The 115,343-nt window shown below is 52.3% G+C and carries 104 protein-coding genes and 1 pseudogene (2 of these 105 running past the window's edge); 52 read left to right on the forward strand and 53 right to left on the reverse strand.

Translation table 11 applies throughout. The features are described 5' to 3' along the window. The 4 genes from PMPD1_RS11405 to PMPD1_RS11420 form a co-directional block, all read right to left on the reverse strand. A protein-coding gene (locus PMPD1_RS11405) for a hypothetical protein (RefSeq protein WP_354292599.1) crosses the window boundary here: on the reverse strand, positions 1-557 show its 5' portion. 241 nt of this gene lie to the left of the window's left edge; 557 of the gene's 798 nt are visible here — the first part of the coding sequence; its start codon is at positions 555-557; its stop codon lies off the left edge, out of view. Further along, the gene (locus PMPD1_RS11410; RefSeq protein ID WP_173634149.1) at positions 532-2,601 is read right to left on the reverse strand and encodes a lipase family protein; all 2,070 of its coding nucleotides are present in this window, start codon (positions 2,599-2,601) and stop codon (positions 532-534) included. Before PMPD1_RS11410 ends, PMPD1_RS11405 begins: the two co-directional genes overlap by 26 nt. A 169-nt stretch (positions 2,602-2,770) precedes the next feature. Next, positions 2,771-3,952: an MFS transporter gene (locus tag PMPD1_RS11415; protein WP_173634150.1), complete on the reverse strand. Its 1,182-nt coding sequence runs from the start codon at positions 3,950-3,952 to the stop codon at positions 2,771-2,773. Between the two features lie 16 nt (positions 3,953-3,968). Beyond that, positions 3,969-4,829, reverse strand: a complete 861-nt coding sequence (locus tag PMPD1_RS11420; RefSeq protein ID WP_173634151.1) for a helix-turn-helix transcriptional regulator — start codon at positions 4,827-4,829, stop codon at positions 3,969-3,971. 123 nt (positions 4,830-4,952) lie between these two features. On the opposite strand from PMPD1_RS11420, the gene PMPD1_RS11425 reads away from it, so the two are divergent. After that, positions 4,953-6,383 carry an MFS transporter gene (locus PMPD1_RS11425; protein WP_173636200.1) on the forward strand — a complete coding sequence of 477 codons (1,431 nt, stop codon included), beginning with the start codon at positions 4,953-4,955 and terminating at the stop codon, positions 6,381-6,383. Between the two features lie 37 nt (positions 6,384-6,420). On the opposite strand, the gene PMPD1_RS11430 is transcribed toward PMPD1_RS11425, so the two are convergent. Next, complete coding sequence (locus tag PMPD1_RS11430) at positions 6,421-6,975, reverse strand: flavodoxin family protein (RefSeq protein WP_173634152.1); 555 nt, start codon at positions 6,973-6,975, stop codon at positions 6,421-6,423. Between the two features lie 132 nt (positions 6,976-7,107). On the opposite strand from PMPD1_RS11430, the gene PMPD1_RS11435 reads away from it, so the two are divergent. The 4 genes from PMPD1_RS11435 (at position 7,108) to PMPD1_RS11450 (ending at position 9,758) form a co-directional block, all read left to right on the forward strand. After that, positions 7,108-7,482: a winged helix-turn-helix transcriptional regulator gene (locus tag PMPD1_RS11435; protein ID WP_173634153.1), complete on the forward strand. Its 375-nt coding sequence runs from the start codon at positions 7,108-7,110 to the stop codon at positions 7,480-7,482. 148 nt (positions 7,483-7,630) lie between these two features. Then, a complete protein-coding gene (locus PMPD1_RS11440) occupies positions 7,631-7,888 on the forward strand; it encodes a hypothetical protein (protein WP_173634154.1) in 258 nt (85 codons plus the stop codon). Positions 7,889-8,033: 145 nt separating this feature from the next. After that, a complete protein-coding gene (gene cybB, locus PMPD1_RS11445; RefSeq protein WP_173634155.1) occupies positions 8,034-8,570 on the forward strand; it encodes a cytochrome b561 in 537 nt (178 codons plus the stop codon). A gap of 6 nt (positions 8,571-8,576) precedes the next feature. After that, positions 8,577-9,758 carry a sugar transporter gene (locus PMPD1_RS11450; protein ID WP_173634156.1) on the forward strand — a complete coding sequence of 394 codons (1,182 nt, stop codon included), beginning with the start codon at positions 8,577-8,579 and terminating at the stop codon, positions 9,756-9,758. A 33-nt stretch (positions 9,759-9,791) separates the two neighbouring features. On the opposite strand, the gene zigA is transcribed toward PMPD1_RS11450, so the two are convergent. From zigA to bhsA (PMPD1_RS11465), 3 genes are all read right to left on the reverse strand, one after another. Continuing rightward, positions 9,792-11,006: a zinc metallochaperone GTPase ZigA gene (gene zigA, locus PMPD1_RS11455; protein ID WP_173634157.1), complete on the reverse strand. Its 1,215-nt coding sequence runs from the start codon at positions 11,004-11,006 to the stop codon at positions 9,792-9,794. 106 nt (positions 11,007-11,112) lie between these two features. After that, positions 11,113-11,370, reverse strand: coding sequence for a multiple stress resistance protein BhsA (bhsA, locus tag PMPD1_RS11460; protein ID WP_173634158.1), 258 nt, complete (start codon positions 11,368-11,370; stop codon positions 11,113-11,115). A 45-nt stretch (positions 11,371-11,415) separates the two neighbouring features. Then, positions 11,416-11,673 carry a multiple stress resistance protein BhsA gene (gene bhsA, locus PMPD1_RS11465; protein ID WP_173634159.1) on the reverse strand — a complete coding sequence of 86 codons (258 nt, stop codon included), beginning with the start codon at positions 11,671-11,673 and terminating at the stop codon, positions 11,416-11,418. Positions 11,674-12,002: 329 nt separating this feature from the next. Between bhsA (PMPD1_RS11465) and PMPD1_RS11470 the strand changes: the two genes are divergently transcribed. Then, on the forward strand, positions 12,003-12,680 hold the full coding sequence (locus tag PMPD1_RS11470; protein WP_173634160.1) for a TetR/AcrR family transcriptional regulator: 678 nt from the start codon (positions 12,003-12,005) through the stop codon (positions 12,678-12,680). A gap of 47 nt (positions 12,681-12,727) precedes the next feature. On the opposite strand, the gene PMPD1_RS11475 is transcribed toward PMPD1_RS11470, so the two are convergent. Next, complete coding sequence (locus PMPD1_RS11475; RefSeq protein ID WP_173634161.1) at positions 12,728-13,063, reverse strand: YegP family protein; 336 nt, start codon at positions 13,061-13,063, stop codon at positions 12,728-12,730. A gap of 162 nt (positions 13,064-13,225) precedes the next feature. Further along, on the reverse strand, positions 13,226-14,821 hold the full coding sequence (locus PMPD1_RS11480) for an ABC transporter substrate-binding protein (RefSeq protein ID WP_173634162.1): 1,596 nt from the start codon (positions 14,819-14,821) through the stop codon (positions 13,226-13,228). Positions 14,822-14,948: 127 nt separating this feature from the next. Between PMPD1_RS11480 and pepT the strand changes: the two genes are divergently transcribed. Further along, positions 14,949-16,175 (forward strand): peptidase T, encoded by a 1,227-nt coding sequence (gene pepT, locus PMPD1_RS11485; RefSeq protein ID WP_173634163.1) that lies wholly within the window; start codon positions 14,949-14,951, stop codon positions 16,173-16,175. A 105-nt stretch (positions 16,176-16,280) separates the two neighbouring features. Here the strand turns inward: pepT and PMPD1_RS11490 are convergent, their stop codons facing one another. Beyond that, positions 16,281-17,057, reverse strand: a complete 777-nt coding sequence (locus PMPD1_RS11490; RefSeq protein WP_173634164.1) for a transporter substrate-binding domain-containing protein — start codon at positions 17,055-17,057, stop codon at positions 16,281-16,283. A gap of 22 nt (positions 17,058-17,079) precedes the next feature. Further along, positions 17,080-18,249, reverse strand: a complete 1,170-nt coding sequence (locus tag PMPD1_RS11495) for a methionine aminotransferase (protein WP_173634165.1) — start codon at positions 18,247-18,249, stop codon at positions 17,080-17,082. Between the two features lie 132 nt (positions 18,250-18,381). On the opposite strand from PMPD1_RS11495, the gene PMPD1_RS11500 reads away from it, so the two are divergent. Beyond that, positions 18,382-19,230 (forward strand): LysR substrate-binding domain-containing protein, encoded by an 849-nt coding sequence (locus tag PMPD1_RS11500; protein ID WP_173634166.1) that lies wholly within the window; start codon positions 18,382-18,384, stop codon positions 19,228-19,230. On the opposite strand, the gene PMPD1_RS11505 is transcribed toward PMPD1_RS11500, so the two are convergent. After that, positions 19,227-20,894: a methyl-accepting chemotaxis protein gene (locus PMPD1_RS11505; protein ID WP_173634167.1), complete on the reverse strand. Its 1,668-nt coding sequence runs from the start codon at positions 20,892-20,894 to the stop codon at positions 19,227-19,229. The two genes, PMPD1_RS11500 and PMPD1_RS11505, sit on opposite strands and share 4 nt — an antisense overlap. Before the next feature lie 234 nt (positions 20,895-21,128). Here PMPD1_RS11505 and PMPD1_RS11510 point away from each other — a divergent pair, with 234 nt between their 5' ends. Next, a complete protein-coding gene (locus tag PMPD1_RS11510) occupies positions 21,129-21,563 on the forward strand; it encodes a DoxX family protein (protein WP_173634168.1) in 435 nt (144 codons plus the stop codon). Positions 21,564-21,607: 44 nt separating this feature from the next. Here the strand turns inward: PMPD1_RS11510 and hglS are convergent, their stop codons facing one another. Beyond that, complete coding sequence (hglS, locus tag PMPD1_RS11515; RefSeq protein ID WP_173634169.1) at positions 21,608-22,945, reverse strand: 2-oxoadipate dioxygenase/decarboxylase HglS; 1,338 nt, start codon at positions 22,943-22,945, stop codon at positions 21,608-21,610. 325 nt (positions 22,946-23,270) lie between these two features. Here hglS and PMPD1_RS11520 point away from each other — a divergent pair, with 325 nt between their 5' ends. After that, positions 23,271-24,194 carry a LysR substrate-binding domain-containing protein gene (locus tag PMPD1_RS11520; RefSeq protein ID WP_173634170.1) on the forward strand — a complete coding sequence of 308 codons (924 nt, stop codon included), beginning with the start codon at positions 23,271-23,273 and terminating at the stop codon, positions 24,192-24,194. 41 nt (positions 24,195-24,235) lie between these two features. Here the strand turns inward: PMPD1_RS11520 and smrA are convergent, their stop codons facing one another. Both smrA and PMPD1_RS11530 read right to left on the reverse strand, forming a co-directional pair. Further along, on the reverse strand, positions 24,236-24,802 hold the full coding sequence (smrA, locus tag PMPD1_RS11525; protein WP_173636201.1) for a DNA endonuclease SmrA: 567 nt from the start codon (positions 24,800-24,802) through the stop codon (positions 24,236-24,238). 112 nt (positions 24,803-24,914) lie between these two features. Further along, positions 24,915-25,868: a sugar-binding transcriptional regulator gene (locus tag PMPD1_RS11530; protein ID WP_173634171.1), complete on the reverse strand. Its 954-nt coding sequence runs from the start codon at positions 25,866-25,868 to the stop codon at positions 24,915-24,917. A 180-nt stretch (positions 25,869-26,048) separates the two neighbouring features. Here PMPD1_RS11530 and dalD point away from each other — a divergent pair, with 180 nt between their 5' ends. The 5 genes from dalD to uspE all read left to right on the forward strand — a co-directional run bounded on the left by dalD (position 26,049) and on the right by uspE (position 32,245). Beyond that, positions 26,049-27,443 carry a D-arabinitol 4-dehydrogenase gene (gene dalD, locus PMPD1_RS11535; RefSeq protein WP_173634172.1) on the forward strand — a complete coding sequence of 465 codons (1,395 nt, stop codon included), beginning with the start codon at positions 26,049-26,051 and terminating at the stop codon, positions 27,441-27,443. 9 nt (positions 27,444-27,452) lie between these two features. Then, positions 27,453-28,916, forward strand: a complete 1,464-nt coding sequence (xylB, locus tag PMPD1_RS11540) for a xylulokinase (protein WP_173634173.1) — start codon at positions 27,453-27,455, stop codon at positions 28,914-28,916. A 52-nt stretch (positions 28,917-28,968) separates the two neighbouring features. Further along, positions 28,969-30,261: an MFS transporter gene (locus tag PMPD1_RS11545; RefSeq protein WP_173634174.1), complete on the forward strand. Its 1,293-nt coding sequence runs from the start codon at positions 28,969-28,971 to the stop codon at positions 30,259-30,261. A gap of 149 nt (positions 30,262-30,410) precedes the next feature. Further along, the gene (gene fnr / locus PMPD1_RS11550) at positions 30,411-31,163 is read left to right on the forward strand and encodes a fumarate/nitrate reduction transcriptional regulator Fnr (RefSeq protein WP_173634175.1); all 753 of its coding nucleotides are present in this window, start codon (positions 30,411-30,413) and stop codon (positions 31,161-31,163) included. Positions 31,164-31,282: 119 nt separating this feature from the next. Then, complete coding sequence (gene uspE / locus PMPD1_RS11555) at positions 31,283-32,245, forward strand: universal stress protein UspE (protein WP_173634176.1); 963 nt, start codon at positions 31,283-31,285, stop codon at positions 32,243-32,245. A 60-nt stretch (positions 32,246-32,305) separates the two neighbouring features. Here uspE and pntB read toward each other — a convergent pair whose 3' ends face one another. Further along, on the reverse strand, positions 32,306-33,694 hold the full coding sequence (gene pntB / locus PMPD1_RS11560) for a Re/Si-specific NAD(P)(+) transhydrogenase subunit beta (RefSeq protein ID WP_173634177.1): 1,389 nt from the start codon (positions 33,692-33,694) through the stop codon (positions 32,306-32,308). A gap of 11 nt (positions 33,695-33,705) precedes the next feature. Then, positions 33,706-35,238, reverse strand: a complete 1,533-nt coding sequence (gene pntA, locus PMPD1_RS11565) for a Re/Si-specific NAD(P)(+) transhydrogenase subunit alpha (RefSeq protein WP_173634178.1) — start codon at positions 35,236-35,238, stop codon at positions 33,706-33,708. A 520-nt stretch (positions 35,239-35,758) separates the two neighbouring features. Between pntA and ydgH the strand changes: the two genes are divergently transcribed. Both ydgH and PMPD1_RS11575 read left to right on the forward strand, forming a co-directional pair. Next, positions 35,759-36,712 carry a DUF1471 family protein YdgH gene (gene ydgH, locus PMPD1_RS11570; RefSeq protein WP_173634179.1) on the forward strand — a complete coding sequence of 318 codons (954 nt, stop codon included), beginning with the start codon at positions 35,759-35,761 and terminating at the stop codon, positions 36,710-36,712. Positions 36,713-36,922: 210 nt separating this feature from the next. After that, complete coding sequence (locus tag PMPD1_RS11575; protein WP_173634180.1) at positions 36,923-38,314, forward strand: amino acid permease; 1,392 nt, start codon at positions 36,923-36,925, stop codon at positions 38,312-38,314. Position 38,315: 1 nt separating this feature from the next. On the opposite strand, the gene PMPD1_RS11580 is transcribed toward PMPD1_RS11575, so the two are convergent. Further along, a complete protein-coding gene (locus PMPD1_RS11580; RefSeq protein WP_435529736.1) occupies positions 38,316-38,714 on the reverse strand; it encodes a hypothetical protein in 399 nt (132 codons plus the stop codon). 191 nt (positions 38,715-38,905) lie between these two features. On the opposite strand from PMPD1_RS11580, the gene rstA reads away from it, so the two are divergent. The 6 genes from rstA to PMPD1_RS11605 all read left to right on the forward strand — a co-directional run bounded on the left by rstA (position 38,906) and on the right by PMPD1_RS11605 (position 44,108). Continuing rightward, positions 38,906-39,637, forward strand: coding sequence for a two-component system response regulator RstA (gene rstA / locus PMPD1_RS11585; protein WP_173634182.1), 732 nt, complete (start codon positions 38,906-38,908; stop codon positions 39,635-39,637). After that, entirely contained in the window at positions 39,634-40,935 is a 1,302-nt protein-coding gene (rstB, locus tag PMPD1_RS11590; RefSeq protein ID WP_173634183.1) for a two-component system sensor histidine kinase RstB, read from the forward strand. The genes rstA and rstB overlap by 4 nt, the downstream gene beginning before the upstream one ends. A gap of 48 nt (positions 40,936-40,983) precedes the next feature. Beyond that, positions 40,984-42,465, forward strand: a complete 1,482-nt coding sequence (locus PMPD1_RS11595; RefSeq protein WP_173634184.1) for a carboxypeptidase M32 — start codon at positions 40,984-40,986, stop codon at positions 42,463-42,465. A gap of 175 nt (positions 42,466-42,640) precedes the next feature. Then, positions 42,641-43,018: an acid resistance repetitive basic protein Asr gene (gene asr / locus PMPD1_RS11600; protein ID WP_173634185.1), complete on the forward strand. Its 378-nt coding sequence runs from the start codon at positions 42,641-42,643 to the stop codon at positions 43,016-43,018. Between the two features lie 81 nt (positions 43,019-43,099). Continuing rightward, positions 43,100-43,180, forward strand: coding sequence for a small membrane protein YdgU (gene ydgU, locus PMPD1_RS22920; protein ID WP_494338260.1), 81 nt, complete (start codon positions 43,100-43,102; stop codon positions 43,178-43,180). 121 nt (positions 43,181-43,301) lie between these two features. After that, positions 43,302-44,108 carry a trypsin-like serine peptidase gene (locus PMPD1_RS11605; RefSeq protein WP_173634186.1) on the forward strand — a complete coding sequence of 269 codons (807 nt, stop codon included), beginning with the start codon at positions 43,302-43,304 and terminating at the stop codon, positions 44,106-44,108. A gap of 45 nt (positions 44,109-44,153) precedes the next feature. Here the strand turns inward: PMPD1_RS11605 and hrpA are convergent, their stop codons facing one another. Then, entirely contained in the window at positions 44,154-48,056 is a 3,903-nt protein-coding gene (gene hrpA, locus PMPD1_RS11610) for an ATP-dependent RNA helicase HrpA (RefSeq protein ID WP_173634187.1), read from the reverse strand. A gap of 256 nt (positions 48,057-48,312) precedes the next feature. Between hrpA and azoR the strand changes: the two genes are divergently transcribed. Further along, positions 48,313-48,912, forward strand: coding sequence for an FMN-dependent NADH-azoreductase (azoR, locus tag PMPD1_RS11615; RefSeq protein ID WP_173634188.1), 600 nt, complete (start codon positions 48,313-48,315; stop codon positions 48,910-48,912). A gap of 67 nt (positions 48,913-48,979) precedes the next feature. Here azoR and PMPD1_RS11620 read toward each other — a convergent pair whose 3' ends face one another. The 3 genes from PMPD1_RS11620 to PMPD1_RS11630 are packed head-to-tail and all read right to left on the reverse strand — an operon-like array spanning position 48,980 to position 52,125. Then, complete coding sequence (locus tag PMPD1_RS11620) at positions 48,980-49,300, reverse strand: YdbL family probable chaperone protein (protein ID WP_173634189.1); 321 nt, start codon at positions 49,298-49,300, stop codon at positions 48,980-48,982. A gap of 12 nt (positions 49,301-49,312) precedes the next feature. Continuing rightward, complete coding sequence (locus tag PMPD1_RS11625; RefSeq protein WP_173634190.1) at positions 49,313-49,507, reverse strand: YnbE family lipoprotein; 195 nt, start codon at positions 49,505-49,507, stop codon at positions 49,313-49,315. Continuing rightward, the gene (locus PMPD1_RS11630; RefSeq protein WP_173634191.1) at positions 49,504-52,125 is read right to left on the reverse strand and encodes a YdbH family protein; all 2,622 of its coding nucleotides are present in this window, start codon (positions 52,123-52,125) and stop codon (positions 49,504-49,506) included. The genes PMPD1_RS11625 and PMPD1_RS11630 overlap by 4 nt, the downstream gene beginning before the upstream one ends. Positions 52,126-52,336: 211 nt before the next feature. On the opposite strand from PMPD1_RS11630, the gene PMPD1_RS11635 reads away from it, so the two are divergent. Continuing rightward, positions 52,337-53,329: a 2-hydroxyacid dehydrogenase gene (locus PMPD1_RS11635; protein ID WP_173634192.1), complete on the forward strand. Its 993-nt coding sequence runs from the start codon at positions 52,337-52,339 to the stop codon at positions 53,327-53,329. 45 nt (positions 53,330-53,374) lie between these two features. On the opposite strand, the gene PMPD1_RS11640 is transcribed toward PMPD1_RS11635, so the two are convergent. Then, the gene (locus PMPD1_RS11640) at positions 53,375-53,650 is read right to left on the reverse strand and encodes a putative hemolysin (protein ID WP_173634193.1); all 276 of its coding nucleotides are present in this window, start codon (positions 53,648-53,650) and stop codon (positions 53,375-53,377) included. Between the two features lie 180 nt (positions 53,651-53,830). Between PMPD1_RS11640 and PMPD1_RS11645 the strand changes: the two genes are divergently transcribed. The 3 genes from PMPD1_RS11645 to PMPD1_RS11655 all read left to right on the forward strand — a co-directional run bounded on the left by PMPD1_RS11645 (position 53,831) and on the right by PMPD1_RS11655 (position 58,518). After that, the gene (locus PMPD1_RS11645; protein WP_173634194.1) at positions 53,831-54,487 is read left to right on the forward strand and encodes an MgtC/SapB family protein; all 657 of its coding nucleotides are present in this window, start codon (positions 53,831-53,833) and stop codon (positions 54,485-54,487) included. Between the two features lie 136 nt (positions 54,488-54,623). Then, positions 54,624-58,154, forward strand: a complete 3,531-nt coding sequence (nifJ, locus tag PMPD1_RS11650; RefSeq protein WP_173634195.1) for a pyruvate:ferredoxin (flavodoxin) oxidoreductase — start codon at positions 54,624-54,626, stop codon at positions 58,152-58,154. Between the two features lie 70 nt (positions 58,155-58,224). Continuing rightward, positions 58,225-58,518, forward strand: a complete 294-nt coding sequence (locus PMPD1_RS11655) for a putative quinol monooxygenase (RefSeq protein ID WP_173634196.1) — start codon at positions 58,225-58,227, stop codon at positions 58,516-58,518. Positions 58,519-58,522: 4 nt separating this feature from the next. On the opposite strand, the gene dbpA is transcribed toward PMPD1_RS11655, so the two are convergent. After that, the gene (dbpA, locus tag PMPD1_RS11660) at positions 58,523-59,902 is read right to left on the reverse strand and encodes an ATP-dependent RNA helicase DbpA (RefSeq protein ID WP_173634197.1); all 1,380 of its coding nucleotides are present in this window, start codon (positions 59,900-59,902) and stop codon (positions 58,523-58,525) included. Positions 59,903-60,101: 199 nt separating this feature from the next. Between dbpA and ttcA the strand changes: the two genes are divergently transcribed. Continuing rightward, the gene (ttcA, locus tag PMPD1_RS11665) at positions 60,102-61,031 is read left to right on the forward strand and encodes a tRNA 2-thiocytidine(32) synthetase TtcA (RefSeq protein WP_173634198.1); all 930 of its coding nucleotides are present in this window, start codon (positions 60,102-60,104) and stop codon (positions 61,029-61,031) included. Between the two features lie 3 nt (positions 61,032-61,034). Here the strand turns inward: ttcA and ynaL are convergent, their stop codons facing one another. From ynaL to PMPD1_RS11680, 3 genes are all read right to left on the reverse strand, one after another. Beyond that, entirely contained in the window at positions 61,035-61,223 is a 189-nt protein-coding gene (gene ynaL / locus PMPD1_RS11670; protein ID WP_173634199.1) for a proline-rich small protein YnaL, read from the reverse strand. A 271-nt stretch (positions 61,224-61,494) separates the two neighbouring features. Continuing rightward, entirely contained in the window at positions 61,495-62,478 is a 984-nt protein-coding gene (gene zntB / locus PMPD1_RS11675) for a zinc transporter ZntB (protein ID WP_173634200.1), read from the reverse strand. Positions 62,479-62,576: 98 nt separating this feature from the next. Next, positions 62,577-64,196, reverse strand: coding sequence for a peptide ABC transporter substrate-binding protein (locus PMPD1_RS11680; protein WP_173636202.1), 1,620 nt, complete (start codon positions 64,194-64,196; stop codon positions 62,577-62,579). 158 nt (positions 64,197-64,354) lie between these two features. On the opposite strand from PMPD1_RS11680, the gene mpaA reads away from it, so the two are divergent. Continuing rightward, positions 64,355-65,062: a murein tripeptide amidase MpaA gene (gene mpaA, locus PMPD1_RS11685; RefSeq protein ID WP_173634201.1), complete on the forward strand. Its 708-nt coding sequence runs from the start codon at positions 64,355-64,357 to the stop codon at positions 65,060-65,062. On the opposite strand, the gene ycjG is transcribed toward mpaA, so the two are convergent. Beyond that, entirely contained in the window at positions 65,046-66,023 is a 978-nt protein-coding gene (gene ycjG, locus PMPD1_RS11690; RefSeq protein WP_173634202.1) for an L-Ala-D/L-Glu epimerase, read from the reverse strand. The two genes, mpaA and ycjG, sit on opposite strands and share 17 nt — an antisense overlap. 199 nt (positions 66,024-66,222) lie before the next feature. Here ycjG and tpx point away from each other — a divergent pair, with 199 nt between their 5' ends. Then, positions 66,223-66,726, forward strand: coding sequence for a thiol peroxidase (gene tpx / locus PMPD1_RS11695; RefSeq protein WP_173634203.1), 504 nt, complete (start codon positions 66,223-66,225; stop codon positions 66,724-66,726). 34 nt (positions 66,727-66,760) lie between these two features. Here the strand turns inward: tpx and tyrR are convergent, their stop codons facing one another. The 7 genes from tyrR to pspA form a co-directional block, all read right to left on the reverse strand. Next, positions 66,761-68,329, reverse strand: a complete 1,569-nt coding sequence (gene tyrR / locus PMPD1_RS11700; RefSeq protein ID WP_173634204.1) for a transcriptional regulator TyrR — start codon at positions 68,327-68,329, stop codon at positions 66,761-66,763. 125 nt (positions 68,330-68,454) lie between these two features. Next, on the reverse strand, positions 68,455-69,519 hold the full coding sequence (locus PMPD1_RS11705) for a YcjF family protein (RefSeq protein WP_173634205.1): 1,065 nt from the start codon (positions 69,517-69,519) through the stop codon (positions 68,455-68,457). Then, a complete protein-coding gene (locus PMPD1_RS11710; RefSeq protein ID WP_173634206.1) occupies positions 69,516-70,913 on the reverse strand; it encodes a YcjX family GTP-binding protein in 1,398 nt (465 codons plus the stop codon). The genes PMPD1_RS11705 and PMPD1_RS11710 overlap by 4 nt, the downstream gene beginning before the upstream one ends. Then, positions 70,894-71,142, reverse strand: coding sequence for a phage shock protein PspD (pspD, locus tag PMPD1_RS11715; protein WP_173634207.1), 249 nt, complete (start codon positions 71,140-71,142; stop codon positions 70,894-70,896). The genes PMPD1_RS11710 and pspD overlap by 20 nt, the downstream gene beginning before the upstream one ends. Before the next feature lie 53 nt (positions 71,143-71,195). Further along, positions 71,196-71,555: an envelope stress response membrane protein PspC gene (gene pspC, locus PMPD1_RS11720; RefSeq protein WP_173634208.1), complete on the reverse strand. Its 360-nt coding sequence runs from the start codon at positions 71,553-71,555 to the stop codon at positions 71,196-71,198. After that, entirely contained in the window at positions 71,552-71,779 is a 228-nt protein-coding gene (pspB, locus tag PMPD1_RS11725) for an envelope stress response membrane protein PspB (protein WP_173634209.1), read from the reverse strand. The genes pspC and pspB overlap by 4 nt, the downstream gene beginning before the upstream one ends. A gap of 72 nt (positions 71,780-71,851) precedes the next feature. After that, positions 71,852-72,523, reverse strand: a complete 672-nt coding sequence (gene pspA / locus PMPD1_RS11730; protein WP_173634210.1) for a phage shock protein PspA — start codon at positions 72,521-72,523, stop codon at positions 71,852-71,854. Positions 72,524-72,687: 164 nt separating this feature from the next. Here pspA and pspF point away from each other — a divergent pair, with 164 nt between their 5' ends. The 10 genes and pseudogenes from pspF to PMPD1_RS11780 all read left to right on the forward strand — a co-directional run. Next, complete coding sequence (gene pspF / locus PMPD1_RS11735) at positions 72,688-73,692, forward strand: phage shock protein operon transcriptional activator (protein WP_173634211.1); 1,005 nt, start codon at positions 72,688-72,690, stop codon at positions 73,690-73,692. Between the two features lie 317 nt (positions 73,693-74,009). Beyond that, positions 74,010-75,638: an ABC transporter substrate-binding protein SapA gene (sapA, locus tag PMPD1_RS11740; RefSeq protein WP_173636203.1), complete on the forward strand. Its 1,629-nt coding sequence runs from the start codon at positions 74,010-74,012 to the stop codon at positions 75,636-75,638. Continuing rightward, positions 75,635-76,600, forward strand: coding sequence for a putrescine export ABC transporter permease SapB (sapB, locus tag PMPD1_RS11745; RefSeq protein WP_173634212.1), 966 nt, complete (start codon positions 75,635-75,637; stop codon positions 76,598-76,600). Before sapA ends, sapB begins: the two co-directional genes overlap by 4 nt. Further along, positions 76,587-77,477 carry a putrescine export ABC transporter permease SapC gene (sapC, locus tag PMPD1_RS11750; RefSeq protein ID WP_173634213.1) on the forward strand — a complete coding sequence of 297 codons (891 nt, stop codon included), beginning with the start codon at positions 76,587-76,589 and terminating at the stop codon, positions 77,475-77,477. Before sapB ends, sapC begins: the two co-directional genes overlap by 14 nt. Beyond that, positions 77,477-78,469, forward strand: coding sequence for a putrescine export ABC transporter ATP-binding protein SapD (gene sapD / locus PMPD1_RS11755; protein WP_173634214.1), 993 nt, complete (start codon positions 77,477-77,479; stop codon positions 78,467-78,469). Before sapC ends, sapD begins: the two co-directional genes overlap by 1 nt. Beyond that, the gene (sapF, locus tag PMPD1_RS11760; RefSeq protein WP_173634215.1) at positions 78,469-79,275 is read left to right on the forward strand and encodes a putrescine export ABC transporter ATP-binding protein SapF; all 807 of its coding nucleotides are present in this window, start codon (positions 78,469-78,471) and stop codon (positions 79,273-79,275) included. Before sapD ends, sapF begins: the two co-directional genes overlap by 1 nt. 171 nt (positions 79,276-79,446) lie before the next feature. Continuing rightward, on the forward strand, positions 79,447-80,235 hold the full coding sequence (gene fabI / locus PMPD1_RS11765) for an enoyl-ACP reductase FabI (RefSeq protein WP_173634216.1): 789 nt from the start codon (positions 79,447-79,449) through the stop codon (positions 80,233-80,235). A 208-nt stretch (positions 80,236-80,443) separates the two neighbouring features. Continuing rightward, on the forward strand, positions 80,444-81,592 hold the full coding sequence (locus PMPD1_RS11770) for a CMD domain-containing protein (RefSeq protein ID WP_173634217.1): 1,149 nt from the start codon (positions 80,444-80,446) through the stop codon (positions 81,590-81,592). Positions 81,593-81,772: 180 nt separating this feature from the next. Next, positions 81,773-82,231 carry a putative T6SS immunity periplasmic lipoprotein gene (locus tag PMPD1_RS11775; protein ID WP_173634218.1) on the forward strand — a complete coding sequence of 153 codons (459 nt, stop codon included), beginning with the start codon at positions 81,773-81,775 and terminating at the stop codon, positions 82,229-82,231. 86 nt (positions 82,232-82,317) lie between these two features. Further along, positions 82,318-82,563 (forward strand): annotated as a pseudogene (locus tag PMPD1_RS11780) (IS630 family transposase); the annotation flags it as partial. Between the two features lie 960 nt (positions 82,564-83,523). Here the strand turns inward: PMPD1_RS11780 and PMPD1_RS11785 are convergent. Beyond that, complete coding sequence (locus tag PMPD1_RS11785; protein WP_173634219.1) at positions 83,524-84,426, reverse strand: LysR family transcriptional regulator; 903 nt, start codon at positions 84,424-84,426, stop codon at positions 83,524-83,526. 186 nt (positions 84,427-84,612) lie between these two features. Between PMPD1_RS11785 and PMPD1_RS11790 the strand changes: the two genes are divergently transcribed. From PMPD1_RS11790 to pdeR, 5 genes are all read left to right on the forward strand, one after another. Continuing rightward, positions 84,613-86,919 carry an FdhF/YdeP family oxidoreductase gene (locus tag PMPD1_RS11790; RefSeq protein ID WP_173634220.1) on the forward strand — a complete coding sequence of 769 codons (2,307 nt, stop codon included), beginning with the start codon at positions 84,613-84,615 and terminating at the stop codon, positions 86,917-86,919. 123 nt (positions 86,920-87,042) lie between these two features. Further along, positions 87,043-88,977: an exoribonuclease II gene (locus PMPD1_RS11795; RefSeq protein WP_173634221.1), complete on the forward strand. Its 1,935-nt coding sequence runs from the start codon at positions 87,043-87,045 to the stop codon at positions 88,975-88,977. Between the two features lie 187 nt (positions 88,978-89,164). Then, a complete protein-coding gene (locus PMPD1_RS11800; RefSeq protein WP_173634222.1) occupies positions 89,165-91,234 on the forward strand; it encodes a carbon starvation CstA family protein in 2,070 nt (689 codons plus the stop codon). Continuing rightward, positions 91,224-91,520: a YbdD/YjiX family protein gene (locus PMPD1_RS11805; protein WP_173634223.1), complete on the forward strand. Its 297-nt coding sequence runs from the start codon at positions 91,224-91,226 to the stop codon at positions 91,518-91,520. The genes PMPD1_RS11800 and PMPD1_RS11805 overlap by 11 nt, the downstream gene beginning before the upstream one ends. Positions 91,521-91,674: 154 nt before the next feature. Continuing rightward, positions 91,675-93,660, forward strand: a complete 1,986-nt coding sequence (gene pdeR / locus PMPD1_RS11810) for a cyclic di-GMP phosphodiesterase (protein WP_173634224.1) — start codon at positions 91,675-91,677, stop codon at positions 93,658-93,660. On the opposite strand, the gene PMPD1_RS11815 is transcribed toward pdeR, so the two are convergent. Next, entirely contained in the window at positions 93,661-94,527 is an 867-nt protein-coding gene (locus PMPD1_RS11815) for a crotonase/enoyl-CoA hydratase family protein (RefSeq protein ID WP_173634225.1), read from the reverse strand. Between the two features lie 139 nt (positions 94,528-94,666). Then, the gene (gene kdgT / locus PMPD1_RS11820) at positions 94,667-95,650 is read right to left on the reverse strand and encodes a 2-keto-3-deoxygluconate transporter (RefSeq protein WP_173634226.1); all 984 of its coding nucleotides are present in this window, start codon (positions 95,648-95,650) and stop codon (positions 94,667-94,669) included. Between the two features lie 607 nt (positions 95,651-96,257). Here kdgT and osmB point away from each other — a divergent pair. Continuing rightward, positions 96,258-96,473 carry an osmotically-inducible lipoprotein OsmB gene (gene osmB, locus PMPD1_RS11825; protein ID WP_173634227.1) on the forward strand — a complete coding sequence of 72 codons (216 nt, stop codon included), beginning with the start codon at positions 96,258-96,260 and terminating at the stop codon, positions 96,471-96,473. Positions 96,474-96,558: 85 nt separating this feature from the next. Here osmB and yciH read toward each other — a convergent pair whose 3' ends face one another. From yciH to pgpB, 5 genes are all read right to left on the reverse strand, one after another. Then, positions 96,559-96,882, reverse strand: a complete 324-nt coding sequence (yciH, locus tag PMPD1_RS11830) for a stress response translation initiation inhibitor YciH (protein ID WP_173634228.1) — start codon at positions 96,880-96,882, stop codon at positions 96,559-96,561. Beyond that, the gene (gene pyrF / locus PMPD1_RS11835; protein ID WP_173634229.1) at positions 96,879-97,601 is read right to left on the reverse strand and encodes an orotidine-5'-phosphate decarboxylase; all 723 of its coding nucleotides are present in this window, start codon (positions 97,599-97,601) and stop codon (positions 96,879-96,881) included. The genes yciH and pyrF overlap by 4 nt, the downstream gene beginning before the upstream one ends. 224 nt (positions 97,602-97,825) lie before the next feature. Then, entirely contained in the window at positions 97,826-98,995 is a 1,170-nt protein-coding gene (gene lapB / locus PMPD1_RS11840; RefSeq protein WP_173634230.1) for a lipopolysaccharide assembly protein LapB, read from the reverse strand. A 6-nt stretch (positions 98,996-99,001) separates the two neighbouring features. Next, positions 99,002-99,310 (reverse strand): LapA family protein, encoded by a 309-nt coding sequence (locus PMPD1_RS11845; protein ID WP_173634231.1) that lies wholly within the window; start codon positions 99,308-99,310, stop codon positions 99,002-99,004. Positions 99,311-99,471: 161 nt separating this feature from the next. Next, positions 99,472-100,239 (reverse strand): phosphatidylglycerophosphatase B, encoded by a 768-nt coding sequence (pgpB, locus tag PMPD1_RS11850; protein WP_173634232.1) that lies wholly within the window; start codon positions 100,237-100,239, stop codon positions 99,472-99,474. 220 nt (positions 100,240-100,459) lie between these two features. Between pgpB and ribA the strand changes: the two genes are divergently transcribed. Further along, complete coding sequence (ribA, locus tag PMPD1_RS11855; RefSeq protein WP_173634233.1) at positions 100,460-101,050, forward strand: GTP cyclohydrolase II; 591 nt, start codon at positions 100,460-100,462, stop codon at positions 101,048-101,050. A gap of 36 nt (positions 101,051-101,086) precedes the next feature. Here the strand turns inward: ribA and acnA are convergent, their stop codons facing one another. The 5 genes from acnA to topA all read right to left on the reverse strand — a co-directional run bounded on the left by acnA (position 101,087) and on the right by topA (position 108,836). Further along, positions 101,087-103,765 carry an aconitate hydratase AcnA gene (acnA, locus tag PMPD1_RS11860; RefSeq protein ID WP_173634234.1) on the reverse strand — a complete coding sequence of 893 codons (2,679 nt, stop codon included), beginning with the start codon at positions 103,763-103,765 and terminating at the stop codon, positions 101,087-101,089. Between the two features lie 454 nt (positions 103,766-104,219). Beyond that, the gene (locus PMPD1_RS22925; RefSeq protein WP_494338251.1) at positions 104,220-104,384 is read right to left on the reverse strand and encodes a YciX family protein; all 165 of its coding nucleotides are present in this window, start codon (positions 104,382-104,384) and stop codon (positions 104,220-104,222) included. A gap of 3 nt (positions 104,385-104,387) precedes the next feature. Next, positions 104,388-104,546, reverse strand: coding sequence for a YmiA family putative membrane protein (locus PMPD1_RS11865; RefSeq protein WP_173634235.1), 159 nt, complete (start codon positions 104,544-104,546; stop codon positions 104,388-104,390). Between the two features lie 502 nt (positions 104,547-105,048). After that, positions 105,049-106,023 (reverse strand): HTH-type transcriptional regulator CysB, encoded by a 975-nt coding sequence (gene cysB / locus PMPD1_RS11870; protein ID WP_173634236.1) that lies wholly within the window; start codon positions 106,021-106,023, stop codon positions 105,049-105,051. A 212-nt stretch (positions 106,024-106,235) separates the two neighbouring features. Beyond that, the gene (topA, locus tag PMPD1_RS11875) at positions 106,236-108,836 is read right to left on the reverse strand and encodes a type I DNA topoisomerase (RefSeq protein WP_173634237.1); all 2,601 of its coding nucleotides are present in this window, start codon (positions 108,834-108,836) and stop codon (positions 106,236-106,238) included. 406 nt (positions 108,837-109,242) lie between these two features. Here topA and PMPD1_RS11880 point away from each other — a divergent pair, with 406 nt between their 5' ends. Continuing rightward, positions 109,243-109,494 (forward strand): DUF2498 family protein, encoded by a 252-nt coding sequence (locus PMPD1_RS11880; RefSeq protein WP_173634238.1) that lies wholly within the window; start codon positions 109,243-109,245, stop codon positions 109,492-109,494. A 27-nt stretch (positions 109,495-109,521) separates the two neighbouring features. Here PMPD1_RS11880 and sohB read toward each other — a convergent pair whose 3' ends face one another. Then, positions 109,522-110,571, reverse strand: a complete 1,050-nt coding sequence (gene sohB / locus PMPD1_RS11885; protein ID WP_173634239.1) for a protease SohB — start codon at positions 110,569-110,571, stop codon at positions 109,522-109,524. 219 nt (positions 110,572-110,790) lie between these two features. On the opposite strand from sohB, the gene PMPD1_RS11890 reads away from it, so the two are divergent. Together PMPD1_RS11890 and cobO are read left to right on the forward strand one after the other, a co-directional pair. After that, positions 110,791-111,552: a YciK family oxidoreductase gene (locus PMPD1_RS11890; RefSeq protein WP_173634240.1), complete on the forward strand. Its 762-nt coding sequence runs from the start codon at positions 110,791-110,793 to the stop codon at positions 111,550-111,552. After that, positions 111,552-112,139, forward strand: coding sequence for a cob(I)yrinic acid a,c-diamide adenosyltransferase (gene cobO, locus PMPD1_RS11895; RefSeq protein WP_435529691.1), 588 nt, complete (start codon positions 111,552-111,554; stop codon positions 112,137-112,139). The genes PMPD1_RS11890 and cobO overlap by 1 nt, the downstream gene beginning before the upstream one ends. Positions 112,140-112,178: 39 nt before the next feature. Here cobO and rluB read toward each other — a convergent pair whose 3' ends face one another. Beyond that, on the reverse strand, positions 112,179-113,078 hold the full coding sequence (gene rluB, locus PMPD1_RS11900) for a 23S rRNA pseudouridine(2605) synthase RluB (RefSeq protein WP_173634241.1): 900 nt from the start codon (positions 113,076-113,078) through the stop codon (positions 112,179-112,181). 667 nt (positions 113,079-113,745) lie between these two features. Between rluB and PMPD1_RS11905 the strand changes: the two genes are divergently transcribed. Then, positions 113,746-114,381: a serine protease gene (locus tag PMPD1_RS11905; RefSeq protein WP_173634242.1), complete on the forward strand. Its 636-nt coding sequence runs from the start codon at positions 113,746-113,748 to the stop codon at positions 114,379-114,381. Positions 114,382-114,410: 29 nt separating this feature from the next. Here the strand turns inward: PMPD1_RS11905 and PMPD1_RS11910 are convergent, their stop codons facing one another. Together PMPD1_RS11910 and rnm are read right to left on the reverse strand one after the other, a co-directional pair. Continuing rightward, on the reverse strand, positions 114,411-115,031 hold the full coding sequence (locus PMPD1_RS11910; protein WP_173634243.1) for an L-threonylcarbamoyladenylate synthase: 621 nt from the start codon (positions 115,029-115,031) through the stop codon (positions 114,411-114,413). A 35-nt stretch (positions 115,032-115,066) separates the two neighbouring features. Continuing rightward, a protein-coding gene (gene rnm, locus PMPD1_RS11915) for an RNase RNM (protein WP_173634244.1) crosses the window boundary here: on the reverse strand, positions 115,067-115,343 show its final stretch. The gene runs 629 nt beyond the window's last position; 277 of the gene's 906 nt are visible here — the last part of the coding sequence; its start codon lies off the right edge, out of view; the stop codon is at positions 115,067-115,069.

Below are 115,343 nucleotides of genomic sequence, written 5' to 3' on the forward strand. Positions count from 1 at the left end.
AGCGTTGTCTTGTTAAACATATGACTAATGTATGACATAGGGAAAAAGTCTGTTTTCAGATCCAGCCGCTCCCCGCTGAACGCTTTAGCCCGCCCGGTTCCGTAACCGTCGCTGAGTCCGTAGTCCCCGAAATCAAAGATATAGCTGGTATCGATAACCTCCTTTCCCTTCACCAGCGGATTATCTCCCGCAATCCTGAAGCTCACCCTCAGCGAGTTCAGTTGCCAGTGACACTGGCCGCCGCCATCCACGGCAACGCGCAGATGGCGGATATTACTGTTCTCCTGCGCACTGAATAGCCGCTTAATGTCGTTATAGCCCGGAATATCATGAGGCTCATTACTCGAGTTATAGCGTACAGATTTGCACTGCGCCGAACGGTACAGTAGCTCTGCAGGCTGTAGCGCTATCCCTTCCGGCACGCGAAAAGTCACCGTCACCCATCTGGCATCTTCAGGAGGTGAAAGCGTCCGGTCAGGCCGGTTATCACACCCGCAAAGCAGCCCGAAAGCGGACCCAATAACAGCGGCTCTACTGAGAAAATTCAACGTCTTCATCCGTTACCTCCGCAAAGCGGATCAGGGCATTTTTTCCGGTTTCCTCAGCCTGTGTCCGGCTCAGCGTCACCGCCAGCATCTCCTGAAGCGCCAGGAACCCGCGGTTGCGCTCAACCTCATCCGGATTGCTGCCGGATGCCTCCTTCTCAACCTCGCCCCGGAATCGCTCCCGCATCGCTTTTCTGCTCATATCCCGCGCCGGATCGGCCAGCTCCAGCACCTGATTATGGAGATACGGCAGATAGCGGTGCGCCATTGAGTGACTGCGGGGATCGGTTCCGATGCCATTCAGCACCGGATTGGTGTTCTGCGGAAAGGTCTTTTTCAGGCTGGCCGGATCCAGACACTGGATAAACGCTGCCTGATGCTCGCCGGTGGATTTCAGGCACTCCTCATTCAGGGACGGCACCAGGAACAGCTTCACAGCCACAAAATGCCGGGTGTATGCCTGGCCGTCGATCAGGCTTTTCTGGTATCGACTGGCGGCCCGTATCGCGCACTGCTGCGCCCGGAAAAATATTACCGTACTGCCGTGGTGCCAGTACGGATCTTTTTTCTCCATCAGTCCCGCCGACTGATACGTCAGATCCCGTACCGTCACACTGAGCCCGGCGGCCGTGGTCAGCGACCAGTCGAACCCCAGCTTGTCCCCCAGTGGGCCCCACACCTCGTAGAACGCATTATCAAGATCGGCATCCGGGGGGATCTGCGTAATCGTGTCGTTATCGTTGACGTGCCGGTAATGCGTGATGGCGCTCAGTGAGGCTATCGCCTTACGCGTGAAGGTGCGCGGCATCCCGTAGGTGTACAGTACCGGCTCAGCTCTTTTCATCTCAGCGGCATACAGCAGCGCCAGCGCCCCGCCCAGACTGTGGCCGCAGATAAATAGTTTTTTCGCTCCTCCACTCTCATCAAGAGATTTATTAACTGCATCCAGCTTATCCCCAAACTTCCGCTTCGCCAGTTGCCAGGCGTCGAGAAAGCCGCGGTGAACACTGCCCGCCGCCGCCAGCGCCGGCAGGCAGCGCTTCGGCGCAAAGGACAAATCGGTCAGAATATTCAGCAAACTGTCGGTGCCACACCAGGCAACCAGAACATGCGTACCACATTCCACCGTGAACAAACGGGTATCGCCTTCCCCGTCCAGACCCTCTCCGGTGTTCAGGTAGACCGGAGCCTGATAGTGGTCACGGAACGGTACATCTACCGCCAACGCGTGAAAATAAGAAGGGAACTCCGCAAATTGCGGGATACAGGACAGATCCTGGCACTTCTGACGGAAAAAATAACCGATGGCCGGGTTTGCCGCTTCTGCGGTATAGGCGAGATCGGCCATAATGCCGAGGTTATATCCGTTGGCAAGGTCGTACTCTTTCGTGTCGTGCAATGCCAGCACCCACGCCCGGAACGGGCAGATCTCAATCACATGCCGTTTTTCCAGCGCCTCCCGCGCAATCTCCGTCCCTTTCAGCGATTTTCCCGGCGGGAAATGGAATTTCGGCGGCTCAGGCGCATCCCAGCCCTCAATATGCGGCAGCCGGTCACAGAGTTCGCCAATAGTGACATAATGATGCATATGCCCGCTGGCCTCTGCTTTCTCCTGCACATCAGTGCACCATGACGGGACGCGGGTTTCCGGTCTGAATAGATTATTAGTCACCGGCTGGCTGTTCGGGTTGCGGCGAACGCCCAGCGGCCGCTGTTCCATTTCATCGGCCAGTTGCTGACCGTCAACCCTCACATTAACCGTGATCCAGTAGAGGTCATCGAAACGGACCAGCCCCTGGCTGTCGGTCACTCCGACGGGCGGATTAGGCGGAGGCGTGGGGTTGTAGTCGTAGCCGCGACTGTGAGCGATGGTCACCTCCCTCGCAGAGGCCAGCGGATGGTATTCCAGTTGCACGTTCAGCCCGGCTACCGGATTATTGTTCTCATCCACGAACTGAAGTTCAAGCCAGTATTTATGCGGCTCACCGCGACAGTAAACGACCTTCCCTTTGGGCCTGAGGCTGGTGACACAGGTATTGTCGCCAATAATTTCCATGCCGATTCCCTTCACATTCCTATGTGTAAATAACGTTCCATCGTAACCAGCGCGTGATTTTAACGTCATTGTTCCAGGACAAAGAAACGATTTATTCTGCCAGACGTGGCGATTTACTCTGCTACATCCATACAAAAATGCCCACCATGAGCACACATTATTGTAACAGTTACACACTCTCCGCCGGGCGTGGCAGCATACCTTTCAGAATCACAACCAATGCCACGTTGATGAGCGCTAACGCGCACAGTAACCACAACGTCGCCTGCGAACCCATGGTCTGATACACATAACCGCCAATCAATGGCGTAGCTGCCTGACCAATCAGCGCCGGACGCGCCATGCGCCCGACCACAATCGCGTACTCTTCACTTTTCACCATCGCCAGAGGTAACGTGCCACGTACAATCGCCCGCAGCCCGTTGCCCGCGCCATATAACAGCATGCTGAAAACCGCCAGATGCGGAAAGAGCGTGAGCGTTAACAGACCAACCGCCACTAATCCTACCGAGAAAAAAGTGGTCCAGATCGGATGACCGCGTTTAAACGCCATGTCAACAATGCGCGAGGCCACCTGGCAAGGGCCGAGGATAGCGCTAACCGCCAACGCGGCCGCCAGTGAATAACCGCTGGCTTGCAGCAGCGTAATCAGTTGCACTGAAATCGCCGTCATAATCACCGACGCGAGGGTAAAAATACTGCACAACAGCCAGAATAGCAGCGGCGCAATTGCGCTGTTGCCCTGCGTGCGTGACACCGGCTGATAGCCCGGCGGCAACCGATGTGGAATCGCAAAGTAGTACATCGGCCATACGGTGACCACCAACATCCCGGCGTAGGCAAAGCATGCATGTCGCCAACCCAGCCATTCAATCAGAAACGCAATACCAGGCCATACCAGCGAGGTACAAAAACCGGAAATCAGCGTGATACCGGTAATCGCGCCGCGCGCAAATCCGCCATATAGCGTGCCAAGCGTGGCGAACAGCGCATCGTACAATCCCATCGCCATGCCAACGCCGATAATCAGCCAGGCGCAGAGGAACAGCCACAATTGATGCGCATTGCCCACCATCACCAGCCCCAGTGCCATCACGACTCCACTGGCGGCTAGCATACCGCGCCCACCGGTACTGGCGATGATACGCCCACTCAATGGCGCTAACAGGCCGGAAATAAGAATGCCGAGCGACAGCGCGCCATAGACCCATTGCTGTGACCAGCCGGTTTCGCGGATCACCGGCGCGGCCAGCACCGCCATAATGTAGAAAGATCCGCCCCATGATAAAATTTGTACCAAGCCCAACAGGATAATGCCGGATGTAGCAGGTTTTGGATTAGGTGGCTGCACTGCCTGTTCCTTGCGGTTAATGAGTGGCGGTTAACAATGCCAGCGCGGCGGCGCTATGCTCATCATCGGGAATATAAACCAGCATCCGATCGCCATTACGCGGCGCAGACCACCAATTATTTTGTCGCAGCGCCATTTGCCCCACTTGCGGATGCGTAAAATATTTCACCCGGTTTTCAATACTGCGCAGCTCATAGCGCTCCCACAACCGGCAAAACTCTTCAGAACTGTTCATTAAACGCGCCAGCAAATCCTCCCACTCCGGCTCGCCTAAATGCTCACCCATTTGGGCGCGAAACATCCCCACCATATGCGGCAACACTTCGTCGCGATCGGCCATCGCACTCCGCCAGGCCGGATGATTAAACCCCAGCCAGATACAGTTACGCTCCTCCTGCGGCAGCGTATCGAGGTCAATACGCATCAGGCGACACCAGGCCTCGTTATAACCATAAATATCAAAGCGCGGGCTTTGTACCATCGCCGGATAAGGGCGGATAGCATCCAATAGCGCCTGGGTTTGCGCCGATATTTTCGCGCAAACCTTGGCCGCACGGGTGGCAGGATGCGGTTGCCCGGCCAGCCGAAACAGGTGCTGGGTTTCGGCTTCGTTACACTGTAACGCATTCGCAATCGCAATTAAGGTTTTTGTGGAGGCATTAATATCGCGCCCTTGCTCCAGCCAGGTGTACCAAGTTACGCCGACATCCGCCAGTTGCGCCACTTCTTCACGCCGCAAGCCGGGCGTGCGACGATTACGCATGCGCGGTAACCCTAAGCGGTTCGGATCAAGACTCTCACGGCGGCTACGCAGGAAAGCGCCCAATAAGCGACGATTAGGGTTTTCTGCTGCCGGGAAATCATTGTGCGTTGACATGGTTTTGACTCCGCTACGCCATCAGACAGGTAGTATTGATACCATGATAAGCAAGAACTGGTACCCGTTTTAACGATCACCGATGCTATGCCCGGTGATGATTAAACACAAGGGTTTAGCATGATGAATACCTCCACGCTTGGGCGCGCGGGTCTGCTGGTTTTGTTATCCGGGCAGTTGCTGCCGCTAATTGACTTTTCTATCGTTAATGTGGCGCTCGACGCCATGGCACAAACCTTTAACGCTTCGCCGATTCAGTTGGAATTAATCGTGGCGATTTATGGTATCGCTTTTGCGGTATGTCTGGCCATGGGTGGGCGCTTCGGCGATAACTTTGGTCGCCGTCGGGTATTTCTTGCCGGAGTATGGTTATTTGCCCTCGCCTCGCTGTTGTGCGGTATTGCCGGGTCGGTATGGGTATTATTGGTTGCCCGTATGCTACAAGGCGCGGGAGCGGCGCTGATCGTACCGCAGATTCTTGCCACCTTACACGTCACCTTAAGCGGGCAGCGACATGCGCGGGCGATTGGTTTATATGGCGGTATCGGTGGACTCGCTTTTATCATTGGCCAGGTGTTAGGCGGTTTTTTAGTCGGTGCCGATATAGGCGGCTACGGCTGGCGTAGCGTGTTTTTGATTAATCTCCCGGTGTGCCTGATTATTTTACTTACCGCCCATCGGTTTGTACCAAACACACGCAATGAAAGACCGGTGGCGATTGACCTGCAGGGCACGTTATTACTGGGCGGCGCGGTCGGTTGCATGATGCTGGCGTTGGCGCTGGGCCCGATTCTCCATTGGTCATGGCCATGCATTCTGTTACTGGCGTTGTTTCCGTTGCTGCTGCATCGGCTGCGCCAGGTCGAATTAAAGCTGGAAATGCAGCATGGCGCCCCGCTACTGCCGCCGAGTTTATTACGGCTGCCAAGCGTGCGTTTTGCCATTAGTCTGGCAGTATTGTTTTTTTCCTGCTGGAGCGGTTTTATGTTTGCCGTGGCGCTCACCTTGCAATCCGGCCTGGGATTAAATTCGTTTCAGTCGGGAAATGCTTTTATCGCGCTGGGTGCTTCGTATTTTATTGGCGCGCAGCTTTCGACCCGAATGGTTGAACGTTTTGGTAAGCGCGCGACCTTGCTGTGGGGCTGTGGGATTCAGATGGTGGGTTTGGCCGTGCTAATGGCGACGTTTTACCGTAGCTGGCCGGCAATCGGGATTCTAACCCTGGCGCCCGCAACTATCCTGATCGGTTTCGGCCAATCGTTTATTGTCAGCACCTTCTATCGGATTGGCCTTGCTGATGTACCGGCTCATCATGCCGGATCGGGAAGTGCGATGTTATCAACGGTACAGCAGGCTTCCCTGGGACTGGGGCCAATGTTGCTCGGTTCGGTATTTAGTCAGGTGTTATTACGCCATGATTATCGTGCTGCAATCCTCGCGACGCTGGCGGTGGAAGGCGTCATTATGCTGTTGTTAATAGCCCGCACCGCGTTTTCTCGCCGCTCCTTTCAGTCACACCGTGCCACTATCATCCCGCCGGTGTGCGGCGAGTAATCAAGCCGGGGCTGTTATCAGCCCCGGCGTCTTATTATTAGCCACGCAAACGCCGGGCGATGTCCGCCACTCGCGCGCCGTATAATTTGGCGGTTTCCAAATCGCCCGCCGCAATATTGTCCGCCGCGGCGTCGGAAGGCGATTGAATTAACGCGCCGACCGAGCCGCCGAGGTTGTTAACATCATTCCGGGTTGAAGCTAGGGTATTGGCGGGCAGCAACCCCAGACTTACCCAGATTCCCCCGTGCTGTGAGGCCAGCGTTTGCAACGTAATTAGCGTGACTTGTTTATCACCGTTTAAACTGGCGCTATTGGTAAAACCGCCAAAGACCTTGTCTTGCCAGCCGCGCGTAAACCAAACCTTTGAAGTGGCATCCTGAAACTTCTTAAACTGCCACGCTACGCTCCCCATATAGGTTGGCGAACCGAATATAATCGCATCAGCGGCGTTAAGCGCTTCCCACTCTTGCTCGCTAATTTCACCGTTATTATCAATAGCGATAAGCTGTGCGTGCGCTCCCTCTGCAACATATTGCGCAACATGCTGGGTGTGGCCGTAGCCGGAGTAATAGATAACAACTGCTTTAGTCATGGCATTTTCCTTGTGTGACGGAGGCAAACAAAAAATGGAACTTCTCGGTTTCTTTCCGCGCCATAGTATCTTTAGTATACTCACACGGACAAGAAGGCACCTTTTCGATACTTGGTTACCTCGGAGAAACCTATGCAGCAACCTGACCAACCCTACAGCGTGTTTGATAGCCACTGTCCGGCACGCCAATTTTTCGAGCGTCTGGCCGATAAGTGGACGCTATTAATCATTGGTCAACTGCGCCATGGCCCGGTGCGCTTTAATCAACTGCGCCGCAGCGTTGATGGGATTACGCAAAAAGTCCTGTCGCAAACCTTAAAAAAGCTTGAGCGCGATGGACTCATTGCACGACAGGTGTTTGCGACCGTGCCGGTGACGGTGGAGTATTCCCTTACCGGTTTAGGTTGCACGCTGGTTGAAACCTTTGAACGCCTGGCGTTTTGGGCCGAGAGCAATATTGAAGAGATAATCGCCGCGCAAAAACGTTACGATGTGCAGCAAGCCTAATAACGGTCAGGATCGCAATAACCTGCTTTTAGGGATTTTCTTACCCTGATTTGACCGTTGCCCCCTGTCGTTTAGCCGCTATCCGCTATAGTTAATGGCGTTTTTCATTGTTACGCCTTAATTGGTCACACAGCGCTAAGGATTCAGGATGGGTACATACTATTACGTTAATAATACGCACAGCCTCAAACAGCCTTACACGGTCCATGCTGCCGGATGTCAGCATTTACCTACTCTTGACCAACGGTTGTTTCTCGGCACGTTTTATACACCCGCCGCAGCGGTACAGCAGGCGCAGAAATATTACCCTTCGGCGAGCGGTTGCGCGTTATGTTGCCCGCTGCCGCCGGGAAGAGTTCGACACCGACGCGCGACGGTGGAGCAACACAAGGTTGCCGAGATTTAATCGCGGTTTCTGATGTTAAGGGTTGCCTGGCGGCAACCTTTTTGTTTTAACCGCCAGGTGGTTTCTTCTTCTTTATCTCATGCGCCCGGTTTAGATTATGGTTAACTATTTAGGTTGACCCTTTTCGCGACAGGCTGAGGAATAAATGAAGAAATTTGCACCGTCACAAATTACCCTGCACTGGCTGGTATTTATTCTGGTGGTGATTGCTTATGCAATGATTGAGTTACGCGGCTTCGCCGGGCGCGGCACCCCATTACGCGCGATAATGATCGCCACTCACTTTAGCTGTGGCTTTACCATTCTGCTCCTGATGCTGGCGCGCCTGTTCTTGCGACATCGGCACCCTTCCCCGGCGATTGAGCCACCGCCGCCGTTATGGCAGGTCGCGCTGGCGAAAATAATGCATGCCCTTATCTATCTTCTGTTTATCGGCTTACCAATTCTTGGCCTGATATCACGCTATTATGATGGGCAACATTGGGTGTTGTTCGGTTTGTCGATGCCGGTCGCCGACCCGTCGGATGAAGATTTCGCTTATGAGGTGATCGACTGGCATAAGACACTGGCACCGCTTGGCTATTGGCTGATTGGCCTGCACGCGGCGGCGGCGTTATTTCACCACTATGTGATCAAAGACAGCACACTGCTGCGCATGATGCCCGGAAAACGAGAAAAGTAATCTGTAATGTCTACCACAACTGTTTCGCGTAAAACCGCATGGCTGCGCGTAGTGTTACTCGCTATAGCCGCCTTTGTCTTTAATACCACCGAATTTGTACCGGTTGGGTTGCTCTCGGATATTGCCGCGTCGTTTTCAATGAAAACTGCGGAAGTCGGCGTGATGTTAACTATCTATGCTTGGGTAGTGGCGCTGATGTCTCTGCCGTTAATGCTGGCGACGCGTCAGGTAGAGCGTCGCCTGCTGCTATCGGCTATTTTTTTGCTGTTCATCGCCAGCCATCTTTTGTCGGTATTTGCCTGGAGTTTTTCATCGCTAGTGATTTCCCGGATTGGGATTGCGCTGGCGCATGCGATTTTTTGGTCAATTACCGCCTCACTGGCAATTCGCGTCGCCCCGGCGGGTAAGAAGACGCAAGCGTTAAGCATGTTGGCGACCGGTACCGCGCTGGCGATGGTATTGGGCGTACCCATTGGTCGTATTATTGGTCAATACCTTGGCTGGCGCATTACCTTCGGCGCGATTGCCCTTTCCGCCTTGGTGCTGATGCTGATGTTAATACGTTTGCTACCTAAGCTCCCAAGCGAGCACAGTGGTTCACTGAGCAGTGTCCCTATGCTGTTCAGACGGCCGCCGCTGGTCGGCCTCTATTTATTGACTATTTTAGTGGTAACCGCGCACTACACGGCTTACAGCTATATCGAACCCTTTATGCAGGTTATCGCCGCACAGGGCAAGAACTTCACCACCTTTCTGTTGCTGATCTTTGGTTCTGCCGGGATTCTGGGGAGCCTCATTTTCAGCCTGCTGGGGAATCGGTTTCCATCCACGCTATTATTAAGCGCGATTGGGTTAATTACCGTCTGCATGGGGCTGTTACTGTTTTCCGCGACCCGACCGGTAACGGTTTCAATATTATGTATTGTCTGGGGAATGGCGATGATGATCATTGGCCTCGCCATGCAAGTACGCGTGTTAACTCTGGCACCCGACGCGACCGATGTTGCTATGTCGCTGCTTTCCGGGATTTACAATATTGGGATTGGTGCCGGCGCGCTGTTGGGTAACCAAGTCAGCTTACATCTGGAAATGGCCGATATTGGCTATATCGGCGCATTAATTGGCGTACTGGGATTAGCCTGGTGCGGGTTTATCTTCCAACGCTATCCGCAATTGCGCAGACACTGATGAAAACCGGTCGGGCCTGCCCGACTTTTGCATTCAGTCAAACCAGCGTGGTACCGGGTCGGGAAAGTTTTGCCATCCTTCCGGCCCGATGAGCAATTCATCATCCGTGAGTAGAGCGGCATCTAACCGTGCTCGCAGCGCATCGGCATCCATTCCAATGCCGATGAAGACCAGTTCCTGCCGCGCATCACCAAATCCATCCACCCACTTTTCCATAATCATTGAGAGTGTTTCGCTGTCTTGCGGCCAGCGATCATGCGGTACACTAGCCCACCACGATCCCGCTAATCCCTGACGCGCTACACCACCGGCTTGCGACCAGTTGCCGGCATATTGGGCACGGCTGGCCAGCCAAAAATACCCTTTTGAACGGATCACGCCGGGCAAATCCGCACTGACAACCTGCCAAAAACGCTGCGGATGAAAGGGACGCCGCGCCTGGAAAACGAAATGTGTGATGCCATATTCTTCCGTTTCAGGCGTATGCTCGCCCCGCAACTCTTGCAACCAACCCGGCGCCTGCGATGCGGCGGTAAAATCAAATAACCCGGTATCCAATACACGATTTAAAGGAACCTGGCCAAACTGCGCTAACTCAATTTTTGCGCGTGGATTGAGGCTATGTAACATTGCGATCAACCTTTCGCGTTCGCTGTCGCTTACCAAATCAATTTTGTTGACCACCAGTACATCGCAAAACTCAATTTGCTCGATCAACAAATCAACCACGGTACGTTCATCCTCTTCACCCAGTGATTCACCGCGCGTCTGTAAACTTTCATTTGAGGCATAATCGCGCAAGAAATTCCACGCATCAACCACCGTGACCATCGTGTCAAGGCGAGCGACATCGCCCAGACTGAGACCATCATCGCCGATAAAGGTGAATGTTTCAGCGACCGGTAAAGGCTCAGAGATGCCGGTTGACTCAATCACCAAATGATCAAATCGCCCCTCTTTTGCCAGCCGATTGACTTCCAGTAAAAGGTCTTCACGTAATGTGCAGCAGATACAACCGTTACTCATCTCAACCAATCTTTCATCGGTACGGGAGAGTTCCGCGCCGCCATCACGTACTAGCGCAGCATCAATATTGACTTCCGACATATCATTGACGATTACCGCGACCCGGCGGTTTTCGCGATTATTAAGAATATGATTAAGCAAGGTTGTTTTGCCCGCGCCAAGAAAGCCGGAAAGGACGGTAACCGGTAGGCGTTGAAAGGTGGGAAGTGAGTTTACGAACATAAAAAAAGCCTCAAATGATGGATTTATTGATATGTTATAACATAACAATAAACCCGATTTGAAGCTTGATCGTGTGCTGGCGGAGAGAGTCCTCCGCCATTGCCGATTAGTTATAGATCACTGCGGTGCCATGCAGGTTGTTGTTGCCAGAGGTCGAAGTGATGCGGTAGGACTTTGCGCCTGCCGCTTCGGCCTTTTCCGCTAACTGGTTTTCCAGTGAGGTTAAGTTGGTGCTCCCGGTCGCGCTAATCACACCGATTTTCTGTTGATCGGCGGGCGCAAAGTTCACTTCCTGAGCAGCGAAACCGGCAAAAGAAACGGTGCTTAACACCAGCGCGGCAACCGCGTATTTAATACTTTTCATGACGATACCCTTAATCTGTAATCAATGCGTGAGTGAGTGTTGAACTTACTGATAAATAACGGCGGTACCGTGCATAACATCCTGACCGGTGGTCGAAGTGATGCGGAATGATTTAGCACCTGCGGCATTCGCTTTAGCGTTCAATTGTGTTTCCAGCGAAGTCAGGTCATGGCCCCCAGTCGCAGAAATCACACCCACTTTTTGTTGCCCTTCTGGTGCGCTATTAACCAAATCAGCGGCAGTTGCGCCAAATGACAGAGTGGAAAATACGATAGCGGCGATAGCAATTTTTGCGTTTTTCATAATGTCTTCTCTCTTAAATTGGGTTATCTGGTTTTCTGCGTCGTTATTTAATTAACGATCGATAGGTAAATGCTAAACCTGTTGCCCTATGGGCGTCAACCCTATTTTATAATGATCGTTAATTTAAAATATAACCTAATGAATAAAAACGATTTAAAGTTAAAAAGGCGGGCTGTTTTTGGCGGCTAAAATGCCCTGCTCTTCACCCGATCGCACAAAAGGTTAAATTGTGACGCACTTCACAAAAGCTGACTCGACATGCAGGCTTGATTATTTTTATAATGATCGGTAATTTATTTTGTTGTGCAGTTGAGGTTAAGCGAGGGCATATGACTATCAATCAGGACGTCTGTGTGAAGAAAGGTCGCGGAAGGCCGAAACTTTTCGATCGTGAAACCGCTCTTGATAAAGCGCTGGAATTATTCTGGGCGCACGGTTATGAAGCGACCTCTATGTCAGATTTAGTGACGGCTACGGGTGCGAAAGCGCCAACGCTGTATGCGGAGTTTGAAAATAAAGAGGGGCTGTTTCGCGCTGTCATGCATCGCTATATTGAGAAGTTTACTGCACAGCGCAACGCGACCTTACGCTGTGAAGAGAGTTGCGTTTCGAAAGGCATTGAAAATTATTTTCGTGCCACCGCCGAGTGTTTTACCGATCGCGATAAACCGGCCGGGTGCTTCTTTATCTGCACCTCTACCGCACTCTCCGCCTCCTCTTCCGAGGTTGCCGATATGCTACGGGCAAAACACCACTCACAGGAAAATTCGCTAGAGACGTTTTTGCAGGAGCGGCAGGTTAAGGGCGAATTGAGCGCCTCGACAGATACACGGGCGCTAGCTAAATATCTTACCTGTGTTTTACAGGGCATGTCAGTTCGCGCACGAGAAGGTTCCACACGCGAAGAGCTGGATGGGATTATTGATACCATGATGCAGTTATGGCCCATGCTGTCGGGCGTTTGCCAAACAACTGCCGCCAGAACGCCACAGTTGGCCGAGTCTTAAGTCACCGATAATAAAGGGCTGGCGCCGGATGCCGGCCCTTTTTGCCCTTACTCCGTCAGGTCGACAACGTCTGCGGTTGGCCCATTCTTAACCACCGACGCAATGCCTTTATCTCGCGCTTGTACCGAGCTATACATCTCGCTTTGGCCAATCACCTGATGGTTTGCCGCTTTAAGCGTAAAATACGGCGCACCATTTTTGGCGGTAAGATGTTCGTAATTCTTCTCATCTCCGGCGTTTTTCTTCACGGACTCAATACCGTTCTGGCAACCCGATTTACTGACGTAACCTTCCCCGGACAATATGACTTCACCGTTACCGGCCTTCAACCGAAAATAATATTGCCCGTTTTTACCACTGAATATTTCGTATTTCGCACTCATTTACTTGCTCCTGCCAAGAGGCTTTGCAAAAAAGATTGAGAAATAAAGCCAATTAAGTGTTGAAGCTAACCCGCGGAACGTCAATAAACCTGACGGCAGAAAAGGAAAAAATGCGAAGCGTGCGGCGAAATGGCCCTTTCCGGAAAGAAAGGGCCGGAGCGATTACTGTTTAATATCAACCTGATAAAAAATGTGTTTTCCAAACGGGTCGACTTCATAACCCGTGACCGATTTTCGTACCGGCTCAAAAATAGTGGAATGCGCAATCATCACCGCCGGTGCCTGATCATGCATGATTTGTTGCGCCTGCTGGTACAGGGCCACCCGTTTGGCATGGTCCTGCTCAGCGCGAGCCGCAACAATTAATTTCTCAAATGGCTGATAGCACCATTTTGATGAATTGGAGCCGCCATTCGCCGAGGTACAACTGTATAGCGGGCCGAAAAAGTTATCCGGATCGCCGGTCGCCGTGGTCCACCCCATCAAGGCGGCCTGATGCTCTCCCTCTTTGAGCCGCTTAAGATATTCACCCCATTCATAGCTGACAATATTGGCTTTTATCCCCACCTTGGCCCAATCCGCCTGGATCATCTCTGCCATACGGCGGGCATTTGGATTATAAGGCCGCTGAACCGGCATCGCCCACAGGTCAATCGTGGTACCCGGTTTGATACCGGCCTCCTGCAACAGCGCCCGCGCTTTTTCCGGATCATAATCATAATCTTTTAATTTTTCATCCGCGCTCCAAACGCCCGGCGGTAATATATTTTTCGCTACCGTGCCGGTGCCCTGAAACACCGCCGCGACAATCGCCGGTTTATTGATCGCCATCGTCAGCGCCTGGCGAACTTTCACATTATCCAACGGCGCTTTTTGCGTATTAAAAGAGAGAAATCCCGTGTTTAGCCCGGCTTTTTGCATCAACGTAATATCTTTATTTTCTCGCATCCGTTTCAGGTCGGCCGGATTAGGAAACGGCATCACCTGACACTCATTTTTCTCAAGCTTAGCGTAACGAACCGAGGCATCTGGCGTTATGGAGAACACGATACGATCAAGCTTTGCTTTACCCTGCCAGTAATCCGGAAAGGCCCGGTACAGAATGCGCGAATCTTTCTGGTACTGCACCAGCTCAAACGGGCCAGTGCCGATTGGGTTCATATCGACCTTTTCCGGCGTCCCGGCTTTCAACATCGCATCGGCGTATTCGGCGGAATGAATCGATGCAAAATACCAACCGAGGTCGGCGAGGAAAGGCGCTTCCGCATGCGATAACGTAAAGCGGACGGTATGCTCATCCACCTTCTCAATGCGTTTAATTAGCGTGCCGAATTCCAGGCTATCAAAATTGGTGTAGGTGCCATTTGAAACATTGTGATAGGGATTTTTTTCGTCTTTCTGCCGCATAAAGGAAAAAATCACATCATCGGCATTAAACTCACGCGTGGGTTTAAAAAGCTTATTGCTTTGGAATTTCACCCCTTTGCGCAGATGGAAAGTATATACGGTGCCATCCGGGCTAATCTCCCAACTCTCCGCCAGGCTTGGTACTAATTCGGTAGTACCTGGTTTAAAATCAACCAGACGGTTGAAAACCGGCACTGCGCTGGCATCAACGCTGGTGCCAGCCGTGTAGAGTTGTGGGTTAAAATTTTCTGGCGATCCTTCCGAACAAAACACCAGCGTTTTTGCCGATACTGTGGTGGTCAGCGCTAGTGTGATTGCCGCCAGGGCAAATCGTGTAACCGATTTTTTCATTTCCGTCCTCGCTTTTTATTGACTTCCACCCATGGTGATAAGTAAAACAAATTAACATCTGTTTAATAAATAACATGATTTAGCACCACACAGAACATCTCATTGCATCAAGTAAAAAGGAAGCGTTATGACACAAGCACTGGCAAATCAGCTCACCTCTCGTTTTTATCGCTATCTTGCGGTAAGCAGCCAGAGCGATGCCGCGGCAAGCGTGTTGCCCAGTACGCCGGAACAACATCAAATGGCCCAGCTACTGGCAGATGAACTGCGCACGCTTGGGTTGCAGTCAATCGTCATTGACGAATTCGCCACGGTGACGGCGGTTAAACCCGGCAACTGTCCAGATGCGCCGCGTATCGGCTTCATTACCCATATTGATACCGTCGACGTTGGCCTTTCGCCGCATATTCATCCGCAAACGCTGCGCTTTGAAGGAAAGGATTTGTGTCTTAATCCACAACAGGATATTTGGCTACGTGTGAATGAACACCCGGAAATTCTCGCCTATCATGGGCAAGAGATTATTTTTAGTGACGGTACTAGCGTACTTGGCGCGGACAATAAAGCGGCGGTAACGGTGGTGATGACGTTAATGGAAAATCTTTCCGGCGCGCATGGCGATATTGTGGTGGCATTCGTACCCGATGAAGAAATTGGCCTGCGCGGTGCTAAAGCGCTGGATTTGGCGACGCGGTTTAACGTCGATTTCGCCTATACCATTGACTGCTGTGAACTGGGGGAAGTGGTCTATGAGAACTTTAACGCCGCCGGGGCGGAAATTCGGTTTACCGGCGTAACGGCGCATCCAATGTCAGCGAAAAACGTTTTAGTAAATCCGTTATTGATGGCCCATGACTTTATTAGTGAATTTGACCGTCTGCAAACGCCAGAACATACCGAAGGACGTGAGGGATATATTTGGTTTAACGATCTCAACGCTAATGCTAATGAGGCGCGTCTGAAGGTATCCATTCGCGATTTTGATAGGGATGGTTTTGAGCAACGCAAGCAGTTAATTAACCAGGCCGCAGAAAAGATTGCCGCGTATTATCCTGGTGGCAGCGTGACCTGCACAATTAACGATATTTATAGCAACATCAGTAACGCAATTGGAGAAGATCGACGTGCTATCGATCTGATTTTTACCGCGTTGCGCGAGTTAGATATTGAAGCGAAAGTGATCCCAATGCGTGGCGGTACTGATGGTGCGGCACTTTCCGCTAAGGGATTATTAACGCCTAATTTTTTCACCGGCGCGCATAATTTCCATTCAAGGTTTGAGTTCTTGCCTATCCCTTCGTTTGTGAAGTCATATCAGGTAGCGGAGAAATTGTGTCTGTTAGCGGCGAAATAGCCGCTTCCGATAACAGGACAGAGCGGCATGAATGCCGTATTGTCATTCCCATCAGATCGCTCAGTCGACCTGATGGGAACAACCTGTATCGCCAACCTACTCTGCTTATTTCACACTCACATCAATACCTGGAAAGAACGTCTTCGCCAGCCGCGTGACCGTCCCATCCTGCTGTACCTTGGTCACTGCCGCATCCAGCTCGCTTTTCAGCTTGCTATCGCCTTTACGCAGCCCGAAACCAATCCCCGACCCCAGAATTTTGTCATCTTCTACCGGCTTGCCAATAAAGGCGAAGCCCTTCCCTTGCGGCTTATCTAAAAAGCCCGATTGCCCGGCAGCAGACATCACCAACGTGCCATCAAGCCGACCGGCAACCATATCGTTATACACTTGGTTTTGATCTTGATAGGAGGTCACCGTTACGCCATTTGGCTCCCAATGTTGCTTAGCGTAAGTCTCCTGAATCGATCCTTGCAGCACCCCAATATTTTTGCCCTTCAGCCCGGCTACCGTTGGCTGTAAACCGGCCCCGGCTCTCCCTACCAACATACTGGGGATCCGGTAAATCGGCTTGGTGAAATCAATGCTTTTCTCTCTTGCGTCGGTAATATTCATCGCCGAGTTAATTGCATCAAATTTCTTTGCCGCCAGCGCCGGGATTAAGGCATCAAAACTGCTTTCTACCCAGCGACACTGAAAATTACCCGCCTTACAAATGGCTTTACCCAGCTCAATATCAAACCCCTCTAAATCGCCATGCGCATTGCGGCTTTCAAATGGAGGATATTGAGATTCCAGACCATAACGCAGCGTCTCCTGCGCGGCAGCGGAAAGTGAAGAGAACAATCCAGCGGCAATTAATAAAGCATGTAGTTTTTTCATCAATTTCCCCTTAGGTAGAAAATTAGCGTGCCTTCACCCGGCACAACGCCTGAGCGCCGGCTTGCAGAGTGGCATCATCTTTGGCAAAAGAGAGACGGATTAATTTATTGTCGGTACCGTCGGTATAAAACGCGGAAAGTGGAATCGTCGCCACGCCATAATCTACGATCAATCTTTTGACCATTTCACTATCCGGTTCATCACTGAAATGACCGTAACTGGCTAACATAAAAAACGAACCGGCCGCCGGCAACAACCGAAACGGTGACTCGCGTAACGCTTCAACCAATCGGTCACGTTTTTGTTGGTAAAAGGCGCCCAGCGACAGATAGTGTTCCGCATGGCGCAAGTAGTCTGCCAAGGCCACTTGCATCGGCGTATCGGCGGAAAACATCATAAACTGATGCACTTTCACCACTTCGGTCATCAGTTCGGCTGGCGCCAGACAATAGCCTACGCGCCAACCGGTAACGTGGAACGTTTTGCCAAACGAAGAAACAATCACACTGCGCTGCGCCAACTCAGGATGCGTCGCCATACCGTGATGCTTACGCTCATCGAATAAAATATGCTCATACACTTCATCCGAGAGCACCACAATATCAGTATTGCGTAGTATGGCCGCCAGTTGGTCGAGATCTTCCGCGCTTAACACCTGTGAACTGGGGTTATGCGGCGTATTAATGATCAGCATCCGCGTGCGCGGTGTAATGGCCGCCCGCACCTGCTGCCAATCAATAGTGAATTGCGGCGCCTGCAACTTTAGCCCGACGGGTGTAGCCCCCTGTAAACGCACTACCGGCGCATAACTGTCGAATGCCGGTTCGAAAAAGATCACTTCATCGCCGGGATGCACCAGCCCGGCAATTGCCGAGTAGATGGCTTCGCTGGCACTGGCGGCAATTAAAATCTCGCTCGCCACATCGTAAGTTTGCCGATATAAAGTCGCTACTTTCTCAGCCACCGCTTCTTTCAGCGCGGGTAGACCGGTCATTGGCGCATATTGATTATGCCCTTGTTGCATGGCGCGCGTAACGCCGTTCACCAGCGCCGGGTCGCAGGGAAAGTTCGGCGCGCCTTGCGATAAGTTAATCGCGTTATGCTGCGCGGAAAGCTGGCCGATTACGCTAAAAATCGTGGTGCCGACGTCGGGGAGTTTCGAGCGGTGCGCAACCGCGGAAGTGAGTGCCATAAAAACGCCATCCTTCAATCTGCATAACCAAGTAAAATGAGTAGATTTCTATTCAACGCACTGTGACTTGAGCCGACAAGCGATATGTTGTCATAATAGCCATGCATAAAACTCATAGCTCGAAGGGTGATCATGACGCAACGCGCACTGCCTCTTAATGCGATCCACGCTTTTCTGGTAACCGCCAAACACCTAAACCTCACGCATGCGGCGCAGGAGCTCTGCATCACTCAAGGCGCGGTGAGCCGGAAAATTTCCGCGTTGGAAAACTGGCTGGGGTTCGCTTTATTTGACCGTCATGCTCGCGGTCTATGGCTCACGCCGCAGGGAGCGGACCTGTTGCCGGAGCTAAATCATGCATTCGAACGGATGAATACCACGCTGGAAAATGCCAGCCGTCGCCCACGGGCAATCCGCTTACGCGCCCCCACCTGCGCGATGCGCTGGCTGGTACCCAAACTGGTGGCCTTCGAGCAGCGGTATCCTGATATTCAGGTAGCCCTCACTACCACGCTCGATCACGGTACACAGTTGGAAAATTATGATGCGGCGATTGTTTACGGCGCACCGCAAGAGCGTGGCACCACGCTATTTGCTGAAGCATTAACGCCGGTATTAGCAAGCGACCTGCTCACACCGCAACCCCAGACAGTAGATGATCTTACGGGCCTGACTTTTTTGCACCCGACCGCAGATAATAGCGATTGGAGGCTGTGGCTTGATGCACAACAGATTAGGTTGCCGCTGGCGCGTAACCAACATTTCGCCACCATGGATTTAGCCATTAGCGCAGCAATTCAGGGGTTTGGCGTGACAATTGCCGATGTCACGCTAATACAGTCCGACCTGGCGAGCAGGCGTCTGATTGCGCCGTTTGCCGCCAGTGTGAATACCGGCGCGGTATACAGTTGGCTACAGCGTGAAGAGAAAACCATGCCGACAGGCCTCGCAGCGCTGGCGGCATGGCTGTGCCAGGTTTAGAACGCCACCCACTCATCGCCAGAGGCGGCGGCTTTTCGCACCGGCTCCCGGCCTGATGGGGATAACACCGGTCGTAGCGGCGGATTTTTCACGGCTTTCACCGTTGATTCCTGCGATAAACGGAATTTCGCAACTGAGCGTTGCAACTCTTCCGTTTGTCGCTCCAGTGCGCTGGCCGCCGCCGAGACTTGTTCTACCAATGAGGCGTTCTGCTGCGTGACGCTGTCCATTTCAGACACTGCGGTACCGACTTGCGCAATGCCTTTACTCTGTTCTTCCGACGCTGCCGCGATATGCTTCATGATCTCAGTCACATCGGTAACCGCTTTCAAAATCTCGCTCATGGTACTACCGGCTTCGTTAACCAGTCGCGAACCCTCGTTCACACGTTGTACCGAATCATTGATCAGCGTCTCAATCTCTTTTGCCGCTCCGGCGCTACGTTGAGCAAGGTTACGAACTTCGCTTGCCACCACCGCAAAACCACGCCCCTGTTCACCGGCCCGCGCGGCTTCTACCGCGGCGTTTAACGCCAGAATATTAGTTTGGAAAGCGATGCTATTAATCACGCTGGTAATTTCGGCAATTTTCTTCGAACTACCGGCAATTCCGCTCATGGTATGAACCACGTCATCCACTAATTTTCCGCCTTTATCGGCAGTAATAGAGGCATTGTCGGCCAGTAAACTGGCTTCACGCGCGTTATCAGCATTGAGTTTCACCGTCGCGGTAAGCTGCTCCATACTGGCGGCGGTCTGTTCTAAGGCGGCAGCTTGCTCTTCAGTACGCGAGGAGAGATCGTTATTACCGCTGGAGATCTCCGCCGCGCCGCGCCAAATATTCTCGGTACCGCTACGGATAGCGCTGACGGCTTCACGCAGGCTATCTTGCATCGCACTGAGTAATGGCCCCAGGCGTCCGACTTCATTTTTCCCGCTAAGCAATATCGGCTGACTTAAATCGCCGTCGGCGATCAAACTAAACTGCTGGCGCACCTGCTGTAGCGGACGAACTAAGATCACCTGTAAATAGCGGGTAATTAACAGCAGTAATAGCACGCCGATGGCAATCGACAGGCAAATGACCACCCGGGTAATTTGCGCTTTCATGCTGACAGTATTACTGGTTTGCTCAAGCCGGGAACTGGCTGTCGCATTAAATTCATCTATCGATTTTCCAAAAGCCCGGCTCAATGGCGGCGTAACGGTATTGGCTATCTGGCGGAATTGATCATAGTGACCTGCTTTTGCCGCAGCCATCATCGGTAAAATGCCGTTATCAAACAGCACCTGCCAGTTGGCGATAACCTGCTGCGGTAAGGCACTCCCCAGTGGTCCCGGCGCTTGCTGTTTAAAGTTCTGCAATTGTGTCAGTGACTTATCCAATGCTTCTTGCGCCAGCGTCAAATCGCCTGCCGCAGAAGTGTCGCCCGCCTGTAATTTACCCACCAAACGGGTAAGCCGCGTTGAGGTACGAAAATACTGATCATTACCGCTATTGACTGCATTAATTTGTGCCATCAAATGGCGGCTCATCTGATTCGCCGCGCTAACCTGGTTTAGAGAGTAAATCGCAAACGCGCCAACCGCAGCCCACAGTAGGCAAAATAGCCCTAACATGGCCAGCAGCGTTGTGCGTATTGAAAAATGTTTAAAAAGATTCATAACGGCTCCATCATCCATTGTGTGCCCGACGTTCTGATAGCGTACGGTTGCAAAGGATTTATCGGCCAGATGAGGGAAAGACATTAATCCTTCACCGCACTTTATTTTTTAGCTTTAATGGTAACTTGATTGCAGCGCGTAATTTACTGAATAACTTCATCAATGAAATTGAGTGTTATCCGCTACGCGTTTTTCTTACAGTGACAATTACTCTCCTTTTTTCAGGAAGCGATTATGCTCAGTGCGATTAATAATGGATTTGCGCGGCTTACCGATCATCCCGATTTCGGCAAGCTGGTGTTACGTCTGACATTTGGTATTTTATTGCTGTTCCATGGCGCGGCGAAAATTGAACATGGCGTGGGCTGGATAGCCAGGTTACTGACCGCGCACGGGTTTCCCACGTTTATTGCCTGGGGTGCCTACATTGGCGAAGTGGTGGCGCCAGCGATGATTATCATTGGCCTGCTGACGCGGCCTGCGGCGTTTATTATTGCGGTTAATCTTGCGGTCGCCACGCTGTTGGTGAAAACCGGTGCCATCTGGTCGCGTACCGATGTCGGAGCCTGGGCGCTGGAAACCGAAGCGCTCTACTTCTTCGGCGGCCTGGTGATTATGTTTTTGGGCGCCGGCAAATATACTCTGATTCGTAACCCACGTTTGCAATAACGCCGGATTAAAAAAGGGCCGCATCATCAACGGCCCTTGCTTATCTACGCTAAACCACAGCGCGCCAAACTGGCTTTTTCACGCGCGGCATATAACGCGATTTCATCCTCAACCGCAGTGCCTAAAGCGGCTTCAAATGCCGCGCGGCTTGCCTGCCCTTGCGTCCGCGCCGTTTGCTCACCGCCAAGGTTGGACTGAAAAATTCCGGCGGCGCTTACCGGCAGAAAATCTTCATAAATAATCGGCGTCGCACGCAATAACCCCTGCTCAATTAACCGCTCTGGATCGCTGTCTGCCGCGATGAACGCCGCCTTCCCTTTCTCGGTGAGATGGTAATCAAACCAGGCCAGCTTTTCACGCCGCAGGCTGGTTTCGTCATCCGGGAACGCAGCAAAAACCGCCGAGAGATGTTGCTGATGTTGTTGGTTATCTGTCCCGCTGCCTGCCTGAGCCAGTAACCGGTCATACAGCGCTCTGCCTTTATGCGTTAGCGCAATTCCGCGCTGCTCAATTTCACCAAAGCGCGCGGTGTGCGTTCCGGACAAGCTATCACGAAAATGTACCGGCTCATCCAGTGCTTTAAAACTGGTTTGGCGCAGCAAAATAGGCACGTTACGCCGCGGCGGCCCTTCAATGATCGCCTTCGGGGTAATGCCATGCTGCGGCATCAGTGACTGAACCCGGTCAATATCCAGCGTGCGCGGCGTTAAATGGTTAATGTGGCAGCCGGGGAAGCAAACTACATCGGCAATTAAGCGATGTTGCTGATGCAATGCTTGATAAGTCGCGCTGTCGACGGTGGTCTGTTGATGCCAGCGGAAAGTTTCCAACGCTTCCTGAACAAACTCGGTGGCTTGCGCGGCGTTAAACCCCTGCTGTTGCTGATGGAGCGCCACCAATGCCCGACAACGCGGCGTGAAAATATCCCGTTCGGCCAATATTGCGGCGGCTTTTTCTCGCAATGCTGCATCATCAATCAACTCCAGGCGCAATAACGAGGTAAACAGGCGAAACGGATTTCGGCGCAGCGCAGACGCCTCAATCGGGCGAAACGCCGTGGAGTGAACCGGCACGCCTGCCTGCGACAAATCGTAATAACCAACCGGATACATGCCCATAATCGCGAAAACCTGCCGTAACATGGCCAGTTCCGCAGCGGTTCCTACGCGGATCGCACCATGACGCTCAACCCCCAACCGCGCCAGCTCATCCGCATCGCGCAGACGTTGTTCAAACGACGGGTCGTCATGCAACACTTGTTGATTGACCGTGGTAACCAGCGACATCAGCGTGCCATATTGCGGCACTTCCTGTTGATACATCGCCGACATCGCCTGAGAGAAGGCTTCCCGGATGCTGTCCGCACTCACCTGCGTTTCCATTGTGTCGCCCTTTGTGATGAATTTGTTGCAAATGTAGAGGATTGCGCAGGCGGCAGGAAAAATTATGCCGATTTTGTGATCGGACACGAGAAAGCACCGTAACGTTGTTCGTACCAAATAGTTTACATCGCCGTGCCGCATACATAGGCGTGCGATATTCCAGAAACAAAAGTTATGGTCACGCTGTTTACCATTACCTCTGACGGCTGAAAAGGCGATGAATTTTTATGCTACGGCGATAAATGTTAAATAAATTTTGCAATAAAGTTAACAGAATCAAATCGCACTACTTGCACAGATTGACCGGAGATCCCTACCTTGTGGCATGGACAAAAATTACGTTTTTAATCAGCGCATTCGTCTGCGCCATCTACATACATTTGTCGCGGTTGCACAGCAAGGTACGCTGGGACGCGCGGCGGAAACGCTCAGCCTGAGCCAACCTGCGTTATCCAAAACGCTGAATGAGCTGGAAGAGTTAGCCGGAACGCGACTGTTTGAACGCGGGCGGCTTGGCGCGCAGTTAACCACCATGGGTGAACAGTTTCTGACCCACGCGGTAAAGGTTTTGGATGCGCTGAACCATGCCGGGCAGTCATTTAGCGCGCCGGGCACCGATAGCCCGGTTGTGATTCGGCTGGGTGCATTGACCACCGCGGCAATGGGGATGCTGCCGCAGATACTTGATCGTTTTCATCAACAGCAGCCGCAAACCACGGTACAAGTGGCCACGCTGCATAATAATGTGCTGATTGCCGGCCTGAAAGCCGGTGAATTTGATATTGGCATTGGTCGCATGGCTGACGCTGAGATGATGACCGGCCTGACTTATGAACTGTTGTTTCTTGAATCTCTGCGTCTGGTGGTTCGCCCGCAACATCCGTTACTAAACGACAATGTGACCTTATCGAAGGCGCTGCAATGGCCGGTGGTGATTTCGCCCGAAGGCACCGCGCCGCGCCGCATTGCCCAGGCCATGATGGCAGAACAAGGTTGTTCATTACCTACCCGTTGCGTAGAAACCTCATCCACCTCGCTCGCACGCCAACTCACGCAGCGTTATGACTATGTGTGGTTTGTTCCTTCCGGCGCGATTAAAGAAGATTTACTGCATCATTCGCTGGCGGCGCTACCGGTTGCCTCCCACGGCCCAGGCGAACCGGTGGGGATCATTACCCGTTCCGATAGCCAGCTTTGCCTCAGCGCGGAAGTTTTACTGGCGACGATTCGTAAGTGCCATTCGGGGTAAATGCCACGCTAAAAACGCCGTCGCTATGGCTGGCGGCGGATTTAGCGGCTACGTTTCGCATGGCGTTCACGGTTATCCAGACGCGCCTGCTCGGTTTTACGCATTCCGACATACAACGCCCCGCTGCCGCCATGCTGTGGTTGTGCGACACAAAAGGTTTGTACATCGTCAAACTGCCGCAGCCAACGATCCAGATAGCTGCGTACAATATTGGCATGCGCTTCGTCGCTACGCCCTTTACCGTGAATAATCAGCAAATTACGAAAGTTTTCTTTTCGTGCCTGTAGCATGAAAGCAAACAGCGCCTGGCGGCAACTTTCAACCGGTTGACGCAGCAAATTAAGGCTGGCATCAAGGCTATATTTCCCCTGCCGTAATTTATCCAACACCCCTTGCTGGATCCCCTCGGCCTTATATTCTAACGGCGTCGCCAGCGGAATGACCTCAAGGAAGCCGCGAATCAGGAAGTTTTCTGCCGCCTCTTCCGCAGGCCGGGAGCGCGGCATTTTAGTCGGGGTTGGTTTCAGCCAGTGGGTGTTTGCGCAATTTTTAAGCGGCGTGACATCTTCCATGGCATCGCGAAAGAGTGATTTATCGTCAAAGCTCATTGTCATTACTCTCGCCTGGTTACCGGTGCCCGATGGCACCCAAAAATCATCATACTGATGAGTGTGCCTAACCTGGTTTAGCAAAACTCCGCTACGACATCCAGCCGATTTACTATGCTGAGGCCAGCGCCGCTATCGCACTCTCTTCATCGGTGACCAACCCTTTGATCCAGCCCCCTTTCAAGGCAGCGGTAATCGCGCGGTGTTTCTCTTTGCCGCCGCTAAAGGCGATGATATTGCGCCGCTCATTTTGCGGCGTAATGTTTACGCTGGTCAAACGGCTATCCAGTTCACTGGGTACACGTTCCCCCTGTGCGCCGATAAAATGCCCCAACATTTCCCCCACCACCTGCTGCGCTTTCAGCTCTTCCACCTGCTGGTTGGTGATAAACCCATCTACGTTAAGCGGGCAACCTTTATCGACATGCCCGACGCCAAGAAACATGACATCGGCTTGCGCGGCCTTCTCAGTCACGGTGCGGTAAATACGATGATTGCACCATAAAGCGCGGTCATCCGCGCTATCCGCATAGAGCGGCGCGGGCAGGATAAAGTAACGCCCTTGCGTTTTTTCCGCCATCCACAGCGGCACATCATAACGGGTACAGGAACCATCGCTGGCTATCGCCCCGATTAGCGAAACACAACTGTGTTGCGGGCGATCAAATTCCGGCAGTTCGTCAATTGTAGCGCGTAGCGTGCGCCCCGAGCCCACCGCAATAATTTGCGGGTCGGTTTGCTTCAGCGTTTGCGCCATCACTTCTGCGCCAGCAACCGCGATCATGGCATGAATAGCGGCGCTATCCAGACCGACCGACGGCACCACCTGGCAAATCGACAAGCCGAAGCGTGTTTTGAGTTGCTCAGCCAGCGTCATACACTCCGCGACCGGATGACTGATATTGACGCTCACCAGTCCTTGCTCGGTCGCCAACGCAACCAACCTTTGCGCCACCTGGCGCGAAACGCCAAGTTTGTCGGCAATATCATGCTGCGTCTCACCCGCGACGTAGTACATCCAGGCGGCGCGTGCGGCCTGGTCCAGCTTTTTATTGTGCTTACTCATGGTGCTATCCGTTCTATTCAGCCTGATACAGTTTAATCCGAATATTTGCCCTCCAGATGGGCAAATATCATATTTTGTGATCTGACGCGCAGACGAAGGCGATGATTTTGCTCAGGCTTATCGCAACTTAAAGCATAAGCCCAACTAAAGGGCAATTGCTCAAATTATCAGGAGACAGCCATGAACCACTCAACCGCTAATGTCTGGATGCATATTGGCGCCGGATCATTCCATCGCGCTCACCAAGCCTGGTATCTGCATCGTCTACTTCAACAAGGTGATGATCGCTGGCATATCGCGCTGGGTAATATCCGCGATGATGCGCGCACATTGTTGGATAACCTTACTGCGCAAAAGGGTGAATATACGCTGGAAACCGTCACGCCGGAAGGTACACGGCGTTACGAGAAAATCACCTCGATAAAAACTATCTTACCGTGGGATCCGCAGCTCAGCGCTCTGATTGACCAAGGCTGTGACCCGGCCACCAAAGTTATTGCTTTTACCGTGACCGAAGGCGGCTATTACCTTGATACTAATCATCAACTCGACCCACACCACGCGGATATTCAGGCCGATCTCAGCGGCGATGCGCGCACGTTATATGGCGCGTTGACCCGTATCCTGAAAGCGCGCATGGCGCAGCATGGCGAACCGCTAACCTTATTAAACTGCGATAATTTGCGCCATAACGGCGAACGTTTCCGCGCCGGTTTTCTCACTTTCCTCGCGCTGCGCGGCGAACCGGCGCTCTTGGAGTGGGTAAAAAATCACACTACCTCGCCCAATACCATGGTCGATCGTATCACGCCGCGTCCCAGTGCCGATATTGCCCCGCGCGTGTTGGCGGAAACCGGTTTTAACGACCGTGCGCCGGTGATGGGCGAAGCCTTTATACAGTGGGTAATAGAAGATGATTTTGCCGCTGGTCGTCCGGCACTGGAAAATGTCGGCGTCGAACTGGTCGCGTCGGTACTACCATGGGAAGAGGCCAAAATACGGATTCTGAATGCCAGCCACAGTTGTATTGCCTGGGCCGGTACGCTAATTGGGCAAACATGGATCGATGAAAGTACCCGCACGCCCGCCATTAAAGAGATGGCGTGGGAATATATCACCCAGGATGTGATCCCTTCGCTGACGCCGAGCCCGTTAGATCTGGAAGCTTATCGCGACGTGGTTTTGGCGCGCTTCTCCAATCCGTATATTCAAGACACTAACCAACGTGTTGCCGCCGATGGTTTGTCAAAGATCCCCGGTTTTATTACCCCGACCCTGATTGAGTGCTATCAACGTGGCGCCACGCCACGCGCCACCGCGGTAATCCCGGCGCTGTTTTATTTATTCTTGCAACGCTGGCACCACGGCAGCCTGCCTTATAGCTGGCAGGACGGCATGCTGGATGCCGACGCGCTGCATAGGCTACTCGGCGCTGAAGATGCGCTGGCACGCTTCGCTGCTGATACGTCGCTATTCGGGCCACTCGCGCAAGACGCCGAGTTCGCTGCTTTGTTGCAAGAAACGGTCGCGCGCCTGGCGCAGTGGGCACAACAGCCGCTGCCGGTGAGTGAGTAAGGAGCGATCATGTTTCTGGGTATTGATGCCGGGACATCGGAAATTAAAGCGCTGGTCATTGATGGTGAGGGAGAAATTATTGCCAGCGCGGGCGCGATGTTAAGCGTACAGCGCCCTCACCCGTTATGGTCTGAACAGGATCCCGCCCAGTGGTGGCAAGCAACGCAACAGGTTATCCATGCGTTGCGGCACCAGGTCGGCGCGCTGTGGCCGGAAATTCGCGCCATTGGTCTTTCCGGGCAAATGCATGGCGCAGTATTGCTGGATAGGGATAACGCCGTGTTGCGCCCCTGCATTTTATGGAACGACACGCGCAGCGCCGCCGAATGTGAACAGCTCACCGCCAACGTCCCCGAATTACATGCCGTGACCGGTAACCTGGCGATGCCAGGTTTTACCGCGCCTAAACTCCTGTGGGTTGCGCACCACGAGCCGGAAATTTTTGAGCGTATCGCCACCGTCCTTCTACCGAAGGATTATCTCCGGTGGCTGATGAGCGGTGAAATGATCGGCGATATGTCGGACGCCGCCGGAACGCTCTGGCTGGATGTTGCACGACGCGATTGGTCAGACAGCCTGCTCAACGCCTGCGGTTTAAGCCGAGAGCAAATGCCGCGCCTGGTGGAAGGATCGCAGCCGGCTGGCAAGCTGCGGGCGGAAATTGCCCGGCAGTGGGGATTAAGCGAACAGGTGGTTATCGCCGGTGGCGGTGGCGATAACGCTGCCAGCGCGGTGGGTATCGGCGCGGTTAATCCCGGCGATGCGTTTATTTCCCTCGGTACCTCAGGCGTGTTATTCGCCGTCAACGATCGATTCCGCCCTAATCCACACTCGGCGGTACACGCCTTTTGCCATGCCTTACCAGACTGTTGGCATCAAATGAGTGTGATGTTGTCTGCCGCCAGCAGCCTGCGCTGGCTGTGTGAGTTGCTGGGTACCACCGAAACCGCGCTAATGGCTGAGGTTGCGAGCTTAAGCCATGTGGAACAGCGCCGTGCGCCGCTGTTCTTGCCCTATCTTTCCGGCGAACGCACGCCGCACAACGATCCCCATGCTTGCGGCGCATTCCACGGCCTCACGCATGCCTCCAACCGGGCAGCGCTAGCGTATGCGGTACTAGAAGGCGTGAGTTTCGGCCTTGCCGATGGATTGAACGTGTTAAGTGAGGCTGGCACGCAGCTTGATTGCTGCTCGCTGATTGGCGGCGGCGCCCGTAGCCCCTGGTGGGCGCAGCTACTGGCGGATGTATTGAATTTGCCGGTGGTCACCCATCGCGGTGGCGAAGCAGGCGGAGCATTAGGCGCTGCTCGTCTCGGGTGGCTGGCGGTGGGCGGCGATGTGCAAACCGTGTGCCGAAAACCGGCGGTGCTGCATCGTTATCTACCCGATGCCGCGCGCCACCAACAATTACAGCCGCGCCTGCGACAATTCCGTCAACTTTATCAACAGCAGCGCGAATTACGTCACCGTTAACTTTTCGTGGGCGCCTGGTCGCCCATTCCGATTAAGGATAGAGGATAGTGTTATGCAATCAGATAAAAACTGGTTCGGCCTGCCCAAATCGTTATTTTGGGGTTATGTAGCAGTCGCCATTTTTATGAGTGGCGATGGCTTTGAAATGGCATTTTTATCAAAACATATTACCGACCTGGGTTTCTCTCCGGCTGAATCCGCGCTGGTGTTCACCTTGTATGGCGGCGCGGCGGCACTGGCAGCCTGGAGTTCTGGCGTGGTGGCAGAAATTATCACGCCGCAACGCGCAATGCGCATCGGTTTTTTGCTATGGGTTAGCATGCACATCCTGTTTCTGACCATGGGACTGGGTATGAAAAACTATCCGCTGATGTTGCTGTTTTACGGCATTCGCGGTTTGGCTTACCCACTGTTTATTTACTCGTTTGTGATGTTGGTGGTGCAAACCGTTCCGAAACATCAACTCTCTTCGGCGATGGGCTGGTTCTGGGCAATGTACTCGATCGGCATTGGCTGTATTGGCAGCTATTTACCCAGCTTTACCATTCCGTTCATGGGCGAAACCGGCACGCTGTGGTTTGCTATCGCCTGGGTCGTCGCCGGGGGATTAATGGCGATGTTGCTACTACGCAAGGTCGGCCAACCGAGTGAGAAAGCCCATCTCTCAACGCGCGAAAAAATGACTGAACTGTCACGCGCGGTCACCATTCTGTTCACCAACCGCAACATTTTTCTTGCCTGCCTGATCCGTATCATTAATACACTCTCGCTGTTTGGTTTTGCGGTGATTATGCCAATGCTATTTGTGGGTCGCCTGGGTTTCACCATGTCGGAATGGCTGCAAATCTGGGCAGTATTCTTCTTTGTCACCATTTTCACCAACGTCATGTGGGGCATTCTCGGCGAATACATTGGCTGGATCCGTCAGGTACGGTGGTTTGGTTGCCTGGGCTGCGCCCTCTCAAGCCTGGCATTTTATTATTTACCGGTTACCTTCGGTCATAACTATTGGGTCGCGATGATCCCGGCAGTGATGTTGGGTATTACGGTGGCAGCGTTTGTTCCCATGACCGCCGTCTTTCCGGTACTGGAGCCGAAGCATAAAGGGGCTGCCATCTCTATCTATAATCTCTCCGCAGGTCTGAGTAACTTTCTCGCGCCCGCCATTGCCTCAATGGTGCTGCCGTTCTTTGATATTAAGGGCGTGGTCTGGACCTATACTGCGCTTTACCTGTTCGCTGGCGTACTCACGCTGATTATCCGGGTAGAACAACCTGCTCGGGTAACGCAAAAAAGCCAGACGAAGCGCTGGACATCTGTTGCAACAGCAAACAATAAATCTTAGCAATAAGAAAAATAAGATTTTTCATAGGGATGTGGCTATAATCGCCACATCCCTAATCTTTATGTGCCTAAACCTGCCTGGATGAGTTTCATTCTTAAACAAAAAAATGTTAAAATTGACCTCAGTCAATTATGGTCTGAGCGTGCATTATGATCCCGGAAAAGCGAACTATTCGACGCATTCAATCTGGCGGTTGTGCAATTCACTGTCAGGATTGCAGTATCAGTCAGCTTTGTATTCCTTTCACCCTGAACGAACATGAGTTGGATCAGTTAGACAACATCATCGAGCGTAAGAAGCCGATTCAGAAGGGGCAAACGCTATTCAAAGCCGGTGATGAACTGAAATCGCTGTATGCGATTCGTTCCGGGACAATTAAGAGCTATACCATTACTGAACAGGGCGATGAGCAGATTACTGGCTTCCACCTTGCCGGTGATTTGGTTGGTTTTGACGCCATCGGTAGCGCACATCATCCTAGCTTCGCCCAAGCGTTGGAAACCGCCATGGTGTGTGAAATCCCGTTTGAGACGCTTGACGATTTGTCAGGTAAGATGCCGGCGCTGCGCCAGCAAATGATGCGCTTGATGAGCGGCGAGATTAAAGGCGACCAGGATATGATTCTGTTGTTGTCGAAAAAGAACGCCGAAGAACGTCTGGCGGCCTTTATCTGGAACCTGTCGCGCCGTTTTGGTCAGCGTGGTTTTTCACAGCGTGAGTTCCGCCTGACAATGACCCGTGGTGATATTGGTAATTATCTTGGTCTGACGGTGGAAACCATCAGCCGGTTACTGGGGCGCTTCCAGAAAAGCGGGATGCTGGCAGTAAAAGGTAAATATATCACTATTGAAGATCACCAGGTCCTTTCCGACCTTGCCGGGCAGAGTCGCGGCGCAGCCTGACAAATTGCCGGGTCAATTTTTGTTATTTTATTGATCCGGCAACAACTTTTTCGCTTCTTCCTGAACCGCTAATGGGCTATCTTTAAACCTGACACGCTCTGGTGTAAGGAGAACCCGTTATGGTTAAGTATCAAAACGTTCTTGTTGCGATCGATCCCCAACAGGATGACCAACCGGCTTTACGTCGTGCCGTTTATCTCAATCAACGGATTGGCGGTAAGATCAAAGCCTTCCTGCCTATTTATGATTTCTCCTATGAAATGACCACCCTGCTCTCGCCGGATGAGCGCACGACTATGCGTAAAGGCGTGATCAGCCAGCGCACCGAGTGGATTCGCGAACAGGCGCACGCCTATCTGGAAGCAGGCGTTGAGATTGAGATTAAGGTTATCTGGCACAATCGCCCTTATGAAGCCATCATTCAGGAAGTGTTGGCGGAAAAGCACGATTTAGTCCTCAAAATGACCCATCAACACGATCGGCTGGAAGCGGTTATTTTTACACCCACTGACTGGCATCTGCTGCGCAAATGTCCTTGTCCGGTGTGGATGGTGAAAGATCAACCGTGGCCGGAAGGCGGTAAAGCGGTGGTCGCGGTTAACCTTGCCAGTGAAGAGCCGCACCATGATGAGCTCAATCAAAAACTGATTCGAGAAACCACCGAACTGGCGGAGATGGTCAACCATACCGAAGTTCACCTTGTCGGCGCCTATCCGATTACGCCAATTAATATCGCCATCGAATTGCCTGATTTTGATCCCAGCGTCTATAACGATGCCATTCGCGGCCAGCACCTGGTGGCGATGAAAGCGCTGCGTCAAAAATTTGGCATAGATGAGAAATTCACTCATGTCGACAAGGGGTTGCCTGAAGAGGTCATTCCCGATCTGGCGGAACATCTGGATGCCGGGATTGTGGTGTTGGGCACCATTGGCCGCACCGGGCTTTCCGCCGCGTTTCTCGGTAACACTGCTGAACAAGTTATCGACCATTTACGTTGTGACTTGCTGGTCATCAAACCTGACGGTTTTATCTCGCCGATTGAACTGGATGAAGATGAAGAAGAGGATGATGATGAATAACACAGGCGGCATTACTGCCGCCTTTCCTACGTCCAGGGGCGACCAATGTCGCCCCTGATTTTATAGCGCTTTTAATATCGCTTCCACGCTGGCTTTCGCGTCGCCGAACAGCATTTGCGTATTCTCTTTAAAGAATAAAGGGTTTTGTACCCCCGCATAGCCCGTGTTCATCGAACGTTTAAACACCACCACATTTTGCGCTTTCCACACTTCCAGTACCGGCATACCGGCAATCGGACTGCGTGGATCCTCTTGTGCGGCCGGGTTGACGGTATCATTCGCGCCAATCACCAGCACCGTATCGGTGTCGGCAAAATCCTCGTTGATCTCATCCATCTCCAGCACCACGTCATACGGGACTTTCGCCTCCGCCAACAGCACGTTCATATGGCCCGGTAAACGCCCGGCAACCGGATGAATACCAAAACGCACTTTGATACCGCGCGCGCGTAATTTTTCGGTAATTTCCGCAACCGGATACTGCGCCTGCGCCACCGCCATACCATAGCCAGGCGTGATAATCACCGAGTTGGAGGCTTTCAGCATTTCTGCCGTGTCCTCAGCGGTAATTTCACGATGTTCCCCCACTTCCTCGTCTTCTGAGGAAGAAACGCCATCGGTCCCGAAGCCACCGGCAATCACGCTGATAAAGGAACGATTCATCGCTTTACACATAATGTACGACAGGATCGCCCCTGACGAACCGACCAACGCGCCAGTCACAATTAACAGATCGTTGCTGAGCATAAAACCGGCGGCAGCAGCGGCCCAACCGGAGTAGGAGTTCAGCATAGAAACCACTACCGGCATATCCGCGCCGCCAATCGATGCCACCAAGTGCCAGCCAAACGCCAACGCAATCAGGGTCATAATCAGCAGTGCGAAAACCTGTGCGCCAACGCTGTCAGTGCGTACAAAAATCAGCAGCAAGATAAAAGAAACCACCAACGCCAGCAGGTTCAGTTTGTGGCGATGCGGCAACATCAGCGGACGAGAGGAAATTTTGCCGCGTAATTTGCCAAACGCCACGATCGAACCGGTAAAGGTTACCGCACCGATAAAGATGCCGAGGAATACCTCCGTCAGATGGATGTTCTCCATCACCGGCAGCATACCGGGCGCGTGGTCAATATAACTATTGAACCCAACCAGCACCGCCGCCAAGCCTACAAAGCTATGCAGTACCGCCACCAATTCCGGCATTTCGGTCATTTCGACTTTTTTTGCCAGATAAATCCCGATGGCGCCGCCGATAACCATTGCCAGCAGCAGCCAGCCAATCAACCCGCTTTGCGGCCCGAAAATGGTGGCGATGAGCGCAATCGCCATCCCGGTCATGCCAAAAATATTACCCTGCTTTGAGGTCTCATGCTTTGAGAGGCCGGCAAGGCTGAAGATAAAAAGAATTGCCGCAACAATATATGCCGCAGTCACTAATCCGCCAGACATCCTGTTACCCCTCAGTTCTTACGAAACATTTTCAGCATGCGCTGAGTCACGGTGAAGCCACCGAAGATATTGATGCTGGCGATCAGCACCGCAACGAAGGCGAAAAAGGTGACCCATCCGCCATGGGCGATTTGCAGTACCGCGCCGACCACAATGATGCCTGAAATGGCGTTAGTGACCGACATTAATGGGGTATGCAGTGCATGGCTTACGTTCCACACCACGTAGTATCCCACCACGCAGGAGAGCGCAAACACCGTAAAGTGAGAGAGAAAATCCGGCGGCGCGACATTTGCCAGGCAGGCAAACAACACTATCGCCAGCGCAAACAACGCATATTTACGCCACGGTGAGACGGTTTTTTCCGCGACCGCAGGCGCAGTTTTCACTTCAGCTTGCGCGGCTTTCGGCGCGGCGGAAACCTGAATCGGCGGCGCGGGCCAGGTAATTTCGCCGTCGCGCACCACAGTCACACCACGGATCACCACATCGTCAAAATCAACGACGATCTCACCGTTTTTCTCTTTACACAGCAGTTTCAGCAGGTTAACCAGATTAGTGCCGTACAGTTGTGAGGATTGTGTCGGTAAACGACTCGGCAAATCGGTATACCCGATGATCTTGACGCCATTTTCGGTTGTGGTAACGGTATCTGCCACCGTCAGTTCGCAGTTACCACCGGTTTGCGCCGCCAGGTCAACAATCACGCTGCCCGGCTTCATCGCCGCCACCATTTCACGAGTGATCAGCTTCGGTGCCGGTTTACCCGGAATTAACGCCGTGGTGACGATAATGTCGACTTCTTGCGCCTGCGCGGCGAACAATGCCATCTCGGCTTTAATAAAGGCTTCCGACATGACTTTCGCGTAGCCGTCGCCGCTACCGGCTTCTTCCTCGAAATCCAGCTCAAGGAACTCGGCGCCCATACTTTGCACCTGCTCCTTCACTTCCGGACGCGTATCAAATGCCCGCACAATCGCACCAAGGCTACCGGCAGCGCCAATCGCCGCCAACCCAGCCACACCTGCGCCGATCACCATCACTTTCGCCGGCGGAACCTTCCCTGCCGCCGTAATCTGGCCGGTGAAGAAACGGCCAAACTCATGCGCCGCTTCAACAATAGCCCGGTAACCGGCAATGTTTGCCATCGAACTCAGCGCATCCAGCGACTGCGCGCGCGAAATACGCGGTACCGCATCCATCGACATTACGCTAACCTTACGCGCCGCCAGTTTTTCCATCAGTTGCGGGTTTTGCGCTGGCCAGATAAAGCTAATTAGAGTGCTTCCTTCACGCATTAAAGCGATTTCGTCGTTACCCGGCGCGTTAACCTTCAGCACAATATCGGCTTGCCAGATAGCGGCTGCATCTGTAATTGTCGCGCCCGCCTCAACAAACGCGGCATCCTCAAAACTGGCCCGTTTCCCCGCCCCGCTCTCAACAGCGACGCGAAACCCGAGTTTTAGTAGCTGTTCGACGGTTTTTGGCGTCGCTGCCACGCGAGACTCATTGGGAAACCGCTCTTTCGGTACTCCAATCAACATAATATTCCCTTTCATCGGTGAGTGATGATGGTTTGAACCAAACAAACCCGTTCCAGTCTTATGACCGAAACAAACATGTATCAAACTATTTATAACCTACTGAAAATGTATCTTGCGATCCACACAGGTGACGAATTAGTCGCGAGTTTCACATAAAAATTCAGTAACACCGCTAAATGACGCTATTTTGGCGCTGAAATTTGCCCGTTTTTGCAAATAATCTGCTGTGCAAAATCGTGTCATGGCAAATATATCAATGGTAAAAAGTAAATATTAACAATGCGTTAACTAAAAAATTCATATTATTAACCACTATAAGCGGTAAAAGCGGTTCATTGGCGCGTTTTATGACTTTATACCCATGGTGCCGGCAATAACCGGAGGTGAGAGGCAGAAATGCCATAAATTGCCTGAGACAGCAGCCATTATTACATGCAATAATCGGCAGCTAATCTGTTACACATCAAGAGTCCAGCACGTTTTCGTACTCATTTTTTGCGTAAGGCGAAGGATTATTTTTATGAAGCTGAAGAATACCATTCTGGCGTCTACCCTACTGTCCCTGCTGACATTAACCGCTCATGCGGCGCAGGAACTGACGCCAGAAAAAGCAGCCGCGTTAAAACCATTCGAACGAATTAATATTAACGGCCGCTTCAACGCGATCGGCGATGCAGCCGACGCGGTTTCTAAACGCGCTGACGAAAAAGGGGCTGCCGCTTACTATATTCAGAGCATCAATGATTATAATGGTAACGGCGGCAACTGGCGTGTTACTGCCGATCTTTACCATGCGGATGCGCCAGCCGCTTCGCAAGGGCATCACTACCGCACCTTCAACGGCGTGAAAGAGTTACCTAAAGCGGAAGCCTACACGCTGCAACCCTATGATACCGTCTCGGTTAACGGCTTTTTCCGTTCACAGCCCGATGTTAACGATGCGATTTCAAAAGCCGCGAAAGAGAAAGGCGCCGCCTCCTTCTTTATTATTCGTCAGATCGATGCCAACAGCGGCGGCAACCAGTTTGTAACGGCCTATATCTATAAAGCTGACGCGAAAAAACGCCAGGTACAGAGTCCGGATGCCATTCCGCGTGATTCCGAAGCCGGGAAAGCGGCTCTCGCCGCTGGCGGCGCGGCAGCTAAAAATGTTGAAATCCCAGGCGTCGCCTCTTCCGAAACGCCAACCACGAGCGTCGGTCGTTTCTTCGAAACGCAATCGTCTACCGGGCAGCGTTACACGGTGAAATTGCCGAACGGTAAATCGGTACAGGAAGTGAGTGCCATTACCGCCGCGCAAATGCAGCCGTTCGACAGCGTGACTTTCACCGGCCACTTTGGCACGCCGACTGAGGTTTCCGAAGCAGTTGCCAAGCGTGCGGCAGATAAAGGCGCCAAGTACTACCACGTCACACGTCAATGGCAAAACCAAAGCGGCGGCAACCTGACCGTCACCGCCGACCTGTTTAAATAATCCTCTAACGGGGCGATAGTCAGTATCGCCCCGCTCTCATTTGAATAACCTCTAACCGTTTTTGCATAGTCAGTCATTGCGCTCTGTATAACCTCTCCGTAAAATCAGCCGCTATTTGGGGTTTCGTTCGACCGTCAGGCATTTTTCGTTGTGCCAAATTCGAGCGCCGGCCTTTTTGTTGGTCATTTATGCTATTGCCAGGATGTTTCTTTGGATAAAAAATTGGGTCTTACTGCGCTCACTGCGTTGGTGCTGAGTTCGATGTTGGGCGCTGGCGTCTTTAGCCTGCCGCAAAATATGGCAGCCGTTGCCAGTCCTGCCGCTTTGCTGATTGGCTGGGCCATTACCGGCGTAGGAATTATTTTCCTGGCGTTAGCATTACTGTTGTTGACCCGCTTAAAGCCAGAGTTGGATGGCGGCATTTTTACCTATGCGCGCGCAGGGTTTGGCGAACTGGTCGGTTTTTGCTCCGCATGGGGTTACTGGTTGTGCGCGGTTATTGCGAATGTTTCCTACCTGGTAATTGTGTTTTCCGCCCTCGGTTTTTTTACCGACACGCCCGGGCATGTGGTGTTTGGCGAAGGCAACACCTGGCAAGCGGTGTTGGGCGCTTCACTACTGCTCTGGCTGGTTCACGGGTTGGTACTGCGTGGTGTGCAAACTGCCGCCAGTATTAACCTGGTTGCCACACTCGGCAAACTGCTGCCGCTTGGCGTCTTTATCCTGCTGGCTATCGCCGCGTTTAATTTTGACCGCTTCACCGTTGATTTCAGCGGAGTACAACTCGGCCAACCGGTGTGGGAACAGGTCAAAAGCACCATGTTAATTACGTTGTGGGTGTTTATTGGCGTAGAAGGCGCGGTGGTGGTTTCAGCGCGGGCGCGCCATAAACGCGATGTCGGCAAGGCCACATTAATGGCGGTGATCGCGGCACTCGGTGTGTACCTGCTGGTCACCCTGCTTTCACTGGGCATTGTGCCGCGCGCTGAGTTAGCGGAAATGCGTAATCCATCCATGGCCGGATTGATGACGCACTTAATTGGCCAGTGGGGGAATGCCCTTATCGCCACCGGTTTGGTGGTTTCGGTCTGTGGCGCTTATCTGAGTTGGACAATTATGGCCGCCGAAGTGCCGTTTCTGGCCGCGCAACAAAGCGCCTTCCCGCGCACGCTCAACAAACAGAACCGCCATGGCGCGCCTTCGGCGTCACTGTGGTTAACCAATGGCAGCGTACAGGTGTGTTTATTATTGATTTGGTTAACCAATTCAGATTATGGCACCTTACTGACCATCGCTTCTGAAATGGTGCTGGTGCCGTATCTACTGGTCGGTGCCTATCTGTTTAAAGTTGCGCGTTGGCAGCAAAAACCATGGGCAACGTTTATTGCGGTGGGTGCCAGCCTCTATGGGATATGGTTACTCTACGCCTCTGGTCCATTACATTTACTGCTATCAATCGTGCTGTATGCACCGGGCGTATTGCTGTTCCTCTTCGCGCGCCGTGGCGGGCGTGGTGAACAGCGTCTGAGTCGCTATGAGCGCGTCGCGGTACTGGCTTTGATCCTTGGCGCCTTCCCGGCGCTGTGGGCGCTGGCAAAATAAATTAGTGCGCGGTAGCCGGGATCAAAATACTTAATAAATCGTCATGCTGAGAAAGGTCTAGCGGCTTACGATACTCCTGCTGGATAGCGCTAAGCTGCTGACCGGAAAGCGCATACGGCAGTAAAATATCAAACTGATTGATATGCTGTTGCTCCGCCAGCGTGATCAGGCGGGCAATGTTAATTTCATCACTAACTTGAGTGGAAATGATTTGCAACGCTAATTCTTTCAGGCGTTCCGAGGAGGCGCGCTCACTAACCGCGCTTTTACGCGTCACCATTCCGAAGAAGGGAATCACGCCATAAATGGCATCCACAAAACGCCAGCGCTTTTTACAGGACGCGGCGAGAAAATCAATATAATTGAAACAGATGCGATCATTATATCCGGCAAAGCTCATCTCTTTTTCAGGCACCCTCGCCCTCCTCCTGACAGCCAAAACAGATTGCGACCCGGCGCGTAAGACGGTGAATATAATGGCACGATTTACGATAATTATACTATACATCTCGCGTTATTTAACCGAGGTTGATAGTCGTTCTGCTAAAGAAAGGCTATGCTGCTCATTCTTGTAAACTCACACGCGGCACCATGAATAAAATCGTATTTGTTGAAGATGATCAGGATGTCGGCGAACTTATCGCCGCCTATTTAGGCCGTCACGGCATTGATGTGGTTGTTGAAAATCGGGGCGATCGGGCAGAAGCGGTGATTGCCGACATTAATCCCGATTTGGTGTTGCTGGATATTATGCTACCTGGCAAAGATGGCATGACGTTGTGCCGCGACTTGCGCGCTATCTGGGCGGGCCCGATTGTGTTGCTGACCTCGCTGGACAGCGATATGAACCATATTCTGTCGCTCGAAATGGGCGCTAATGATTACATTTTAAAAACCACGCCGCCGGCGGTATTGCTGGCTCGGCTTCGGCTGCATTTGCGGCAGGCCAGCGCGACCGGTACCACCACCGAAGAGATAGCGCCAACCCTCGCCGGGCATAAAGCCTTGCGTTTCGGTAGCCTGTTTATCGATCCGGTGAATCGCCAGGTCACCTTATCGAATGAAGTCATTGCCCTCTCTACCGCCGATTTTGATCTCTTGTGGGAGTTGGCTACCCATGCCGGACAAACGCTGAACCGTGACGCCCTGCTCAAAACACTGCGTGGCGTCAGCTATGACGGTCTTGACCGGAGTATTGATGTCGCTATCTCCCGGCTGCGCAAAAAACTTCATGACAGCGCGACCGAGCCTTATCGCATTAAAACTATCCGCAATAAAGGCTATCTGTTCGCGCCACATGCCTGGGAAACGCGCCCGGAATGAGAAAGCTCTTTGTTCAGTTTTACCTCTTGCTGTTTGTCTGCTTCCTGGTGATGACGATGCTGGTTGGGCTGGTGTATAAATTCACCGCCGAGCGCGCGGGTCGGCAATCAATGGATGATTTGATGAAAAGTTCGCTCTATCTGATGCGTAGCGAACTGCGCGAAATCCCACCGCGCGACTGGAATAAAACCATCGATAATCTCGATCTTAACCTGTCATTTAAATTACATATTGAACCGATCGGCAAATATAAGCTGGAGCCGGGAAGTATGCGCCGCCTGCGCGCTGGGGAGATTGTGGCGCTCGACGACGAATATACCTTCCTCCAACATATTCCACGCAGCCACTATGTGTTAGCCGTCGGCCCCATCCCCTATCTGTTTTACCTGCACGAAATGCGGATTCTGGATATTGCCCTGCTGGCGTTTATCGGTATGTCGTTGGCATTGCCAGTGTTTATCTGGATGCGCCCACATTGGAAAGACATGCTGAAACTGGAAACGGCGGCGCAACGTTTAGGCCAGGGACATTTGGATGAGCGCATTCATTTTGATAACACCTCCAGTCTGATTCGTCTTGGCGTTGCCTTTAACCAGATGGCGGACAACATCAATACGCTGGTCGCCAGTAAAAAACAGCTTATCGACGGCATTGCGCACGAATTACGCACCCCATTGGTACGTCTGCGTTACCGTCTGGAAATGAGCGATAACTTGAGCGAGGCGGAGTCTGGCGCGCTCAATCGCGATATTGGTCAACTTGAAGCGTTAATCGAAGAGCTATTAACCTATGCCCGCCTTGATCGTCCCCGCGTCGATCTGAATTTGCAACGTGTCGATCTGGCGGTCTGGTTACAAGAGCGCGTTGAAGATATGCGTGACATTAACCCGCAGCACGAAATCGCGCTGGACATGCCACAACGCGAAAATATCGGCATGTCGGATAACCGTCTAATGGAGCGCGTGCTGGATAATCTGGTTAATAACGCGCTGCGTTATGCCAACCAGCGGCTACGCGTTGGGCTATGGTTCGATGGCAATATCGCCTGTTTACAGGTGGAAGATGATGGGCCGGGGATTCCTTTAAATGAGCGCGAGCGGGTTTTTGAGCCGTTTGTTCGGCTCGATCCTAGCCGTGACCGCGCGACTGGCGGCTGTGGCCTCGGTCTGGCCATTGTCCACTCTATCGCCCAGGCGCTGGGAGGTTATGTGATGATTGATAGTAGCCCGCTCGGCGGCGCCAGTGTTCGCTTTTGCTGGCCGGTTGATTTACCCTTGCGGGTAACCAAAACCGCCTGATACCGGCGGTGATTGCCCTACCATCATTTGTGCCGCAGAGAGATGAAGATGACTTCAGCTTATCAACAACTGACCCATACTTTTCAGCGCCTGGCGCGCTTTAGCCACCTTTCCGCCATTGCCGGTTGGGATATGCAAACCATGATGCCGCCAGCGGGCAGCCAGGCTCGCGGCGAGGCGTTGGCGGAATTGAGCGTTTTGCAGCACAGCATTCTGACCGATGCCGCAATTAAACCGTGGCTGGACGCGGCGGAGCAAGAGTCGCTGGATGATGTGCAGCGCGCTAACCTGCATGAAATGCGCCGCGCCTGGCAACAGGCGGCTATCCTGCCCGCATCATTAGTAGAAGCAAAATCTATCGCGGGCTCGCGTTGCGAGCATGCCTGGCGGCAGCAGCGTCCGGCCAACGATTGGCAGGGGTTCGCTACCAACTTAAAAGAAGTGGTTAAACTTAGCCGTCAGGAAGCCGAAATCCGCGCTCAGGCCAACGGATGTTCACGTTATGATGCGCTGTTGGATGTGTTTGAGCCGGGGATGACCAGCGCCCGGCTAGATGAACTGTTTGGCGCACTGAAACAGTGGCTTCCGCCATTACTACAACGTATTGTGGAAAAACAGCGTCAGGAGTCGGTCGAGCAGCCCGTTGGTCCCTTTGCCATTGAGTCACAGCGCCAGCTTGGCCTGAGCATTATGCAGGTGCTTGGCTTTGACTTTAACGCCGGTCGCCTTGACGTGAGCGCGCATCCTTTCTGCGGCGGCGTACCGGAAGATGTGCGGATTACCACGCGTTATAATGAAAAAGAGTTTCTCAGCGCGATGATGGGCGTGATCCATGAAACCGGTCACGCGCGTTATGAGCAAAATCTGCCAAAAAGCTGGCCGGGCCAACCGGTCGCGCTGGCGCGTTCGACCGCCATCCATGAGTCACAAAGTCTGTTTATGGAGATGCAGTTGGCCCGCAGCGCCGAGTGTCTTCAGTTGATCCTGCCGCAAGTCATCCGCCATATCGGCGAAGGCACAGCGCTGAATGCGAATAACTTTGTTCGCCTTAACCAGCGGGTTAAACCGGGTTTTATTCGCGTCGATGCCGATGAAGTCAGCTATCCTACCCACGTCATTTTGCGCTATGAAATTGAACGCGCCTTGATTGCCGGTGATATTGAGGTTGAGGATATTCCGGCATTATGGGATGAGAAAATGCAGCGTTATCTCGGCATTGATACGCGTGGTAACTATCGTGACGGTTGTATGCAAGATATTCACTGGACCGATGGGGCGTTTGGCTACTTTCCGACCTATACGCTCGGCGCAATGTACGCCGCACAGTTATTCCAGGCGGTAAAACGCGCATTGCCGGATTTGACGCAACTGATTGCAACCGGCGATTTGCAGCCAATATTTAGCTGGCTGGAGCAGAATATCTGGCAGCACGGTAGCCGCTTTAGCACCCGTCAGTTGATTGAAAACGCCACCGGCGAAGATCTAAACCCGGAGTATTTTCGTCGCCATTTAGAGCAACGTTATTTATAATCACACCCTGGCGGCGCCCCCCAACGCCGCCTTTATTTTTCATCCAGTTAACCGTTGTACATTCGGTTACACGCCGATACCAAACACTCACGGAAACCCAACCCCGCTTTACTTATAGTGGCTTCACCGGCCCCGCAGTGGGCTAATACATGAAGAAACATTCGAGGGTTTTACAATGAAAAAGTTATTTGCTCTGGTTGTAGCCGCTGCTATGGGTCTGTCTTCAGTTGCTTTCGCTGCTGATACTACCGCTGCGCCAGCCACCACGACTACTCAGGCTTCAACAACTGCGGCTCCGGCTAAAGCAGCAACGCACAAAACCACGCATCATAAAAAACACAAAAAAGCCGCTAAAAAATCTGCTGCACAGAAAGCACAGGCAGCGAAAAAAGCGCACCACAAAAAAGTGGCCAAAAAGCCAGTAGCGCAGAAAGCACAAGCAGCGAAAAAAGTTCACCACAAAAAAGTGGCTAAAAAACCGGTAGCGCAGAAAGCACAGGCAGCGAAAAAAGTTCACCACAAGAAAGTTGTGAAAAAAGCGGCAGCGAAATAATCGCAGGAGCGCGCTCCTCAGTGAATTTATCGATAACAAACACCCGGATATTCCGGGTGTTTCTTTCCCGGAGTCGCGGAAATGGTGCGTCGCTACCGATTCGAAATTATCTTGATTGTGATGATCATTTGCGGAGTAGTCGCCGCTTGCTTCTACATCTGAGTGACGTAGTGCGCTGATATTCCGAATTAAACTCCCTTTTTTGCTTCTCACCGACTATAGTTAACCCCATCACGCGTGATAACGACTAATACCTATAATTCTCGCCCCTCATGAGAGTGATATGCGCATAACGGCTGTGTTTTTAGTGGGTTTTTTATCCTTATCGTTTTATACCCATGCGGATGACGATGCGACCAGCGAAGACGATACCCGGACGCTGTTTTTTGGCAAAGATGATCGTAAACCGGTTGCAGACACCACCAGCATTCCCTGGGAAGCCATTGGTCAGTTAGAGACGGAAAGTGGCAACCTCTGTAGCGCGACGTTAATTTCCGCCCATTTAGCGCTCACTGCCGGACACTGTCTGGTCAACCCGCCGGATGGTTCGCTGGATAAGCCGGTCGCGTTGCGCTTTATCGCCGGTGAAAAAGGCTGGCGCTATGAAATTCACGATATTATCGCGCGGGTCAATCCGGCTCTGGGCAAAAAGCTCAAACCAGACGGCGATGGCTGGATTGTTCCGGCATCGGCCGCCCCGGATGATTATGGTTTGATTATCTTGCGTAACCCGCCGTCGGGCATTACGCCGGTTCCGTTGTTCGAGGGATCGCGGAGCGAACTAACCGCTGCGCTAAAAGCTACCGGGCGCAAAGTGACGCAGGCCGGTTACCCGGAGGATCATCTGGATACGCTCTACTCCCATCAGGATTGTTTAATTACCGGTTGGGCTCAACGTACCGTTCTCTCGCACCAGTGCGATACCTTGCCGGGCGATAGCGGTTCACCTTTGTTATTGAAAAACCAGGCGGGCTGGCAACTGATTGCGGTACAAAGTTCGGCGCCTGCTGCGAAAGATCGTTACCGGGCCGATAACCGGGCGATTGCGGTAACCGCTTTTCGTGAGCAACTGGAAACGCTGGCGAAATAGCTGATATCCTCGCCAGCCAGGCGGCACTAACGCCGCCTGGTTCGGTTAAGCGACAATTTGCTCCATTGCCTGAATAATACGCTTATCGGAAATCGGGAATGGCGTCCCCAACTGTTGGGCAAAATAACTGACCCGCAGCTCCTCAATCATCCAACGGATCTCTTGCACATCCTCATCATCACGGCGCAAAGGCGGAAGCTTATTGAGCCAGCTTTGCCAGGCTTGTTGTACCTGCTCAACTTTTAACATCCGCGCGCGATCGCTATGGGGATCAACCGGCAGCTTTTCCAGGCGCCGTTCAATGGCCTGTAGATAACGCAGCGTATCCGGCAAACGTTTCCAGCCGTTTTGCGTGACAAAACCGCGATACACCAACCCAGCCATTTGCGCTTTAATATCCGATAACGCCAGCGCCATACTCATATCGACACGCCCCTTTAGGCGTTTATTGATAGTGAAGACTGCGGTTAAAATTTGCTCCACGCTTTGCGCAATTTCAACCACCGTATCATTGAGTTCCGCGCGAACCTTGTCATGTAAACGCGTAAATTCATCCCGTTTCCACGTTGGCCCGCCAAACCCGGCGATTAACTTATCTACGCCACACGCAATGCAATCATCGATCAGATCGAGCACCTTACCGTAAGGGTTAAAATAGAGCCCCAACTTGGCTTTATTCGGTAATTTTTCGTGCAGATATTTAATCGGCGAAGGAATATTGAGTAGCAGCAAGCGCCGTTGCCCCTGCCACATGCGCTTTTGTTGCTCATGCTGGCTATCGAACAGGCGGATCGCCACGCTCTCTTTCTCATCCACCAACGCAGGCCATGCCTTGACGCTGTAATTGCCGCGTTTTTGTTCAAAATGGTCGGGCAAATCACCGAAGCTCCAGATATGCAACCCACTCTGTTCTAGCCCCTCGTCCGCCACATTCGAAAGCGTTTCCTGCACTTTCTCTTTAAGTTGCGCTTTCAGTTCAGTAAGGTCTTTGCCCTCTTTCAGTTTGCGGTTTTTATCATCCACCACCCGAAAGGTGATTTTAAGATGATCGGGCACCTGTTCCCACTGCCACGCCTCGCGCTCAATGGTAACACCGCTCATACGCCGAAATTCACGCTCCAGCGCATCCAGTAACGGCGTTTCCAGCGGCGTGGCCCGCCCTAAAAAGGCTTCTGCGTAATTTGGCGCCGGAACAAAGTTGCGACGTATTGGCTTTGGTAGCGATTTAATTAACGCGATGACCAGTTCGCGCCGGACGCCAGGGATTTGCCACTCAAACCCGGCGGCATCAACCTGGTTGAGTAACGGCAGCGGAATATGAACCGTCACGCCATCCGCATCAGCGCCCGGTTCAAACTGGTAGCTCAGGCGCAGTTTTAAATTACCCTGATACCAAAAATTCGGGTAATCCAGTTTACTTACCGCTTCGGCGCCCTCTTTAATCAACATTTGCTTATCAAAGTTAAGCAATTCGGGCGTTTCGCGTCCGGCGGTTTTCCACCAGCTATCAAAATGACGCGCCGAGACCACATCATGCCCAATGCGGCTGTCGTAGAAGGTAAACAGCGTTTCATCATCAACTAAAATATCGCGTCGACGCGTCTTGTGTTCCAGATCTTCAACTTCGTTACGCAATCTCTGGTTTGCCTGGAAGAACGCGTGTCGCGTCTGCCAGTCACCCTCAACCAACGCATGGCGAATAAATAACTCACGTGACAACTGCGGGTCGATTTTACCGTAATTCACCTTTCGCGCCGCCACGATCGGCAGGCCATACAGCGTCACTTTCTCCGCCGCCATCACTGCGCCCTGCGCTTTTTCCCAATGCGGCTCGCTGTAACTACGTTTTAATAAATGCTGAGCGACCGGCTCGATCCACTCCGGATCGATACGCGCGGCAATGCGCCCCCACAACCGACTGGTTTCCACCAGTTCTGCAACCATCGTCCATTTGGGCGGCTTTTTAAACAGACCGGAACCGGGAAAAATGGCGAACCGCGCATTGCGCGCGCCGGTAAACTCCTGCTTCTCGGCATCTTTCTGGCCGATATGCGACAACAAACCGGTTAATAAGGCGGTATGTATTTCCCGGTATGGCGCGGGTTCACTGTTCACCGGCATCCCTAACTCACGCACCACCTGACGCAATTGGGTATAAATATCCTGCCATTCGCGTACTCGCAGGTAGTTAAGGTAATCGCTTTTGCACTGACGGCGAAACTGGTTGCCGGACAGCGCTTTTTGCTGCTCCTGTACATAGTTCCACAGATTCACGAAGGTCAGGAAATCTGACTCTTTATCGGCAAAACGGCGATGTTTTTCGTCTGATGCCTGTTGCTTCTCAACCGGGCGCTCACGCGGATCCTGAATCGATAACGCGGCGGTAATAATCATCGCTTCACGCACACAGCCATATTTTTGCGCTTCCAGCACCATGCGTGCCAGGCGCGGGTCAACCGGTAATTGCGCCAGTTGGCGGCCTGAAGCGGTGAGTTGATAGCGTTGCTGCTCTTGCTGAACAATGGCACCCAGCTCTTCCAACAACCGGACGCCGTCCTGAATGTGACGTTTATCCGGTGCTTCCACAAACGGGAAAGCGCTAATATCGCCCAACCCTAGCGCAGTCATTTGCAAAATAACCGAGGCGAGATTGGTGCGCAGAATTTCCGGGTCGGTAAACGCCGGGCGACTGAGAAAATCATCTTCGGAATAAAGACGAATACAGATCCCTTCCGAGACGCGCCCGCAGCGCCCTTTACGCTGATTAGCCGACGCCTGCGAAATGGGCTCAATCGGTAAACGTTGTACCTTGGTACGATAGCTATAACGGCTGATACGCGCAGTACCAGGATCGATAACGTATTTGATCCCCGGCACGGTGAGCGAGGTTTCCGCCACATTGGTCGCCAGCACAATACGCCGACCGCCGTGAGACTGGAAAACCCGGTTCTGCTCGGCATTGGACAAACGTGCATACAGCGGCAGGATTTCCGTATGCGGTAAATCGCGCTTTTGCAATGCATCGGCGGTATCGCGGATTTCCCGCTCGCCGCTCATAAAAATCAAAATATCGCCGCGACTCTCCTGACCTAATTCATCAACTGCGTCGAAAATAGCCTGTAACTGATCGCGATCGCTTTCATCGGCCTCTTCCGCCACCGGACGATAACGCATCTCAACCGGATAAGTCCGCCCGGACACTTCGATAATGGGCGCCTGATTAAAGTGGCGTGAGAACCGCTCCGGGTCGATGGTGGCGGAAGTAATAATGACTTTCAGATCCGGGCGACGCGGCAATAACTCACGTAGGTAGCCGAGCAAAAAGTCGATATTCAGGCTACGTTCATGCGCTTCATCAATAATCAGAGTGTCATACTGCATCAGCATCCGATCGTGCTGGATCTCCGCCAGCAAAATGCCGTCGGTCATCAGTTTCACTTGGGTTGTGTCACCGACCTGATCGTTAAAACGCACTTTATAACCTACGCAGCCGCCCAGCGTGCTCTCTAACTCCTCGGCAATACGGTTAGCCACGGTACGCGCCGCCAGGCGACGCGGCTGTGTATGACCGATTAACCCTTTCACGCCGCGCCCCAGCGCCAGGCAAATTTTGGGCAATTGAGTGGTTTTACCGGAACCCGTTTCACCGGCGACAATCACCACCTGATGATCGCGAATCGCCGCCGCAATATCCTGCTGCTTCTGACTAACCGGCAGGTTTTCCGGAAACGTAATCACCGGCGTCGCGGCGCGTCGTTGCTGTATTCGTTGTTGTGCCGCATCAATTTCATGACGCAATGACTCAGCAACTTCACGCAGGGCTGCCGGATTTTTTATTTTCTTTGCGCCTTGTAAGCGACGCTGGAAACGCTGACGGTCACGTAGTGAGACCTCATCAAGACGGGACCAGAGCGCCGCTAACGGCGAAGTATTGGGTTCTACAGACATTATCTTTTACCTTCTACGCACAGCGGCCGTTCAGAGCGATGAAACCACTGCGGGTCGCCGGCTGAACCGGCATCTATTTTGCTGCCGCGCATAGTAGCACAGCCCGATAATTACGTGCGTTGCCTACCCACGTATACTTCTTCAATATTTTCGAATATAAGTCTCGAAATATTGCGCTATCACTTGGTTAAGAATGACCATAGAGTGTATTTCAACGAGCGGATGGCCTTTCCGCGCTAACAGACAGGAAAAAATCATGAGCAAAGTTTTAGTTCTGAAATCCAGTATTCTCGCCGGTTATTCCCAGTCAAGCCAACTGGCTGATTTTTACGCTGAGCAGGTCTCTGCCAAAGGCGATCAGGTTACGGTACGCGATTTAGCAGCGAACCCGATTCCGGTACTTGACGGCGAACTGGTTGGCGCGCTGCGTCCTTCCGATAGCCCGCTGACGCCGCGTCAGCAAGAAGCGTTAGCGCTGTCTGATGAACTGATTGCCGAGCTGCAAGCTCATGATGTGATTGTTATTGCGGCACCCATGTACAATTTCAATATCCCGACGCAATTGAAAAACTATTTTGACCTGATCGCCCGTGCAGGCGTGACTTTCCGTTACACCGAAGCTGGCCCGGAAGGCCTGGTGAAAGGCAAGCGTGCGGTCATCCTCTCCAGCCGCGGTGGGATCCATAAAGACACCCCTACCGACCTGTTAACGCCGTATGTAAAACTGTTCCTCGGTTTCCTCGGTATCACTGACGTAAACTTCGTGTTTGCTGAAGGCATCGCCTATGGGCCGGAAGTGGCAACCAAGTCCACCACCGACGCGAAAGATGCTATCAAACAAATCGTTGCCGCGTAATTAGTGACGCTGTAACGCAAGGCGCCACACGGACGGGTGGCGCTCCTGCTTATTTTTGCCAGACTGGCTATTTTTTCAGCCATTGTCCGTTAATACCACGCACATATTCGCCCGCCGCCGCACGCTGAACCAACTTCTCACCGGCAATACGCGCCACCGCAGACGTGGTGAGATTGTTACGCTGCGCCAATTGCTGATATTGCACCTCGCGTCCCTTATTTACCCGCTCAACCAAAGCGCGCGTTTGTGCATCCTGCTTTAGCGGTGCGACATAACCACTCAACGTTTCCCCTACTCGCCTCTGTTGGCGTGCTTCATCCAGCGTTAAGGCACTGGCTAACGGGGAAAATAACAGCGCGCAGACGCACGCCCAGGCCACTCTTTTCATCGGCATTTCCTGTCAGAACAAATCGCTCTGATTCTTCAGTAAGGCTTCCACATCTTTATCGACTTTGATATGGATTTCATGTTCGATTTTTACATTCATATTAATGGTTATCGGCTCTTTCGGCGCCGCAACCTCAATACGCGGCACGCAACCAGCCAACAGCCCGCTCAATGCGAACAACGCGAGGTGCCTCAGCCTTAATATCATGGTTTTTGTTCCTTCTGCGACGGCAAGGTGGCGTTATCCTCCACCCAGGATTGCAAGTTATCGCCAAAGCGCAAGCTGCGCCAGAGCTGGAAGAGGTTTTCCCGATGGGTATAGTTCAACAAGACGCGTTGGGTACGGTTAATAAAGCGGCTTTTCCCATCCACCTGCGCGCTCATAGTAAGGTCACCAATGGTGTTCAGATTGAGCGTGGCCCAGGCCCGTGAAATCTCCATATAACGCAGCCAATCCAGCGCAGCGCCAGCGGCAACATTATTGCGGGTAATCGCATCCGCCATGTCTTTATCAAGACGTAAAGTCAGGCTGCCCTCGTTGGCTATCCAGCCATCTTTAACCAGCCACTGTGAATGATTAACCCATAGCGGCAGTTCACCGTTGATATGCCCGGACATGGCAATCTGCTTAGGATTGATGGCGGTAACCAGTTCGCTAAGATTGATCCCTCTTAACCGCAGGGTCGCCGCCGCGTGTTGCGGTAACCCAAGGTGCGCCATGCTCAGCGTCCCGCCAAGCATATCAACGCTGACATTAGTCAGGTCGAGCGGTTGGCGTTCACTCCACGGGTAGCTCCCCTGAAGATCGGCGCTAATGTTTGCCATCGCAAACTGATTATTGATTGCCTTGATGCGTAGCGACACTGGCCCACGCGCGCCAAAGACCCACTGATGTGCCTTCAGGCGGAAAGGGAGCGAAAAATCGATGCCGTTTATTTCGTTGTCCGGCATTTTTACGCTGCCATCCTTAACCACCCAATGCCCGCCGGCTTCCAGCCCTTGATCGCTGGCGGCGGAAAATGCCACTTGCGCTTTCAGGCTGCCCGACTGAATGCGCATTTTCAGATCCGGGCTTAGCAACGACTGAAAGGCAGTCAGCGATTGTTGCGGCCACCAGGCCTGACCACGCAGACGGATGCCATCCCAACGACCATTCACGCGCAGCGGGCCAATGGCGTCGGCCGAGAGCGAGCCGTTGAACAGGAAGCGTGCCGGGTCGCGCCCTTTTACCGCCAGCGACAAGGTAGAAGGCGGTAAATATCCTCCGCTGCTTAACGCAGTGCGTTGTGCGACCAGTTGTAGCTCACCATTAAAAGCAGGATGTTGCGTATCGCGTTGCCACACCACCGGTTTTGTGATGGTCAGCCGCGGCGCATTGACATCCACCATTCCGTATTGCAAGCGATCAAAGCCGGTTGAGAGTGTCGCCAGCGTAAGCGTACTGTCATGCCATTCGCCAGTACCGCGCACATCCCACTGTGCGGCTAATGGCGCCATATAGCCGTTGCCCCAATAACGCCAGGCCCAGCGGCCGTTATCCGGCCAAAAATTTTGCGACTTCCCGTCCAAATGCAGGGTAAAGCGCCCCATATTCGGATCATGCGCGCGGAGTATCGCCTGCAAGCGCCCGTCAACCCCCGCCTGAGAAACCTTGAGGCCGGCTAGCGGCCAGCGGGCTTCATCAACCTCTAAGGTTGACAGGAGCCGTCCGCGCATGCGCAATAACGCGCCGGGCTGAAGTTCTACCAGCGGATTGAGCACTGAGCCTCTCATGATGCCGGGGATCGCGGCATAAAATTGTAAATCCTGGAGTTTGCTTTCTCCGGTTAATTGCAGCGGCAACGCGCTATCAACAAAATCCAACCGGCCGGGCCCAAAACTCAAGACCACGTTACCTTTACCACCGCGCCCTTGAGTTAACAGATTAAAACGCCCCTGAAAAACGGTCGCGGATAACCCTTGCCGCCAGTGCGTCAAACTCAGGTTAAGGCCGCCCGCGAGCGGCTGCGCGGCGTAGGGCCAGCGCCACTGCCCCTGTTCAATCATCAACCGGTCGGCGGAAAGCGTCCACGGTAAGCGCAGTAGCGGCGTCTGATCATGCTGCGCCAGCACGCTGAAGGTTCCTTTCTGTTGCTGCCAGTCAAGCGCTAATATCAATGGCTGCGGTATCTGCTGTAAGGCCAATGTCCCGGCAACATGGCCGCTCGTCGGCAAAGTATCCGGCACTTCAGGCAGGGTTAGTTTACCGCTCAGCGTCAGCGGTTGTTGCAACAACGGATGTGAAAGACTGAACCGGTTTAGTGTTAATTGACGGCCACTCAGGCGCGCGTCTAACCGCAAATTTTTGCCCTGGTAATGGAGAGTTTGGCGCGCCGGACTCACCGCCAAATCCAACGCCCCGGCCCATTCAGGATAAGGAGAGAGTGTTAATTGATGTACCACCAGATGCGCATGTGGCAACAGCGCTTGCCACTGCGCCAGCGTGCGCGGCGCGGTAGTATCGGGCGCGCTTTGCGTCAGTTGATTGAGACACGCGCTATCCAGCGTGATTTTATCTGCCTCCGCTTCCCAGCGCGAGTGATGCCAACCCAGCGAAACCTGCGTCAATGCAACCAGTTCACAATCACCCACCCGATAATGCACGCCGGGTAAAACCAGACTGCCGTTTCGCCATCCCAGCCGGCCATCAAAGGCAATGGCAGTATTCTGCGGCAGCCAAATGCCCGCCAGGCGCGGCAACCATTCGGTGATGGTTAATACGCTCCCGACCAATAAAAGGATCAGCGCCAGCATCGCGGCACAGAAAACGTTGAAGCCACGGCTCATGGCGGCGAATTCCTGTTCTCTCGGTGAAATTCCTGTCTTGAATGATGGCACGTTACGGCGTAAGGGTGAAGTTTTTCGCCGGGAAATCATCGCGATGAGAGTACGGCCCAGGCAGATAAAGCGATAGAGGGCTCCGACCGTGAGAATAATTGTTATTATGTCCGATGCCGGAGGTAAAATGGGCCGGTGGCATGACGACAGGAGATCGGCAATGAAACTCGCGGTATACAGCACCAAACAGTATGACCGAAAATATCTGGAACAGGTTAACCAGGCGTTTGGCTTTGAACTGGAGTTTTTTGATTTTTTGCTCACTGCCCGCACGGCTAAAAACGCCGTGGGTTGTGACGCGGTCTGTATTTTTGTGAATGACGATGGCAGCCGTCCGGTATTGGAAGAGTTGGCGGAGCTTGGGGTGAAATTTATCGCACTGCGTTGCGCGGGTTTCAACAATGTTGACCTGCAAGCGGCAAAAGAGCTAGGGCTCGCGGTAGTGCGTGTCCCGGCCTATTCGCCTGAAGCGGTTGCTGAACATGCGGTGGGCATGATGATGACGTTAAACCGCCGCATCCATCGCGCTTATCAGCGTACGCGCGACGCCAATTTCTCCCTGGAAGGGTTGATTGGCTTTAATATGCACGGGCGTACTGCCGGGGTGATCGGAACCGGTAAAATTGGTATCGCCACCTTGCGCATCCTGAACGGTTTTGGGATGAGATTATTAGCGCACGATCCTTACCCTAATCCACAGGCGCTGGCGTTAGGCGCGGAATATGTGGATATTCATACGCTGTTCCAGCAATCCGATGTTATTTCGCTGCACTGTCCATTGACGCCCGAAAACCATCATCTACTGGATAATCACGCTTTTGCACAGATGAAAGATGGGGTCATGATTATTAACACTAGCCGCGGTGGGTTGATTGATTCGCAAGCGGCGATTGAGGCATTAAAACAGCAGAAAATCGGCGCGTTGGGGATGGATGTTTACGAAAACGAACGCGATTTATTCTTCGAAGATAAATCGAACGATGTGATCCAGGATGATGTTTTTCGCCGTCTGTCTGCCTGCCACAACGTGCTGTTCACCGGCCATCAGGCTTTTTTAACCGCAGAAGCGCTAACCGCGATTTCACACACCACGCTGGAAAATTTGCAACAACTGGTAAATGGCACGCCCTGCGCGAATAGCATCAGCATTTAATCGCTCCACGGGCGAAACGGACTTCGCCCATTGAGCAATACGCGGCTAGAGGCGTGCGCAACTCCCGTTAAGCAGCGCATTTTCACTACAGCGGCGCCCGTTAGCCAACTGACACATACCGATATTAGAGCCGTCAAGCTGGCGAGAAAAGGCTAGTGTGCCGCCGGCATTGGCGCAATTAGTTTCCGCCATCGCATTCATCACCACTCTGGGCTGAACGTGGGCGGCAGTAGCTTGTTGCGGCGGTTCGTTGTCGGCATTGTTGCTGCATGCGGAGAGCAGCAGCGCAACGCCAGCAAGCAGAAAGGTCGCTGCTTTCATGTGTCGGGCTCCGGGAAGATGTGAGTAGCAAGGCTCTGCCAGCATAATCCAGCTTTTGCGCCGGGTCGAGAGATGACACCTTTTTTTACTTATTTTAATTTTATGAAAAGCACCAGGCGCAATCTGAATTTTTATTTTTGCTAAAATAGATTGAAAATCAATAACAACAGAGGAAAGCCAATGTTAATGGATTTACTTCTCCGTATCGCCCTCGCCGGGGTTTTGGGCGGCCTTATCGGGCTTGAACGCCAAATGCGCGCCAAAGAAGCCGGTCTTCGCACGCATATACTGGTTGGGATCGGCAGTGCGATGTTTATGATCGTCTCAAAATATGGTTTTGACGATATTCTCAACCAAACGCATATTGGGCTCGATCCCAGCCGTATCGCAGCACAAGTCGTCAGCGGAATGGGCTTCCTCGGTGCCGGTACCATCATCATTCAAAAGCAGATGGTAAAAGGGCTAACCACCGCCGCAGGTCTATGGGTGACAGCCGCAATTGGTTTGGTCATTGGTAGCGGTCTGTATGAAATTGGGATTTATGGCACCGTGCTGGCCTTGGTCGTGCTGGAAGTTTTCCGCCGTATTAGCCACTGGTTAATTGGCCAACACCATACGTTGATCGTTCAGCTCAAACCGAAAAGCGTGCCTTCAGTATTGCTGGCGCTGCAAAAAGATCGCATCCGCTATGGGCAAATTTCGGTGGTTAACCGTGATAAAGAGAGCGGGTTATGCGAACTGACCATTGAAGTGACGCTGGCGCGCTCCGTTTCGGGTAGCAACCTCTATGAGCATCTGTTAGAGGTGAAAGGCGTCGAATCGGTCGAAGTACATTAATAGCGCGACTTTGTTCGCCGGTGCTATTCACCGTTGTGACCACACAAATCAAAAAATGGCCTTGTCCCCCTTTGCTAAACTTAGCTGATCCGGGTTCGCGTGCGAGCCTGACGGCTGTTTAGGTGAAGGACTTTTTATGATAACAATTGATGGCAACGGCGCCGTTGCATCGGTCGCATTTCGTACCAGCGAAGTCATCGCTATCTATCCGATTACGCCCAGTTCAACCATGGCAGAACAGGCAGATAGTTGGGCGGGCGATGGTCGCCAAAATATATGGGGCGACGTCCCGCGCGTGGTAGAGATGCAGTCGGAAGCCGGGGCGATTGCCACCGTGCACGGCGCACTGCAAACCGGCGCCCTTTCCACTTCGTTTACCTCTTCGCAGGGGTTGCTGTTGATGATCCCCACGCTGTATAAACTGGCCGGTCAGTTAACGCCGTTTGTACTGCATGTTGCCGCGCGTACCGTCGCCACTCACGCGTTATCCATCTTTGGCGACCACTCCGATGTGATGGCGGTGAGGCAAACCGGCTGTGCCATGCTGTGCGCCAGCAACGTCCAGGAAGCGCAAGATTTTGCGCTAATTTCCCAAATGGCGTCGTTAAATAGCCGCGTCCCGTTTATTCACTTTTTTGATGGTTTCCGTACCTCGCATGAAATTAATAAAATCGTACCGTTGGCGGATGAAACCCTGCACAAACTGATGCCGCAAGCGGCGATTGATGCACATCGTCAGCGCGCGTTAACGCCCGACCATCCGGTAATTCGCGGGACCTCGGCCAATCCGGATACGTATTTCCAGTCACGCGAGGCGACCAATCCCTGGTATGACGCCACCTATGCGCATGTGGAACAGGCGATGCAAGATTTTGCCGCTGAAACCGGGCGGCATTATCACCCCTTCGAATATTATGGTCATCCGCAGGCGGAGCGAGTAATAATTTTAATGGGGTCAGCCGTTGGTACTTGTGAAGAAACCATTGATGAATTACTGCAACGCGGTGAAAAAGTCGGTCTGCTGAAAGTTCGCCTTTATCGGCCTTTTTCCGCCGCCCACCTGCTGGCGATGCTGCCCGCAAGCGCCAGTAAAATTGCGGTGCTTGATCGAACCAAAGAGCCCGGCGCGCTGGCGGAACCGCTGTATTTGGATGTGATGACCGCATTGGCGGAAGCCTTTAGTCGCGGTGAACGGCAGCAAATGCCGCGCGTTATTGGCGGCCGTTATGGTTTATCATCAAAAGAGTTTGACCCGGCCTGCGCGTTAGCGGTGTTCAATGCGTTGCAGCAAGATAATCCACCGCCGCGCTTTACCGTCGGTATTTATGACGATGTCACCCATCTTTCGTTGCCATTAGCGGAAAATACCCTACCAAACCATGCGCGTCTGGAAGCGCTGTTTTACGGCCTCGGCAGTGATGGCAGTGTTTCCGCCACCAAAAATAACCTCAAAATTATTGGTAATAGCACGCCCTGGCAGGTGCAAGGCTATTTCGTTTATGACTCGAAAAAAGCTGGCGGCCTGACGATTTCACACCTGCGCGTCAGCGAGCGCCCGATTAACTCCGCCTACCTTATTGACCAGGCCGATTTCGTCGGCTGCCATCAATTGCAGTTTATCGACAAGTATCAAATGGCCGAGCGGCTGAAGCCCGGCGGCATTTTTTTGTTGAACACACCTTATGCTGCTGATGAGGTATGGTCCCGTCTGCCACAAGAGGTTCAGGCGGTACTGAATCAAAAACAGGCGCGTTTCTACGTGATTAACGCGGCGAAAATTGCCCGCGATTGCCAACTTGGCGCACGCATTAATACCGTGATGCAGATGGCTTTTTTCCAACTTACTGCCATCCTGCCGCCCGATACGGCGCGGGAAGCGTTGCAAAACGCCATTGCCCGCAGCTATAGCAGCAAAGGACAGGAGTTGGTGGAACGTAACTGGCAGGCGCTAGCTGCGGCCCAGACCTCGTTACAGGAAGTCACGCTCCAGCCGGTTAATGCCGACAGTCCGCTACGTCCGCCGGTGGTTTCCGATGCGGCGCCGGATTTTGTTAAAACGGTCACCGCCACCATGCTGGCCGGGTTGGGCGATGCATTACCGGTTTCCGCGCTGCCCCCGGATGGCACCTGGCCGACCGGGACCACACGCTGGGAAAAACGGAATATTGCCGAAGCGATCCCCATCTGGAAACCGGATCTCTGTACCCAGTGTAATCACTGCGTCGCCGCCTGCCCGCACTCGGCCATTCGCGCTAAGGTGGTTGCTCCAGAGGCGATGGACGGCGCGCCCGATACGCTCCAGTCGTTGGATGTGAAAGCACGCGATATGCGCGGACAAAAATATGTGCTGCAAGTTGCGCCAGAGGATTGCACCGGTTGTAACCTCTGCGTAGAAGTGTGTCCGGCAAAAGATCGCCAGGAACCGTCGATCAAAGCTATCAATATGATGTCGCGTCTCGACCATGTGGAAGAGGAGAAAGCCCATTACGATTTCTTCCTCGATTTGCCGGAAATCGATCCGGCGCAGTTGGAGCGCATTGATATTCGCACCTCACAACTGATTACCCCGCTGTTTGAATATTCAGGCGCCTGCTCAGGCTGCGGTGAAACGCCCTATATCAAGCTACTCACCCAGCTCTATGGCGATCGTTTATTGATTGCGAATGCGACCGGCTGTTCATCGATTTATGGCGGCAACCTGCCTTCGACGCCTTACACCACCAACGCCGAAGGGCGCGGACCGGCATGGGCGAACTCATTGTTCGAAGACAATGCGGAGTTTGGCCTCGGCTTCCGCCTAACCGTTGACCAACACCAGCAGCGGGTGCGCCGCCTGCTTGAGCGCTATGCCGACCGGCTACCTAACGACCTGCTGGAGGGGCTAAAAAGTGACACCGCCACAATAGAGCAACGTCGTCAGCATATTGCTACCCTACGCGCCGCATTGGCCGACATTGATGAAGCGGACGCCCGCCAATTAAGCGCCGATGCCGATGCGCTGGTGGATAAGTCTATCTGGCTGATTGGCGGCGATGGCTGGGCGTATGATATTGGTTTTGGCGGCTTGGACCATGTTATGAGCCTCACCGAAAACGTTAATGTGCTGGTACTGGATACGCAATGTTACTCCAATACCGGTGGTCAGGCCTCGAAAGCAACGCCATTGGGCGCGGTCACCAAGTTTGGCGAGCACGGCAAGCGTAAGGCTCGGAAAGATTTAGGCGTTAGCATGATGATGTACGGTCATGTTTACGTGGCGCAAATTTCACTTGGCGCGCAGCTAAACCAGACCGTTAAGGCGATTCAGGAGGCGGAAGCCTGGCCGGGTCCGTCACTCATTATTGCTTACAGCCCGTGTGAAGAGCATGGTTACGATCTGGCGTTAAGCCATGATCAGATGCGTCAGCTTACCGCCAGTGGCTTCTGGCCGCTCTATCGCTTCGACCCGCGTCGTACCGAAGAAGGCAAGTTGCCATTGTCACTGGATTCGCGTCCGCCCTCCTGTGAACTGGACGCGGCGCTGATGAATGAACAGCGTTTTCGTCGGCTTAATGCGCAGCAGCCGGAGGTTGCGGAACAATTGTGGCGCGATGCCGCTGAAGATTTACAGCGTCGCTATGACCTATTAGCGCAAATGGCCGGTAAAGCGGAAAAAAATCCGTCGTAACGACATTGTAAATGACAATATCATCATGGCCGGTTAACCCCGGCCTGTTTAGCCAGAGAAGGAACGCACTATGCAGGATAAAAACATACTTGTTGTGGCAAAACTCGTTGCCCAGCCGGGCAAAGCAGAAGAACTGAAAAGAGTGTTATCGGCCTGCGTCGCGCCCAGCCGCGCTGAAGATGGTAATCTTCATTACGATCTCTATCGTAGCGTAGAGGATGGTAACGTCTTCCTGTTTCATGAGCGCTGGAAAAATGCGGCGGCCGTCGAAACCCATAATGCACAACCGCATTTTAAAAAGCTTATTGCCGATTCAGAGCACTTGCTAAAACAACCGCCGGAAATTCAACAAATTGAAGCATAACGCCTCAACTCATTAAGCGAGCGCGGCAGTTTTTGCCTTTAATTTTTCCCTGCTGTAGCTGCTTCAATGCCCGACGCGCCACATCGTGACGAATGGCAACCCACGCATGGGTTGCCGTAATGGTTATTTTCCCTACCTGGTCGGCACTTAAACCGGCATCGCCGGTTAATGCGCCAAGAATATCGCCGGCGCGCATTTTCGCTTTACGCCCACCATCAATACACAGGGTACTCATTTCCGCCGGGAGAGGTTGCGGAGTCACCGCTTTTAACGCCGCAGTAGATTGCCAGTTAAGCGTCTGTTGCAGATAATCCTCCAGCGCATGCGCCCGTACCATTTCGTCGGCGGCGACCAAACTGACCGCATAGCCCTGCTCGCCCGCCCGCGCCGTGCGACCAATACGGTGAATATGAACTTCCGGGTCGAACGCCAGTTGATAATTCACGACCAGCGCCAGTGACTTAATATCCAGCCCGCGAGCGGCAACATCAGTCGCCACCAACACCCGGCAACTGCCGTTGGCGAAGCGGATCATCATTTCATCGCGGTCGCGTTGCTCCAGGTCGCCATGGAGCGCCAGTGCGCTGATCTGCTGCTCAGTAAGCGCCTGAACAATGTCATTACATTCGCGCCGGGTATTACAGAACACCACACACGAGACCGGTTGTTGCTGACTCAGAACGCCAATCAACAGTGATAACTTTTCACGCCCGGACACTTCATAGAAGCGCTGCTCAATCGCCGGTAACTCCGCCACATCATCGGTTTCAATGGTGAGCGGTTGGCGCTGAATTCGCTGGCTGATTTGCGCAATGCCCTGTGGCCAGGTGGCGGAAAATAGCAGCGTTTGGCGCTCAACTGGCGTATAGCTGATAATTGCGTCAATATCGTCGCGGAACCCCATCTCCAGCATACGATCCGCCTCATCCAATACCAGGCAACTTATCGCGCTGATCTTGAGCGTTTCACGCTTAAGATGATCGAGAACACGTCCCGGCGTTCCGACCACAATATGCGGCGCATGTTGCAGAGAATCGCGCTGCGCGCTCAGCGGTTGTCCGCCACACAGCGTCAATATTTTAATATTCTGCGTAAAGCGTGCCAGGCGGCGTAACTCTCCGGCCACCTGATCGGCCAGTTCACGGGTGGGACACAGCACCAATCCCTGCGTGGCATAGCGCGATACATCAATACGCTGCAATACACCGAGGCCAAACGCGGCGGTTTTACCGCTACCGGTTTTCGCCTGCGCCCGAACATCGCTTCCCTGCAAAATAGCGGGCAATGCGGCCGCCTGGATAGGCGTCATACTGTGATAGCCCATTTCTGCGAGGTTAGTTAGCTGGCTAGCGGGAAGTTGAGTCAGGGTAGAAAAAGCGGTCACGGTAGTCTCTCTGCGGCATTGAGGCGGCTTAATGGCCGCACAGTTTATCAGAAAAACCTTGGCGGTTTCGCTAAATAGGTTCTACCAATGCAAGGCGAAAATTTTTCCGCAGGGAATATCGCACCAAAACGGCTGGAATTCGGCGCCGTAATCCGTACCATACACGCCAATATTGCTCCTTTAGCTATGTGAGTCCCCAATGTCTGATCAAACAGAAAATAAGCGCGAACGCTACAACCTGAATAAGCTGCAAAAACGCCTGCGTCGTAATGTAGGAGAAGCGATTGCCGATTTTGCTATGATTGAAGAAGGTGACCGCATTATGGTGTGCCTCTCCGGTGGGAAAGACAGTTACACCATGCTGGAGATTTTGCGCAATTTGCAGCAGAGCGCGCCGGTAAATTTCTCGCTGGTGGCGGTTAACCTTGACCAAAAGCAGCCCGGTTTCCCCGAACATGTGCTGCCGCAATATCTGGACTCCCTCGGGGTGGAATACAAAATTGTCGAAGAGAATACCTACGGCATCGTAAAAGAGAAAATTCCGGAAGGGAAAACCACCTGTTCGCTTTGCTCACGCTTGCGTCGTGGGATCCTTTACCGCACCGCCACCGAGTTAGGATGTACCAAAATTGCATTGGGTCACCATCGTGACGATATTCTGCAAACTCTGTTTTTGAATATGTTTTACGGTGGCAAGATGAAAGGCATGCCGCCAAAACTGATGAGCGATGACGGTAAACATATCGTTATTCGCCCACTGGCCTATTGCCGTGAGAAGGATATTGAGCGTTTCGCCATCGCGCGTGAGTACCCAATTATTCCGTGCAACCTTTGTGGCTCACAGCCTAACCTGCAGCGCCAGGTCATCGCCGATATGCTGCGCGATTGGGATAAACGCTACCCTGGCCGCATTGAAACGATGTTTAGCGCCATGCAGAACGTGGTGCCTTCACATCTGGCCGATTTCGAACTGTTTGACTTCAAGGGCATTCAGCACGGCAGTGAAGTGGTTGCGGGCGGCGACATTGCTTTTGATCGCGAAACACTGCCGCTGCGCCCTGCCGGTTGGCAACCGGATGAAGAGGAAGACGCGGCCGCCGTTCGTCTGAATGTATTAGAACTTAAGTAAGTTTCAGGGCGATGGCGACATCGCCCCAACGAACCGATGCGGCGGCGGATCGATAATCGGTGTAGGGTCCGGCTCGGTTGGCGGAGGGTCTGGAATAGGTTGTGGTTTGGGGATCGGGTCAGGAACCGGTACCGGGTCGGCAGGCAGCGGTTCAGAAGCGCGGATTTGTTCGCTCCAATAGGTTGTGAACATGCTCTTCTCCTTATCTACGGGATGAGCAGTAAGCATAGAAGAAGATGATAAGCTCTGGCGAAACGGCAAAAAAAAGCCGGCTCAAGGCCGGCATCGTATGAATCAATTGTGCTATGCATTAATTCAAAAAAGGAAGTAAGACAATATGGAGCGCAACGCCCATCGCTTGACGTTGCATTCACCTGCGAGAGAAAGTTTGCCGCAGCGAGCGCGCAGGCTTATTGATGTCGATCAGCTTTTTTTCAGTTTTCCATCACGCTTTGCCGGAATCTCACAGCCACCGGCGTCGTTTTAACCACCACGCGACGCCTAACACCAGCAAGACTAATAACAGGCAAAAAACGCTAAACCCATAACGCCATGTGCCGCCGGGAATACCGCCAAGGTTAACGCCGAACAGGCCAGTTAAAAATGTAGTGGGTAAAAACACCATTGCCAGCAACGACATAGTATAGGTACGACGGTTCATCGCCTCCGCCAGTACCGACGCAATTTCATCAGACAGCACCGCGGTACGCGCCACGCTGGCATCCAAATCATCAAGCCCACGCCCTAAGCGATCGGAAATTTCCTGCATCCGGCGACGCTCATCATCATCCATCCACGGAAGCCGCTCACTCGCCAGCCGCGCATAAACGTCACGCTGCGGTGCCATATAGCGCCGCATCACAATAAGTTGTTTGCGGAGCAACGCCAACTCACCGCGCGCCGGTACCCGTTGATCCAGCAATGCATCTTCCAGCTCGATAATCTTATCGTGCAGCTCTTCAATAAATTCACTGGTGTGATCGGTTAATGCGTCGCACACCTCGACTAACCAACTTCCGCCGTCAACCGGGCCGTTCCCTTCTTGCAGATCGCTTAACACTTCATCAATCGCGTACACTTTCCGACGCCGGGTAGACACGATCAACTTATCATTGATAAATACCCGTACCGCAACCAACTGGTCGGGACGGGAATCACTGTTTAGATTCACGCTGCGCAACGTGATCATAAACCCATCGCCAAGGCGGCTCACGCGTGGCCGCATACTGTCGCCAGACAGCGCGTCACGCACCGTATCGGGTATTAATGGCGTGGAGGAAAGCCATGCCGCGCTGTCACGATGGGTATAATTTAGGTGTAGCCAACACGGACGTTCGCAATGAATCACATCTTTATCTTCAATGGGAACCATGCCGCCTTTACCATCAAGCTGACAGGCAATGATGGCATCAGAAACTTGTAACGCTTTTCCTTGAATGACGTCCACCTCAAGCCCCGGTAATCAGAATAATCAATACGATACAGTCTAGCGCTCAGCCCGACAGAATCAATCTCTACGCAACAGTGCCCATACCCGGCACAGATTTAATGTTTAAGGATGTAGAGCTCGCGGCTGTAAGCCACATCTTCCGGGTTATTAATGGGGTAACCTTTCACCCACGGCTTAATCAAACGCCCATTGGTATACTGATAAATTGGCGCGATCGGCGCCTGATCGGCGAGGATCTGTTCGGCACGGTTATAATCCTCATTACGCATCTTGTCGTTAGTTTCTTTACTCGCCTGAGCCAGCACCGCATCATATTCAGCGCTGTTAAAACGGGCAATATTGCCGCTATGGGCCGAAGTTAACAAACTGAGAAAGGTTGAAGGCTCGTTATAATCGCCAACCCATGAAGCGCGAATAACATCGAAATTGCCGCTATTGCGGCTGTCGATATAGGTTTTCCACTCCTGATTTTGCAATTTCACCTCAGCGCCCAAGTTCTTTTTCCACATTGACGCCACCGCAATAGCAATCTTTTGGTGGTTTTCCGAGGTGTTATATAACAGCGTCAGATGCAAAGGCTTAGTTGGGCCGTACCCCGCCGCCGCCAGCATGCCTTTCGCCTGCGCGTTAAGCTCCGCCTGGGAGTGTTGTTGTAGGAAACTGGCTTTCGGTTTAAAACCTGCGGTGACATCCGGCGTAAAATGCCAGGCTGGCTTCTCGCCGGTGCCCAACACCTTTTCAGCGATGATGCGGCGATCAATACTCCACGACAGCGCGCGCCGCACCCGCACATCGGCGGTCGGGCCTTTTTGCGTGTTGAACGCGTAGTAGTAGGTCCCTAATTGATCTGGCGTATACACTTGGTCGGGAATGGTTTTTTTCAACAGCCCATACATATTTTTCGGGAACGACTCAGTAATATCAATATCACCGGCGCGATAGCGTTTAGTGGCGCTCGACTCTTCGTTAATTGGCACAAACGTCACTTTGGTCAACACCGAGTGCGCGTTGTCCCAATACTTATCATTGCGCACCAGCACAATCTTTTCATTCACCACCCGTTGTTCCAGACGATATGCCCCATTGCCAACCAGATTCTCTTTTTTAGTCCAGCCATCGCCAAACTGTTCAACCACCTTCTGCGGTACCGGATAAAGGCTGAAATTAGCCGCCAGGCTCGGGAAGTAAGGCACCGGCCGTTCCAGCGAGACTTTAAGATGCGTATTATCCAGCGCCACCACGCCCAGTTTATCGGGTGACAGAGTGCCTTTGGTGATGGCATCCGCATTCAACATTCCTGCCAACCCGGCGAACCAGGCAAACGGCGACGTATTTTTCGGATCCACTAAACGTTGCCAGCTGTAGACAAAATCATGAGCGGTCAGCGGATCGCCATTCGACCAACGGGCATCTTTACGCAGGGTAAAAATCCAGGTTTTGTTGTCATTCGTCTGCCAGCTCTGCGCCACGCCTGGCACAATCTTTCCATTTGCATCCTGATTGGTGAGCCCTTCAAACAGATCCCGAATGACTTGAATTTCCGGCAACCCCACCGCTTTCACCGGATCAAGCGACGCAGGTTCATCCTTAATATGACGAACAATTTCCTGTTTAGCGGCCAGTTGCGTTCCCGGTGGCACGATTGCGGCCCACGCAGGTGCATACAGGCTGGCAACCCACAGCGCCCCCAGAGTAAAACGAAAGGATTTCATCATCATCGGCCCTTAAATCTGTCAAAGAGAAGATGCCAGACAGGCATTCGCTATCATTGCCTGGCACTTTATCGCAAATCCTTGATCGATAAATAGCTATTTTCACCCGGCCGGTTTTACGTTAGCTTTATTTGCGAGGATCTTCACAGGAGTTCATAGACATGTCGTTGCTACATCCGCGTCCGTTGCGCGGCAAACTGGATGTGGAAGCAAAAACCTACGGTACCTCGGTGCTTGGCGCGCCGCTGTTATGGTTCCCTGCTCCGCTGGCCGATGCGAACAGTGGGTTGATTTTGGCTGGCACGCATGGCGATGAAACGGCTTCAATCGTCACTCTCTCCTGTGCGATGCGGACATTGCAAGAAACGCATCGCCGCCACCATGTGGTGCTGGCGGTCAACCCGGACGGGTGCCAACTTGGTCTACGGGCCAATTATCGCGGCGTGGATCTTAACCGCAACTTTCCGGCGGCCAACTGGCAGTCTGGAGAGTCGGTGTACCGCTGGAATAGTGCGGCGGATGAGCGCGATGTGATTTTATCAACCGGCGACGCCCCGGCTTCAGAGCCGGAAACACAGGCGCTGTGTACCCTGATTCATCAACTGGCTCCGCGTTGGGTGGTCAGTTTTCATGAGCCGCTGGCGTGTATTGAAGATCCGCATAGCAGCCCATTAGGTCACTGGCTGGCGCTACGCATGGCGTTACCACTGGTGAGCAGCGTCGGTTATGCCACGCCAGGCTCATTCGGCAGTTGGTGCGCAGATTTAAGTCTGCCGTGCATTACTGCCGAATTACCGCCGGTTTCCGCCGATGCCGCCAGTGAGACGTGGTTGCAGGCAATGATCGATTTACTTAGCTGGCAGCCGTAAGATCGATACGCCCGGCGGAAAAACGTAGCCCGGGCTCTACATCCACCGCCAGCCAGGTAGGGCCATCCAAATCAATGAAACGCGCGCGCGGCACCAGCGGTAACGCGGCGTTAATCGCCCTTGAGGTGCAGAGCATACAACCGAGCATCACGCCAAACCCCGCTGCTTCAGCCGCGTTTGCCAGCGCCAGCGCTTCAGTAAGCCCGCCGGTTTTATCCAGCTTAATGTTCACCAGCTCATAACGCGCGCGTAGCGCTGGCAGACTTTCACGCGTATGGCAACTTTCATCGGCGCAAATCGGTAATGGATGAATAAAGTTTTCTAACCCGGCATCCTCTTCCGCCGGTAGCGGCTGCTCCAACATTTCAACGCCAAGGTCCGCCAATAATTGGCAACGGGCCGCCAACCCTTCGCTGTGCCAAGACTCATTCGCATCGACGATCAGCCGCGCCTCGGGCACAGCGGTACGAATCGCCATCAGCCGTTCGGTAATCAGATGATCATCCAGCTTAATTTTTAGCAACCGGGCACCATTATCCCAGGCGGCCAGTGCACTGCTGGCCATCGCCTCTGGCGTATCGATACTGACGGTTTGCGCCATTGAGACGGTGGCCGGTAGCGGCGTAGCCAGCGATTGCCACAGCGTTTGCTGCTGTTGACGGGCGGCGAGATCCCACAATGCAGAATCGATCGCATTACGCGCAGCGCCAGCGGGTAACGCCTGTTGCAGAGCCTCGCGTGATAAACCGCGCTCTAACGCCGGTAATAGCGCACTAATTTGCGCCAGCACCGAGGACTCGCTTTCCCCGTAACGTGGATAGGGCGTGCATTCACCAATCCCCTTAACGCCATTCTCTTCCAGCTCTACCACCACCACGCCCGCTTCGGTACGCGCGCCGCGTGCTATAATAAAAGGCTTATGTAACGGCCAGGCCTCAGGGTAAACTCTTACCGCTCTCATCCACGCATCCTTTTGTTACTGGTTGATAGAGTAATAGCGTAATAACTTTTTGACAGCACTCACCTTCGCAAAATTTTGTGGATGTGCCAATCTTAACGGCGCGATGCATGTCACGGACATGGCATATAATTTCGCTGTCTCACCCGGCTCCGCCCTCGGGGGCGGCCCGAAGTGTTAAACATATGAATAAGGAACGATTATGTCTCAAACCGTACATTTTCAGGGCAATGCGGTATCTGTTGACGGACAGTTGCCAAAAGCAGGCGAGAAAGCAAAACCGTTTACGCTGGTTGCCAAAAACCTTTCTGATGTTTCACTTTCCGAATATGCGGGTAAGCGTAAGGTTCTGAATATTTTTCCGAGTATTGATACCGGCGTCTGCGCAGCGTCGGTACGTAAATTTAACCAACTAGCGGGAGAGATGGATAACGCCGTAGTGCTGTGTATTTCCGCCGATTTACCGTTCGCGCAATCACGCTTTTGCGGCAGCGATGGGTTAAGTAATGTGGTGACGCTTTCCACGCTGCGCGGCAGTGAATTTAAACAGGACTATGGCGTGGCGATTTCCGATGGCCCGTTGAAAGGCCTAACCGCGCGCGCCGTGGTGGTGATTGATGAAAATGACAATGTGCTGTATAGCCAACTGGTCAGTGAGATTACCACCGAACCCGATTATGATGCCGCGCTGGCATCGCTGAAATAAACCCGCGGTAAAAGTGGCCGGGGATTTCCGGCCACTACGACTCAATATCGTTCTTTTTCTGGCTCAGCCCATACTCGCGTAATTTATTGGCAATCGCGGTGTGTGAAACGCCCAAACGTTTCGCCAGCTTACGTGTACTGGGATACGAGAGATAAAGTCGGGTCAAAACCGACCGCTCAAACCGGCTGGTTATCTCATCCAGCGAGCCTTCCATGACCTCGTCGTCGGGCAATGACTCAAGCGAGAATTCTGGCAAAACAATATCCTGCTGCCGTAATTCATCCCCTTCCAACTGCGTTAATGCGCGATACAACACATTCTTTAACTGGCGCACATTGCCCGGCCAGCTATAACGCGATAAAAACCCGTTAAGCTGCGGCGAGAGGCGTGGACGCGCGACGCCTTGTTCATCAGCGAAGCGTGCAACAAACATTTCCGTGAGCGGCAAAATATCTGGCTGACGTTCACGTAGCGGCGGCAAATTAAGCGTTAATACATTTAGCCGGTAGAACAAATCTTCGCGAAACTCACCGCGATTAACCAGTTCAATCAAGTTCTTTTGCGTGGCGCAAATGACCCGTACATCAACGTGAACTTCATGTTCTTCACCCACGCGCCGAAACGTACCGTCATTCAGAAAGCGCAGCAGTTTGGTCTGCATGCGTGGCGACATTTCACCAATTTCATCCAGCAGCACTGAGCCGCCATTCGCTTGTTCAAAGAACCCTTTCTTCCCTTCCAGCGCATTAGGATAAGCGCCCGGTGCGTGCCCAAATAATTCGCTTTCTGCGACATCATCCGGTAGCGAAGCACAGTTCAACGCCAGGAACGGTTTTTTACCGCGTGCGCTGCGCAAGTGACAGGCATGGGCTAGCATATCCTTGCCGGTACCGGTATCGCCAATAATCAGTAACGGCGCGTCCAGCATGGCTAACTTACGCGCCTGCTCCAGTAACTGACGCATTTTCGGGCTCGCCGCCACGATATGTTCAAAGCCGGAATCATCGTTAACCGTCAGGTTCTGCAATTGCCGCCCCATCCGCGCGGTGGATTTCAGCATAATCACCGCGCCGACCGGCGTAGAGGCGTTTTCCTCTTCATCGGCGGTATAAATCGGCCGCGCTTCCATCAAAAAATCTCGCCCCTGAATCACCACATGCTGTGCCTGCGCGTCAACGCGCTCGCCTTCTAGCCAACGGGTAAAATTAAAACCGTTAATCAGCGCGCCAACGTTGTAATTGCGGATTTTCTGTTCGTCGAGGCTGAATAGCACCTGGGCTGCGGGGTTAGCCAGTTCGATTTTGCTTTTCATATCGACCGAGAACACCGGTTCCGGCATGGCGACCAGCAAGGCGCTCAGCGCCCGATGTTCACGTTCGGAAGGCATAAACGCCACGGTGCGTACATCGGTAACGCCGGATATTCGGCGTATCTCCGCCATCAGATGGCTAAATTGATCAAACGCGATGGCGGAAAAATTGAGGTAGATGCGACCAATGGAAGCGATTTCGATGCCGCGTAAGTCAATATTTCGTTCAACAAGGAGATCAAGCAGTTCGCGGGTGAGACCTATTCGGTCCTGGCAAAAGACTTCCAAACGCATTGGGGTGGCCTTAATTGAGTTCAGGTAGCGGCGAATTAAGAGATAATACGATAACTTGCGCCGCGCCAGAAGAGATCTGTCAGGAAAAGTTGACAGCGGCGCAACGCAAGTTGCCACTATGGTGCTCAGTTGGCGGTTTTATCGCCGCCTTTCTGTACCGCGTCTTTCAGTTGAGTAAGCAACTCGCGGCGGAAATCGCCCAACCGCGGTTTGTCGCCTTCAAGCCACGGCAGCGGGCGGCATAACTCCATCGCTTTGATTCCCAAACGGGCGGTTAGCAGACCGGCGCCAATCCCCTGCGCGGCCCGCGCAGAAAGCCGCGCCGCAATGTCTTGCGACATCCAATCCATGCCCACTTCCCGCACCAGTTCAGAGGCACCGGCAAAAGCAATATTCAATAACACCAGACGAAATAAACGAATACGGCTGAAATAACCTAACTGAATGCCATACAGCGCGGCGATGCGGTTGACCAGACGTAAGTTACGCCAGGCGATAAACGCCATATCCACCAGCGCCAGCGGGCTGACCGCAATCATCAAGGTCGATTCCGCCGCGCTACGGCTAATTTCGCGGCGTGCTTGCTTATCCAGCACTGGCTGAACGCACTGCGCGTACAGCGCAACAATTTCACGATCATTATGCGTTTCATGTAGCGAAGCCTGCCAACGTTGCAGCGCCGGATGCCCTTGATCGAGGCCCGCCTGACGCGCCAGCTTTTCACAAAACTCACGGCCTTGCCCCATGCCGTGGCTGGTTAACAATCTGCGCCCTACTTCACGCTCTTCGGCCCGTTCACGCAGTTTATACAGCCGACGCCATTCGGCGGTCACGGAACCGATGCCTGCGACCACAATTAACCCACCGGCAATACCGCCGCCGAGCCCAATCCAGTCATGCGTTATCCAGGCATGATGTGTCCACTGTATGCCCTGCGCAACTACGCTCACGCCGAATAAACCTAATCCGACGCTGACCAGACGACGCCACAGACTACGCTTCGGGCGTAGCGCGGCCTCCACCACGCGTTCACCGCTATGTTCGGGTTGCGCCTCCGGCTCCCACGCCTGCTCAGCGATAAATGAGGGATTCTCGGCTTCGCTAAACGTCTTCGGCGCTTTAATTAGCGTCTCAGATTCGGTTTCCAGCGGCTGAGCAAAATCAATACGCGGTTTCAGCGGTGCGGTCATCGCAGTTTATCTCCCAGTAAAAACTCCATCGCTGCATCCATTCGGATATGCGGTAAGGGCCGATCGACATCCAGATCTTGTGGCCGAAATTGTTCGAAATGGAACCCTTGTTGCTGCCAGAAAGCGTTTCCCGGCAAACGTGGCGGCACTTCGCCGGGGTAAAACGTCATGGCGCTATCATCGCTCAAACGATGCCCGCGCAAGGCCGGGATCTTCTCTCCCTGGTGATCAACCATGCCGCTTTGTGTCGCCTGCACCGATGCCAAACCAACGCAATCCATGGTAATGCCTTCAAAGGCCGCATTCTGCCATGCGTCCTGTACCAGTTGTTGCAACAATGAAACCAGGTTGGCATGTTGGTCGGCAGTAACGTGATCGGATTTAGTGGCGGCAAACAACAATTTATCGATAACCGGCGAGAATAAACGGCGAAACAGCGTGCGTTGACCGTAATGAAAGCTTTGCATTAGCTGAGTCAACGCCAGCCGCATATCATTAAATGCCTGCGGCCCGCTGTTCAGCGGCTGGAGACAATCAACCAACACGATTTGCCGATCAAACCGCAGGAAATGGTTCTTATAGAACCCCTTCACCACATGCTGGCAATAATAATGATAACGTGAACGTAACATCCCGATATTGGTCTGTTTATCCGCCTGCGCCAGCCGCGCCTCACTGGCCGCATCTTCCTCCGGCCACGGAAAAAATTGCAGCGCCGGGGCGCCGGCCATATCGCCCGGCAGCACGAAGCGGCCCGGTTGAATAAAATGCAGCCCTTCCTGTTTGCAGCGCAACAAATATGCCGTCCAGGCTTGCGCAATCGCCGCCAGGCGGTTTTCATCGGCTGGCGCTAAAGGATCAAGCCCGGCGCATAATGCACGCCACGGTTTTGCCCATTCGGCGCGATCGCCCTGTAACAGGCCGGTCATCTGCCGCGACCAACTATGGTAATCCTGCGCCAGCATCGGCAAATCTAGTAGCCATTCGCCCGGATAGTCGACAATTTCGAGATACAGGGTGGAGGTTTCTTTAAAGTGGCGCAGCAAGGAGTCACGGGAGCGGTAGCGTATTGCCAGACGCATTTCACTGACGCCACGCGTCGGCGTCGGCCAGGCTGGCGGTTGGGCGTAAAGCTGCGATAAACCTTCGTCATAGGTAAAACGCTGAATCCCCATATCGCGTTGCGGAACGCGTTTCACGCCTAAAATGCGCTCTTCCCGTAAGGCGGAGAACATCGGTAAGCGTGCGCCGCCATGCACATTCAGCAGTTGATTGACCAGCGAAGTGATAAAAGCCGTCTTGCCGCTGCGGCTGAGCCCGGTAACGGCAAGGCGTAAATGTCGATCCACGCCACGATTAACTAACGACATCAATTCATTTTGCAGTCGTTTCATTTGTCTCCTTGTTGAAACGTGCGCTCACATGGCGCATCGCTCGCGCCAGAATCGGTTCCAGCGTCAAAGTGAGTAAGATACGCAGCGGACGACGCGCCACGGATTTGACGGCCCAACCGGCAATGCCTGCCGGGCCATAGGTTGCTGCATTGATAATGATAAATTTTCCGACCGACTTCAATGCGGGCACCGCATGGCGACGGAAACGACCTGACTGATACGCTGACATACGCATTTCCCCTAATGGCTGATAAATCGGGCCCGCATCGCCCAATCGGTGGTTTACAACTGACGGAACCGGCTACGCAAGGTAAAAGTATCGGAGGTTATATAACGCTCCATTTCACGCAGGCGCCGCTCGCCCGCCGCTAACTCGGCATCGACCGCATCAAACAACGTCTCGCTGTCTGGCGCCTCTTCGCCGTTAGCCGCGTTGGACGGCAACGGGTCAAGCACAAATGTCAGAACGATATAGGCAGCCAGCGTAAAGAAAAACAACCCGAAGATCATGGATAACACCACAATCAGCCGTACCAGCTTCACCGGCACATCCAGATAGTGCGCGATACCGGCGCAGACGCCTTTTAATTTCCCTTGTTGTGGAATGCGCCAAAGTTTTTTATTTTTCAGTAACCGTGTCATTCGCGACCTCTCCAGTTTGGGTGTTCTGCATCCAGAATCGCTTCCAGCGCCTGGATACGTTCACGCATACGCTTCGCTTCTTCGTTTAATGCCAACAAACGCTGCTGTTCACTGTGCGACAGTTCCCCGCGCTTCGGGCGATTGCTGTAATGAAGCCATAACCATATCGGCGCGACGAATAGCACAAAAATTGTCAACGGGATGGCAAGGAATAACGCGCTCATTCACTCTCCTTGAATTCACTGCCCCGCGCGCGAAATGCGCGGCGGGATAAGTTTTTCACTCTGCATCCGGGTTTACGGATTTTCAGTACGGCTCATTTTGGCTTTCAACGCCGCCAGTTGTTCACTGATTTCATCGTTAGCTTTTAATTCAGCGAAGTCCTGATCGAGCGATTTCTGTTTACCGAACCGCTGACTTTCCGCTTCCGCTTCCATATGGTCAATACGACGTTCAAATGACTCAAAACGCGCCATCGCTTCATCAATTTTACCGCTATCCAACTGGCGGCGAACATCGCGTGAAGACGCGGCGGCCTGATGGCGTAAAGTCAACGCCTGTTGACGCGCACGCGTTTCACTCAGTTTTTTCTCGAGTTCGCCAATCTCGCCTTTCATTCTTTCCAGCGTTTCCTCTACCTGGCTGGCATCCTGCTTCAGAATGCTGATCAAATCGGTTAACTTTTGTTTTTCAATTAACGCGGCGCGCGCCAGATCTTCTTTATCTTTACGCAACGCCAGCTCGGCCTTTTCCTGCCATTCCGCCTGTTGGCTTTCAGCCTGTTCAATACGACGCAATAGCTGTTTTTTCTCTGCCAACGCGCGCGCTGACGTTGAACGAACCTCAACCAACGTGTCTTCCATTTCCTGAATCATCAGACGCACTAACTTTTGTGGATCCTCGGCTTTTTCCAGCAGCGAGTTAATGTTGGCGTTCACAATGTCGGCAAAGCGCGAAAAAATACCCATAATCACCATCCTCTTTATCTGTTTGTGGTGTGCAGTAGATAGCATGATTAATTCAAGATGCGTGCCAACTTTTATGTTGTTGATTTTTAATGGCACATTGTTTTTCCTGATTCTATAATGTTATTTCAGGTGGTGTAACACACTAACAGTTGGTGAAATTGATTATGAGCGAGCATATTGAAAACCTGCTGGGCGAAGCGAACAATTTCCTTGAGATGCTGGAGCAGGTTTCACGTCTGGCCCCTCTAAATAAACCGGTTTTGATTGTTGGCGAACGCGGCACCGGGAAGGAATTGATAGCGAACCGCCTCCATTATCTTTCCGAACGCTGGCAGGGGCCGTTTATTTCACTTAATTGCGCCGCGTTAAATGAAAATCTGCTCGATTCGGAGCTATTCGGTCATGAGGCTGGCGCCTTTACCGGCGCGCAGAAACGCCATTTAGGGCGTTTTGAGCGGGCCGATGGCGGTACGTTGTTTCTGGATGAATTGGCGACCGCGCCCATGCTGGTCCAGGAAAAACTATTACGCGTCATTGAATATGGTCAACTGGAGCGTGTCGGCGGTAACCAACCACTACAGGTAAGCGTGCGTCTGGTGTGCGCGACCAATGAAGACTTACCAGCGCTCGCCGAACAGGGGAAATTTCGCGCTGACCTGCTTGACAGGCTAGCGTTTGACGTGGTGCAACTACCGCCATTACGTGCGCGACGTGGCGATATTTTAGTGATGGCGGAACACTTCGCGATTCAAATGTGTCGTGAATTGAGCTTGCCGCTCTTCCCCGGCTTTTCGGCGCAGGCACAACAAACCTTGCTGGACTATCACTGGCCCGGCAATGTGCGAGAGTTAAAAAACGTGGTGGAACGTTCAGTATATCGCCACGGTACCAGCAGTCAGGAACTGGCAACCATCATCATTAATCCTTTTAGTCTACGCGCCGCCCCGGCGGTGCCTATGACAACTGACGCATTGCCATCATTACCGCTCGACCTGCGTCAATGGCAAAATCAGCAGGAAAAACAATTGCTGGAGAAGAGCTTGCAACAGGCGCGTTTTAATCAACGCCGCGCCGCCGAACTCCTCGGGGTGACCTATCATCAGTTTCGGGCGATGTTAAAAAAGCAGGGTGTGGTTTCGCATTCGGAACAGCGCTTACAGGACGAGTGATCACGATAAAAAAAAGCCCGCGCAAGGCGGGCTGAAAAATACTGGAAGCAATGTGAGCAATGTCGTGCTCTTCTTCGGTAGAGCCACCGTCGAAGTGCAAATGAATAATAATCATTCTCACTATCATCTGTAAAGTAGTTTATTGAGAATTTTTCTCATTACCACACCAACATCAGGCGTACTCTCGCTGTTTGCCCTACCTCCGGCTGAACATCATGCCCGGTTTGTCGGAAAAAACAGCGGTTATACCGGCAAATTTTGGGACAATGCGCAGAGTGCGATACACTCTGTCAATTGCCGGTAAACTATTGCAGCCTATGCCCAAATTACTCTCCTCGTTACTGTTAGGATTGAGCGTCCTGAGCGCCTCGGCCTGGTCGGCTTCGCCGGGTGATATTCGCCAGAGCGGTTTTGTCTATTGCGTTAATGGCGTAATGAATACCTTTAATCCTCAACTCGCTAGCGGCGGTTTAGCGGTTGATACCCTTTCCGCCCAACTTTATGACCGCTTACTGGATGTTGATCCCTATACGTATCGCTTGATTCCCGAACTGGCCGAAAGTTGGGAGGTGCGGGATAACGGTGCAACTTACCGGTTTCATTTGCGGCATAAGGTCGCGTTTCAAAAAACCGCCTGGTTTACTCCCAGCCGCCCACTTAATGCCGATGACGTGGTGTTTAGCTTCTCGCGCATCTTCGATCGCCATCATCCCTGGCACAACGTCAGCGGCGGTAATTATCCCTATTTCGATAGCCTGCAATTCGCCGATTCGGTGCAAAGCATAAAAAAACTGAATAACGATACGGTGGAGATCCGGCTGAACAGCCCGGACGCCTCTTTCCTTTGGCACCTGGCAACACACTACGCGCCGGTAATGTCGGCGGAATATGCCGACCAGCTCACTCGCCTTGACCGTCAGGAACAGATGGATCAACTACCGGTGGGGACCGGCCCGTTTATGCTGAGTGAATATCGGGCGGGGCAATATATCCGTCTGGCGCGTAATCCGGACTACTGGAAAGGCGTGCCGCGCATGCCGCAAGTGGTGATTGACATGGGCGCAGGCGGCACCGGCCGCTTATCAAAATTATTAACCGGCGAGTGTGATGTATTGGCCTATCCTGCCGCCAGCCAGCTCTCGATTTTACGCGACGATCCACGTTTGCGGTTGACGCTGCGCCCCGGCATGAACATCGCTTATCTGGCTTTTAACACTCGCAAGCCACCGCTGGATCGACCGGCGGTCCGCCAAGCCCTGGCATTAGCCATTAATAATGAACGCCTGATGGAATCGATCTATTACGGCACGGCGGAAACCGCCGCCTCGATTTTACCGCGCGCGTCGTGGGCCTATGATAATAACGCTCACATTACTCCCTATAACCCGCAGAAAGCGCGTGAGCAGTTGAAAGCGCTGGGAATAGAAAACCTCCATCTGACGTTGTGGGTGCCCTCCTCTTCACAGTCCTGGAACCCCAGCCCGCTGAAGACCGCCGAACTCATTCAGGCCGATATGGCACAGATTGGCGTGCGAGTGACCATTGTTCAGGTTGAGGGGCGCTTTCAAGAGGCGCGCCTGATGGAGATGAATCACGATTTGACGCTGACCGGTTGGGCGACAGACAGTAACGATCCGGACAGTTTTTTCCGCCCGTTGCTAAGTTGCGCGGCGATTCGTTCCCAGACCAATTATGCGCATTGGTGTGATCCGGCATTCGATAGTGTGCTGCACAAGGCGCTGTTATCACAGCAGTTGGCTTCTCGCATCGAGCAGTATGATGAAGCACAGCGCATATTGGCGGAACAATTACCGGTGCTGCCCCTCGCCTCATCATTACGCCTACAGGCCTATCGACATGATATTGAAGGCCTGGTTTTGAGCCCGTTTGGCAACGCCTCGTTTGCTGGCGTTCATCGCAATCCGCGCGAGGAGACCACACCATGATTATCTACACCCTGCGTCGCCTGGTGTTGCTGATCGTTACGCTCTTTATGCTGACGCTGGTCGGCTTTAGCCTGAGCTATTTTACGCCCCATGCGCCGCTACAGGGCGCTTCGCTGTATGATGCCTGGTGGTTTTGGTTTACTGGCGTATTGCAATTTGATTTTGGCGTTTCCAGCATCAACGGTCAGCCCATTAGTCAGCAGTTGTGGGAAGTTTTTCCTGCCACGCTGGAACTGTGCATTATGGCGTTTACACTGGCGTTATTGATCGGTATTCCGTTTGGCATTATCGCCGGTGTGATGCGTAATAAATGGCAGGATAAAGCGATCAGCGCCTTCGCGCTATTGGGCTTTTCCATGCCGGTCTTCTGGCTGGCGTTACTACTGACCCTGTTCTTTTCACTCAACCTGGGCTGGCTGCCGGTTTCCGGACGTATTGATTTGTTGTATCAAGTCAAACACGTTACCGGCTTCGCGTTAATCGATGCCTGGCTGAGCCACTCGCCGTGGCGCCATGAAATGATTATCAGTGTGCTGACCCACATGGTTCTACCGGTGACCGCGCTCGCCGTGGCGCCGACCACCGAAGTGGCGCGCCTGCTGCGCATCAGCACCAGCGAAGTGATTGATACCAACTATGTTAAAGCCGCGGCAACACGCGGCCTGTCGCGTTTTACTGTGATCCGCCGCCACGTACTGCACAATGCGCTACCGCCGGTCATCCCTCGGTTGGGCCTACAGTTTTCGACCATGCTAACGCTGGCGATGATTACCGAAGTGGTGTTCAGTTGGCCGGGGCTTGGGCGTTGGCTGGTGAATGCGATTCGCCAACAAGATTACGCGGCGATTTCCGCAGGCGTGATGGCGGTTGGCGGCATGGTGATTACGGTTAATGTGCTTTCCGATATTCTGGGGGCGATGACCAACCCGCTGAAACACAAGGAATGGTATGCCCTCAGATAATATTTACGCTGAAAAACGCCTGCCAAGCCCGTTCCGGCATACGTGGCGGCTGTTCTATCACGACACCTCGGCAATGGTGGGATTTTACGGCTTTATCGCCCTGCTGTTGTTGTGTGTATTTGGCGGGCTGTTAGCACCATACGGTATTGACCAACAATTCCTGGGTTATCAGCTATTACCGCCGTCCTGGTCGCGTTATGGCGACGTGTCGTTTTTCTTAGGCACTGACGACTTAGGGCGCGATCTACTGAGCCGTTTACTAAGCGGCGCGGCGCCGACCGTCGGTTCGGCCATTCTCGTCACCTTATTGGCGGCGCTGGCGGCAATGGTGCTCGGCGTGTTGGCGGGGTTAACCCGTGGGTTACGTTCAGCAATTATGAATCATGTGCTGGATACACTGCTTTCCATTCCCTCTTTACTGCTCGCCATTGTGGTGGTGGCATTTTTAGGCCCGCGTCTAGAGCACGCGCTGTTAGCGGTGTTTCTTGCCCTGCTACCGCGTTTAGTGCGCGCCATTTATAGCGCGGTGCACGATGAGCTGGAAAAAGATTATGTGGTCGCGGTTCGCCTCGATGGTGCCGGGCGTCTGAATATTCTTTGGCACGCTATTTTGCCGAATATTCTACCATTACTGGTCAGTGAGTTTACGCGTGGATTATCGATGGCGATCCTTGATATTGCCGCGCTGGGGTTTCTCGATTTAGGCGCGCAGCTTCCCTCTCCTGAATGGGGAGCCATGCTCGGCGATGCGTTAGAGTTAATTTATGTTGCGCCCTGGACCGTTATGCTGCCCGGTGCTTCAATCATGGTTAGTGTACTAATCGTCAACCTGTTGGGCGACGGTATCCGCCGAGCCATCGTTGCGGGAGTGGAATAATGCCGTTACTGGATATTCGTAACCTGACCATTGAGTTTATGACCGCTGACGGCCCGGTAAAAGCCGTCGACCGGGTTAACCTCACGCTAACCGAAGGGGAAATCCGCGGCCTGGTGGGTGAATCCGGTTCGGGTAAGAGCCTAATTGCGAAAGCGATTTGCGGCGTTACCAAAGATAACTGGCGCGTCACCGCCGATCGGATGCGTTTTGATGATGTGGATTTGCTGCATCTGACGCCACGTGAACGCCGCCGAATCGTGGGGCACAACGTCTCAATGATTTTTCAGGAGCCGCAATCCTGTCTCGATCCGTCGGAGAGCGTGGGTCGGCAACTGATTCAGGCGATTCCGGGCTGGACCTATAAAGGCCGCTGGTATCAGCGTTTCCGCTGGCGTCGCATACGTGCGATTGAGCTCCTGCATCGAGTCGGGATTAAAGATCATAAAGACATTATGCGCAGTTATCCTTACGAACTCACCGAAGGAGAGTGTCAAAAGGTCATGATCGCGATCGCGCTGGCTAACCAGCCGCGCCTGTTGATTGCCGATGAGCCAACCAATGCGATGGAGCCGACCACCCAAGCGCAGATTTTCAGGTTGCTAAGCCGTTTGAATCAGAACAATAACACCACCATTTTATTGATCAGCCACGATCTGCAAATGATGAGCAAATGGGCCAACCGCATCAATGTAATGTATTGCGGACAAACGGTTGAAACGGCGGGAAGCGATGATTTAATTGCCACACCGCATCATCCTTATACCCAGGCGTTAATCCGCGCGATGCCGGATTTTGGTCGTGCATTGCCGCATAAAAGCCGCCTCAATGCGCTGCCGGGAGCCATTCCCTCGCTGGAACATTTACCGATTGGCTGTCGGCTGGGGCCGCGTTGCCCGTATGCACAAAAAAAATGTACCGAAACGCCACGGCTGACCGGCGCGAAAAATCATCTGTTTGCCTGCCACTTCCCGTTGAATATGGAGACGCAATAATGGTCGAAACGCTACTGGAAGTGCGGAATCTGAGTAAGACCTATCGTTATCGCACCGGCCTATTCCGCCGCCAGCATGTCGAAGCGGTTAAGGGAGTTAGTTTTACCCTGCGGGAAAAACAGACGATGGCGATTATCGGAGAGAATGGGTCCGGTAAATCTACGCTGGCCAAAATGCTCAGCGGTATGATCGCTCCCTCTACCGGTGAGATTGTGATTGATGATCATCCGCTTAAATATGGCGATTATGGGTATCGTAGCCAGCGCATCCGTATGATTTTTCAGGACCCTTCGACGTCGCTCAACCCACGCCAACGTATTAGTCAGATCTTGGATTTACCCTTGCGGTTGAATACAGACTTTGAGGCGGAGGAGCGCGAAAAGCGCATCATCGCGACTCTGCGCCAGGTTGGCCTGCTACGCGACCATGCTTCTTACTATCCGCATATGCTGGCGCCGGGGCAAAAACAGCGCGTTGGGCTGGCGCGCGCCCTGATTCTGCAACCGAAAGTGATTATTGCCGATGAGGCAATGGCCTCATTAGATATGTCGATGCGCTCACAATTAGTCAACCTGATGCTGGAGTTGCAGGAGAAACAGGGGCTTTCTTATATTTACGTTACACAGCACCTCGGCATGATGAAGCACATTAGCGACCAGTTGATCGTGATGCATCAGGGTGAAGTGGTGGAACGCGGCGGCACCGCCGATGTATTGGCTTCACCGTTACATGAACTGACAAAACGGCTGATTAGCAGTCATTTCGGCGAAGCGCTGACGGCGGAAGCCTGGCGTAAAGATTGGTGATCGGCAGCAAGAGTCACCATGAAAGCTGTCTGAGATCAAGCGATTCCCGGCCGCAACTCATACTAACGCCTCCTAAGGAGTCGTGCTAGAATCGCCGGGTCGATTAACGTCGGTCGCAGTTTTATTGTCTAAATGCGGCCGCCAACAACAATGACCATAAGGATTACAGCTATGGGTTTTCTTTCCGGTAAGCGCATTCTGATTACTGGCGTTGCCAGTAAGCTCTCCATCGCATACGGTATTGCACAGGCGATGCACAAACAGGGCGCCGAGCTGGCTTTCACCTACCAGAACGACAAATTGAAGGGTCGTGTGGAGGAGTTTGCTAAAGAACTGGGCTCTGAGATTGTTCTGCCGTGCGATGTTGCTGAAGATGAGAGCATCACAGCGCTGTTTACTGAACTGGCAAAAACCTGGCCAAAATTTGACGGTTTCGTCCACTCTATCGGCTTTGCGCCGGGCGACCAGTTGGATGGCGATTATGTCAACGCCGTTACGCGTGAAGGTTTCAAAATTGCACACGATATTAGCGCGTACAGCTTCGTGGCGATGGCTAAAGAATGCCGTGCGATGCTGAACCCGAATGCTGCATTGCTGACGCTTTCTTACCTCGGCGCTGAGCGTGCGATCCCGAACTATAACGTTATGGGTCTGGCTAAAGCTTCACTGGAAGCTAACGTGCGCTATATGGCAAACGCAATGGGTCCGGAAGGTGTGCGTGTTAACGCCGTTTCTGCTGGCCCAATTCGTACCCTTGCGGCCTCCGGCATTAAGGACTTCCGTAAAATGCTGGCGCACTGCGAAGCCGTTACGCCAATTCGTCGTACCGTTACCATTGAAGATGTAGGTAACTCCGCTGCGTTCCTGTGTTCCGATTTAGCCGGTGGGATTACCGGTGAAGTGGTTCACGTTGATGGCGGCTTCAGCATTGCCGCGATGAATGAGTTAGAACTGAAATAATCTGTCCGGGCGAGGGTCCCCTCGCCCGCTTCTTACGTCAATCATCCCGCTCCGTTTCTGTTATACCTTCCTGCTATTAATTATCACTGAACAATCTTTCATTCGCGTAGCGCCATCAGCCAGGATAGTCATGCCATTCTGGCCCGAGCCGCGACGTGACCGGTTACGTTGTTGGGTCCGGGTCAATTAACATGTAAAAGGAATGACCATGGAACAACGCCGTTACCCCGGCAATAGCCAGTGGTACCATGAAACCCAGGCCAGCCTTTGTGCCGTCACGGATTCATCGCAAATCTCTCATGCGGCTGAACCGGAAGATGGCTTTTTACCGGGCCTTCGTAAGCAGGCAGATGCAACACTAACGCCGCTATTACACGGTGCTCAACCCGCGTTACGCATTGCACGCGATCTGCATCAGGTTCTGTTCCCGCCTGCGCTTGAAACGTCTCTGACTCATACCTTAACGCTGTATGACCGTTTGAGTACGGCGTTAACCGTCGCCCAAGTCACCGGCGTTCAGCGGCTGTGTAACCACTATGCCACGCGCCTCAATCCCCTGCCGGGACCGGACTCTTCACGTGAAAGCAATAATCGCCTGACGCAAATCACGCAATATGCGCGGCAACTCGCCAGCCAACCCACGCTGATTGATGCGGCGGCATTACAGCGGCTTGATGAAGTGGGCCTGACGACGCCGGATATCATTACGTTCAGCCAGATTATTGGTTATGTGAGCTATCAGGCGCGGGTGGTAGCTGGCTTGCAGGCGCTAAGTGGTATGCCGGTACGTTGGATACCCGGAGTAACCATTCCTGACGATGCGCCAGCCGAACGTTTTACTCAAGCCGTTGAGTGGCAGCCACAGTTACCGCCGGTTGAGTTACGTTATGCCAACGCGGAGCAACTAGAGGTACTCACCTTTTGCCAGCCGCAACCAGGGTTACAACACATTGCCTGGCTACTGGCGCACGATGCCCGTGCCTTATATGGCTGGGCGTCGTTAAACGCCGAGCTGGAAGCGGCTGGCGACGCTACCGATGAGAGATTAGCCGAGGCGGTAAGCGCTCGAATAAACGGCAGCGCCGGTTGTTTTGCCGGTTATCAAGGGGAGCTGGCAGCCGCTTTGCGTATCGGGGTTGAGGAAGCGCTGCAGGCAGCCGGGAAAGGTTCATCGGCTATGGCGGTGATAAATGCCGCCGCGCAACTCACCCGTTCGCCGGAGCGTTTTAGCGCCGCGCACCTGCAACCGTTGCAAGATTGTGGTCTGTCGTCGGCGGCCATTTTCAGCCTGATCCAGAAAATTGCTTTTGCTAACTGGAATAATCGCCTGCTGCAAACGTTAGGCACCGCAGGCTGAATAACGTTTTAGCGTTAGGTTATGTAATTAGAAAGCCTCTAAAAGAGGCTTTTTTTATTAGGCGTATTTTCTTTGTCAGGCACTCTCTTCTTGCGACGGTCGTCACAAATTTAGTTAGTCCCTATTGAAATGGAGGTTAGTTCCGCGATAGATAGCGGCCAGGATAAAAGGTGTGAATAGATGGATGATTATAAAGAAGGTAGTCTCCGGTTGCTGACATTAGGGGAAATTAAATTACCTCTGTTACTCATCTCTTCAATCCTTGTTACAGGATGTCCGGGCATTGGCGATCGATTACAACCAGACGAGACAACCTCTGTGAGTAAAATTAGAGACGAGATATGCTTCCTGGTTCCAAATTCTCGTGATTATCAGCCTATTTTTATCGCTATTAATCAACGCAACAAACCTTCTCAGGAGATGACATTTACGCGTAAACCGGATCTTCATGTTCAAAATGGTCAACTCTGTCTCCCTGCTGATTTTTACGCATTCCCGGAAAAAGGCGAATTTATTGTGCAATATATTCTTGCCTCGCAAAAAGACAGCGAATCTCGCCGCAGCGTCGTGTCTGCTTTCGAAATAGCCAACGGACGGGTGCATAACCTCACACTGACCAGGCAAGAGATTACTCGCTAGCCATAGCGACAATGGTCATGGCACAGCTTCCAATGGACGCATAGTTGCGTCTTTTGAGGTTAACTATCATGTTATTCCTAAGAGTGAAAAAAACGAGAGGATGGCTGAAAGCGAATCCGAAATTCAATGTTATCTATCCGCCAGTGTACTCACCGTGGGTAAATCATGTCGAGCGGCGATGACAGGCGCTACACGATACGATGATCCGCAACCACCCATGCCGCTCAATGTAGCAGTTGCTGAAAAAGGTTCACCATTTTATGGAAACCGTTAGCCCATTCCCGGGAGGGAAACATGGGTGGCAAAAGTATAGCTGTATTGAACTCAGTTAGTTAGATATATAAAAATGAAATCCAATAAGTTACAAAAAAACATCCAACCCCCAAAGAAAATCATAGCGAACACGATTTTCCTAACTATTTTCTTTTGAGTGACAGATCACGAAATAACAAAAAAAAACCATATACAGTACTCCTATGCATTAAGTTCCTAAAATATAGATTGGACGTAGTTAACTTAAAAGGAAATAAAAATAAAAATTTTATCAAAAAGAAAGATCTATATTGTTTCTGGTAGTGGTGCCAATTCTAACTCTGAATTCAACGTTACCAGAAACAAGCCACCCAGAAATAAAGGTGGTACTTATGGTAATGATCCCTGTGCCGCTGGCATATTTGGTGGCCTTGTAGCAGGAATGCCTGGTGGGCCTCTTGGCATGGCGGCAGGTGTTATTGGTGGAATGATTGCCGGTCAATGCACAAAAGAAAGCTTCAGCAACGGAGGTGGAAATAAAAATGATAGTGGAAAATCCAGCCCAAACTATGGAGGCCAGTGCACTTGGTAGTTATAAGTCATAAAAATAAATTAATCAGCAGGCGAAACTGATGAAAGTCATTTTCAACTTTTTACTATATTTACTTTTGTTCATTATCGGATTCACTTTAATTAATCATGCCAATATCCTTGATTTGAATACCGCATCAAGAAGTGAGTTATTCTCTAAATTCGTCGTTATGATAATATTCCTTATCGCTATAACACGATGGGGAATAAAAATATTCTACTTTTTGATTGGACAAAAAAGTAGGAATAAATATCCTCCGGCATAGCCGGAGGTTTTTTAGATACGCCTGTAAGGCTCTGTTATCAATATCAACCGCGCACAGTCTGACATTTGCTCCAACTCCGTTACTTACCGCCCGTGAACGGGCTACCCGGATACGGGTGTAGTGGATCACAAAATCAGGACACAGGGATACCTGATTACTCGCTAATCATGGAGATCATCGCCATCAAGGCTGAACCAGCCAGCGGCGCACTTCATCAAAAAAATGCTGGGCTAACGGCGTCGCGCGTCCAGGCTCCGCAATCACCAACGCGGCATGACGCGCCATCGGTGCGATCGCTAACCGACGGTGACGCAACGCGGGCACCATCTCAGGCAACAAATGGCCGCCTGGCGCAATCAAACACCCTAACCCAACCTGCACGCCCTGAATCAATTGAAAAACCGACGTACTTTCCAGAATAACGCGCGGCGACAGCGCGGCATCGCGAAAATGATTATCAAGATAACGACGAAAATAGCGGGTCGGTTCAGCCAGGCAAAGCGGCAATGCCGCGGCATCCGCCAAACTTAACGCATCATCCGTTGCGGCTAAGCCGGGAAAATGGTGTGGGTGATACACTAATTCAACGCCGTTATCGCGCAATGCTTCGGCCTGAAAATGCAATTCGCGCAGCGTCGCCATTTCAAAAAAGCCGATGCCCACGTCTACCGTATGACTATTCAGTGATTCCAGTAATTGGTCGGCACTCAACACCGCCACACGATAATCCAGTTGTGGATACCGGTCATGCACCGCTTTAAGTAGCACCGGCAACGAGACACTGCATTGCGGCACCACGCCAATACGCAACGTACCGTTAACGCCATGCTTAAGCGACTCGACCTCCAGCTTCAACCCCTGATAGACCGAAACAATCTCACGCGCCCAAGCCAGCACTCGCTCCCCTTCGGCGGTAAAGCCGTCGAAGTTATTGCTGCGGTTAATCAGCGACAACCCCAGTTCACGCTCAAGGTTTTTTAGCCGCATCGATAACGTCGGCTGGCTAACAAAACTGGCCTCGGCGGCACGCCCAAAATGACGTTCGCGCTCCAGGTTACAAAGGTAAATCAGTTGTTTAATGTCCATGAGAGTGCAGATCAGCAACACAGGTAGACAGTGTAACACGGAATCATTATTTGAAGACCGTTGCGATAAAGGACACCTATCGCACCATTAAACCAATCAATTAGACAATTTTACTAGCCGGTTGCAGACTTTATCCATTGAAGTAATAAACGCTTAACATACAAACAACAAAAGCCTGCACATATCATGAAATTCAAATCGCAAATCAAGCCATATCAGGCCGCCGCAGGCGGTTGGGGTTCGCTGGAAGCCACCACGCGTTTCGTGATGGACAGTAAGCAAGCATTAAAAAACATGCGTAACTTAATGCGCATGAATAAAGCGAAAGGCTTTGATTGCCCTGGCTGTGCGTGGGGCGATGATAATAAAAGCACCTTTAGCTTTTGCGAAAACGGCGCTAAAGCCGTCACCTGGGAAGCGACGCGGCGGTTTATTGATGCCAATTTTTTTGCCGCCCACAGCGTTAGCGCCCTTTACCAACAGAGCGACTACTTTCTCGAATACCAAGGCCGGTTGGTTGAACCATTACGCTACAACCGCGAGACAGACCACTACGAAGCCATTAGCTGGGACGACGCACTCGCGCTCATCGCACAGCATATCCACGCGATGGATAACCCCAACCAAATTGAACTGTATACTTCGGGTCGCGCCAGTAATGAAGCCTCCTGGCTATATCAGCTTTTTGGCCGGATGTTCGGCACCAATAACTTTCCCGATTGTTCCAATATGTGCCATGAGGCCAGCGGCACCGGTCTGAAACGCAGTATCGGCGTGGGCAAAGGCACTATTCTTCTTGATGATTTTGAACACGCAGACGCTATCTTCGTCTTCGGCCAAAACCCGGGTACCAACCATCCTCGCATGCTGCATAGCCTGCGCCATGCCGCCGACCGCGGCGCGGATATCGTTACCTTCAATACGCTACGCGAACGTGGCCTGGAACGTTTTGCCGACCCGCAAAAGCCGCTGGAAGTGGTTACCTCTAAGGCTGGCGCGATTAGCTCTACCTATTACCAGCCCAATCTTGGCGGTGATATGGCGGCCGTGCGCGGCATGGTTAAAGCGCTGGCAGAAACGCATCGGGCACGTATTGCTAACGGTGAAGCGGGCCTGTTTGATGAAACCTTTATCGCCACCCATACCGAAGGCGTGAATCACTATCTGGCGGCAGTCGATGCCACATCATGGACGAAGATCGAAAAACAGTCAGGACTCAGCGAACAGCAACTACGTGAAGCAGCGGCAATTTATCAGCGCGCTGAACGCGTTATTTGCACTTGGGCCATGGGGATCACTCAACATAAACATTCGGTAGATACAGTTCGTGAGATCGTGAATCTACAGTTGTTATTCGGCCAACTTGGTAAAAAAGGCGCGGGGTTATGTCCGGTGCGCGGTCATAGCAATGTGCAAGGCAACCGCACCATGGGCATAGATGAAAAACCCGGGAAAGCGTTTCTTGATGCGCTCGGCGCCCATTTCAATTTTGAACCGCCGCGCGAGCCGGGTCACAACACGGTGGAAGCGCTGGAAGCCATGTTACGCGATGAAGTTAAAGTTTTAATCGCACTGGGCGGCAATCTGGCTGCCGCCGCGCCCGATAGCCCACGCACCGAAGAGGCGATGAGCCGTTGCGGATTGACCGTGCATATCAGTACCAAACTGAACCGCAGCCATTTAGTCCCCGGACATGATGGCTTAATTCTCCCGACGCTTGGGCGTACCGAGCAGGATATTCAGGCCAGCGGCTCGCAGTTCATCACCGTAGAAGACTCTTTTAGCATGGTGCATGCTTCGGAAGGCGTCGGTAAGCCATTGGCGGAAACCCAACGCTCTGAAACGGCGATTGTGGCCGCCATTGCTAACGCGGTCCTCGGTAACCAGCCGCTCGACTGGCTGGCACTGGCTGATGATTACGACAGAATCCGCGATCATATTGCGGCCACCATTCCAGGTTTTGCCGACTTCAACCAAAAATGCGCGCACCCTGGCGGGTTTTATCTCGGTAACGCGGCTGCCGAATTGCGTTTTAATACCTTGCATAATAAAGCGCAATTTAGCGCCGCTGCCCTGCCTGACTCACTGTTTCCGCAACTCGGTGATGTTGAAGTGCCGTTTACGCTGCAAACGTTGCGTTCACACGATCAGTACAACACCACTATTTATGGTCTGGATGATCGCTATCGTGGTGTATACGGCCAGCGTGAAGTGCTGTTTATTCATCCTGACGATATGCAGGAATTAGGGCTGAGCGCCGGGCAAAATGTGGATATCGAAACACTCTGGAACGATGGCATTACCCGCAAAGTGAGCGGCTTTAAGTTAGTGCCCTACAATATCCCGCGCGGTAATCTGGCAGCTTACTATCCGGAAACCAACCCGCTGGTTCCCCTTTCCAGCTTTGGCGAAGGCAGCGGAACGCCAACCTCCAAATCGGTGCCGGTGAAGATTTCACTGACGCCAGAGGTGGTCAGTCGCCGTATTGCCTGATACAGTGTTAGTCTTTATAGAAAGCCGGACTCGTCCGGCTTTTTTCGTTTAGTTAACCTTGCTGCAAACCGGTGATTCGCGTAAAACTGTTTGCCGCTCTTAGGCCACGAAAATAAATTAATTATGTTCCAGGATAACCCGCTGCTCGCGCAGCTTAAAGAGAAGCTTCACTCCCAGACGCCGCGCGTTGAAGGGGTAGTCAAAGGTACGGAAAAAGGGTTCGGCTTTTTAGAGGTCGACGCGCAAAAAAGCTACTTTATTCCGCCGCCGCAGATGAAAAAAGTGATGCATGGCGATCGCGTTGTCGCCGCCGTGCAAACTGACAAAGATCGCGAGATTGTCGAGCCGGAAAAACTGCTTGAGCCTTTCCTGACGCGCTTCGTAGGCCGGGTACAGAAAAAAGATGATCGGTTATCGATTGTGCCGGACCATCCGTTACTGCGTGAAGCCATTTCTTGCCGTCCCGATCGTGCTTTAACCCATGATTTTCAGGCTGGCGACTGGGCCGTCGCCGAGATGCGCCGCCACCCGCTGAAAGGCGATCGCGGCTTTTACGCGGAACTAACCCAATTTATTACCCATAACGATGACCATTTGGCACCGTGGTGGGTGACGTTGTCACGCCACAATCTGGAGCGTGAAGCGCCAGACGTGACATTTAGTGAGATGTTGGACGAAAACTTGACGCGTGAAGATCTCACCGCGCTGGAGTTCGTTACCATCGACAGCGCCAGCACTGAAGATATGGATGATGCGCTGTACGTCGAAGAAACTGCTGACGGTACCCTGCGCCTCACCGTCGCCATTGCCGATCCTACCGCTTATGTTGCGCCAGGTAGTGAGCTGGATACTATCGCCGCCGAGCGCGCGTTTACCAACTACCTGCCGGGCTTTAACATTCCGATGTTACCCCGCGCCCTGTCCGACGATGTTTGCTCGCTGCACCCACACGTACGCCGCCCGGTGCTGGCCTGCCGCGTAACCGTCGCCGCGGATGGTACGCTTGCCAACGATGTGCATTTCTTTGCCGCGTGGATCGAGTCAAAAGCCAAACTGGTATATGACCATGTTTCCGATTGGCTGGAAAATAGTGGCGAGTGGCAGCCAGAAACCGATGCTGTTGCTAACCAAATCCGCCTGCTGCACCGTTTGTGTCTGTCGCGTATGGAATGGCGCAAAAATCATGCGTTGGTCTTTAAAGACCGTCCGGACTACCGCTTCCTGTTAGGTGACAAAGGCGAAGTGCTGGACATTGTTGCCGAGCCACGCCGCATCGCTAACCGCATTGTGGAAGAGGCAATGATTGCCGCCAATATCTGCGCCGCGACAGAGTTACGCGATAAGTTGGGCTTTGGCATTTATAACGTCCATCTCGGTTTTGATGCGGTTAATGCCGAGCAAGCCGCGGCAGTGCTAGCGAATAATGGCGTCACTGTTGATCCCGCCACGATGACGACGCTGGAAGGGTTCCGTCAATTGCGCCGCCAGTTAGATGCCCAACCCACTCAATTCCTCGACAGCCGTATTCGTCGCTTCCAGTCCTTTGCGGAAATAAGCACCGAACCCGGCCCACACTTTGGCCTTGGGCTGGAAGCTTACGCAACCTGGACGTCGCCGATTCGTAAATATGGCGATATGGTCAACCATCGCCTGCTGAAAGCGATTATTCGCGGAGAGGAAGTGGCACGACCTGCTGATGATGTCACGGTCAAAATGGGCGAACGTCGCCGTTTAAATCGTATGGCTGAGCGCGATGTCGGTGATTGGCTCTACGCGCGTTTCCTTGAAAAAGCCGTTCAGAATGGCAGCCGGTTTAGCGCTGAAATCATCGATATTTCACGCGGCGGTATGCGCGTTAGGCTGCTGGATAACGGTGCTATCGCCTTTATTCCCGCCCCTTTCCTACATGCGGTTCGCGACGAGCTGGTGTGCAGCCAGGAGAGCGGTACTGTACAAATTAAAGGTGAAGTTGTCTGGCGCGTTACCGATGTTATTGAGGTCACCATTGCCGAAGTGCGCATGGAAACCCGTAGTATCGTAGCCCGTCCTGTCGCCTGATACGGTTCCCCGGCGGGATAATGCGTTATCCCGCCACTTTATTTACTCTTCACGTCCCTAACGTTTAAAAACGCTTATCAGTTCACACTTCTCCGCAGATTCACTTTCTTTAACAAACAATTACATTACTTTTAACCTGCTATTCATTCTGAACCTTCCCTGGTGGATCCCAACAAGGAGTTTTGTCATGCAAAACGTCAAAACCGGGCTTATCTGGTTAGCAGTGGCGTTGCTTGGTGCATTTGCCTTTGGCATGTTAGCGCTAAGCCGCGGAGAACATGTGAACGCCGTTTGGCTGGTGATTGCTGCAGTGGCCAGCTATAGCATTGCTTATCGTTTTTATAGCTTATTTATCGCTAAAAATATCTTTGCGCTGGACGATCGCCGCCGTACGCCGGCTGAACGATTTAATGACGGGCTGGACTATGTTCCCACCAACAAATGGGTGCTGTTCGGGCACCATTTTGCCGCGATTGCCGGCGCTGGCCCACTGGTCGGGCCGATACTCGCCGCACAAATGGGTTTTCTACCCGGTACTATCTGGATTTTGGTGGGCGTAATACTGGCGGGAGCAGTACAGGATTTTTTAGTGCTGTTTATTTCAACTCGCCGCGATGGTCGTTCACTGGGAGAGATGGCAAAACAGGAGCTGGGATCGTTCGCGGGCGTTATTACCATGCTCGGTGCGCTGGGCGTAATGATTATTATCCTTTCCGCGTTGGCGCTGGTGGTGGTTAAGGCGCTCACTAACAGCCCGTGGGGGCTGTTTACCATTGCGGCGACGATTCCGATTGCGCTGTTTATGGGCATCTACATGCGTTTTCTGCGGCCAGGTAAAATTGCCGAGGTTTCGCTGATTGGCTTCGTGCTAATGATGGCGGCGATTATCTATGGCGGCAATGTTGCGCAGCATCCATTCTGGGGGCCCTTCTTCACACTAAGCGGCACCTCGTTAACCTGGGTGTTAGTGATCTATGGTTTCATTGCCTCGGTTCTGCCAGTGTGGCTATTACTGGCGCCGCGTGACTATCTCTCTACCTTCCTCAAAATTGGCGTCATTGTCGGCCTGGCGATTGGCATTCTGATTGCGCTGCCTGAAATGAAAATGCCCGCCGTCTCACGCTTTATTGATGGTAGCGGCCCGGTATTTTCCGGTGCCCTGTTCCCATTTTTATTTATCACCATTGCCTGCGGCTCGATTTCTGGTTTCCACGCGCTGGTCTCCAGCGGCACAACGCCTAAATTGGTTGAGCGTGAGAGCCATATGCGGTTTATCGGCTACGGCGCAATGTTGATGGAATCCTTCGTCGCTATCATGGCGTTGATTTGTGCCTCGGTGATCGACCCCGGCGTCTATTTCGCCATGAACTCCCCGGCAGCATTGATTGGCACCACAGTAGAGAGCGCGTCTCAAGTCATTAATGGCTGGGGATTTGTCGTCACGCCGGAGATGCTGACCACCATCGCCCGTGATGTCGGTGAAACCAGCATTCTGTCACGCGCAGGCGGCGCGCCAACCTTTGCGGTGGGTATGGCGCATATCATTACCGAGGTATTTAACAGCCGGGCGATGATGGCGTTTTGGTACCACTTCGCCATTTTATTTGAAGCGCTGTTTATTTTAACGGCCGTTGATGCCGGGACGCGCGCCTGCCGGTTTATGGTGCAGGATTTAGTTGGTACGCTGATCCCTTCACTGGCGAATAATCGCTCCTGGCTGGGAAATATGGCCGGCACTACCGTTGCGGTCGCGGGCTGGGGATTCTTTGTCTATCAAGGTGTCGTCGATCCGCTTGGCGGCATTAACACCCTGTGGCCACTATTCGGTATTGGTAACCAAATGTTGGCCTCAATGGCGCTAATCTTGGGAACGGTAGTGTTGTTTAAGATGAAAAAACAACGCTATGCCTGGGTAACGATTCTGCCTACCGTCTGGTTATTTATTACTTCTATGGCCGCCGGTTGGCAGAAGATTTTTCATGAAAAACCCAGCATTGGTTTCTTAGCGCAGGCCAACAAATTTAAACAAGGTATTGATGATGGCGTGATTATCGCCCCGGCGAAAACTGTTGCGGATATGCAAACCATTGTGTTCAGTAACCAAATCAACGCCATTTTGTGCGGCTTCTTTATGCTAGTGGCGGTCACCATGCTGATTGCCGCGTTCTTTGTCATTCGTCGCGCCTTAAAAAGCGCCACGCCGACCGTGCACGAGTCAGAGATTTCGTTACGTGAGGAGGTTCGTCATGTCGGATAACCTATCTGCTCTGCGGCGCCCACAAGGTGAGTGGCACATCCAGCGTTGTCATCCGCTTGGCACCCTTTCCGCTACGCCTGCGCCGCTGACCTTACGGTTGATTTTTCGCCGCCTGGCGCAAAGTTTCCGGTTAATGGTTGGCGTTCATGATTACCAAAACTATCTGCGCCATATGCGGCTCCACCATCCACAAGCCGTTCCCATGACTGAACGCGAGTTTCATCGCTACTGTCTGGAAGCACGCTTCCCCGCTAAAGGCGGAAAATTAGGAAAATGTCCCTGTTAAGCGTCAATGCCCCGGAAACGGGGCTTTTTTTAGGGCCGCTGATTTGTATTACGAAAAATATATTACTTTTACGCCATTGTCCGATCCCTGTAGCAGAATAGTGCTGCTAAAATAAGAAGATACGCTTACCGCGTCTTTCCTGAGGATGGCTTAAATGATCGATGATCGAGGGCAAACACTGCTATATAGCCTGTTTGGCACCACCAGCCCTCACTGGCACCTATCCGCCGATAGCGATGCGCTTAATTTTTCGGAAGATGAAGCAGCCCAAGTTAACCTCGCCGTAGCGCTTACGCCGCCACAGGCCAGTTTGTTGCGCTCGATGGCGGTCATCACCTCCAGTATTAGCCTCACTGTCTCTTTGCGCGGAACCGAAATCGCGATGCATTTTGTCGGACGTAAGGTGAATCAGTCAGAGTGGGCAGGCACAGCTTCAGCATGGGGTGACACCTCTTCCGTCGCTCGCGATTTGACGCATGGCCTCTCCTTTGCTGAACAGGTGGTGTCTGAGGCCAATTCGGTGATCGTTATCCTCGATCAACGCGGTAACATCCAACGCTTTAACCGTCTGAGTGAAGAGTATACCGGCCTGAAAGAACAAGAAGTGATTGGCCGTAACGTGTTCCAACTTTTTATGACGCGTCAAGAAGCGGCGGCGTCACGGCGTAATATCGCCAGTTTTTTCCGCGAAGGCAGTTCATACGAAGTGGAGCGCTGGGTTAAAACCCGTAAAGGTCAGCGCCTATTTCTGTTCCGCAATAAGTTTGTTCATAGCGGCAGCGGTAAGAATGAAATTTTCCTCATCTGCTCCGGTACCGACATTACTGAAGAACGTCGGGCGCAGGAACGGCTTCGCGTGCTGGCGAATACCGACACCATTACCGGTTTACCTAATCGCAACGCGATTCATCAGTTGATTACTGAAGCGTTGGATAATCCGCAAGGAAGGCAAACCGGCTTGGTGTACCTTGACCTCGATAATTTTAAAAAGGTGAACGATGCCTACGGGCATATGTTTGGCGACCAATTATTGCAAGCCGTATCGCTGGCTATTCTGACCTGTCTCGGTAAACAGCAAACGCTGGCCCGTCTTGGCGGCGATGAGTTTTTGGTGTTAGCGGTAAATACCACCCAAAGCGAGCTAGAATCACTCGCCTCGCGTATTCTCGACCGTTTACGTCAACCGTTCCGCATCGGCCTGTTAGAAGTGTATACCGGCAGCTCAATCGGCATCGCGATTGCACCGCAGCATGGCGAGGATCGGGAAAGCCTGATCCGCAATGCCGATACCGCGATGTACAACGCTAAAGAGAATGGCCGCGGCAAGTTTTGCCTGTTTTCTGCCGAAATGAACCAGCGCGTATTCGAATACTTGTGGCTGGATACTAACCTGCGTAAGGCGCTGGAACAGCAACAATTAATTATTCACTATCAGCCTAAGCTCGATCGCAACGGTAAAGTGCGCGGCGCCGAAGCGCTGGTACGCTGGCAATCACCTGAGCGAGGTTTGGTCGCCCCGGGCGATTTTATTTCGTATGCGGAAGAGTCCGGGCTGATTGTTCCTCTTGGCCGTTGGGTGATGCTTACCGTACTGGCGCAAATTATCGCCTGGCGTCAACAAGGCATTGATTTGCGCGTGGCGGTGAATGTTTCCGCGCGTCAGCTCATCGATCAGAGCATCTATACTGACCTAAAACAGGCATTACAAGAGAGCGGGTTAAACCAATGCCCGATTGATATTGAGCTGACCGAAAGCTGCCTGATTGAAAATGAACGCCAGGCGTTGATGCTGATGAAGCAGTTCCAGGAGTTGGGCGCGGAAGTGCATCTTGATGATTTCGGTACCGGTTACTCTTCGCTCTCACAATTGGCGCGCGTGCCGATTGATGCGATTAAGCTCGACCAAAGTTTTGTGCGTGATGTTAATACTCAGCCGGTTGCGCAGTCATTGGTGCGAGCCATTGTCGCAGTGGCGAAGGCGTTGAATTTGCAGGTGATTGCCGAAGGGATTGAGACCGTGGAAGAAGAAGCTTTTGTGATGAACAACGAGGTGGATATTCGCCAAGGATATTTATATGCGAAGCCAATGCCCGCAGAACAACTCGAACACTGGCTTATTCAACATCCTGAATATCAATAATTACCCTGCTTTACGTAACTGCGCGCTGTGACGGTTTTGCAGTTGGACCAGCCGTTCCATGTAGGCCAGGTCTTTAGGTTCAAGCGTGAAGGCAAAGTCTACCCAGTCTTCGGTAATGTCCATCAACTCGGCGCGGGTGAGTTGCAAGACGCGCTGACGCGCTTTTAACATCGCCCGTACCCCATTTAGCTTAGGTTTTAGCGTATCAATAAAAGTACGCGTCATTTGATACCCTTCGCCGGGCTGGAATAAACGATCCACCAAACCGCGCGTTTCAAACCATTCCGCGGTATGTGACTCTCCTTCGCAAATTAACTCCTCTGCCAGTTTCATACCGGCACGCCGGGCGACCAGTGAATAGCCGCCCATGCCGGGAAACAGATTAAACGCGATTTCGGGAAACCCGAGGCGAGCATTGTTTTGCGCCAAAATAAAATGGTGCGCCAATGCGGCTTCAAACCCACCGCCTAACGCACTCCCTTCAATCATCGCAATGGTGACTGCGCCGGTGTCAAACCCACGTGAAGCCGCATGGATACAATCCACACAGGCGCGGGCATAGGCACGCAACGCTTCGCGTCGTCCATTTTGAATCGACTCAACGAAAAAGTGCAAATCGCCGCCGGTATTGAACATTGCCGGAACCAGCGAGCCGGTAACCCAAAAATCAATCACCAAGCCAGAGCGCTGTGCGGCGTAGCTAAGGTTCATGATCTCTTCAATCAAGGCATGATTAAAGCAAGGCCGCGGTTCCGCACGCAGTAACATCCACATGGTACGACGCGCCTCTTCATAGTACGCAACAAGCTGGGTGGTTTGCCCAACTTCGGTAAACGCCCGGCAGGTTGGTTGGTTAATTACTGTCATAGTCTCATCCTCTGTTTATTTGATGCGTTGACGCATTCTCAGCGTAATGCAGAGTGAGACGGTTCTAAACGAGAGGTTGATTTTTAAGATAAAGAAGGAGAGTATTCCCGGCGCTAACGCCGGGAATTGATAAGCAGAGTTATTTAATTGCGGCTCGTTGCCCCACCGCCAGCCGCCGGCTTTTTACCTGTTTAGAGTAAACGGCGGTAATCATCGGCACCAAAACCGAGGTAACGATAACCGAGGTCGCAACCAACGCGGTTGCCGCAGGTGCCACTGGTTTAAACTGCGGCACCATCTCGGCAATCAATACCGGTGTTGCGACCGCTGCGCCCGCCGAACTGGATGCCGCAATGCCCGCCGTACCATCGCCGCCACCGATTAATCGATCGGCAATAATTAGCGGGATGCCGGTGATAACAATGACCGACACGCCCAGCAGCACGCCCAATAAACCGGTATCGGCAATCACGGCCAGATCGATGGTGTTGCCCAGCGCGAAAGCGAAGAACGGAATCAACGTTTGTACCGCTTTGCTAAAAAATTCACGCAGCTCGGGATCAAGGTTGCCCAAAGCGAACCCAATCAAGAACGGCAGTACCGCGCCAACAAAAACATGCGGTTCAAATGATGCTATCCCGGCAGTCCCCAGAATAATCATCGTCATTAGCGGCCCGGACTCCAGGGACATTAGTACAAATGCGCCAGCCTCTTCTTTCGTGCCGTATTGCTGCATAATTGAGGCATACAGACCGCCGTTGGTCATATCCATCGACGCGACCAGTGCCAGCGTAGAGAGCCCGGCTAACATCCCTGCCTCAATACCATGTTGAGGAATTATCCGCGACGCCACCGCCGCAACCACCCACGCCACCGCAACTTTCGTCACCACCAGGGTACCTGATTTACGTAACACCGTACCTGTTGCGCTGAGCTTTATTGAGGCGCCCATACAGAAGAACCAGACCGCCAAAATAGGCACGGTGCCAGTAATTAAACCATTTGAGAAAGAGCCGAGGTACTTACCGGCTCCGGGCGAAAACGTATGGCAGATAGCACCGATAAACAGCGGTACCAGCATCATTCCGCCAGGAATTTTATCTATCGCACGTTTGATTTGCATGTTGTCTTTCACCTTTTCTCAGCAAGACGAAATCGTTATCATCTGCGGCCACCCAGTGGGTCCATGAAAGCAACATAGCGTGATTATTAGGGCAGAAAAGTGATCTTCATTTAATTTTTGAAACGACGTTTCATTTTTAGAGGGTTATTATTTCAGTTGTTTGATGCAGACCTAACTCTAGGATAGTCCAAAAACGTTTGCGCTCCAGCCTCCACTTATACGGCAGCTAGATCATCCGCGCCTGGCTTCCCACTTGGTATCAAAGATAAACCCTGCGCTATGCGGCCCAGGCAGGATAAAATCAGTAAATTTGCATACTTTCCCCGCTAATTAGGAGTTTTTAACCTACTGCGCGGCGTACGAATGCCTACAATATTCTTATGTGATAGCCAAAAGGGTGATAGTTAGCCTGCTCACTTTTTTTCAGGCAATCACTGTTTTTTGGCTGAATAATAAGACCACAAGTTATTAAACGTTTTGACGCTTTAATGGCAAGGACAAGGATGTAAATCGTTTGTCAGTCGTTGTCAGTCAAAAACCTGAGACGCAGTTGAACGGTGCCAAACCAACGCCCTCAGCTGTGGGAAACAATAAAGGAGAAGTTATTATGTCAATCAATACCAAACGCTTTACCGTCGCCTTGGTGGCCGCAACGTTAGTACTTTCTTTAAGTGGTTGTTCTCACTGGTCTAAACGTGACCGTAATACGGCAATCGGCGCAGGCGCGGGTGCAATTGGTGGTTCCATTCTGACCAATGGCAGCGGGTTAGGCACCATCGGCGGAGCAGCCGTTGGCGGTATCATTGGCCATCAGGTTCACTAACAGCCTGGTTGATAAAAACGATAAAACAGATCTACCGCAGCGTATCTGATGATTACAAGGCCGCGTTTTCGCGGCCTCACTCGCTTTAGCCACCCGCCAGTTTGACCTTCATGCCTTTGGCTTCCAGCAGAGTTTTTAGTAGATCGCGCTTATCGCCCTGGATTTCGATCACCCCCTCTTTTACTGAACCCCCACAGCCACATTTCTTTTTCAGCTCGGCAGCCAGCGCGTTTAACGCACTCTCCTCCAGATCAATACCGGTAATGAGGCAAACGCCCTTGCCTTTACGACCACTGGTTTGGCGCTGAATACGGACAATCCCATCGCCTTTCGGACGCGTGACTTTTTCCTCTGGCGCATCAATACGTCCCACGCCGGTTGAATAGACCAAACGATTATCGTTACTCATTTATCCTCCCGTAGCGAAGCATGAATCGCCTGTAGCGTGGCCGCCGGATCGTCAGAACGCGTAATTGGCCGACCAATCACCATATAATCAACGCCAGCCTGCTGTGCCTCAGCAGGCGTCATGATACGACGTTGATCGCCAGCATCGGCGCCAGGTGGCCGAATACCCGGCGTAACCAGCGCGAAGTCCTGCCCGAGCGCCTGTTTGAAGCGTGCCGCCTCCTGCGCTGAGCACACCACGCCATCCAGCCCGCAATCACGCGTGAGGCGCGCTAACCGCTCTGCGTGCTCCGCAGGCGTCGCATCGATACCAATGCCGCGTAGGTCATCCGCATCCATACTGGTCAGTACCGTTACCGCAATCAGCAACGGTGCATCTTTGCCAAAAGGCAATAATGCTTCGCGGGCGGCATTCATCATACGCGCCCCGCCGCTGGCGTGCACATTAACCATCCATACGCCTAAATCGGCAGCGGCAGCCACGGCATGTGCCGCCGTATTCGGAATATCATGAAATTTGAGATCGAGAAAAACTTCAAACCCACGTTGCTGTAATTCATGCACCCATTGCGGCCCAAAACGCGTAAACATCTCTTTACCGACTTTTAATCGGCAACTGCGTGGGTCAATACGATCGACAAACGCCAGCGCGAGGTCACGCTCGGCATAATCAAGCGCCACCAATATCGGTGAGTCGGTTACAGTTTGAGGTAATGACATGAAAAAACCCTCTGGACAGTGAGGCACCGGCACGGCGCAGTGGATAAACCGCAGCATTCTACCTGTGCCGTTGGCAGGATGACAGTTTTCTGACGAGTCCGGCTTTGGTCTTCCCTGCCAGGCGCTTACGAGCAGGTTGTTTTCTCGGGTACTAATCAGTGAAAAGATAACAGTATGTTGTAACTAATTACGGTAATAAAAAATTCCCGTCACCGGGAATCTTGCTATTGCCCATCAAGCCCGCGTATTGGCTTAACCGAAGACCAGGCGCGGCAGGATGGACAGTGCCAATACAGCGCATGGGCGGTAAAACCACATTTATGGCAGCGGTAGCGTGGCTTGGTCCGGATTTGCTCTCCGACCATATCTCGCAACACCATCAAACTCTCTTTGGCGCGGCCATCTTCCGCTTCACTGAGGTGAAAATCCATCAAACGGTGGAAGACTCGCATGGTTGGGTGACGCTGAAGCTGCCGGTTGATATACACCTGTGTGGCTTCCGTTCCCTCTTCACGCTCAAGAATATCCGCCAGATAGAGTTCAGCGACGGCCCCGGTGTTCTCTTCCACACAACGGCGCAGATACGCTTCCCACGCCTGCGGTTGCTGTAACCGCTGATAGCAACTTTCCAGCATTTCTAGCGTTTCACTGACCAGTTCTTTGTCCTGTTCAAGTACCCGCTGTAAATGGCTAACCGCTTTGGCGTATTCTCCCTGCGCCATAAAAATCCGCCCCATCATAATGGAGACGCGCGCGCTTTGCCTGTCCGCCGCTTCGCCTTTTTTCAGCAGATTCATCGCACGGTCAAGATCATCGCTGCCCATTGCCTGCAGCGCCAGCTCGCAGTAAAAGTGGGCAATCTCCATTTGTTGACGCCCTTTGCCCAACTTCACCAACCGTTCGGCAACATCTATCGCCTTCTGCCAGTCGCTGGTGGCTTGATGAATAATCAGAAGTTGTTGAAGCGCGCTAATGCGGAAGTCGGTTTCATCTATTAACTGGCTGAACATATCTTCAGCGCGATCGTACAAACCGGCGGCCATATAGTCGCGCCCCAGTTGCTGTACAGCGAGTAAACGTTGCTCATAGGTCAGTGATGCGCTTTCCATGAGCGACTGGTGAATACGTATCGCACGATCCACTTCACCTCGGGAACGAAACAAGTTACCCAGCGTCAAGTGCGCCTCTACCGTGCCGCTGTCCTCCTTCAGCATGTCGAGGAACAGGTCAACCGCTTTATCCTGCTGGTTAGAAAGCAGGAAGTTAACCCCGGCCACATAATCGCGTGAGAGGCGGTTCGCTTCTTGTTGCTTGTCCTGCTGCGCACTCCTGCGCCCCATATACCAGCCATACGCCGCGGCTACGGGCAATAACAGAAACAGCAGTTCCAACATGAGTAGTTATTCCTTGACGACAGGCGTTGGTGACACTGTCACAGAACTATCTGCCTGCTCAAACTGTTGCTGAAGCCGTTTCAGTTTACGCTGCGAATTGGCTAATGCGACGCGGGTACGTAACCAAAACAATCCGCAAATCGCCCATCCCAGTACAAACCCGGCGGCAAACAGTGTTGCCAGCAGCGTGGAAACCCGATATTGCCCCTGCGCCAACAGATAATTAAAAGTCACCACCTGATCGTTATGCGCGCCAAGCGTCACTGAAATGACGAAAATCACTAATACCAGTAAAAAAATCAGCAAATATTTCACATTTCGTCCCGTAATTTGGTGTTATCCAAATGAATTATGCCAAAAAAGTTGCCAGGATGCTGCATGATAAACTGCCCCAATCGCCCGCGCAGCCCTCCCCGCTACTTTTTCTTTTATCCCGTCATCACTTTTATGGGGGCGAAAACCACGAAATGCAATCACTATTCCTCTTCATTATCGCGCGCGTCAATCTCTTTACGCTCGGCGGGAGGAATGCTCAATGGCCCGCATATCCGCTGAACACCCCAGCTTGCCAGAGTCACCAGTAGCCAACTGATCGCCGTTGCGACCACCAAGTCACGCGGCCAATGCATTCCTAATAACAGGCGGCTGCCCATTACCGCACTAGCCCATAGCATTAGCAGCGCCACGGTGAAAAAACGGCGGCGCGGCCATAACAACCCTACGCCAAGCAACGCCCAACTGGCAGCGAATAGCGTGTGGCCGGAGGGAAAAGCAAACCCGGTTTCGAATGCCCAATGCTTCTTTAGCCAGCCCGGCAATTGCTTATCGTCGACCACCAAGTGCTCCACCCATTTACCGCGCGCCTTGCGTTTAAGCTGATAAAAGAGTTGCTGGTTAACGCCATGCGTTTTTTCCAGCCATAGTACATAAGGGCGCGGTTCCTGGACGTGGTCTTTAATTAATGATTTCGCATACTGACCACACAGCACCGCAGCGACCATAATCAATAACAAAAAAAACGCAGGTCGCAGACGAAAACGCAGGCACCATAAAAACCAGAGGCACAAAACGGCGCTGGTCACCACGCCCCATGGACGAGTGACGGTTTCTGTCATCCAGAATAACATGCGCAGCCCCAAGCCGCTGGCACCAGGCTGCCATTGCCAACCAGAAAGCCATACCACGGTTGGCATAATCAGCAGCAATAACGCACCTGCCAACGTGCGCCTGGCGATTTCCAGCATCCGAATTCCTTGTGTTTTGTTAATTTTAATCTAAGAATAGCTTAAAAAATAATAACATAACGATTGCAGCTTAGATAATTGTGCGTTATCACAACAATCGCTCTTACGCATTAACCGCCATCCCATTGGTTATGGCAAAATACGGCTTGGTAATAGGTCACATTGACCGCCTCGCGCTACCATGATGATAGCGTAACAAATGATGGTTCTGGAGAGTCACATGCAGCTTAAACGGGTGGCAGAAGCCAAACTGCCCACCCCCTGGGGCGATTTCCTCATGGTGGGTTTTGAAGAATTGGCAACCGGGCACGATCACGTTGCTTTAGTTTATGGCGATATCAGTACCCCCGATCCGGTACTGGCGCGTGTCCACTCCGAGTGCCTAACTGGTGATGCGCTGTTTAGCCTGCGCTGCGACTGCGGCTTCCAGCTTGAGGCTGCGCTGAATGCCATCGCCGAAGAGGGTCGCGGTATCTTGCTGTATCACCGTCAGGAAGGTCGAAATATTGGCCTGCTAAATAAAATCCGTGCCTATGCGCTACAGGACAAAGGGTACGATACCGTTGAAGCGAACCATCAACTTGGGTTCGCGGCAGATGAGCGCGACTTTACGCTGTGCGCCGATATGTTTAAGTTACTGGGCGTTGATGAGGTTCGGCTACTCACCAATAACCCCCGTAAGGTGGAGATCCTGAGCGAGGCGGGTATTAATATCGTTGAGCGCGTGCCGTTAATTGTTGGGCGTAACCCGAACAATGCGCATTACCTCGATACCAAGGCGGCTAAGATGGGGCATCTGCTGTCGAAGTAGCAAGTAAAGCCGGGAAATTTCCCGGCTTAATTTTCATCAGTGGCGCAACATATTGCGGATAACATAGTGCAGAATCCCATCGTTGCGATAGTAGGTCAGTTCATTACCGGTATCGATTCGGCAGCGGGTTTCAAGGGTTTCCTTACTACCATCCTGCCGGGTAAGCGTCACATTAACCTTCCCTCCCGGCTTCAGGTCGGCAATATTTTCAACATCGATCTGCTCATCGCCAGTCAGTTTCAACGATCCTCGCGTTACGCCTTGTGGAAACTCTAGCGGTAGAATTCCCATCCCAATCAGGTTTGAACGATGGATACGTTCGAAAGATTCGGCAATAACCACCCGAACCCCCAGCAAACGTGGTCCTTTGGCTGCCCAGTCGCGGCTGGAACCCGAACCGTACTCTTTGCCGGCTATCACCGCCAGCGGTACACCCTCTTGCTGATAACGCATTGCGGCATCATAAATATCCAACTGCTCATTATCCGGAACATGGCGCGTTACGCCCCCTTCAACGCCCGGCACCATTTCGTTGCGGATACGGATATTGGCGAACGTGCCGCGCATCATCACTTCATGGTTACCACGCCTTGAGCCATAGGAGTTAAAATCCTGCCGTTCGACGCCATGTTCGGTAAGATAGCGCCCTGCCGGGCTCTCGGCTTTAATACTGCCCGCCGGTGAGATATGGTCGGTCGTCACCGAGTCGCCAAGCATCGCCAGGATACGCGCCCCTTTGATTTCAGCCACGGGTTTCGGCTCTTTCTCCATTTCATCAAAGAATGGCGATAGGCGGATATAGGTAGACTCGTCGTCCCAATCATAGGTTGCCGCTTCACTGACGCGAATCTGTTGCCATTCCGGCGTACCTTCAAACACTTCCGCATACTCTTTACGGAACATATCAGTCGAGACTTGTTGAACCGCGCGGGCGATCTCTTCCGGCGATGGCCAGATATCCTTCAGATAAACCGGCTTGCCGTTACGGTCTTCACCCAACGGTTCCGTTTGCAGGTTAACTTTCATATTACCCGCTAACGCATAGGCAACCACCAGCGGCGGTGATGCCAGCCAGTTAGTTTTCACAAACGGATGGATACGCCCTTCAAAATTGCGGTTACCGGACAGCACCGCGCCAACAGTAAGATCGCCCTGTTTAATGGCGCTCTCAATGTTTTCCGGTAGCGGGCCAGAGTTACCGATGCAGGTCGTACAGCCGTATCCCACCAAATTGAACCCCAGATCATTAAGATATGGCGTTAATTGCGCGGCGGCCAAATAATCAGACACCACTTTTGATCCCGGCGCCAGCGAGGCTTTCACCCATGGCTTACGCTGCAGACCGGCGGTAAGCGCATTTTTCGCCAGCAACCCGGCCGCCATTAATACACTTGGATTAGAGGTGTTGGTACAAGAAGTGATAGCCGCAATAACCACCGCGCCATCTTCCAGGTGATACTGTTTTCCTGCTTCTTGATACGCGACAGACTTGGCAGCGGTTTGCGCATGGTTCACCTCCAGCTCAGTGCTCTGGCGGAACGCGGCAGGGACATCACCAAGTGATACGCGATCTTGCGGCCGCTTCGGCCCGGCCAAACTGGCTTCTACCGATGCCATGTCGAGCGCCAGTGAGCTGGTAAAAATCGGCTCATCGCCGGTATTGCGCCACAACCCTTGCTGTTTGGCGTATGCTTCAACCAGTTTCACCTGCTCCTCGCTGCGCCCGGTTAAACGCATATAACCTAGCGTAACGCCATCAATGGGGAAGAAGCCGCAGGTTGCGCCATATTCGGGCGCCATATTGGCAATAGTCGCGCGATCCGCCAGCGGTAGATCGTCCAGCCCATCACCATAGAACTCAACGAACTTACCGACCACTCCGTGCTTACGCAGCATTTGGGTTACGGTCAACACCAAGTCAGTGGCGGTAATTCCCGCTCGTAGCTTACCGGTTAACTTAAAGCCTACTACATCTGGAATCAGCATTGATACCGGCTGCCCAAGCATGGCTGCTTCCGCCTCAATACCGCCAACGCCCCAGCCTAGCACGCCCAGCGCATTGATCATGGTGGTATGCGAATCGGTACCCACCAATGTGTCCGGATAAGCGACCTCTTTACCCTCTTGTGCCTGGTGCCAGACAGCTTTACCAAGATATTCGAGATTCACCTGGTGACAAATGCCGGTGCCTGGCGGCACCACGCTAAATTGGTTAAACGCTTTTTGTCCCCAGCGCAGGAACACGTAACGTTCATGGTTACGTTCCATTTCAAGGCGAACGTTTTCTGCGAAAGCCTTATCATCGCCAAAGTGATCAACGGTGACCGAGTGGTCAATCACCAAATCCACCGGGGAAAGCGGGTTCACTTTAGAGACATCCCCGCCTAGCCGCTTAACGGCTTCGCGCATTGCCGCTAAATCGACGACGGCCGGGACGCCGGTAAAATCTTGCATTAATACCCGCGCCGGGCGGTAAGCAATCTCACGATTCGCGTGCGCATCTTTCTGCCAATCTGCTAACGCCTGAATATCCTCAGCGGTAACGGAGTCGCCATCCTGCCAACGTAGCAGGTTTTCTAGCAGCACTTTCATGGATTTTGGCAGGCGAGAAATATCACCAAGCTGTTGCGCGGCACGTGGGAGGCTATAAAAATGATAGCGTTGGCCATCCACTTCCAGTGTGTCCTGACTGCGTTCGCGTAGGGTTAACGACATAGCTCCTCCTTCTTATTGTAGTTTCAACAATAACCTGAATGTTCACAAGGTCAGTGTTAAAGATAGTACAAACTGGGGGTAACGTTTTGATAACAACACAAAATGACACAGGTTGGCGGGGAGCTGAAAAAGAAACGCCCCGAGCTTTAGGCCCGGGGCGTTTTTAAGAAATGCGATTTTATTGCATAAGAAACCAGACGGCCCCAGCCCAAAAAGCCAGAGAGTAAGCGCAGGCGCTTAATAAAGAGATCCGTGAAATATTCATTGTTTACTCACTTAGACCGGTCACGGTCAATTAACGTGTACCTGGTTAAATCAATTAGCGCGAATTGATTTCACTCGTTATGAACTATTGAGAACGATTAAAGAGCAATGTTGACCAGCAGCGCCGGATAAAACGGCTTAGTAAGCGGAAAAACTGAGGTTGGGTCTATTCGCTTTCGCGTTCAAACGATTATTTATTCTTTTTCTCAACCATTGATTCGATAAAGTTGCGCTGCACCTCAGAGATATTCCACGATTCAGGAATCGCTACCTCTTGCGGCGTTTTCGGCTTGCAGCACTCCGCCTTCATCTTACGTAGCAACTGGGGTTTATGAGTTAGCCGCTGTTCCAGCATAACTTAGCCCCACAGATGCCAGACAGTTAGCCCAACCACCGTCCAGAACAGTGCAGATACAGCAAAGACAGCGATCCAAGCGTTACGACGGATGTCACTACTACGCTCAATCAGCGTTGCTTTTTCCCGGAATTCCGGTTGTACAGTCAGTCTCGTAGCCATAGTTTCTGTTAATCACTCTCAATAAAACGATTGTTAGCACCAATCAACATTTAGGACAAATCCTAAACATTTTACCGTGAAAAATCCAGATTTTTTTTATCTGGCTAACGATTAATACTATTTATCAAAGCTGATGTTTTATCTCTGTGTAAACAAAAATGGGATCAGAATATTAATTAATCCTTAACTCAAATAATTTCCTAAACATTCCAAATTAGGTCCGGAAATTATTAGAGCGTTTCGATTAACACCTATCCCCTGCTACCTCTACCGCTTCGTCATAACCAGAGTATGAGAATATTCCTGGCTGTGCGCAAAGCCACCCGGTGAAAAATGTGTTCTATTTCGCATTTAATCAATAACAATGGAAAAACATGTGATGCATGTTTCATTTACAAAAAAATGACAAGCAGCGGTTAACAAAGTGCAGCCCTTTTTGATCTCGCGCAAAAAAAAGGCCGCCATAGCGACCTTGTTATATTGGCAGTAAACCTATGCGCCGTTACTTTACCGGCAGTTTGATATCTTTAAACATGGCTTCAATATCTTCATTTGAACGCAACGCAACGGCGGTATCGACCACATCACGCGTTAAATGCGGCGCAAAGCGTTGAATAAAATCATACATATAGCTGCGCAGGAAGGTGCTGCGACGGAAACCAATTTTAGTCGTGCTGTTGGTAAACACATCGGTTGCTTCAATCCGTACCAAATCCGGATCGGAAACCGGATCGACCGCCATACTGGCGATAACCCCAACCCCTAACCCTAAACGTACATAGGTTTTAATGACATCAGCATCAGTCGCGGTGAACACAATGCGCGGCGTTAAACCGGCACGATTGAAGGCGGTGTCCAGTTCTGAACGGCCGGTAAAACCAAAGGTGTAGGTAACCAGCGGGTACTCAGCCAGCTCTTCAATGGAAACTTTGGTTTTTGACGCCAGCGGATGGTCCGGCGTCACTACAATAGCGCGATTCCAGTGGTAACAAGGCAGCATGATCAAATCGTCATACAGATGCAGTGCTTCAGTCGCAATGGCAAAGTCCGCATTCCCTTTTGACACTGCCTCCGCAATCTGTGTTGGCGACCCTTGGTGCATATGTAATGAAACACGCGGATAGCGCTCAATAAACCCTTTGATCACAGCCGGTAATGCATAACGTGCCTGTGTGTGGGTAGTGGCAACGTAGAGCGATCCCTTATCCGGCCAGGTATGTTCGCCAGCAACGGACTTAATTGCATCTACTTTAGATAACACTTCACGGGCAATGCGGATAATCTCTTCGCCTGCAGGCGTCACCTGAGTCAGGTGTTTACCGCTGCGTGCAAATATTTGGATACCAAGTTCATCTTCCAGCATTCTGACTTGCTTACTAATGCCGGGTTGTGAGGTATAGAGGCCTTCTGCCGTTGAAGAGACATTCAAGTTATGGTTGACCACTTCAACGATATAACGCAGCTGCTGCAATTTCATGTTTTTCCGTCCCGGTATGAAGCAACGCGCCGAGTACCTTCGTGCGCCAGAGAAACTCTGTTCCCACAGCAAAGAGCAAAAGGTTACGGTCTGAGCAATATTAGGAATAAGAAGCGAATGACTATAACTACTATATCATTTTATGCTGCTATGAATAGCATTTTGATATAAGCAAAATGAACGGACCGAGTGGGTCGGTCCGTAATCTGGAACTATTTAGTGGTAACAGCCCATTTACCATCGACATAAAATGCCGACCAGCCGGTTGCCTTACCCTCTTTTTCCGAGCTGACATACTGCTGTTTGGTTTTACGGCTGAAACGAACCAACGTTTTGTTGCCTTGATCATCCATCGCTGGCGCATCAGCCAGGTAGCGTAGTTTTTCCGGCAAACGATCTTTAAAGCGTTGCAACTCTTCTACTAATGGCGCACGCGTTTCACGTGATTTCGGGAACGTATTCGCCGCAAGGAACACGCCAGCCGCGCCGTCACGCAGCACAAAATAAGCGTCTGATTTTTCACACGGCAATTCCGGCAACGGAACCGGATCTTCTTTCGGCGGCGCCACTTCACCATTGCGTAAAATTTTGCGCGTGTTCTTACACTCATCGTTGGTACACGCCATGTATTTCCCGAAGCGCCCCATTTTCAGGTGCATTTCAGAACCACATTTTTCACACTCAACGATCGGGCCATCGTAACCTTTAATGCGGAACTCGCCCTGCTCGATCTCATAGCCATCACAGCCGGGATTATTACCGCAGACATGTAACTTACGCTGATTATCGATCAGGTAACTGTCCATTGCGGTACCGCATTTCTTACAGCGGTGGCGGGCGCGCAAGGCATTGGTTTCCGCATCATCGCCTTCCAGTACATTCAGTACTTCATTTTCAGGAATTAGATTAATGGTCTGCTTACAACGCTCTTTAGGCGGCAAGGCGTACCCGGAACAACCGAGGAAAACGCCGGTGCTGGCGGTGCGAATACCCATCTTGCGTCCGCAGGTCGGACAATCAATAGAGGTCATTACCATCGGGTTCGGCTGCATGCCGCCCTCTTCCGGATCTTTTTCCGCCTGGCCCAGTTGTTGACTGAAATCCGTGAAAAAGTGATCCAGAACGCCCTTCCATTCCGCCTGGTTATTGGCAACCTGATCGAGGCTGTCCTCCATGTGGGCGGTAAAATCGTAATTCATCAATTCCCGGAAATTTTCTTCCAGACGATCGGTAACGATTTCCCCCATTTTCTCGGCATAAAAGCGGCGGTTTTCCACCTGTACATAGCCGCGATCCTGGATGGTAGAAATAATCGAAGCATAAGTTGAAGGACGACCAATGCCGCGTTTTTCTAACTCGCGCACCAACGATGCTTCGCTGAAGCGGGCGGGCGGTTTGGTGAAGTGCTGGCTTGGCACCAATTGCTGCAATGCAAGCTCTTCACCAACGTTAACCGGCGGCAAGGTGCGATCTTCATCGCCTTTACGCAAGGCGGGCATAACTTTCGTCCAGCCATCAAAGCGCAGCGTCCGCCCCTTGGCTTTTAACTTAAAGTCACCGGCCTCTACCGTTAACGTGGTCGAATCATATTGCGCAGGCACCATTTGGCAAGCGACAAACTGACGCCAGATTAGCTGATACAGCTTCTGCGCATCAGCTTCCATATCCTTTAATTTTTCCGCCTGAACACTCACATCAGACGGACGAATCGCTTCATGCGCTTCCTGAGAGTTATCTTTGCTGGCATAGACATTCGGCGCTTTTGGCAAATATTTTGCGCCGAAGCTGTCGTCGATATAATCACGCACCATCTTCACCGCATCCTGGCTCAGGTTGGTTGAATCGGTACGCATATAGGTGATGTGCCCCGCCTCATACAGACGTTGCGCCATCATCATGGTTTTTTTCACGCCGAAGCCCAAACGGGTACTGGCCGCTTGCTGCAATGTCGAGGTAATAAATGGCGCGCCAGGCTTACTACTGGTCGGTTTATCTTCGCGTTCCAGCACCGAAAAACGGGCTTTCTCAAGCTCGGAAACCGCCGCCTGGGTTTGCTCGCCATTAACCGGCCGGAACGGTTTGTCACCCCGGTGCGTGACCTGCATCGGCAAATCACTGCCTTTGGGCGTGGTGAGAGCTGCATCCAGTTCCCAATACTCTTCGGGAACAAACGCTTTAATTTCGCGCTCGCGCTCCACTACCAGCCGCACCGCGACCGATTGAACACGCCCCGCCGACAACCCGCGCGCAATCTTTTTCCACAATAGCGGCGACACCATATAGCCCACCACGCGGTCCATAAAGCGACGCGCCTGCTGTGCATTAACACGGTCGATATTCAGTTCACCCGGCTTCTCAAATGCCTGGCGAATAGCGTTTTTGGTGATTTCATTGAACACCACGCGGCTAAAGCGCGAGTCATCGCCACCAATCACTTCCCGCAGGTGCCATGCAATGGCTTCCCCTTCGCGGTCAAGGTCAGTCGCGAGATAAATGTGGTCGGCATTCTGTGCCAGACTTTTTAGCTCGGAAACCACTTTCTCTTTGCCGGGCAGAATTTGATAATCGGCCTGCCAGCCATGCCAGGGATCGACGCCCATACGGCTAACCAGAGCCGTTTTTTCGTCTTTCTTTTTTCCCTTACTGCCGGTTTTACTGGTTGTAGAGTCAGCGCTCTTTTTAACCGTTGAGCCACTGGTCGGCAAATCCCGTATGTGACCGACGCTGGACTTCACCACGTAGTCATTACCAAGATATTTATTGATTGTTTTGGCCTTTGCCGGGGACTCAACTATTACGAGAGCTTTACCCATATTTACCTTTACCTAATGAATACTTCCGGATGTAAGTTTCGGCATTTTCCGACCTCGTCAGACAGCCGATGTTTATATTGCAGCGATAGAGGGAAAATTCAACCTCACAACTCAACGCTGGCAACACTCTGCTCCTAAAAACGTCAACCTACTGATTAAAAGCATCTTTTATCACTGTTTTAACGCTTACTGACGCAGCCGCAAATGCATTTTTACGCCCGAAACCAGAAACGCCCACACTGTACCTGATAAAATCTGTTACGCAACTTAATTAGCATCCCGTACCGTTTTCCGCCACCCGCTATCGTTTCGAAGACAACGAAAAACCTTACCCGGTTATTTGCCGCCGGGTATATTCGGCCAGTAATATAGAAGAGAATGGAAGTCTGTCAAACGAGGTTAAATTATGTACAACGAAACGGATGCGATTGCGCCTGATGCATTACTGGAAAAAGCCAATGCTTTAATCCGCGAGCATGATGATTATTTTGCCGGTTTGGAAGCGACGGCGGTTGAACAAAACGGCAATCTGTTAATTTTCCGCGGGAACTACTTTTTGGATGAGAACGGCTTGCCGACATCGAAAAGCACCGCCGTTTTTAACGTGTTTAAATTTTTGACTGTTGAGCTATCGGCCAAATACCATCTGCTTGATTAACGCCCGGTCTGGCCGGGCGTTTCACGATCACAACAGCGGTTTTTCGCCGCGCTGCCAAAGCTTGAGAAACAGGCGCTCGGCACTGGCCGCAGCGCTCTGGGTAAAGCGATCCATCATTTTCTTACGTCGCGCGTAACGCACGCCAATAACCTGGTATTTACCCATTTCGGCGATAATCAGATCGTCGCTGGTGCCAATGCTATCAATCAACCCTTTTTCCAGCGCTTGAGTACCAAACCAATGCTCGCCGGTCGCTACCGCGTCAATATCCAGCGACGGGCGCATTTCATGCACAAAATGTTTAAACAGGCCGTGCGTCTCATTAAGATCTTCACGAAACTTTTCGCGCCCCTGTTCGGTATTTTCCCCAAACAGTGTGAGCGTGCGTTTGTATTCGCCCGCAGTATGCAACTCCATATCAATATCATTACGCTTCAGCAGACGGTTAAAGTTAGGGATCTGCGCCACCACGCCAATCGAACCGATGATGGAGAACGGCGCAGCAACAATACGATCGGCAACACACGCCATCATATACCCACCGCTTGCCGCCACTTTATCCACCGCGACGGTTAAACGAATCCCCTTTTGGCGCAAGCGCTGTAGTTGTGATGCGGCTAACCCGTAACCATGAACCACGCCACCAGGACTTTCCAGCCGCAGCAACACTTCATCACGCGCCGTTGCCACCGCCATCACGGCGGAAATCTCCTCGCGCAATGAAACGACTTCGCCGGCATCCATGCTGCCTTTAAAGTCCAGCACGTATAAAGTCGCTTTATCCTCTTCCGCTTTCAGCCCCTGTTTCGCGCGCTGTTTCGCCGCCTTCGCCTCTTGTTTATCTTTTTTCTTTTGCGCCTTATGCCACAACTTTTGATCCTGATGCTTCATTTTCGCCAGCATCATGTTGTCTTTCATGTCTTGGTAGCTTTCATTTAACTGCGTCAGCTTTAACTGGCCGCTTTGACCACGTCTGCGTTGCGCCACGTTGACGATAATCAACGCGATGGCGGCAATCGCCACCACCACCGTGACGGTTTTCGCCAAAAACAATCCATACCCGTAGAGTAAGTCCACTCAACCCGCCTTATTTAACATAGCATTAGAGAATAAAGCTTAGTTTAACCGAGTCCCCGGTCTTCGTCGCCTGGTTACATTGCCATACCGCTCGAATTGCGCCTTGTTAACATTGAACTACCCGGTTTTTTGGTGCATAAAGCACAGTATTCTGTTCGCACAAAGCTAACATCACATTAGCAAAGCTATTTGTGCCCACTATCGCCAGAGGAATACGTTGTGCATTACCAACCAAAAAGCTCCCTACTTGAGAACCGTATCATCCTGGTCACCGGCGCTAGCGACGGCATTGGTCGCGAGGCGGCATTAACCTATGCGCGTTTTGGCGCTACCGTGATCTTACTGGGTCGTAACGAAGAAAAACTCCGCCTGGTCTGTGATGAAATTGCGCAGTTGGGTAAACAAAATGCCCGTTGGTTTCTGCATGATCTCGACCAGGCAACGCCTGAAGAGGCGCATCAACTCGCCGCCCGTATCGCTGAGCAGTACCCTCGGCTGGATGGCGTACTACACAATGCAGGCGTGCTCGGTGAAATTGTCCCGATGGCCGAGCTTTCTACCGCAGTTTGGCAACAGGTGATGCGAGTTAATGTCGATGCCACTTTTTTCCTGACTCAGGCGCTGCTACCGCTGTTACTAAAATCTGATGCCGGTTCACTGGTCTTTACCAGTTCGAGCGTAGGCCGCGAGGGACGAGCCGGCTGGGGAGCTTATGCTACGTCAAAATTCGCGACTGAAGGGATGATGCAAGTGCTGGCCGATGAGTATAAAAGTAAAAATCTGCGGGTGAACTGTATTAATCCTGGCGGCACCCGCACCAAAATGCGCGCCAGCGCGTTCCCGGCGGAAGACGCCGCCAAATTGAAAACACCGGCCGATATTATGCCGCTTTATCTCTACCTGATGGGCGATGACAGTCGCCGGAAAACCGGTATCAGTTTTGATGCGCAACCAGGACGTAAACCAGGGCCGGCAGAATAATGGACGACCGTCATCAACAACGTCAGCAACGGCTGAAAGAACAGGTTGACGCGCGCATCGCCGCCGCCACCGATACGCGCGGGATTTTGATGGTTTTCACCGGCAATGGCAAAGGGAAAACAACGGCGGCTTTCGGCACCGCCACGCGGGCGGTCGGTCATCAAAAACGCGTCGGCGTGATCCAGTTTATTAAAGGAGAGTGGCCAAATGGAGAACGCAACCTGCTGGAGCCGCAAGGCGTAGAGTTTCAGGTAATGGCGACCGGCTTCACATGGGAGACACAAAGTCGTGAGACCGATTCTCGCGCCTGCCTCGCGGTGTGGGAGCATGCACAACGGATGCTAGCCGATGCTTCGCTCGATCTGGTTATCCTTGACGAGTTAACCTATATGGTGAGTTTTGATTATTTACCGCTGGTGCAGGTACTACAGGCGCTACGCGCCAGGCCAACTCACCAAAGTGTGATTATTACCGGGCGAGGATGCCATCGAGAGATTTTAGAGCTGGCAGATACGGTGAGCGAAATGCGCCCGGTAAAACATGCTTTCGATGCCGGTATCCAGGCTCAACAAGGTATCGATTGGTAGCAAAAAGGCATCCTTCCGGATGCCTTTTTATCAGGTTGCTTAGCGTTTGCCGCTTTTCGCCTGCCCTGCATTACGCGTTGGCTTAGTCGTCCGGCGGCTACCGCTGACTTGCGTATGGCGTTTGACGGCCCGGCGGATTTGGTTCGCTTTTGTACGACGACGATCTTTCTCAACCGGCACCTTACTGACAGTTTCCGGCGGCAAGCCCACCAATTCACGCAAATAGTTGGTCGGCTCTAAATCCAGTTCGGTCCAGCCGCCGCGCGGCAAGCCTTTCGGCAACGGAATATCGCCATAACGCACGCGAATCAATCGACTAACCTGGACGCCAACCGCTTCCCACAGACGACGCACTTCGCGATTGCGCCCCTCGGTCAGGGTCACGTTATACCACTGGTTGATGCCTTCACCACCGGTAAATTTGATGGTTTTAAATGACGCCGGGCCATCTTCTAACTGCACGCCACGGCTCAACTGACGAATTTTATCTTCATCGATTTGACCGAATACCCGCACCGCGTACTCCCTCTCAACTTCACGGCTCGGGTGCATCAAACGGTTAGCCAATTCACCATCGGTAGTAAATAACAGCAGACCACAGGTATTGACGTCCAACCGTCCTACCGCAATCCACCGCGCGCCACGCAAACGTGGCAGGCGATCAAACACGGTTGGCCGGCCTTCCGGATCATTACGCGTACACAGTTCGCCTTCCGGTTTGTAGTACGCCAGTACGCGACAGACTTCGGTCGCGGACTCATTAATCGAAACGATGTGCCCATCAATACGGATCTTAAGGGACTTATCCAGTTCAACGCGATCGCCAAGCGTCGCCAGTTTCCCGTCGATGCTGACCCTTCCTGCTGAAATCAGCGTTTCGATCTCACGACGCGAGCCATGACCGGCTCGCGCTAAAACTTTCTGTAACTTTTCGCTCATGGAGCTGCCTCGCTGTCGCCTTCACAGGCGTCGTTGGTATTGCAGTATTCAGTCATGGCCTGGCAAGCCCTAACCTAATAATTTCTCTCACAATTAATAAAATGTTGCGCGTTAAAATCACGCCAACGTTAAATGTGGGCCGGGTAGTATACATTAACTTACGCCTAATGTTTCGCTTAACGTAAGGCAAACTGATAATTAGTCGGCGCTCCCCCATAGCCGCAACAGGGTTCTCTTCCCGTTCGCTCAGCACCAACACACACCGCTGGTTGTTATCACTTAGATAAAACCTTTTTAAATTATTTTATCTCGACTTAACGCCAGGGCTAAGAAAGTAATAAAACATTATCATCAAATTAACAGACGTATTTAATCTCAGGTTGGTTTACCGCTCTAATATAAGAATTATTGAATTTTTTACTGATCAAGATCTTTGTTTCACGGACGATACTGTGTAATATTTGCGCAAAAAATAGGTACCCACCAAAAATACGATAACAACGTTCCACAATAAACCGTGTTCTCGCTCTGCGAGATTGTTTAGCATTACTGAAAAAAATAAACACGCTGATATGAATCAGCGTCACTGTTGCTTTTAAAGCGAATAATTTGCCGGCCACTAATCTTCACCAGGGATTTTCAGGCCTGCAGCGAGAATATGAATCTGATGAAAAAAATCACGTTATTACCAGTGATAGCCGCGCTATTGCTGTCGGGCTGCTCTGTCGGAAAATATGAGTACAGCAGCGAAGCCATGAAGCGGGTTGATATGAACTTTACCGGTATCCCGACCATTCTTGGCCTTGGCACGCTGGGAACCAGCATCCCCATTACACCGGAATACAGCCTTACCGCAGCGCACGTCGCCAAATTTTCGGTGCAACGAGTAAAGGCATACCATCCTTATTGCGACCTCGCGGTTATTTATCATAAAAATGATATCAAGACGTTACCGACATTTCGTACTGGCGAAATTGGCGATGCGGTCAAAATGTATGGCTTTAGTTTTATTTCCGCCATGCCGGTTGAATCTAGCGGTGTGAATTTAGCTCGCACTGGCATCAGTAACGGCTGGAATAAAAAACCGTGCATGGCGATGGCCTCTAATGCTGGCGTGGTGAAAGGGATGTCTGGCGGCGCGGTATATAATAACGATGACACTATTGGTGGTGTGATTGTGGGTTATAGTAGTGCGATAAAAAATACCCACACCGGGAAAACTATCCTAAAGGATGTTTCGCTGTATATTCCCTACGGTGATTTTAAACAGTGGCTGGCGCAGACCACCGCGCCAGCGGCCTAATCCTGGCCGCCTGGTGCGGCAAAGGCCAATTAAAGAAATGGTGTGATATCGCCGACACCTTCACGCACCACCACCGGCGAGTCATCGGTTAAATCAATCACCGTGGTCGGATGTTGGCCCAATGTTCCGCCGTGGATAATTAAATCCACCAGCTTGCCGATACTGTGTTGGATCTCTTCCGGGTCAGCTTCGGTAAAATCATTGCCGGGCAGCATCAGCGATGTCGACATCATCGGTTCGTTGAGTGCTTCCAACAGTGCCAGCGCAATCGGGTTGGAAGGCACACGTAGGCCAATGGTTTTGCGCTTTTCATTCATTAACCGGCGCGGCACTTCTTTGGTGGCTTTCAAAATAAAGGTGTAATTGCCCGGCGTGTTGTTTTTGATCAGGCGAAATGCGCTGTTATCAACATGCGCATAGGTCGACAGCTCAGAGAGATCGCGGCACATCAGGGTAAAATTGTGGTTGCCGTCTAACTGACGAATTTGGCAAATGCGGGCCATCGCATTTTTATCTTCCAAACGGCAACCCAATGCATAGCCGGAATCTGTCGGATAGACAATCACTCCGCCTTTGTTGAGATAATCCACCGCCTGTTTGATCAGACGGGGTTGCGGGTTTTCCGCGTGCATATAAAAAAATTGACTCATAACAAACCTCGTGTCGCCTTTTCGCTTTAAAAGCGTTAGTCAGCCAGGTGCGGAAACCGCGTCCAGATAGCTTCTACGCCGCCGGGTAGCCAAAGTTTTCTACCCAACTCAATCCACGAACAGGGCTGATGAAAATCGGAACCTTGTGATGCCGCCAGACCGTAATCTTGCGCGTAGCGCCCGAGTTGGCTGCGTTCATTAGGCGCTTGCTGGCACTGCGCCACCTCCATCGCATCACCGCCGCCTTCGGTAAACACGGCAATCAGGCGTTTCAGCCATTTAGCCGACAAGTCATAACGTCCGGGATGCGCC

The sequence above is a fragment of the Paramixta manurensis genome (assembly GCF_013285385.1).
GTDB lineage: Bacteria > Pseudomonadota > Gammaproteobacteria > Enterobacterales > Enterobacteriaceae > Paramixta > Paramixta manurensis.

Coding starts and splice junctions, on each gene's coding strand:
- PMPD1_RS11680 (WP_173636202.1), bottom strand. CDS start 64,196: ATGATGAAATCCTTTCGTTTTACTCTGGGGGCGCTGTGGGTTGCCAGC.
- PMPD1_RS11605 (WP_173634186.1), top strand. CDS start 43,302: ATGCGCATAACGGCTGTGTTTTTAGTGGGTTTTTTATCCTTATCGTTT.
- osmB (WP_173634227.1), top strand. CDS start 96,258: ATGTCAATCAATACCAAACGCTTTACCGTCGCCTTGGTGGCCGCAACG.
- bhsA (WP_173634159.1), bottom strand. CDS start 11,673: ATGAAAAACGCAAAAATTGCTATCGCCGCTATCGTATTTTCCACTCTG.
- PMPD1_RS11775 (WP_173634218.1), top strand. CDS start 81,773: ATGGATGATTATAAAGAAGGTAGTCTCCGGTTGCTGACATTAGGGGAA.
- PMPD1_RS11815 (WP_173634225.1), bottom strand. CDS start 94,527: ATGACAGTAATTAACCAACCAACCTGCCGGGCGTTTACCGAAGTTGGG.
- ttcA (WP_173634198.1), top strand. CDS start 60,102: ATGTCTGATCAAACAGAAAATAAGCGCGAACGCTACAACCTGAATAAG.
- tpx (WP_173634203.1), top strand. CDS start 66,223: ATGTCTCAAACCGTACATTTTCAGGGCAATGCGGTATCTGTTGACGGA.
- PMPD1_RS11425 (WP_173636200.1), top strand. CDS start 4,953: ATGAATACCTCCACGCTTGGGCGCGCGGGTCTGCTGGTTTTGTTATCC.
- hrpA (WP_173634187.1), bottom strand. CDS start 48,056: ATGTCTGTAGAACCCAATACTTCGCCGTTAGCGGCGCTCTGGTCCCGT.
- rstA (WP_173634182.1), top strand. CDS start 38,906: ATGAATAAAATCGTATTTGTTGAAGATGATCAGGATGTCGGCGAACTT.
- asr (WP_173634185.1), top strand. CDS start 42,641: ATGAAAAAGTTATTTGCTCTGGTTGTAGCCGCTGCTATGGGTCTGTCT.
- PMPD1_RS11520 (WP_173634170.1), top strand. CDS start 23,271: ATGGACAAAAATTACGTTTTTAATCAGCGCATTCGTCTGCGCCATCTA.
- pepT (WP_173634163.1), top strand. CDS start 14,949: ATGACACAAGCACTGGCAAATCAGCTCACCTCTCGTTTTTATCGCTAT.
- PMPD1_RS22925 (WP_494338251.1), bottom strand. CDS start 104,384: ATGCTGGAACAGCGGCTAACTCATAAACCCCAGTTGCTACGTAAGATG.
- cysB (WP_173634236.1), bottom strand. CDS start 106,023: ATGAAATTGCAGCAGCTGCGTTATATCGTTGAAGTGGTCAACCATAAC.
- PMPD1_RS11705 (WP_173634205.1), bottom strand. CDS start 69,519: ATGACCGCACCGCTGAAACCGCGTATTGATTTTGCTCAGCCGCTGGAA.
- pdeR (WP_173634224.1), top strand. CDS start 91,675: ATGATCGATGATCGAGGGCAAACACTGCTATATAGCCTGTTTGGCACC.
- PMPD1_RS11640 (WP_173634193.1), bottom strand. CDS start 53,650: ATGAAAGCAGCGACCTTTCTGCTTGCTGGCGTTGCGCTGCTGCTCTCC.
- PMPD1_RS11450 (WP_173634156.1), top strand. CDS start 8,577: ATGTCTACCACAACTGTTTCGCGTAAAACCGCATGGCTGCGCGTAGTG.
- dalD (WP_173634172.1), top strand. CDS start 26,049: ATGAACCACTCAACCGCTAATGTCTGGATGCATATTGGCGCCGGATCA.
- pspB (WP_173634209.1), bottom strand. CDS start 71,779: ATGAGCGCGTTATTCCTTGCCATCCCGTTGACAATTTTTGTGCTATTC.
- azoR (WP_173634188.1), top strand. CDS start 48,313: ATGAGCAAAGTTTTAGTTCTGAAATCCAGTATTCTCGCCGGTTATTCC.
- PMPD1_RS11480 (WP_173634162.1), bottom strand. CDS start 14,821: ATGAAAAAATCGGTTACACGATTTGCCCTGGCGGCAATCACACTAGCG.
- PMPD1_RS11440 (WP_173634154.1), top strand. CDS start 7,631: ATGGGTACATACTATTACGTTAATAATACGCACAGCCTCAAACAGCCT.
- pspA (WP_173634210.1), bottom strand. CDS start 72,523: ATGGGTATTTTTTCGCGCTTTGCCGACATTGTGAACGCCAACATTAAC.
- kdgT (WP_173634226.1), bottom strand. CDS start 95,650: ATGCAAATCAAACGTGCGATAGATAAAATTCCTGGCGGAATGATGCTG.
- PMPD1_RS11710 (WP_173634206.1), bottom strand. CDS start 70,913: ATGAAACGACTGCAAAATGAATTGATGTCGTTAGTTAATCGTGGCGTG.
- PMPD1_RS11500 (WP_173634166.1), top strand. CDS start 18,382: ATGACGCAACGCGCACTGCCTCTTAATGCGATCCACGCTTTTCTGGTA.
- PMPD1_RS11580 (WP_435529736.1), bottom strand. CDS start 38,714: ATGAGCTTTGCCGGATATAATGATCGCATCTGTTTCAATTATATTGAT.
- yciH (WP_173634228.1), bottom strand. CDS start 96,882: ATGAGTAACGATAATCGTTTGGTCTATTCAACCGGCGTGGGACGTATT.
- ydgH (WP_173634179.1), top strand. CDS start 35,759: ATGAAGCTGAAGAATACCATTCTGGCGTCTACCCTACTGTCCCTGCTG.
- bhsA (WP_173634158.1), bottom strand. CDS start 11,370: ATGAAAAGTATTAAATACGCGGTTGCCGCGCTGGTGTTAAGCACCGTT.
- fabI (WP_173634216.1), top strand. CDS start 79,447: ATGGGTTTTCTTTCCGGTAAGCGCATTCTGATTACTGGCGTTGCCAGT.
- pntA (WP_173634178.1), bottom strand. CDS start 35,238: ATGTTGATTGGAGTACCGAAAGAGCGGTTTCCCAATGAGTCTCGCGTG.
- uspE (WP_173634176.1), top strand. CDS start 31,283: ATGGTTAAGTATCAAAACGTTCTTGTTGCGATCGATCCCCAACAGGAT.
- PMPD1_RS11805 (WP_173634223.1), top strand. CDS start 91,224: ATGTCGGATAACCTATCTGCTCTGCGGCGCCCACAAGGTGAGTGGCAC.
- PMPD1_RS11490 (WP_173634164.1), bottom strand. CDS start 17,057: ATGAAAAAACTACATGCTTTATTAATTGCCGCTGGATTGTTCTCTTCA.
- PMPD1_RS11420 (WP_173634151.1), bottom strand. CDS start 4,829: ATGTCAACGCACAATGATTTCCCGGCAGCAGAAAACCCTAATCGTCGC.
- PMPD1_RS11435 (WP_173634153.1), top strand. CDS start 7,108: ATGCAGCAACCTGACCAACCCTACAGCGTGTTTGATAGCCACTGTCCG.
- PMPD1_RS11630 (WP_173634191.1), bottom strand. CDS start 52,125: ATGAGCCGTGGCTTCAACGTTTTCTGTGCCGCGATGCTGGCGCTGATC.
- PMPD1_RS11910 (WP_173634243.1), bottom strand. CDS start 115,031: ATGAGTCAATTTTTTTATATGCACGCGGAAAACCCGCAACCCCGTCTG.
- PMPD1_RS11470 (WP_173634160.1), top strand. CDS start 12,003: ATGACTATCAATCAGGACGTCTGTGTGAAGAAAGGTCGCGGAAGGCCG.
- pspC (WP_173634208.1), bottom strand. CDS start 71,555: ATGACACGGTTACTGAAAAATAAAAAACTTTGGCGCATTCCACAACAA.
- nifJ (WP_173634195.1), top strand. CDS start 54,624: ATGATAACAATTGATGGCAACGGCGCCGTTGCATCGGTCGCATTTCGT.
- rstB (WP_173634183.1), top strand. CDS start 39,634: ATGAGAAAGCTCTTTGTTCAGTTTTACCTCTTGCTGTTTGTCTGCTTC.
- ynaL (WP_173634199.1), bottom strand. CDS start 61,223: ATGTTCACAACCTATTGGAGCGAACAAATCCGCGCTTCTGAACCGCTG.
- sapA (WP_173636203.1), top strand. CDS start 74,010: ATGCCCAAATTACTCTCCTCGTTACTGTTAGGATTGAGCGTCCTGAGC.
- pspF (WP_173634211.1), top strand. CDS start 72,688: ATGAGCGAGCATATTGAAAACCTGCTGGGCGAAGCGAACAATTTCCTT.
- PMPD1_RS11880 (WP_173634238.1), top strand. CDS start 109,243: ATGTACAACGAAACGGATGCGATTGCGCCTGATGCATTACTGGAAAAA.
- cybB (WP_173634155.1), top strand. CDS start 8,034: ATGAAGAAATTTGCACCGTCACAAATTACCCTGCACTGGCTGGTATTT.
- PMPD1_RS11905 (WP_173634242.1), top strand. CDS start 113,746: ATGAAAAAAATCACGTTATTACCAGTGATAGCCGCGCTATTGCTGTCG.
- acnA (WP_173634234.1), bottom strand. CDS start 103,765: ATGTCGTTAACCCTACGCGAACGCAGTCAGGACACACTGGAAGTGGAT.
- PMPD1_RS11475 (WP_173634161.1), bottom strand. CDS start 13,063: ATGAGTGCGAAATACGAAATATTCAGTGGTAAAAACGGGCAATATTAT.
- PMPD1_RS11800 (WP_173634222.1), top strand. CDS start 89,165: ATGCAAAACGTCAAAACCGGGCTTATCTGGTTAGCAGTGGCGTTGCTT.
- topA (WP_173634237.1), bottom strand. CDS start 108,836: ATGGGTAAAGCTCTCGTAATAGTTGAGTCCCCGGCAAAGGCCAAAACA.
- PMPD1_RS11795 (WP_173634221.1), top strand. CDS start 87,043: ATGTTCCAGGATAACCCGCTGCTCGCGCAGCTTAAAGAGAAGCTTCAC.
- zigA (WP_173634157.1), bottom strand. CDS start 11,006: ATGTTCGTAAACTCACTTCCCACCTTTCAACGCCTACCGGTTACCGTC.
- smrA (WP_173636201.1), bottom strand. CDS start 24,802: ATGAGCTTTGACGATAAATCACTCTTTCGCGATGCCATGGAAGATGTC.
- ribA (WP_173634233.1), top strand. CDS start 100,460: ATGCAGCTTAAACGGGTGGCAGAAGCCAAACTGCCCACCCCCTGGGGC.
- fnr (WP_173634175.1), top strand. CDS start 30,411: ATGATCCCGGAAAAGCGAACTATTCGACGCATTCAATCTGGCGGTTGT.
- PMPD1_RS11510 (WP_173634168.1), top strand. CDS start 21,129: ATGCTCAGTGCGATTAATAATGGATTTGCGCGGCTTACCGATCATCCC.
- ycjG (WP_173634202.1), bottom strand. CDS start 66,023: ATGAGAGCGGTAAGAGTTTACCCTGAGGCCTGGCCGTTACATAAGCCT.
- PMPD1_RS11545 (WP_173634174.1), top strand. CDS start 28,969: ATGCAATCAGATAAAAACTGGTTCGGCCTGCCCAAATCGTTATTTTGG.
- PMPD1_RS11635 (WP_173634192.1), top strand. CDS start 52,337: ATGAAACTCGCGGTATACAGCACCAAACAGTATGACCGAAAATATCTG.
- pgpB (WP_173634232.1), bottom strand. CDS start 100,239: ATGCTGGAAATCGCCAGGCGCACGTTGGCAGGTGCGTTATTGCTGCTG.
- PMPD1_RS11655 (WP_173634196.1), top strand. CDS start 58,225: ATGCAGGATAAAAACATACTTGTTGTGGCAAAACTCGTTGCCCAGCCG.
- sapD (WP_173634214.1), top strand. CDS start 77,477: ATGCCGTTACTGGATATTCGTAACCTGACCATTGAGTTTATGACCGCT.
- PMPD1_RS11625 (WP_173634190.1), bottom strand. CDS start 49,507: ATGATATTAAGGCTGAGGCACCTCGCGTTGTTCGCATTGAGCGGGCTG.
- rluB (WP_173634241.1), bottom strand. CDS start 113,078: ATGAGCGAAAAGTTACAGAAAGTTTTAGCGCGAGCCGGTCATGGCTCG.
- sapF (WP_173634215.1), top strand. CDS start 78,469: ATGGTCGAAACGCTACTGGAAGTGCGGAATCTGAGTAAGACCTATCGT.
- PMPD1_RS11645 (WP_173634194.1), top strand. CDS start 53,831: ATGTTAATGGATTTACTTCTCCGTATCGCCCTCGCCGGGGTTTTGGGC.
- xylB (WP_173634173.1), top strand. CDS start 27,453: ATGTTTCTGGGTATTGATGCCGGGACATCGGAAATTAAAGCGCTGGTC.
- pspD (WP_173634207.1), bottom strand. CDS start 71,142: ATGTCAGCGTATCAGTCAGGTCGTTTCCGTCGCCATGCGGTGCCCGCA.
- pntB (WP_173634177.1), bottom strand. CDS start 33,694: ATGTCTGGCGGATTAGTGACTGCGGCATATATTGTTGCGGCAATTCTT.
- PMPD1_RS11530 (WP_173634171.1), bottom strand. CDS start 25,868: ATGAGTAAGCACAATAAAAAGCTGGACCAGGCCGCACGCGCCGCCTGG.
- mpaA (WP_173634201.1), top strand. CDS start 64,355: ATGTCGTTGCTACATCCGCGTCCGTTGCGCGGCAAACTGGATGTGGAA.
- hglS (WP_173634169.1), bottom strand. CDS start 22,945: ATGGAAACGCAGGTGAGTGCGGACAGCATCCGGGAAGCCTTCTCTCAG.
- cobO (WP_435529691.1), top strand. CDS start 111,552: ATGGACGACCGTCATCAACAACGTCAGCAACGGCTGAAAGAACAGGTT.
- PMPD1_RS11865 (WP_173634235.1), bottom strand. CDS start 104,546: ATGGCTACGAGACTGACTGTACAACCGGAATTCCGGGAAAAAGCAACG.
- PMPD1_RS11790 (WP_173634220.1), top strand. CDS start 84,613: ATGAAATTCAAATCGCAAATCAAGCCATATCAGGCCGCCGCAGGCGGT.
- sapC (WP_173634213.1), top strand. CDS start 76,587: ATGCCCTCAGATAATATTTACGCTGAAAAACGCCTGCCAAGCCCGTTC.
- PMPD1_RS11430 (WP_173634152.1), bottom strand. CDS start 6,975: ATGACTAAAGCAGTTGTTATCTATTACTCCGGCTACGGCCACACCCAG.
- ydgU (WP_494338260.1), top strand. CDS start 43,100: ATGGTGCGTCGCTACCGATTCGAAATTATCTTGATTGTGATGATCATT.
- sapB (WP_173634212.1), top strand. CDS start 75,635: ATGATTATCTACACCCTGCGTCGCCTGGTGTTGCTGATCGTTACGCTC.
- PMPD1_RS11410 (WP_173634149.1), bottom strand. CDS start 2,601: ATGGAAATTATTGGCGACAATACCTGTGTCACCAGCCTCAGGCCCAAA.
- PMPD1_RS11770 (WP_173634217.1), top strand. CDS start 80,444: ATGGAACAACGCCGTTACCCCGGCAATAGCCAGTGGTACCATGAAACC.
- PMPD1_RS11620 (WP_173634189.1), bottom strand. CDS start 49,300: ATGAAAAGAGTGGCCTGGGCGTGCGTCTGCGCGCTGTTATTTTCCCCG.
- lapB (WP_173634230.1), bottom strand. CDS start 98,995: ATGTTGGAACTGCTGTTTCTGTTATTGCCCGTAGCCGCGGCGTATGGC.
- tyrR (WP_173634204.1), bottom strand. CDS start 68,329: ATGCGTTTGGAAGTCTTTTGCCAGGACCGAATAGGTCTCACCCGCGAA.
- pyrF (WP_173634229.1), bottom strand. CDS start 97,601: ATGTCATTACCTCAAACTGTAACCGACTCACCGATATTGGTGGCGCTT.
- PMPD1_RS11505 (WP_173634167.1), bottom strand. CDS start 20,894: ATGAATCTTTTTAAACATTTTTCAATACGCACAACGCTGCTGGCCATG.
- PMPD1_RS11595 (WP_173634184.1), top strand. CDS start 40,984: ATGACTTCAGCTTATCAACAACTGACCCATACTTTTCAGCGCCTGGCG.
- PMPD1_RS11495 (WP_173634165.1), bottom strand. CDS start 18,249: ATGGCACTCACTTCCGCGGTTGCGCACCGCTCGAAACTCCCCGACGTC.
- PMPD1_RS11785 (WP_173634219.1), bottom strand. CDS start 84,426: ATGGACATTAAACAACTGATTTACCTTTGTAACCTGGAGCGCGAACGT.